The sequence below is a fragment of the Thermomonas sp. genome (assembly GCF_041905325.1).
GTDB lineage: Bacteria > Pseudomonadota > Gammaproteobacteria > Xanthomonadales > Xanthomonadaceae > Thermomonas.
In genome coordinates this window covers 278,621-393,963 of record NZ_JAYRLK010000002.1, presented here as the reverse complement: position 1 = coordinate 393,963, position 115,343 = coordinate 278,621, and the positions used below count along the sequence as shown (strand labels likewise).

Below are 115,343 nucleotides of genomic sequence, written 5' to 3'. Positions count from 1 at the left end.
CGAAAGGCGTACGGGTGGGGAAGAAAGCCGCGAAAGCGGCAGGCTCGATCAGGAAAACGCACCTTTCGCGGCAAGCGAGAGGCGATCAGCCGTGCGCAGAACCCGCCCATTGTACGCGACTGCGCCGCGCGACGCTGAACGACGACTATCATGCCGTGCCGGCGTGGGCATCCCGCGCGCCGGGCCTGCCGTCACCGTCCGCATCGGAAGCAGTCACCCGCGCATGCCACAGCCTCTTCGCCTGCTCCACCGGCTCGACGCCACCCCCGATGCCCCGTTCCCGCCCCCGGAGCGGGCGCTGGCCGATCCGGACGGCCTGCTGGCGGTGGGCGGCGACCTGTCGCCCTCGCGCTTCCTCAACGCCTATCGCAGTGGCATCTTCCCGTGGTTTTCGGAAGGCGAACCGATCCTGTGGTGGTGCCCGTCGCAGCGCGCGGTATTCCGCAGCGATGGCGTGCACCTGTCCTCGCGCCTGCGCCGGCGGCTGCGCAACAGCGGCTGGGCGGTGCGCGCCGACAGTGCCTTCGCGCAGGTCGTCGCCGGCTGCGCCGCGCCACGGGCGGGACAGGGCGGCGGCACCTGGATCACCGACGACATGCAGGCTGCCTATCTTGCCCTGCATCGCCTCGGCCACGCCCACAGCATTGAAGTGTTCGATGCCGAAGACCATCTGGCCGGCGGATTGTTCGGCCTGTCGTTCGGGCACATGTTCTGCGGCGACAGCATGTATTCGGTGGAATCCGGTGCATCCTCGCTGGCACTGGCGGCGCTGGCGCGGCGGTTGCGCGACTGGGGCTGGCCGCTGATCGATGCCCAGGTTCCCAATGCCCATACGCGCCGGCTGGGGGTGGAAAGCTGGCCACGCGGACGCTATCTGGCGGCACTGGCCGGGTTGCGCGACCTGCCGCCGCCCCCCGGCCACTGGCGTCTCCGCTTCGGCGAATGGCCGGCGTCCGCGCTGGTGGATTAACGGGATTTTTGCAAGACCCGCCCCGCCGTGGCAGAATGTCGGACTTTGGAGCCTGCATCCGGGCTCTTCCGCATACAGGAACCGCTCCGGCAGACACATGGCGAAAGACGACGTCATCGAATTCGAAGGCACGATCTCCGAAACCCTCCCGAACACCATGTTCCGGGTAAAGCTGGAGAACGGCCACGAGATCATCGCCCACATCTCCGGCCGCATGCGCAAGAACTACATCCGCATCCTGACCGGCGACAGGGTGAAAGTGGAAATGACGCCCTACGACTTGACCAAGGGCCGCATCACCTATCGCCACCGCTGACCGCCCCATCGGGCGCACGGCCACCACCCAACGCCCCGCAAGGGGCGTTTCGCGTTTTTGCGCCGGCCACGCCATGGCCACACGCCGGCCTCCACGCGATGGCCGCTTGCGCAAGCACACGGCGTCTAGTAAGAAGTCGCAAACCGGGGCTGGCGCTTTCGCCACGGATCAATACATGCCACGTCCGCCCGAGAGGTCACCCACTTGCAGCACGCCCGGCCGCGCGCCTCGCTGATCCAGCGCTTGTCCCTGAGCATCTGGGGGCTGTTCCTGCTGCTGCTGCTGCTGCTGACGACGCTGGGCTGGCTGGCCATGCGGGCCGCCGCCGACCGGGCCGTGCCGTGGCTGGCGCAACGCACGGTGGATCTGCACGCCCGTGCCGACGAGGGGTTGTTCCAGCACGCCGAGGCCAGCGTCCGCCGCCTGCAAGCGGAACTGTTGCGCCGGCTGGATGCCGCCGACCCGGACGCCACCCAGGCCCGCTTCAGCACCCTGTTCGCCCGCAGTCCCGACGGCCTGTGGCGGCTGCGCCCGGAACTGGTGGACGTGGCGAACGCCCCTACCCTGTACCTGCACCAGCCTCCGCGTGGCCTCACCCCATCGGCGAAAATCCGCGCCGTGGTCAGCCATGACCTGCTGCGCGAACAGGGCCCGGCACTGGTACCGCCGTTCTACTCGGCGTACATGGATTTCGTCGAAGACGGGCTGATGGTCTACGCCCGCGACAAGGATTGGGGCAGTGCCGCCGACGCGTCCTACACCAACACCGGCTACCCCACGATGCAGGGCTCCGAGCCGCGCCACAACCCGGCACGCAAGGTGTTCTGGACGCCGGTTTACCAGGACCGGCAAGCCAATGCGTGGATGGTGTCGGTGATCAAGCCGCTGGACTGGCACGGCCAGTGGGTGGGCACGGTGGGCCACGATGTCTCGGTGCAGACCCTGCTGGACACGATCGCCGCCAGCCATGACGACGAAGGCACCCGGCTGATCGTCGATGCCGACGGCAACCTGATCGCCCACCCGCACCTGCGCGAGCGCATTGCCGCCGCCGATGGCCATTTGCAGTTGGCCAACCTCAACGAACCGGCGTTGACCCAGGCCTTCGCCCTGCTCTCCGGCAGCCATGCCGACAGTGGCGTCGGCCGTACCGCCGATGGCCGCCAATGGGTGGCCTGGTCGAAGATGCGCGGCCCCGGTTGGTACCAGGTCTACCTGTTGCCGCAAGCGCGGGTGGACAACCTGCTGCTGTGGGGGTTGCTGGGATTCTTCGGTCTCGGCGTACTGGGCCTGCTGCCGGTGGTGTGGTTGCTGCGGCGGCGGGTACGACGGCTGTTTGCCGCACCGCTGCAACGGCTGACGCTGGCCGTGGATGCCCTGGGTCAGGGCCGCACCCCCGCCCCCATCGCCATGCAGGGCGACGACGAACTGGGCCGGCTGGCCGGTGCCTTCGATGCCATGGTGGAGGAACTGACCCAGCAGCACGCCCTGCAGGCTACCCATGCGCACCTGCTGCAGACCGAGGTGGACGAACGCCGCCAGTTCATGACCCGGCTGGAAGAAGAGCGCGCCCGCCTGCTGGCCCTGCTGGGGGCGATGAAGCGCGGCATCCTGTTCGCCGACGCGAACGGGCGCGTGACCTATTGCAACACGGCCTTCCTCGACCTGTGGAAGCTGCCGACGACGGTGAGCCTGGCGGGGCACTTCGCCTGCGACGTGTTCGACATGACGCGCAGCACCGTCGTGGACAAGGCTGGCTTCCAGAACCACGTGCGCAAGGCGCTGTCCAATCACGACGATTCCAGCCAGTTCGAAACCGCCCTGCAGGATGCGCGCATCCTGCTGCTGGGCTCGCATCCGGTACGCGACGCGCAGGGCAGGCACATCGGCTGGCTGTGGATCCACGAAGACGTCACCCATGAACGCCAGACCGCCGAACAGCTGATCCAGCTGGCGGAGCGCGACACCCTGACCGGCCTGCACAACCGGCGCAAGTTCGAGGACGTCCTGACCGAGTTCTTCCGTGGCACCGAACGCACGCCCAGCCAGGCCGCGCTGCTGTTCTTCGACCTCGACGAATTCAAGTACATCAACGACACCTTCGGCCACCGCGCCGGTGACACCGTGCTGGCCCGCATCGCCACCGAAGCCATGACCCTGGTGCGCGACGACGACCTGCTGTTCCGGCTGGGTGGCGACGAATTCGCGGTGCTCATGCCACATGCCAGCATCAGCGATGCCCAGCATCTGGCCGAGCGCATCGTGCGCAAGATCGCGCAGACCCCACTCGTGTTGCAGGACCGCACCCTGCAACTCACCACCAGCCTCGGCATCGCCCATTACCCGACATTGGCGGGCAACATGCCGGACCTGCTGGCGCACGCCGACACCGCCATGTACCAGGCCAAGCACCTCGGCAAGAACCGCTGGCGCGTGTATCACCCGGACCGCGATGCCGCGCAGGAAATGCTGGCCCACATGGGCTGGAACGACCGCATCGCGCGCGCGCTGGAGCATAACCTGCTGCGCCTGCACTTCCAGGGCATCTACCGCGCCCACAACGGCCACCTGGCGCACCTGGAGGCGCTGGTGCGGATGGTGGACGAAGCCAACCCGGACACCCTGATCCAACCGGCCCAGTTCATCGGCCATGCCGAAAAAAGCGGACGCATCCTCGACATCGACCGCTGGGTGATCCGTGAAAGCATCCAGTTGCTGGCATCGCACCCGCACCTGCCGGCACTGGCGATCAACGTCTCCGGGCGCTCGTTCGACGACCCGGAGCTGTCCGACTACATCAGTGCACAACTGCACGAGCATCACGTCTCGCCCAAGCGGCTGCTGGTGGAACTGACCGAAACCTCTGCCGTCACCGACCTGAGCGATGCCTCGCGCTTCATCGATGCCCTGCGCCGCACCGGCTGCACCATCTGCCTCGACGACTTCGGCACCGGTTTCTCCTCGTTCGCCTATCTCAAGTACATCAAGGCCGACGTGCTGAAGATCGACGGCATGTTCATCCGCGACCTGCCGCACATGCAGGACAACCAGGTGTTCGTGCGCGCCATCATCGACGTGGCACGCGGCATGGGCAAGCAAACCGTGGCCGAGTTCGTGGAAGACGGCAAGACCTTGCTGATGCTGCGCGAGTTGGGAGTGGACATGGTGCAGGGCTTCCACCTGGACCGCCCGCGCGCCAATCATCCGGCCTTCAACGCGCCACCGGCGATGCTGGAACCGGGCTGATGCCGATCAGTCGAGGTCGAACCCTTCGGCCATCACGTAGCGCCAGGCTGTCGCCGATGCCAATGCCGTCCCCGGCTCCTGCCAGCGCAACTGCATTCCCGGCTGGCCCGCCAACGCCAGCGCTCCCTGGCCGAACGACCAGCTGAAGGCCTCCGCCCGTGCGTCGGCGCACTCGCAAGCGGTCACCTTGCGCGCGGCGCGTGGCAGCAACCCTTCCCCGCCACGCTTGCCGCGCGCCTCCTTCAAGGTCCACAGCGCATGGAAGACGGCGGCCTGCCCGGCGGCATCCTGCGCACGCAAGCGCCGCACTTCGTCGGGCGAGAAGGCAAATGCCGCCAGCGCCCCCCAATCCCGCGTGCGCCGGGGCAACTCGATGTCCACCCCGACCGGCACCTCCGCCAGTGCCAGTGCCAGCCAGCCGTCGCTGTGGCTCAACGAAGCATGCAGCGACAGCAGCGCCCCGCCCGCGAACACCGCCGGACGCCCACCGGGATGGGCGTGGACTTCCAGACTGCCGGCATCCCGTCGCAACCACTGCGCCGCCAACTGGCGCAACTGCCAGTGCCCGGCCAGGAAGGCATCGCGACGCGCGGGTGCGGCCATCGCGTCCAGCCGCTCGCGCTCGCCGGCTGTCAGCCACGCCAGCCCCGCCGCACGTGCCTGCGCGGCCACCGCATCCACCGGCACCAACTGGAGCCAGGCGGTCGTCGTCATCCGCGCGTTGCCACCTTGGTCATTCCTCCACCAACGCCGGCAGCAATTTCTCCGGCTCGGCCTGCACGTCCAGCACCAGCTCGCCATCCACCGCGTCCAGCGCCACCCGGCCACCGGCCACCAGCTTGCCGAACAACAGCTCGTCGGCCAGCGGGCGCTTGATCTTGTCCTGGATCAGCCGCGCCATCGGGCGCGCGCCCATCAGCGGGTCGAAACCCTGCTGGCCCAGCCATTCGCGCGCGGCCGGGGTGGCGCTCAAGGTCACTTGCTTGTCGTGCAACTGCAATTCCAGCTCGATCAGGAACTTGTCCACCACCCGCAGGATGTGCTCGAAGCCCAGCGCCTGGAACTGCACCACCGCGTCCAGCCGGTTGCGGAACTCGGGGGTGAAGCCGCGGCGGATCGCCTCCATCGCGTCCGGGCTGTGGTCCTGCCTGGTAAAACCAATGCTGCGGCGTGCCGCCTGGGTAGCCCCGATATTGGTGGTCATCACCAGCACCACGTTGCGGAAATTGGCCTCGCGGCCATTGGTGTCGGTCAGGGTGCCGCGATCCATCACCTGCAACAGGATGTTGAAGATGTCCGGATGCGCTTTTTCGATTTCATCCAGCAGCAGCACGCAGTGCGGCGTCTTGACGATCTTCTCGGTCAGCAGCCCGCCCTGGTCGAAGCCGACGTAGCCGGGGGGCGCACCGATCAGCCGGCTCACCGAATGCGGCTCCATGTATTCGCTCATGTCGAAGCGGATCAGCTCGATGCCGAGCTGCATCGCCAACTGGCGGGTGACCTCGGTCTTGCCCACGCCGGTGGGGCCGGCGAACAGGAAGCTGCCGATGGGCTTGTCGGGCTCGCCCAGGCCGCTGCGTGCCAGCTTGATGGCCGAAGCCAGGGTGTCGATGGCCGGATCCTGGCCGAAGATCACCATCTTCAGGTTGCGGTCCAGGTGCCGCAGCACGTCCTTGTCGGATGCGCTGACCTGCTTGGTGGGGATGCGCGCCATCCTGGCGACGATGGTTTCGATTTCCTCGACGTCGATCAATTGCTTGCGGGTGTCCGCCGGCTGCAGGCGCTGGCGTGCGCCGGCCTCATCGATCACGTCGATCGCCTTGTCCGGCAGCAGGCGGTCGCCGATGTGCTTGACCGACAACACCACCGCCGCCTGGATGGCGTCATCGGCATAGGTCACGTCGTGGTGTGCCTCGTATTTCGGTCGCAGCCCCTTGAGGATCTCCACCGCCTCGCCCACCGTGGGCTCGACGATGTCGATCTTCTGGAAGCGCCGCGCCAGCGCGCGGTCCTTCTCGAACACGCCACGGTATTCCTGGTACGTGGTCGAACCGATGCAGCGCAACTCGCCGTTGGCCAGCACCGGCTTGATCAAATTGGAGGCATCCATGGTACCGCCACTGGCGGAACCGGCGCCGATGATGGTGTGGATTTCATCGATGAACAAGATCGCGTGCGGCTGCTTCTTCAGCGATGCCAGCACGCCCTTCAGGCGCTTCTCGAAGTCGCCGCGGTACTTGGTGCCGGCCACCAGCGCACCCAGGTCCAACGCGTAGATCACCGCCTCGGACAGCACCTCCGGCACCTCGCCATCGACGATCCGCTTGGCCAGCCCTTCCGCCAGCGCGGTCTTGCCCACGCCGGACTCGCCCACGTACAACGGATTGTTCTTGCGGCGGCGGCACAACACCTGGATGGTGCGCTCGATCTCGCTGGCGCGGCCCACCAGCGGGTCGATCTTGCCGGCCAGCGCGGCCTCGTTGAGGTTGGCGGCGAACTCGGTGAGCGGGTCGCCCCTGGATTCGCCCTCGCCGACCTCGCCCTTCGCCTCGCCTTCCTGCGCACCGGGCGCAGAGGCATCGTCGGCCTTGGCGATGCCATGGGAAATGTAGTTGACCACGTCCAGCCGGTGCACGTCCTGCTGGTTGAGGAAGTACACGGCGTGCGAGTCCTTCTCGCCGAAGATCGCCACCAGCACGTTGGCGCCGGTGACTTCCTTCTTGCCGGAGGACTGCACGTGGTAGACCGCGCGCTGCAGCACGCGCTGGAAACCCAGCGTGGGCTGGGTGTCACGGCCATCGTCCTCGGCCAGCCTGTTCACCGACACTTCGATGGCGTTTTCCAGCTCGTCGCGCAGGCGTGGCAGGTCGGCACCCACCGCACGCAGCACGCCTTCCGCGGACGGGTTGTCCAGCAGCGCCAGCAACAGGTGCTCCACCGTCATGAATTCGTAGCGCGCCTCGCGGGTGCGCTTGTAGCACTGGCCGATGGTTTGCTCGAGATCCTTGCTGAACATGGGCATTGCCCTCCCGGTACGCCTGCTTCCTATGTAAGGTGCAATCGCCCCGGGAACAAGCCCCGCCGGCGCCACCCGCATGGAACACTGCCTTCCAGCCCGTTATCGGCCGGAATCAGGCGCGCTCCATGGTGCACAGCAGCGGATGCTGGTTGAGGCGGGCATATTCATTCACCTGCGCCACCTTGGATTCGGCGATTTCGCGGGTAAACACCCCGCAGATCCCGCGCCCGCGCGTATGCACATGCAACATCACCTGGGTGGCCTGCTCCAGGCCCATCGCGAAAAACTGGATCAGCACGTCCACCACGAAATCCATCGGGGTGTAATCGTCATTCAGCAGCAACACGGTATACAGCGGCGGGCGCGCCAATGCCGGTTTGGCAGGTGCCACCGCCACGCCGTGGTCGTGCCCGTGCTGCGGCTTGTCGGGAAGGTTGGACATGGGCAAATTATACGGCGCAGGCCGCGACGCGGCCCTGCGCCTTCCCTTGGAGCTTCGATGTCCCCGTCTGTCCTGCCCACCGTTCCCCCACAGCGCGCCTCCTGCGGGCGCAGCCGATGACGACCGGCGCGCGCCGCACATGGCAACCGGATGTCACCGTGGCCACCATCGTGGCCCGCGATGGACGCTTGTTGTGCGTGGAGGAAATGGCCGACGGCCGGCCCGTGCTGAACCAGCCTGCCGGACATCTGGAGCCGAATGAAAGCCTGCTGGAAGCGGCCCTGCGCGAGACGTTCGAGGAAACCGGCTGGCACGTGCGCCTGACCCATTTCATCGGCGCCTACCAATGGCGGGTGCCCGGCAGCGACCGCCACTACCTGCGCATGGCCTTCGCCGCCGAGCCGCTGCAGGAAGTCGCGGGTGCACGGCTGGACGACGGCATCCTGCGGGCACTGTGGTTGACCCCGACGGAGCTGCAAGCCGAAGTCGCGCGCCACCGCAGCCCGCTGGTCTGGCAGGTGGTGGCCGACTGGCTGGGTGGCAGCCGCTATCCGCTGGCACTGGCGCGGCAACTGGCATGAAACCCGAGGCGGTGGTGGTGGGGGTATCCGGCGGCGTGGACTCGTCGGTCGCCGCCTTGCTGCTGCGTGACGCCGGCTGCGCCGTCACCGGGCTGTTCATGCAGAACTGGAACGACGACGGCAGTGGCGAGTGCCGGGCCGAGGACGACCGTCGCGATGCGGTGGCGGTCTGCGGGGCGCTGGGCATCCCGATCCGCTTCCGTGATTTCTCGAAGGAATACTGGAACGGCGTGTTCGCGCATTTCCTTGCCGAGTACGCCGCCGGCCGCACGCCCAATCCGGACGTGCTGTGCAACCGCGAGATCAAGTTCAAGCACTTTCTGGATGCCGCCCGCGAACTGGGGGCCGATGCCATCGCCACCGGTCACTACGCGCGGGTGGACCACGACGGGCGCAGCTTCCGCCTGCTGCGTGCGATCGACCGCGGCAAGGACCAGAGCTACTTCCTGCACCAGTTGGGGCAGGCGCAACTGGCGTTCACCCGCTTTCCGCTGGGCGCGCTGCACAAGCACGAGATTCGCCGGATCGCGGCCGAGCACGGCCTGCGCACCGCGGAAAAGAAGGATTCCACCGGTATCTGCTTCATCGGCGAGCGCGATTTCCGCAGCTTCCTGGCGCACTACCTGCCGGCGCGCGAGGGCGAGATGCACACGCCCGACGGCACCCGCATCGGCCGTCATCCGGGCGTGTTCTATTTCACCCTCGGCCAGCGCGAAGGCTTGCACATCGGCGGCGTGCGCGGCCGCCCGCAGGCACCGTGGTTCGTCGTGGCCAAGGACGTGGCACGCAACATCCTGTACGTCGACCAGGGCCACGACAGCCCGTGGCTGCAATCGACCTCCTTGCGCAGCGAAACCACCCACTGGATCGCCGGCACGCCGCCGGCCGTGCGCTTTGCCTGCACCGCGCAAACCCGCTACCGCCAATCCGACGAGGCCTGCGAAGTCCGCGTGCACGACGATGGCACGCTGGACGTGGCGTTCACCCGCCCGCAGCGTGCGGTCACGCCCGGACAATCGCTGGTGCTTTACGATGGCGAAGTCTGCCTGGGTGGCGCGGTGATCGCCGCCACCGATGCCCCCGTTCCCGGAAACCCTGCATGAGCAACCCCTTCGACGACCGCGTGCTGGCCCTGGCCGGGCTGCTGCAAGCACTGGCGCAAGTGCGACGCATCGCCGATACCGGGCAGTCCGACACCGCCGTGGTGCAAGCCTCGCTGGACAGCGTCTTCCGCATCGATGCCATCGACACCGTCGCCGTGTACGGGCAGGTCGACCTGCTGCGCCCCGGGCTGCGGCAATTGCGCGACTACCTCGCCAACGGCAACAAGGACGAAACACTGGGAAAGCTGGCGCTGGCGGTGCTGCAACTGGAGCGCCGCTTCCAGCGCGACACCGTGGTTGCCGGCAAGCTGCAAGCCGGCCTGCTGCGCCTTGCCCCGCAGGCGCAGGCGCAGGGCAGCACGCACCCGGATGTCATCACCGAGCTGGCAAAAATCTACGCCGACACCCTCGGCACCCTGCGCCCGCGCGTCATGGTGCAAGGCAACCCGCACTACCTCGGGCAAGCCGGCGTGGTCGCCGAAATCCGCGCGTTGTTGCTGGCCGCCCTGCGTTCGGCCGTGTTGTGGCGGCAACTGGGTGGCAGCCTGTGGGATCTCGTGTTCCAGAGGCGGTCGATGGCGGCTGCCACCGACGCCCGCCTGCGCTGAATCACTCAATCGTTGTAGGTGTATTCGCCGACCTTGCAGACATTGACGCCTTCGCGGATGACCGCATCGCCATCGCTGAACACTGCCTTGAAATCGTACACGCAGGCACCGCTGCCGTCGTCGATGTCGATCCTCACCGAGCGCCCCGGGCGCAGGGTGCTTTCCCCGAGGATGTCTTCCTCCCACGACCCGCTGGACACCCGCGACGCATAGAAGCGCACCATGGTGTAGCTGGTGTTGTTGACGATGCGCACGCGACGGTCGGCGGCATCCGCTTGCCCGGACAGCGCCAGGCCAATGACGACGGCCACGCTTGCGGCCAGGATCGAAGAACGGAGGAAGGTCATGACGACAGGCTCCACGGGAGGAATGCGATGGGAAGGCGGCACCGGCGCGATATCGTTCCGGTGCCGCCATTCTAATGAACCGACGAAGCATGGGCCATCCCGCATCCACGGGAATGCCGGCGGCAACAAAAACGCCCGGCCATGCCGGGCGCTCCTGTTGTTGCGGGTGGTGTCGCTTACGCCGCCACCGTCTCCGCCACGTCCTTGTACTCCTCGATCTGGTCGAAGTTCATGTAGCGGTAGATCGCATCGCCGTTGGCGTTGATCACGCCGATGTCGGCCATGTACTCGGCCTTGGTGGGAATCCGGCCCAGGCGCGCGCAGATCGCCGCCAACTCGGCTGAACCCAAGTACACATTGGTGTTGCGGCCCAGGCGGTTGGGGAAGTTGCGGGTGCTGGTGGACATCGCGGTGCTGCCCTCGCGGATCTGCGCCTGGTTGCCCATGCACAGCGAACAGCCCGGCATTTCGGTGCGCGCACCGGCGTTGCCGAACGTGCCGTAGTGGCCTTCCTTGGTCAGCTCGCTGGCGTCCATCTTGGTTGGCGGTGCGATCCACAGGCGGGTGGGCAGGTCGCGCTTGCCTTCCAGCAGCTTGGCGGCGGCGCGGAAGTGGCCGATGTTGGTCATGCACGAACCGATGAACACCTCGTCGATCTGTGCGCCGGCGACGTCGGACAGGGTCTTCACGTCGTCCGGGTCGTTCGGGCAGGCCACGATCGGCTCGTGCACGTCGGCCAGGTCGATGTCGATGATGGCGGCATATTCGGCATCGGCATCCGGCTCCAGCAGTTGCGGGTTGGCCAGCCACGCCTCCATCTTCTCGATCCGGCGCGCCAGCGACCGCGCATCCTGGTAGCCCTGCGCGATCATGTTCTTCAGCAGCACGATGTTGCTGTTGAGGTATTCGATGATCGGCTCCTTGTGCAGGCGCACGCTGCAGCCGGCGGCGGAACGCTCGGCGGAGGCATCGGACAGCTCGAACGCCTGTTCCACCTTGAGGTTCGGCAGGCCTTCGATTTCCAGGATGCGCCCGGAGAAGATGTTCTTCTTGCCGGCCTTGGCCACGGTCAGCAGGCCCTGCTTGATCGCGTACAGCGGGATGGCATTCACCAGGTCACGCAAGGTGACGCCCGGCTGCAACTCGCCCTTGAAGCGCACCAGCACCGACTCCGGCATGTCCAGCGGCATCACCCCGGTAGCGGCGGCGAACGCCACCAGCCCGGAGCCGGCCGGGAACGAAATTCCGATCGGGAAACGGGTGTGGCTGTCGCCGCCGGTGCCCACGGTGTCGGGCAGCAGCATGCGGTTGAGCCAGCTGTGGATCACGCCGTCGCCCGGGCGCAGGCTGATGCCGCCACGGGTGGAGATGAACTCCGGCAGGGTGTGGTGGGTCTTCACGTCCACCGGCTTCGGATAGGCGGCGGTGTGGCAGAACGACTGCATCACCAGGTCGGCGGAAAAGCCCAGGCAGGCCAGGTCCTTCAACTCGTCGCGGGTCATCGGGCCGGTGGTGTCCTGGCTGCCCACCGAGGTCATCTTCGGCTCGCAATAGGTGCCGGGGCGCATGCCCTTGCCTTCGGCCAGGCCACAGGCGCGGCCCACCATCTTCTGCGCCAGGGTGAAGCCCTTGCCGGTATCCGGCGGGTTGACCGGCAGGCGGAACAGGTCGGTGGCCGGCAGGCCCAGCGCCTCGCGCGCCTTGGCGGTCAGGCCGCGGCCGATGATCAGCGGGATGCGGCCACCGGCGCGCACTTCGTCCAGCAGCACTTCCGACTTCAGCTCGAAGGTGGCGATCACTTCGCCGCCCTTGAGCGCCTTGCCTTCGTACGGACGCAGCTCGATCACGTCGCCGTGCTGCATCTGGCTGACGTCCAGCTCGATCGGCAGCGCGCCCGCGTCTTCCATCGTGTTGTAGAAGATCGGCGCGATCTTGCCGCCCAGGCAGACGCCGCCGTCGCGCTTGTTGGGAATGTAGGGGATGTCGTTGCCGGTCCACCACAGCACGCTGTTGGTGGCGGACTTGCGGCTGGAGCCGGTGCCCACCACGTCGCCGACGTAGGCCACGGTGTGGCCCTTGTCCTTGAGCTTGAGGATCTCGCCGATCGGGCCGCGCTTGCCGTCTTCCTCGGGCTGGAACGGCGCATCCGGGCGCGCGTTCTTCAGCATCGCCAACGCGTGCATGGGGATGTCCGGGCGGGTGGTGGCGTCCGGCGCCGGCGACAGGTCGTCGGTATTGGTTTCGCCGGGCACCTTGAACACGGTGATGGTCAGGCTTTCCGGCACTTCCGGCTTGCCGGTGAACCACTCTGCCTCGGCCCAGCTCTTGAGCACTGCCTGCGCATGGACATTGCCGGCCTTGGCCTTCTGCTCGACATCGTGGAACGCATCGAACACCAGCAGGGTGTGCTTCAGCGCGTCAGCTGCCACCGTGCCCAGCTCGGCATGGTCCAGCAACTGCACCAGCGGTGCCACGTTGTAGCCGCCCAGCATGGTGCCCATCAGTTCGGTGGCGCGGGCCGGGGAGATCAGCGCGTTCTGCTCGCTGCCAAAGGCGATCGCGGCCAGGTAGCTGGCCTTGACCTTGGCGGCGTCGTCCACCCCGGCCGGTACGCGCTGGCTCAGCAGTTCCAGCAGGAACGCGCCCTCGCCCGCCGGCGGATTTTTCAGCAGCTCGATGACGTCCGCGGTTTGCTGCGCGGTCAGCGGCAGCGCGGGGATGCCGAGCGCGGCGCGTTCGGCTTGGTGGTTGCGGTAGGCGTCCAACATGGGGGGAGTTCCTTGTCTTGGTGCGGGTCTCAATCCTTGGGAACGATCAGCTTCAGACCCTTGAAGTAATCGCGGTAGAACGGGGCTTCGAACGTCACCAGCGCGTCGCATTGCAGCAGGGCGTGGGCACCGGTGAGGAAATCGGCGATCGGGCGGGCCTGGCCTTCGCGCTGGCGCTGGCGGCGTTGCATTTCACCGGCACGCAGGGCGGATTTGGCTTCCACTGCGCTGTACAGCACACCCATGTCTTCCAGCGCGGCCAGCACTTCGGCGCCGTCCCGCAGTGCCGCACAGGCACGGGCCAGGGCGGCATCGCAGACCACCACCCGGCCAGAGCCCAGAGTGTGCCGCAAGGTGGCCTCCACCGCATCGGCATGCGGGCCGTCGGCCAGCAACTCGACCAGCACGGCGGCATCGACGGCGATCATTCGCCTTGACCCTGGCCCGGCGCGGGGGCATCCAGCGCGAACTTGCCGCGCACGCGGGAAATGGCGTCATCCACATGCTTGCTCAGCACGATGCGGCTGCCATCCAGCTCCACTTTCAGCACGCTGCCCTTGGTCAAGCCCAGCGCATCACGCACCGGCTTGGGAAGGGTGATCTGGCCGCGCTCGGCAACGGTGGCTTCCACGGGCAACCCTGATTCACGAGGTAGGCCGTGATTATACATACTTTTCGAAGCATACCGCACGGCAGTGCGCCGGCCCGGGCTCAGCCCATGTTGGTGCGCGCGCCACCGGCATGCTTGGACAGGTACAGCGCCCGGTCGGCACGCTGGAACAATTGCAACGGCGCTTCGTCCTGCACGTCCTGCTGCACCAGCCCGCCGCTGAAGGTGACGTAATTGGGCCCCACCTCGCCGCTGTACCACGTGCGGTTGCGGGCGAATGCCGAATGCAGGCGCTGGCTGAGCTGCCAGCCGCCGTCCTTGTCGGTATCGGTGAGCACCACCGCAAAGGTGTCGCCCCACAGCCGCGCCGGCAGGTCCGAGGTACGGCAGACCGAGCGCAGCAGTTTGGCCACTTCCACCAGCACGTTGTCGCCCATCGCGTGCGACCAGCTCTCGTTGATCTGCTTGAGGTGGTCGATATCCAGCAGGATCAGGCTCAAGGCCTGCCCATGGCGCTTGCTGCGGGCGAAATTCTGGGCGAAGTATTCGTTGAAGGCGCGCCCGTTGGGCAGGCCGGTCAGCGGGTCTTCGTGGGCAAGGCGTTCGAATTCACGGGATTGCTCGTCCAGCCGCGCCAGCAGCTCGCCGCGCTCGCGCATGGCGGTCAGCAGTTGTTCGCCTTGCCGTTGGTGCTCGTGGCCCAGCGTCTGCATCTGCCCGCGCAGGCGCTCGGCATCGCGGCGGTCGCCCAGGCCCAGCACCCGCCCCAGCACGCCGCCCAGCACCAGGGCCAGCAACAACGCGCCCCAGAACCAGGCCGGACGCGGGCTGCCACCGGCCGCCGGTACGGCCGCCGCTGCCAGCGCAGGCAGCAACGCAAGCGCCAGCCAGGCCCAACGAGCCAGCCGCAGTGTCAGGAAGTGCCTTGGCGTTGGATTCATCCGCATTCAATCCGACTTAACATCGAAACCGCAAGATGGCAGGCATCCCACCAAACCGCCACCCCTTCGGCACAGCAGGAGCATCCCCATGCGCAATTCCTTCGCCACCCGCTCCGTCCTGCACGTTAACGGCAGAGCTTACGCTTTCCACAGCCTGCCGACGCTGGGCCGGCGCTTCGATCTCGCCCGTCTGCCGTATTCGCTGAAAATCCTGCTGGAAAACCTGCTGCGGCACGAGGATGGGGTGGGCGTGCTGCCCGCGCACATCGAGGCGGTGGCGAAGTGGAACCCGCAGGCGCTGCCGGACACCGAAATCGCGTTCATGCCGGCGCGGGTGATCCTGCAGGATTTCACCGGCGTGCCCTGCGTGGTGGACCTGGCGGCGATGCGCGACGCGGTGGTGAAGCTGGGCGGGCGGCCCGAGCAGATCAACCCGCAGATCCCGTCGGAACTGGTGATCGACCATTCGGTGCAGGTCGACGTGTTCGCCCGTGCCGATGCGCTGGACGAGAACGGCCGCATCGAATTCGAGCGCAACGCGGAGCGCTACGGCTTCCTGCGCTGGGGCCAGAAGGCATTCGCCGACTTCAAGGTGGTGCCCCCCAGCACCGGCATCGTCCACCAGGTGAACCTGGAATACCTGGCGCGGGTGGTGATGACCCGCGAGATCGCGGGCGAGACCTGGGCGTTCCCCGACACCCTGTTTGGTACCGACAGCCACACCACCATGGTCAACGGGCTGGGCATCCTGGGCTGGGGTGTGGGCGGCATCGAGGCCGAAGCGGCGATGCTGGGGCAGCCGTCGTCGATGCTGATCCCGCAGGTGGTGGGCTTCGAGCTGACCGGCAAGCTGCCGGAAGGTGCCACCGCCACCGACCTGGTGCTGACCGTCACCCAGATGCTGCGCCAGCATGGCGTGGTCGGCAAATTCGTGGAGTTCTTCGGCGACGGTTTGCAGCATCTGCCGCTGGCCGACCGTGCCACCATCGGCAACATGTCGCCGGAATACGGCGCGACCTGCGCGATCTTCCCGATCGACGCCGAATCGCTGCGCTACCTGCATCTGTCAGGTCGCAGCAGCGAGCAGATCGCGCTGGTGGAAACCTATGCCAAGGCGCAGGGCCTGTGGCACGACGCCGGCAGCCCGCGCGCGCAGTACAGCTCCACGCTGGCGCTGGACATGGCCACCGTGCAGCCCTCGCTGGCGGGCCCCAAGCGCCCGCAGGACCGCGTACTGCTGGCGGACATGCAGACTGCCAGCGGCAGCGCCATCGCCCAGCTCACCGCCGCGCGTGACAAGCGCAGCAGCGAGGTGGCCGACTTCATCGCCGAAGGCGGTGGCGCCGCGGTGGGCAACGAACAGCACGGCAAGGGCCAGGCCGACATCGCCCTCGACGGCCAGCACATGCGCCTGAAGGACGGCGCGGTGGTCATCGCCGCCATCACCTCCTGCACCAACACCTCCAACCCCGCGGTGATGGTCGCGGCCGGCCTGCTGGCCCGCAACGCCGCCGCGCGCGGGCTGACCCGCAAGCCGTGGGTGAAGACCTCGCTGGCGCCGGGCTCGCGGGTGGTGACCGACTACCTGCAGAAGGCCGGCCTGCTGGACGAGCTGGAGAAGATCGGCTTCTACACCGTGGGCTACGGCTGCACCACCTGCATCGGCAACTCCGGGCCGCTGCCGGTGGAGGTGAGCGCCGGGATTGCTGCCGGCGACCTGTGCGTGGCATCGGTACTGTCCGGCAACCGCAACTTCGAAGGCCGCATCCACGCCGAAGTGAAGATGAACTACCTCGCCAGCCCGCCGCTGGTGGTGGCCTACGCGCTGGCCGGCAGCACCACGGTGGACTTGACCTGCGAACCGCTGGGCAGCGACCGCGACGGCAACCCGGTCTACCTGAAGGACATCTGGCCCAGCAGCGCGGAGATCCATTCCACCATCGCCGCCACCATCGGCCCGGACATGTTCAAGGCCAACTACGCCGACGTGTTCAAGGGCGATGCGCGCTGGAACGGCATCGCCTCGCCCGACGGCCAGCTGTACGCCTGGAGCGGCGATTCCACCTACATCAAGAACCCGCCCTACTTCGACGGCATGACCATGGCGGTGGGCCGCATCGACGACATCGCCGGCGCGCGCGTGCTGGGCTACTTCGGCGATTCCATCACCACCGACCACATCAGCCCGGCCGGCAGCATCAAGAAGGATTCGCCCGCCGGCCGCTACCTGCTGGCGCGCGGCGTGCAACCCGCCGACTTCAACAGCTACGGCAGCCGGCGCGGCAACGACGACGTGATGGTGCGCGGTACCTTCGCCAACATCCGCATCAAGAACCGCTTCTTCGATGGCGAGGAAGGCGGCAACACGCTGTACTTCGGCACGCAGCCGCCGGAGAAACTGGCGATCTTCGATGCCGCGATGAAGTACAAGGCCGACGGTACCCCGCTGCTGGTCATCGCCGGCAAGGAGTACGGCACCGGCTCCAGCCGCGACTGGGCGGCCAAGGGCACCCTCCTGCTGGGGGTGAAGGCGGTAATCGCGGAAAGCTTCGAGCGCATCCACCGCAGCAACCTGGTGGGCATGGGCGTGCTGCCGCTGCAGTTCAAGGACGGCCAGACCGCGACCACGCTGGGCCTGAGCGGCACCGAGACCTACGCCATCACCGGCCTGGCCGATGGCAGCAGCAAGACCGCCACCGTCACCGCCACCGGCGACGACGGCACCGCGGTGGTGTTCGAGGTAGACGTGCTGCTGCTCACCCCGAAGGAAGTGGAATACGCCCGCCACGGTGGCGTTTTGCAGTACGTGCTGCGGCAACTGGCGGGGCGCTGACCACCGCAGGCGGGGGCTTGCCGCGGGCCGCTTGTCAAGAGTGACGCCATCGCCCCGGCACCGGACAATGGCGGATTCCGATTTGCATGAATCCGCCCCGATGACCGACGTTTCCCCCGCCCTCGCCCGCAAGATCGCCTCCACCATCGCCGGGGAAATCGGCGCACAGCCCGCGCAGGTACAGGCGGCGGTGGGGCTGCTGGACGAAGGCGCCACCGTCCCCTTCATCGCGCGCTACCGCAAGGAAGTCACCGGCGGGCTGGACGATACCCAGCTGCGCAACCTGGAAACCCGGCTGACCTACCTGCGCGAGCTGGAGGACCGCCGCGCCGCGATCCTGTCCAGCATCGAAGAGCAGGGCAAGCTGACCGACGCGCTGCGCGCCGACATCGACGCCGCCGACAGCAAGTCGCGCCTCGAAGACCTCTACCTGCCGTACAAGCAGAAGCGCCGCACCCGCGCCCAGATCGCCCGCGAAGCCGGGCTGGAGCCGCTGGCCGACGGCCTGCTGGCCGACCCGACGCAGGTGCCGGAAGAGTTCGCCGCCGGCTTCGTGGATGCCGACAAGGGCGTCGCCGACGCCAAGGCCGCGCTGGAAGGCGCGCGTGCGATCCTGATCGAACGCTGGGGCGAGGACGCCGCGCTGCTGGGCGAACTGCGCGAGTGGCTGGCGCGCGAAGGCCTGATCCGCGCGAAGGTGGTGGACGGCAAGGAGGCCGCGGGGGAGAAATTCCGCGACTACTTCGACCACGCCGAGCCGCTGGCGAAGATCCCCTCGCACCGCATGCTGGCGCTGCTGCGCGGCCGGCGCGAGGAATTCCTGCAGCTGGACCTCGACCCCGGTACGGATGCCGAGGCGGGTCACCAGTACGCCGAGGGGCGCATCGCCCTGCACGCCGGCATCGACACGCGCGGCCGCGCCGCGGACACCTGGCTGCGCAACGCGGTGCGGCTGGCGTGGCGCGCCAAGATCCACATGCACCTGCTGCTGGACCTGTTCAACCAGGCACGCGAGAAGGCCGAGGGCGAGGCCATCGCCGTGTTCGGCGACAACCTCAAGGACCTGCTGCTGGCCGCGCCGGCCGGCCCGAAGGCCGTGCTGGGCCTCGATCCCGGCCTGCGCACCGGCGTCAAGGTGGCGGTGGTGGATGCCACCGGCAAGCTGGTCGCCACCGACACCATCTATCCGCATGAGCCGCGTCGCCAATGGGACCAGTCGCTGGCGACGCTGAAGAAGCTCTGCCTCGCCCACGGCGTGCAGCTGATCGCCATCGGCAACGGTACCGCCTCGCGCGAGACCGACAAGCTGGCCGGCGACCTGCTCAAGCTGGTGCCAGAGCTGAAGGCGCAGAAGATCGTGGTGAGCGAAGCCGGGGCATCGGTGTATTCGGCCTCGGAGCTGGCGGCGAAGGAGTTCCCGACCCTCGACGTGTCGCTGCGCGGCGCGGTCTCCATCGCCCGCCGCCTGCAGGATCCGCTGGCCGAACTGGTGAAGATCGAACCCAAGGCGATTGGCGTCGGCCAGTACCAGCACGACGTGGACCAGTACCGCCTCGCGCGCGCGCTGGATGCGCGGGTGGAGGATTGCGTGAACGCCGTCGGCGTGGACGTGAACACCGCCTCCAGCGCCCTGCTGGCGCGGGTCTCCGGCCTGTCCGCCACGGTGGCGGAGAACATCGTCGCGCACCGCGATGCCAACGGCGCGTTCAAGTCGCGCAAGGCGCTGCTGAAGGTGCCGCGCCTCGGGGACAAGACCTTCGAGCAGTGCGCGGGCTTCCTGCGCATCATGGACGGCGAGCAACCGCTCGATGCCTCTTCCGTGCACCCCGAGGCCTATCCGGTGGTCGAGCGCATCCTCGCGGCCGGCGGCAAGCCGGTGAAGCAGATCATCGGCGACAGCGCGTTCCTGCGTTCGCTCAAGCCATCGCAGTTCACCGACGAGCGCTTCGGCGAACCCACCGTGCGCGACATCCTGAAGGAGCTGGAGAAACCCGGCCGCGACCCGCGTCCGGAGTTCAAGGCCGCCACTTTTGCAGACGGGGTTGAGGACATCCGCGACCTCAAGCCCGGCATGGTGCTGGAGGGTGTGGTCAGTAATGTTGCTGCGTTCGGCGCGTTCGTGGACATCGGCGTGCACCAGGACGGATTGGTGCACATCTCCGCGCTGTCCGACCGCTACGTGAAGGATCCGCGCGAAGTCGTGAAGGCCGGCGATATCGTCAAGGTCAAGGTGCTGGAGGTGGACGTGGCGCGCAAGCGCATCGCCCTGACCCGGCGCATGGACGATCCGGTGGGCGAGGCGCGTCCCGACGAACGCGGCCCACGTCGCGACGACCGCAACAGCCGCCCCGCACCCAAAGCCATGCAGGCCGCGCAGCAGAAGGCCCCGTTCAACAGTGCGATGGCGGATGCCTTGAAAGGACTGCGGCGCAACTGAACCCGCATGGGCGCCGCCGCCTGCCTCGACGACGGCGCTCAGTCCTTCAGGGCGTGAATCCCAGGCAGGTTGCGGCCCTGCTCATGGAAGTCCATGCCGTAACCGAACACGAAGGCATCCGGCACCTGCACGCCGACGTGATCCGCACGGATGCCATCGACGCAACGGCCATGGACTTTCTCCGCCAGCACCGCGATGCGCACTTCGGCCGCCCCCTGATCCTCGCACCACTGCTTCACCGCCAGCAGGGTGTGGCCTTCGTCGAGGATGTCGTCGGCCAGCAGCACCTTGCGGTCGCGCAGCGGCGTAGCCGGGCGATGCAACCACGCCAGCCCGGAACCGCTGGTCTGGCCGCGATAGCGGGTCGCATGCAGGTAATCGAACTGCAAGTCCAGCCCGCGCTCGCCCAGCGCGAATGCCAGCTGCGAAGCGAACGGCATGCCACCGTTCATCACCGTGAGGTACAGCGGCACCTCGCCAGGCGCATAGGCATCGCGCAACGCGTCGGCCATGCGTTCGATCGCCGCCTCCAGCGCCGCGCGGTCGAACAGCAGGTGCGACGACGCCAATGCGTCGGTCAACTTCGGTACGGTCATGCCACGTCTCCCACGGTATTGGCACCGGAACGCGCACCTGCGTCCAGCACGGTTTCATGCAAATCCCCCAGCCTGGCCTGCACTGCGGGCCGGCGTGGGTCGGCCAGCAAGGCATCCCAGCCTGGCGCTCCGCGCCCCAGCAATGCCGCCAAGGCAAGGGTGTTGGACACGCGTCCGGCCATCGCCTGCAAGGCCTCGTCCACCACATCCACATGGCAGACCAGCACGGCATCGCATCCGGCGTCCAGGTGCGCGTTGACGCGCGCCGCGATGCCGCCGGCCGCATGCGCCGCCGCCATGCTGATGTCATCGGAAAACACCGCGCCGCGAAATCCCAGCCCGCCATCGGCAACCGCACCACGCAGGATGCCGCCGATCCAGCGCGCGGAATACCCGGCCGGCTCCAGTGCCACCTGCGGGTAGGTCACATGCGCCATCATCACCGCCTGCGCGCCGGCCTCGATGCCGGCCACGAACGGCAACAGGTCGGCAGCACGCAATTCCTCCAGCGTGCGCGGGTCGTTGGCCATGTCGAAATGGGTGTCTTCCTGCACCGAGCCATGCCCGGGAAAATGCTTGAGCGTGGCGACCATGCCGGCTTCGTGCATGCCCGCCACGTAGGCCCGGGCGAACGCGGCCACCACCTGCGGGTCCGCGGAAAAGGCGCGGTTGCCGATGGCGCGGTTGCCGCGCCCCAGGTCCACCACCGGGGCGAAACTGAGGTCGATGCCGGTGGCGCGGATTTCGCTGGCCATCAGCCAGGCGTGCTCGCGCGCCAACGCCAGCGCGGCATCGGCATCGCGCCGGTACAACGCCTCGAATCCCTGCAACGCCGGCAGCGCGCTGTAGCCTTCGCGGAAGCGCTGCACGCGGCCGCCTTCCTGGTCCACGCACAGCAGCAACGGGCGCGGCGTGGCTTCACGGATGGCCTGCACCAGTTCCGCCACCTGCGCGCGGCTGGCGAAATTGCGGGAAAACAGGATCACGCCGGCGCAGGCATCGTGCTGCAACCATTCGTGTTCGCGCGGCGTCAGGACGTGCCCGCCAAGGCCGATGACCAGCATTTATGCATTCTCCAGGTCGCGGGCGGCGCGCTCGTCCTCGCGCCATTGCGAGAACGGGCGCGAGGCCAGCGCCAGATTGTAGTAGCGCGCGGCATGGGTGGCTTCGACGCCCACCCAATCGGGCTGCGCGAAGGTTTCGTCCTCGCCCGCCAGCTCGATCTCGGCCACCACCAGCCCGGCGTTGTCGCCGAGGAACTCATCGACTTCCCACAAATGGCCGGCATGCTCGACGTAATGGCGGTTCTTCTCGACCAGCCCGCCCACGCACAACTTGAGCAGCGCACGCGCCTCCGGCACCGGCACCGGGTATTCGAACTCCTGCCGGGTCGTGCCCAGTTCGCGCGACTTGATGTTGAGAAAGGCAGCGTCGCCTTCGATGCGCACCCGCACCGAGGCCCGCATCGCGCCGGAGTCCACCAGCGCCAGGTCATTGAGGTAGCCCTGCGCCATCGGCACCACCTTGTGCGCCGCCGCGCGCCAGCCGTCGTTGCGCGGCAGGAACTTGCGCTCGATCTCGATGCCCATGCTCAGTTCTTCTTCGGCGGATCGAACACCGCGATGGATTCGACGTGCGCGGTGTGCGGGAACATGTCCATCACGCCCGCCTCGCGCAGCGTCCAGCCGGCCTCGTTGACCAGCCAGCCGGCATCGCGCGCCAGCGAACCCGGGTGGCAGCTGACGTAGACGATCTTCTTCAGGCCCTTCAGCGGCAATTGCTTGAGCACCTCGATCGCACCGGCGCGGGCCGGGTCCAGCAGCAGCTTGTCGAACCCCTGCTTCAGCCACGGCTGCCCGGCCAGGTCCTGGGCCAGGTCGGCGGCGAAGAACTGCACGTTACCCATGCCGTTGTGCTCGGCATTCAAACGCGCCCGCGCCACCAGCCCGGCGTCGCCTTCCACCCCGATCACCGCGCCGTCGCCGGACGCGCGCGCCAGCGGCAGGGTGAAGTTGCCCAGCCCGCAGAACAGGTCCAGCACGCGTTCGCCCGGCTGCACGTCCAGCAGGTCCAGCGCGCGGGCGATCATCGCCGCGTTCAACTTGGCATTGACCTGGATGAAATCGAGCGGGCGGAACAGCAGCTCCACGTCCCACTGCGGCAGCCGGAACGAAAGCTGCGGCACTTCCCCGCCGAGCGGATGCACGGAATCGTTGCCGCCGGGCTGCAGGAAGATGGCGAACCCATGCGCCTGCCCGAACGCGGCCAGCTTCGCCCGGTCCGCCTCCGACAACGGCTGCAGGTGCCGGAACACCAGCGCGATGGCGGCATCGCCGGCGATGAACTCGATCTGCGGGATGTCGCGGCGCGCGTCCATCCCGTCCACCAGCGCGCCCAGCGCGTCCAGCTTGAAGCCCAACTGCGGGATGACGGTATGGCACTGCCGCAGGTCGGCGACGAAACGCGGGTCGGTTTCGCGGAACCCCACCAGCGTCTTGTCCTTCTTTTCCACCCGCCGCACCGACAGCCGGCCCTTGCGGCGATAACCCCAGCTGTCCGCTTGCAGCGGCGGCAATACTGCGCCGGGTGCGACATGGCCGATGCGTTGCAGGTTGTCCAGCAGCACCTGTTGCTTGTAGGCGATCTGCTTGCCCTCCTCCAGATGCTGCAACACGCAGCCGGCGCAGACGCCGAAGTGCGGGCAGCGCGGGGTCACGCGGTCGGGGGAGGCTTGCAGCACCTCCAGCGTCCTGGCTTCGTCGAAATGCTTGGAGCGCGCGGTCTGCTGCACGGACACGGTTTCGCCCGGCAATGCGCCGGCCACGAACACCGCCTTGCCGGCCTGCGGATGGCCGTCCGGCCAGTGGGCAACACCGCGACCGTCATGGCTGAGATCGCGGATGGAAACGGTTTTCGGGGTCTGGTCGAGGCGGGCCACGGGACGAAAGGTTGCTGGGTGGCCGGCCATTGTCGCAGACCTGAGCACAAAGCCCGAGAGCGCAGGGGGACGCAGGCGGTATCCTTAGCGTTTTGCCGAATCATGGATACGCCGCATGCCCGCGCTGACCAGCCAGCTTGACCTCCGCTCGCAGGACTTCCTCGACAACGCCGCCTTCCACCGCGCACTGGTGGCCGAACTCGACCGCCGGCTGGCGCGCGCGGCTGACGGTGGCGGCGAACAGGCCCGCGCCAAGCACACCGCCCGCGGCAAGCTGCTGCCGCGCGAGCGCATCGATGCCCTGCTCGACCCGGGCGCGCCGTTCCTCGAGATCGCGCCGCTGGCCGCCGAGGGCATGTACGACGATGCCGCACCCGCCGCCGGCATGATCTGCGGCATTGGCCGGGTGATGGGGATCGAGGTGGTCATCGTCGCCAACGACGCCACCGTCAAGGGCGGCACCTACTTCCCGATGACGGTGAAGAAGCACCTGCGCGCGCAGGAAGTGGCCCGCGAGAACCGCCTGCCCTGCGTCTACCTGGTCGATTCCGGCGGCGCCTTCCTGCCGCTGCAGGACGAGGTGTTCCCGGACAAGGAGCACTTCGGCCGGATCTTCTACAACCAGGCCCGGCTCTCCGCGGAAAACATCCCGCAGATCGCGGTGGTGATGGGCAGCTGCACCGCCGGCGGCGCCTACGTGCCGGCGATGTGCGACGAATCGGTGATCGTCAAGGAACAGGGCACGATCTTCCTCGGCGGCCCGCCTCTGGTGAAGGCGGCCACCGGCGAAGTGGTCGATGCCGAAACGCTGGGCGGCGCGGACGTGCACACCTCGATTTCAGGCGTGGCCGACCATTTCGCCGAGGACGACCGCCACGCGCTGGAAATCGCGCGCGGGATCGTCGGCACCTTCAACCGCAAGAAGGTGCTGCCGGTGGCGACCCAGCCGGCGCGCGAGCCGCTGTACGCCGCCGAGGAGCTGTACGGCATCGTGCCGAAGGACGCCCGCCGTCCGTTCGACATCCGCGAGGTCATCGCCCGCATCGTCGACGGCAGCGAACTGCAGGAGTTCAAGGCGCGCTACGGCAAGACCCTGGTCACCGGCTTCGCCCACCTGCACGGCTACCCGGTCGGCATCGTCGCCAACAACGGCATCCTGTTCGCCGAATCCGCGCTCAAGGGCGCGCACTTCATCGAACTGTGCAACCAGCGCGGCATCCCGCTGGTGTTCCTGCAGAACATCACAGGCTTCATGGTCGGCAAGAAGTACGAACAGGCCGGCATCGCCAAGGACGGCGCGAAGATGGTGACCGCGGTGGCGTGCTCGCACGTGCCCAAGTTCACCGTGGTGATCGGCGGCAGCTTCGGCGCCGGCAACTACGCGATGTGCGGCCGCGCCTACGGCGCGCGCTTCCTGTGGATGTGGCCGAACGCACGCATTTCCGTGATGGGCGGCGAGCAGGCGGCATCGGTACTGGCGACGGTCAAGCGCGACGGCATCGAGGCCAAGGGCGGGGTCTGGACGCCGGACGAGGAAGACGCGTTCAAAGCGCCCATTCGCCAGCAATACGAAGACCAGGGCAACCCGTATTACGCCACCGCGCGGCTGTGGGATGACGGCATCATCGACCCCGCCGATACCCGCCGCGTACTGGGGTTGGGGTTGTCGGCATCGCTCAATGCGCCGATCGAAGATCGCACGCGTTTCGGCGTGTTCCGGATGTGATGCGGGCCACGCCGGAGTTCGCGTATTCAGGCAACAAGATGCTGTAAATGGTGATAGCCTCGGGAGTTCGCCCCGAGGAGACTGCGCATGGCCATCTGGAAAGACACGAGCCCGGCCCCCAAGGCCAATGACAGCACCCGCTTCGATTTCGCTCCGCCGCCCCCGGCGGCAGATCCGGCACCGGCCAACACCCCCTCTTCCGTGCGCGCCGTGGAAACACCCGCCCGGGAGTCGGTGATCGCCTCGGACCTGACCATCGAAGGCAAGATCGAAGGCAGTGGCCATATCCGCATCGCCGGCAAGTTCAAGGGTGACATCAAGGTGCAGGGCAACCTGGGTATCGACCAAGGCGCCAAGGTCTCCGGTGGCGTATCCGCCAACAAGGTGACGCTGGCCGGCGACCTGGAGGGGAACATCAGTGGCGCGCAACAGGTGGAACTGCTGTCCACCGGCGTCATCAACGGTGATCTGAAGGCCGGCAGCCTGACCGTGGCGGCCGGCAGCCGCATCCGCGGCCACGTCGAATGCGGCTGGGGCAAGGACGACAAGCCCGCCGCGAAGCCGGAGAACGGCAGCGCCGCATGAGCGCCGCCCGCAGCGGCGTGGCGGGCGCCACCCGCCCCTGCCCGCATTGCAAGGCGCTGATCCTGGAAAGCGCGGCGGTCTGCCCGGCCTGCCGTGGCCACCTGCGTTTCGACACCCCGGCCACGGCCGCCAGCGAGCGCAGCGTGCCGTTGAAGGTGGAAGGCAATCTCGAGGCCCCCGGCTCGGATGCGCTGGAATACACCGTGGTGGTGGTGGTCCGCAATGAACGCGGCGAAGAAACCGCCCGCCACGTCGCCGGCGTGGGCGCAGTCTTCCCCGGCGCACCACACAGCTTCAGCGTGACCGTGGAAGCAACCACCGCAGCGGCCGGCAAACGCCGGCTGCGGCATTGATCAAGCGCCGAACAACGCCTGCATCCGCGTCGCATCGGGCCGTTCCAGCACCCCGCGCTCCGTCACGATGGCATCGATCAAGCCATGCGGGGTGACGTCGAAGACCGGATTCCAGGCACGCACGCCCTCGGCCACGGTGCGACGGCCCTTGTAGGACAGAAGTTCGCCGGGGTCGCGCTCTTCGATCTCGATGAGATCGCCCTGCGCCGTGGCCATGTCCACGGTGGAGGACGGTGCCACCACCATGAACTTCACCCCATGATGCTTCGCGGCGATCGCCAGCTGATAGGTGCCGATCTTGTTGGCGGTATCACCATTGGCGCAGATGCGGTCGGCCCCCACCACCACCCACTGCACCTGCCCGGTCTTCATCAGGTGCGAGGCGGCGGAATCGGCGATCAGGGTGGCATCGATGCCGTCTTGCGCCAACTCCCACACGGTCAACCGCGCGCCCTGGTTCCACGGCCGGGTTTCGGTGGCGAACACGCGCGCGATGCGGCCGTCGGCCACGCCGGCGCGGATCACGCCCAGCGCGGTGCCGAAGCCGGATGTAGCCAGCGAGCCGGTATTGCAGTGGGTCAGCACGCCGCTGCCGGACGCGATCAGCGCGGCACCGGCACGCCCCATGGCGCGATTGGCGGCAAGATCTTCGGCCTCGATGGCGCGGGCCTCCCGTTCCAGCGCATCGCACCAGTCGCGGCCGGCACCCGCCAGCACGCGGCGCATCCGCGTCAGCGCCCAGGCCAGGTTGACGGCGGTGGGACGGGCCGCATTCAGGCGCTGCAAGGCCGGCTCCAGTTGCCGCGCGGCGTCAACCGGGTCGCCGGTTTCCAGCCCGCGTCCGGCCAGCACCACGCCCCAGGCTGCGGCGATGCCGATGGCGGGCGCGCCGCGCACGGTCAACGCGCGGATGGCTTCGGCCACCTCGTCGCTGCTGCGACATGCTGCATGAACCACGGTATACGGCAGGATGCGTTGGTCCAGCAGTTCCAGCGCGTCTCCAGTCCAGCGGATCGGGCGCACATGGTCGTAACGGTCGTAATCGATGTCGAGTCCATTCATGCGCCCATTTTAACCATGACCGGAGTCACGCATTGGCGGGTGCGGCATGCCCGCACCCGCCAGGCAGGCATCAGAAGCTGCGGAACTCCGCGCGACAGCCCTGCGCCACCCAGATGCCGCGGTTTCCATACCCCCAGGTACGCCCCTCGATGCATGCGGCATTGGACAATTGCCGCAACAGTTGCACCCCGGCGCGGGTGTTGGCCGCGCATTCGATGTAGCGGCCGTCGATGGATTCGCAGCGGAACGTGCGGCCACGATCGCCGTAGTCGGAGTTCCCCCAGCCGCCGCCATGGCCGCCGCGGGCGGCGGCAAATTCGCCCCGGCAACCATCCGTGACCCACACGCTGCCACGGTCGCCCCCCCAGCTGCGCCCCTCGATGCACGGCGAGCGGGAAAGCTGCCGCATCAACTGCGCACGGCCACGGTCTGGAAGGTTGCAACGACGGAAGCGCCCGTCATCGGATTCGCAGCGCACGGTTTGCCCGATACCGCCATACCCGCCGCCGTAGCCGCCCGCATAACCGAACACGCGGAAATCGGCGCGGCAACCATCCGACACCCAAACGCCCCGCCGGCCCTGCCCCCAGGTACGGCCTTCGATGCAGGGGCTGCGCGACAGTTGACGCTCAAGCATCATGCGTCCACCACTGGCGGGACACTCGCGGGTGCGGCCGTCGATGGACTCGCAGCGCACCACATCGCCGCGATAACCATCCGGCAGGTAGGACTGGGCCGCCACGGGAGCGGCAGCAAACGCGGCCAGCACGGCAACCGCAGCAGCAATAAAGGTACGCATGATCCTCCTCCTCACTCGGCCCGGCATGGGCGCGATCCTCGTGCATGGACTGTAAGCAACCCGGATGAATCGCGGGCAAAAATCCGGCATCTCCCCCGGATTCGGATACCACGCATTCAGTTTTGCATTCAGGCCTGGCTGAAGTCGAACGCCAGCACCTCGGCAATCCGCGATGTGCCTTGCAACGCCATCAGCAGCCGGTCCACCCCCAGCGCCACCCCGGCACAAGCCGGCAGGCCGTGTTCCAGCGCCGCCAGCAGCGGCGCATCCAGCGGGATCGCCGGCAGACCGCGCTGCGCGCGCACCTGCGCATCGCGCTCGAAGCGCGCCCGCTGCTCCTGCGCATCGCGCAGCTCGTGGTAGCCGTTGGCCAGCTCCAGCGGGCCCAGATACAACTCGAAGCGTTCCGCCACCGGCGGATCATCTTCGCGAATGCGCGCCAGCGCCGCCTGCGAGGCCGGCCAGTCGTGCACCGCCAGCAGCACGTCGCTGCCGAACAGCGGCTGCAGCCGGTGGGTCATCAGCAGGTCCAGCCAATCGTCGCGGGTCAGGCCCTCGGGATCGATGCGCACCTCGCCCAGCGCGCTGCGCAGGGTATCGACGTCGGCAGTCAGCGGGTCGAGCTGGAGGTGCTGCCAGTACAGATCGCGGAAGGTCGTGACCACCGGCACGGCGTCGCGCCCCACCAGCGCCAGCGCGGCGCGGATCAGCGCCACGGTTTCATCGAGCAGGCGCAGGTGATCCCAGCCGACGCGATACCACTCCAGCATGGTGAACTCGGGGTTGTGGCGGCCGCCGGCCTCGCCGTCGCGGAACACGCGGCCCAGCTCGTAACAGTCGCCGATGCCCGCCGCCAGCAGTCGCTTGAGCGCGAATTCGGGCGAAGTGCGCAGCCAGCGCGTGCGCGGCGCGCCGTCGGTGCGGCCGGAAAACTGCAGCGAGAACGAGGCGATGTTCGGTTCGGTGTTGCCGGAGCGCGACAGCACCGGGGTTTCCACTTCCAGCACAGCGCGGGAATGAAAGAACTCGCGCACGAGGCGATTGAAGGCGGCGCGCAGGCGCAACGCATCGAATGTCGCAGCCGGCTTCCAGAACTCGCTCTCCCCCGCCCGCGGGGCAGTCACGGTATTGCGCCTGCCCTGCTCCCCCGCCCGCGGGGCAGTCACGGTACTGCACCTGCCCTGCTCCCTCTCCCCCGCCTGCGGGGCAGTCACGGTACTGCGCCTGCCCTGCTCCCCCGCCCGCTGGGCAGTCACGGTACTGCGCCTGCCTTGCTCCCTCTCCCCCGCCTGCGGGGGAGAGGGTTGGGGTGAGGGGGAAAAACGACTGCCCTTGCCACGCATCGTCAGCCCATGCCCCGGCTGCACGGAACCCTCCGCCAGCGCCCGACAAATCGCATCCAGCACGTCTTCCGTCTGGCCGAGCACTTCGTGATTCCAGAACCGCAATACCCGATAACCAGCCGCCTGCAAGGCGCTGGTGCGCGTGCGGTCGTACTCCGCCCGATCGAGATGCTGCCCGCCATCGGCCTCCACGACCAGTTTCCGTTCGACACAGGCGAAGTCGGCGACGTAGCCGCAGACGCGGTGCTGGCGGCGGAACTTGTATCCGAGTTGCTGGTTGCGCAGATGCGACCAGAGCCGTTGTTCGGCATCGGTCGGCTCGGCGCGCATGTGTTTGGCGTTGTCCATCCACTTCCCCCCTCACCCCACCCCTCTCCCCCGCAGGCGGGGGAGAGGGGGCCACAGCAAAGCAGCAGGCATTCAGCCCCTCTTTTCCCCACCTGCCCCCTCTCCCCCGCCTGCGGGGGAGAAGGAGCCACAGCAAAGCAGCAGGCATTCAGCCCCTCTTTTCCCCACCTGCCCCCTCTCCCCCGCCTGCGGGGGAGAAGGAGCCACAGCAAAACAGCTGGCATTCAGCCCCTCTTTTCCCCACCTGCCCTGCCCCCTCTCCCCCGCCTGCGGGGGAGAGGGTTGGGGTGAGGGGGGCTGTCAGGCATGCTGCGCCAAAAATACCAGCAGGCGCGCTTCATCCCAGACCTCGATGCCAAGTTCCTCGGCCTTGGCCAGCTTGGAACCGGCCTCGCTGCCGGCGACCACGAACGAGGTCTTCTTCGACACGCTGCCGGCGGCCTTCGCGCCCAGCGCCTCGAGCTTCTCCTTCGCCTCGTCGCGCCCCATCGACGCCAGCGTGCCGGTCAGCACCACGGTCTTGCCGTCCAGCGGCCCGACCGCCTGTGCGCTGCGCTCGGGCAGGCGCGCGCGCAGCTCCGCCTGCGCCTGCGCGGCGCGCAGCAGCAACCCGGCGTTGGCCTCGATCTCCAGCCACGCAACCAGCGCGCCGGCGGTCTCTGCGGGCAGGCCGGCGGTGACCAGGTTGTGCACGGGCGCATCCAGCAGCGCCTGTGCGTCGGCGAAGGCGCTGCCAAGCTGGCTTGCACGCAATTCGGTGAGTTTCGGGATCTCCAGATCGACCAGCAGCGTCGCCAGGTCCAGCGCCTCGGCCAGCTTCGGATTCGGCGCACGCGCATCGGTGATGCGCACGCCGCGCGCCAGCAAGCGGTCGATCACCTGCTGGTTGCCGGGCTGGTCGAGGAAATGACCGAGCGCGCGCGCGACTTCGCCACCAATGTCGGGCACGCGCTTGAACAGCGGCCACGGCAGGTGGCGGATCAGTTCGAGGTCGCCGAACCACTGCGCCAATGCCTTGGCGGTGCTTTCGCCGACGTGTTCGATGCCGAGCGCAAACAGGAAACGCGCCAGCGTGGTGTCGCGGCTGCGGTCGATCGCCTCGATCAGGTTGTCGGCCCATTTGGTCGCCACCTTGCCGGCCTTGACGGTCTCCGGCACGGTGCCGTCACGCTCGTCGGCGCGCCGCTTCATTTCCAGCAGGTCATCGAGGGTCAGGCGATACAGGTCGGACACGTCCTGCAGATAGCCGAATTCGGCCAGCGATTCGATGTAGCGCTCGCCGAGGCCGTCGATGTCCATCGCGCGGCGCGAAGCGAAGTGGAACACCGCCTGCACCCGTTGCGCCGGGCAACTCAGTTCACCCGAGCAGCGCCACACCGCGGTGCCCTCCTCGCGCACCACCTCCGCGCCGCAGACGGGGCAGCGCATCGGCATCGACCACGGCTGCGTACCGGCTGGCCGCTGCTCCAGCACCACCTGCACCACTTCCGGGATCACGTCGCCGGCCCGGCGCACGATCACCGTATCGCCATTGCGCACGTCCAGCCGCGCAACGTGGTCGGCGTTGTGCAGCGTCGCGCGGGTGACGGTGACACCGCCGACCTGCACCGGCTTCATCAGCGCCCACGGCGTCACCGCGCCGGTGCGGCCGACGTTGACTTCGATCGACTCCAGCACGGTCATCTGTTCCTGGGCCGGGAACTTGTGCGCGATGGCCCAGCGCGGTGCCCGCGACACGAAGCCCAGCTCGCGCTGGCCGGCGTAGTCGTCGAGCTTGTAGACCACGCCATCGATGTCGAACGGCAGGCCGTCGCGGGCCGCGCCGATGCGCTGGTAGTACGCCAGCAGCCCGTCGACGCCGGTCACCACCGTAGCGAGGTCGCTGACCGGAAATCCCCATTCGCGCAGCAGCGCCAGCGTGGCCGAATGGGTGGCCGGCAGCGCGCCGCCCGCAACCTCGCCGATACCGTAGGCGAAGAAGCTCAGCGGCCGCTGCGCGGTGACGGCCGGATCGAGCTGGCGCAGCGAACCGGCGGCGCCATTGCGGGGGTTGGCCAGCACCTTGCCGCCGTGCAGGCGCGCGTGTGCGTTGTACTTCTCGAAGTCGGCGCGGGGCATGTAGACCTCGCCACGCACTTCCAGCACGTCCGGCCAGCCACTGCCGCGCAGCTGCAACGGAATCGCCTTCAGCGTGCGCAAGTTCGCGGTCACGTCCTCGCCGCTGGCACCGTCGCCGCGGGTGGCGCCCTGCACGAACACGCCGTGCTCGTAGCGCAGGCTGATGGCGAGGCCGTCGAGTTTGGGCTCGGCGGAAAACGCGAGTGCGCCGCGGTCCAGCGTTTCGTCGATGCGGCGCACGAAATCGCGCACTTCCTTGTCCGGGTCTTCACCAGGCTTCGGATCGGGATTGGTGAACGCATTGCCCAGCGACAGCATCGGGATGGCATGGCGGACTTCGGCGAACCTGCCAGACGGCGCGCCGCCGACGCGCCGGGTGGGCGATTCGGCGGTCGCCAGTTCCGGATGCGCGGCTTCCAGTTCGTCCAGTTCGCGCAGCATCCGGTCGTACTCGGCGTCCGGGATGTCCGGCGCGTCGAGGACGTGGTAGCGGTAGCTGGCGTCTTCCAGTTTTTTCCGCAGCTCGGCGGCGCGTTCGGCGGGTGATGCGGTCATGACCGGATTTTAGCCTCACCGGCTACTCCAGCCCGAACCCCGCATCGCGCGCCAGCACGTCGAAGCCGGGGAAGGAGGTCGCCACCGTGGCAACATCACGAATGTGCACGTCGCCAGCGGCCCGCTGGCCTGCCACCGCGAAGGCCATGGCGATGCGGTGGTCGTCGTGGCTTTCGACCGTGCCGCTGCCCAGCGGGCCGGGATGGATCGTCGCGCCGTCGGCGGTTTCATCCACGCGCCGGCCCAGCGTGCGCAGGCCGGCGGCCATCACCGCGAGGCGGTCGGATTCCTTGACCCGCAGTTCCGCCGCGCCGCGCACGACGGTGGCCCCCTCGGCGCAGGCCGCGGCGATGAACAGTGCCGGGAACTCGTCGATCATGTCCGGCACCAGCGCCTCGGGTACCTCGATGCCGCGCAGCGGCGCATGCCGCACCACCAGGTCGGCCACCGGCTCGCCGCCGTGGATGGCGGCATGTTCCTCGCGGATGTCCGCGCCCATCATCCGCAGCACCTGCAGCAGGCCGGTGCGGCGCGGGTTCAACCCCACCTGTCGCAACCGCAATTCGGAACCCGGCACGATGCTGGCCGCAACCAGGAAGAACGCCGCCGAGGAGAAGTCCGCCGGCACCGCCACGTCGGTGGCACGCAGGCGCTGGCCGCCGCGCAGGCGCGCGAAACCGGGCGAAAAGGCGATGTCCACGCCGAACGCCGACAGCATCCGCTCGGTGTAGTCGCGGGTGGGGTGCGGCTCGCGCACCACGGTCTCGCCAGCGGCGTACAGCCCGGCCAGCAGCAGCGCCGACTTCACCTGCGCGCTGGCCACTTCCAGCATGTGGTCGGTGCCGACCAGCGGCTGGCCACCGTGGATGCGCAGCGGCGGCGTGCCGCCGTCCTCGGTATCGATGCGCGCGCCCATCTTGGCCAGCGGCACGGTCACGCGCCGCATCGGGCGCTTCGACAAAGAGGCATCGCCGACCAGCACCGAATCGAACCGCTGCGCCGCCAGCAGGCCCGCCAGCAGGCGCATGCCGGTGCCGGCGTTGCCGCAGTCGAGCGGGCCAGCGGGTGGCCGCAGGCCATCGACGCCGACGCCGTGCACGATCCGCCGCGACGGCGATGGCGTCTCGCTGCGCACGCCCAGCCGCGCGAAGATCGCCGCGGTGGCGCGGGTGTCCTCACCTTCCAGGAAGCCGTCGATGGTGGAGACGCCGTCGGCCAGCGCCGCGAACATCACCGCCCGGTGCGAGATCGACTTGTCCCCGGGGATCGCCAGCATCCCGCGCAGTGGCACGCCCGTGCGCGCCACCCAATCCTTCGCCCCACTCACGCCAGCACCTCGTCCAGCGCGGCAAGCAGCCGCGCATTGTCGTCCTGCGTGCCCACGGTGATGCGCAGGCAATCGCCCAGCCCGTAGCCGCCCATCGGCCGCAGGATCACCCCGCGCGCCAGCAGCGCCGCCTCCACGCGGGCGGTGTCATCGCCGAACTCGACCAGCAGGAAATTGGTCTGCGAGGGCGACACCGCCAGCCCGCGCGCGCGCAGCGCGCCGGCCAGCGCCTGCCGCTGCGCGCGGTTGGCATCCAGCGAGGCGGCAAGATGCGCGGCGTCGGCCAGCGACGCCTGCGCCGCCGCCAGCCCTGGCGCATTGACATTGAAGCTCTCGCGCACCCGTTCCATCACCGCGATGCAGTGCGGATGCGCCAGCGCGTAGCCCACCCGCAGGCCCGCCAGCGCATGCGCCTTGCTGAAGGTGCGGGTGACGATCAGGTTCGGATGCGTCGCCAGCAGCGGCAGCGCGCTGGCGTATTCCAGCGCATCGACGAATTCCGCGTAGGCCTCGTCGACCACCACCAGCACCTCCGCCGGCACGGCTTCGAGGAAGGCTTCGAACGCCGCGCCGGAATACCAGGTGCCGGTGGGATTGTTGGGGTTGGCGAGATACACCAGCCGGGTGCGCGGGGTGATCGCCGCGCGCAGCGCATCGAGGTCATGGCCGCGCGGCATCGCGTGGTCGCGCGGCAAGGCGGGCGCCAGCCGCAGGGTTGCGCCCGCCGCCTGCGCGGCCAGCGCATACACCGCGAAACCGTATTGCGAAGCCACCACCTCGTCGCCCGGCCCGGCGAATACCTGCGCGAACTGCATCAGCAATTCGTGCGAGCCGTTGCCCAGCACGATGCCGGCATTGTCGACGCCCAGGCTGTCCGCCAGCGTGCGCTTCAGGTCGCCGCCCAGCGGATCGGGATACACATGCGCGCCGGCCAGCGCGGCGATGGCGGCGCGGACCGCCAGCGGACTGGCGCCGAGGGGGTTCTCGTTGGAGCCCAGCTCCAGCAGCGGCCGCGGCGCGGCGCGGCGCAGCGCGACGAGATCGTGGCCGGGATCGTAGGCGCGCAGTCCGCGGATGCCGGCGTTGGCAAGCGAAGCGAAGTCGATCATCTCAGAGGATCGCCACCGGATAGGAACCCAGTACGCGCACTTCGTCACCGGCGGCGTTGATTTCCGCCAGCGCGTCCTTCAACGGCGACTCCTCGCAGTGGCCGGCCACGTCGATGAAGAACGCGTACTGCCACTTGTGGCCGTGCTCGGGCCGCGACTCGATCCGGTTCATGCTGATGCCGCGGCGGGCCAGCGGCTCCAGCACGCCGTACAGCGCGCCAGGGCGGTCGCGGATGAACACCAGCAGGGAGGTGCGGTCGTTGCCCGACGGCGGGAACGCTTGCCGTCCGATCACGAGGAAACGGGTGGTGTTGTCGCTGCGGTCCTCGATCGGTCCGGCGATCTTGCGCAGGCCGTACACCACCGCCGCGGACTCGCCGGCGATGGCTGCCGAATCGTCGGCGTTGCGCGCACGCCGCGCGCCCTCGGCATTGCTGGAGGTCGGGATCTTCTCCACTCCCGGCAGGTGGGTGCGCAACCAGCCACCGGCCTGCGCCAGCGCCTGCGGATGGCCGAAGATGCGCTCCACGTCCTCCAGCCGCCCGCTGCGCGAGAGCAGGTACTGGTGCACGCGCAGCTCCACCTCGCCGCAGATGCGCAGCGGCGAGGTCAGGAACAGATCCAGGGTCACCTGGATGGTGCCCTGACCCGAATTCTCCACCGGCACCACCCCGAAGTCGGCGCTGCCGCTGGCGACCTCCTGGAACACCTCCTCGATGCTGCCCAGCGGCAGGCCGTGCGCGGAATGGCCGAAATGCTTGTAGACCGCCTGCTGGCTGAAGGTGCCCTCCGGGCCGAGGTAGCCGATCTTCAACGGCTCCTGCTGGGCCAGGCAGGCCGACATGACCTCCCGGAACAGCCGGACCAGCACGTCGTCGGCCAGCGGGCCATCGTTGCGGTCCACCACCCGCCGCAGCACCTGCGCCTCGCGCTCGGGACGGTAGTAATCCACCGCGGCCGCCAGCTTGCCCTTGGCCCGGCCGACCTGGTGCGCCCAGTTGGCACGCTCGGCGATCAGCTGCTGGATCTGCAGGTCGATGCCGTCGATCTGCGCGCGGACCTGGGCCAGGTCGAGTTTGGGCTCGGCAACAGCCACGGCGTTCTTCGCGGGCTTTTTCGCGGGCTTTTTCGCGGGCTTTTTCGCGGGCTTTTCCGCGGGCTTTCCCGCGGCCTTCTGCGCACCCCTTTTCGAAGTGGCTTTCGTCGTGGTCGGGGTTTTCTTAGCCATGGGCCTGCTGGAACTCCCGCATGAAATCGACCAGTGCCTGCACGCCGGCTTCCGGCATGGCGTTGTAGAGCGAGGCGCGCATGCCGCCGAGCACGCGGTGGCCCTTCAGTGCCACCAGCCCGGCCTGCTTCGCCTTATCGAGGAAGATCCTGTCCAGCGCAGGATCGTGCAGGAAGAACGGCACGTTCATGCGCGAACGCGCGCCCGGCGCCACCTCGTTGCGGTAATAGCCGCCGGAGCCGTCGATGGCGGCGTACAGCAGCGCCGCCTTGCGCGCGTTGCGGAGGGCGAACTCGGCCACGCCGCCTTCCTCCAGCATCCACTTCACGGTCAGACCGAGCACGTACCAGTTCCAGCTCGGCGGGGTGTTCAGCATGGAATCGGCTTTCGCCTGCGCGGCGTAGTCGAAAATCGGCGCGCGCGGCTGACCGGCGCGTTCCAGCAAGTCGCGGCGCACGATCAGCACGCTGATGCCGACCGGGCCCAGGTTCTTCTGCGCACCGGCGTAGACCGCGCCGAACCGGGCGAGGTCCAGCGGTTCGGAGCCGATGGAGGAGCTGAAGTCGGCGATCAACGGCGCATTGCCGGCGTCGGGGATGTCCGGCCACTCGACCCCGTGGATGGTTTCGTTGGCGGTGACGTGGACGTAGGCCGCGTCGGGCGAAAGCTGCCAGTCGGCGCGCGCCGGTACGTCGCGGAAACCGCCGGCCTCGCTGCTGACGGCGGTGCGGGCGTCCACGCAGTGCGCCGCCTGCTTGAGCGCGGTCTTGCCCCAGTGGCCGCTGACCACGTAGTCGCAGGGCTGGCCGGGCGCGGCGAAGTTCAGCGGCAGCAGCGCCTGCACCGTGGTGGCGCCGCCGGCGGTGAAGATCACCGCGTAGTCGTCGGGGATCGCCAGCAGGGTGCGCAGGTCGGCCTCGGCCTGTTGCGCCACCTTGATGAACTCCGGGCCGCGATGGCTGATCTCGAGGATCGACGCGCCGCAGTCGCCGAACTCCAGCATCGTGGCCTGCGCTTGGCGCAACACGGGTTCCGGCAGCATCGCGGGGCCGGGGCTGAAGTTGTAGGCGCGTGACATCGGGGCATCCGTCGGGTGGAAACGTCCGAGTATGCCGCAGCGCAGCACGCTTGCGGATGCGGTTGCCGCGGAAACTGTCCATGACGTTTTCGCATCCTGCGAAAACGCCGCCAGCGGTCAGAATTTTTCGCCCAATACCCGCTTGATCTCGGACTCGATGGGGTCCCTGAACATCGCCTGCAGGAAGCCCAGCTTGGCGGTGACGTGCAGCGCCTGGTCTTCCAGGGCGATATGGCCGTCGATGCCGCTGCGGGTGAAATGCAGGGTATCGCCCTCCCAGTGGTATTCGATCTGGAAGCGGTCCTCCAGTTTCGCCGCCACCTCCTCGATGGCCTTGCGGGCTTGCGCCAGGGGAAGCGTGTGGGGGTGGCGGATATCGATGCGGGACATGGCGTCTGGACGTTGCCTGGGGCTCGCATTCTGCCGCGATGCCCGGGCGCGAACAATGGCGCGCACGCATGCTAGATTGCGCGACGATGAACGATTTGCGCCTGCGCTTCCGCAACACTCCCCGCCCCGACCTTGCCCTGGAAACCGGGATGGTGGCGCTGGGCCTGCACCCGGACGGGCTGGCCCCGGTGGATGCCGATGCGCCATGGCTGCTGCAGCTCTGCCATGACCGCCGCGGCACGTGGATGACGGTGGCCGACCACCAGCGCGGGGTGCACCTCAATGGCCGTCCGGTGCGCCAGCTGGCGATGCTGCGCGCCGGCGACAGCATCCACGTGGACGAACACGAACTGCTGCTGCTGGCGGCCAACGATGATCGCGGCCCCGTCCCTCCGGCCGCGCCCCGGGATGTCGCCGGCAACCTGCGGCTGGTCCTGCGGGGTGTCGGCGGCCCCCACCACGGGCGCAGCTTCAGCCTGGAAAAACCCCGCCGGGTCGGCAGCGCCGCCAACGCCGACCTGCGCATCGATGGCCACGGCATAGCCGCCGAGCATGCGTGGGTGGAAGCGGTGGGCGGCCAGGCGGTCCTGCGCAGCACCGCCTCCGAGGTCCTGCTGAACGGCCAGCCGGTGCGCGAGGCGGTCTTGCGCAACGGCGACCAGCTCACGTTCGGCGTGCACCATCGGTTCGTGCTGGAAGGCCCGCCCCCCGGGGTTGCCGCCCCCCCGTGCCCGCAGGTGCACGCCGAAGCGGACGCCCCCCCCAGCCTGCCGCAACGCAACTGGACACAGCGCATCCCGTGGCTGTTGGTGGCGGCACTGCTGCTGGCCGTGGCCTTGACTGCGCTGCTGGCCTTCGCGCCGCACTGACGCCGCGCGGGCGGGCCCTTCAGCCGAAGCCGAAGGGGTCCATCTCGGCGGCAAACAACCGCTGCATCACCCGGGTTTCGCCGACGCAGATATCGGCAATGAACGCCTCGGCATCGTCCAGCTCCGCGAATGCCGCAAAGCCACGCTCGAGGAAGGACTGCAACGCGCCCAGCCCGGCCGCCCGTGCGGGCAACCGGGACAGCCGCAACAGGCGTCCCACCCCGGGCATCCGCAACGCATCCGCCAAGCCCTGCCCCACCTCGCCGATCAAACGGATTTGCAACGCGCGCAAGCGACGGTGACCTGCCTGCCGGTAGGCGCGGGCGTACAACGCCACATCCAGCGCCCCCGGCTGCGGGGCCAGCGCTTGCAATGCCTGCGCCACCCGCAGGTCGAGCGCATGGCTGAGTGCGGCCAGCGCGATCCCGCCCGCCAGCGTTTCCAGCAACGCCGCCGGCAACACCTTCTGCATGCGCGGCACCACCCGCGCGATGTCGGCATCGCGCTGGCGAAAATCCTGGTCTCCATACACATCGGCAAGGAAGAAATCCGCCGCCGCACGCCGCGACGGGTCGGCGCGAAGGGTGGCGAAACTGCGCTCCAGACGCCGTGCCTGCCACGCCTGCAAGGGCTTGAGCCACGGCAATGCATTACGGGGTTCGTGCCCCGCATCGAACAGCCGGCGATGGAGCGCGAGTGACCGCGCCAGGCGCGCGTGGAGATCGGTACGGCGTTGCATCCGCGCAGTGTCCACGGCGAACGCCCACTGAAGCAATACTCGATGGTACGGCGCTACACTCGGGCCAATCCGCAAGAGTTGTCGCCCATGTTGTCACTGCACGCCGCCCGCACCCCCCCACCCCACCCCGCCGCGGCCCGGATCGGCTTGGCCGTGGCCGGCGGCGGGCCGGTGGGCGCGATGTACGAACTGGGCGCGCTGCGGGCACTGGACGAGGCGTGCGACGGGCTCGACCTGACCCGGCTGGATTGCTACGTGGGCGTCAGCTCCGGCGCGTTTTTCGCCGCCGGGCTGGCCAACCACATGGATACCGCCGAGCTGTGCCGGATCTTCATCACCGGCGACAGCCATGACGTGCGCTTCCGTCCGGAAGTCTTCCTGCGCCCGGCGCTGGCCGAATACCTGCGGCGCGTCGCGTCGATCCCGCGGCTGGCCACGCGGCTGGCCCGCGACCTGGCCTCGGGGCGCGGCGACTCCGGCTGGTCGGACCTGCTCAACCGGATCGGCAGCCTGGTGCCCACCGGGCTGTTCGACAACGCCGAAATCGAACACTTCCTGCGCGACGTGTTCACCCGCAATGGCCGCAGCAACGACTTCCGCAAGCTGGACCAGCCGCTGTACGTGATCGCGGTAGACCTGGACAGCGGCGAAGCGGTGCGCTTCGGCGACACCGGCTGGGACGACGTGCCGATCTCGCGCGCAGTGCAGGCCAGTGCCGCCCTGCCCGGGCTGTATCCGCCGGTGGAGCTGCCCGACCGGAACGGGCAAACCCGGCACTTCGTCGATGGCGCCCTGCGCCGCACCATGCACGCATCGGTCGTGCTGGAACGCGACATCGACCTGTTGCTGGGGGTCAACCCGCTGGTGCCGTTCAACCCCGGCAGCGATGCCGGCGATGACTTGCAGGCGCATCGCTTCGGTGATCGCCGCATTGCCCAGGGCGGGCTGCCCGGCGTGCTGTCGCAAACCCTGCGCACCATGCTGCAGTCACGCATGCAGGTCGGGCTGGCGCGCTATCCCCAGCAATACCCGCAGATCGACCAATTGGTCTTCGAACCCAACGCCGCAGACCGCGAATTGTTCTACACCAACATCTTCAGCTACTCCGCGCGCCGCCGCATCTGCCAACTGGGCTACCGCAACACCCTGACCGACCTGCGCGAACGCCGCGGGCAGTTGGAACCGCTGCTGGCACGCCACGGCATCCGCCTGCGCGAGGACGTGATCGCCGACCGCCCGCGCTCGATCATCGCCCACCTGCCGCCGGCCCGGCGCGGCACCGCCGCCACCGCCCGCCTGGAACGCGCGCTCGACGACATCGAACACCGCCTGCAGCGGCGCGACATGGTGTGAATGCTCTAGTCACCCACACGATCCTGACCACCACTTTCATCTAGCAAAGCGTCCACGACGCGGGAGCACGACCATGGCCAAGCTCAAGAAATCCGCCGCCAAGACCGCCACCGGCAAGACCGGCAAGGCCAAGTCCACCGGCACCCGCAAGTCGCACGCCGCACATCCGACGAAGTCGCTGACCGAGTCGGCGCAGCAGATCTGGCTGGCCGGCATGGGGGCGTTCAACCGCGCGCAAGCCGAAGGCAGCAAGCTGTTCGAAACCCTGGTCCGCGACGGCCTGTCGCTGGAGCAGACCGCGCGCAAGTTCGCCGGCAGCCGCGCGGGCGTGGTGCGCGATGCGGTGGAAGGCCACGTCGGCCAGGCCCGCGAGCGTGCCGCCGATACCTGGGACAAGCTGGAGAAGGTGTTCGAGGACCGCGTGCAGCGCGCCCTGGTGAAGCTGGGCGTCCCCGGCCGCGATGACCTCAATGCATTGACCGAGCGCGTCGAGCGCCTGACCGATGCCCTGCGCAAGGGCAATGGCGCAGCTCCGAAACCTGCGACCAAGCCGGCAGGCACGCGCCGCGCCGCCACGGCCACCAAGCCATCCGCCAAGCCGGCCAAGCCGGCCAAGCCGGCCAAGCCGCGTGCCAAGGCCACCAAGCCTGCCGCCGCCCCGGCCGCACCCGACGCCGCCTGAGCCCGCCCAAGCCCCACCAGCCCGGGCATTTCACGCTCCCTCCCTCCGTGATCCCACCGGGCTGGTGGGCAATTCGGCAGGCCACGCTGGCCTGCCATGGCATGTGTTCGCGTATCTGCCGGTATAGTGACGCACCTCGCGTTTCCGGCCCGTCCCCCGCATGTCTCACATCCTGATCGCCCTGTTTGTTTTCGTCCTTGTCGGCCTGGCGCTGACCTATTGGCTGCGTCACGCACACGCCCGGCAAACTCCGGCATCCACCAGCGAGCGCAACGCCGAACTGCTGGCCAAGCTGCACTGGCGCGAATTCGCCAGGCTGGTGCTGCAAGCGATGCATGGCCGCGGCTACGCCCCGGTCATCGAAGACGGCATGCCTGCCGACGGCATCCCCACCGATGGCAGCGACATCCTGCTGGCACGCGGCAGCGAGCGTGCGCTGCTGTCCTGCAAATACGGCAGCGCCTCGGTGGTGGGCGCGACCTCGCTGCTGGGGCTGGCCAAGTCCGCCACCCTGCGCGGGGCCGGGCGTGCCATCGTGATCACTCCCGGGCGCTTCGACGACGAAGCCATCCGGCTGGCACAGGAACAGGACATCGAACTGATCGACGGCGAGGCGTTGTGGCCGGAAGTGCGGCCCTACGTCACCCGCAACGAAGCCGCCACCCCGCCCCCCTCTACGCGACCTGCCGCCCCCGCAGCGAAAGCACTGGCATGGGCCTGGGGCGGTGCCGCCGCGGTCGGCCTGCTGGTCTGGGGAGGCATGCAACTGACCGCGCAGAACGCCGCCGCCGAGCAGGACCTGCCCCCCTCGGTATTGAATGCCGCGCACGCCGCCAAGCCCGCCGCAGCCCCCGCCACCCCGGCCATGGATGCCGGCGGTGTACCGACCGACCCGAAGGCGCTGGACCAGCGCCGCAAGGAAGTGGCGCAAAGCATCGCCACCCTGTTCGGCATCAGCCGCGCGCTGTGGTCCACCCAGTCCACCCTGATGGTCTACCTCAGCACCGAAGAAGCCGACCCGATGAGCGAGCTGTGCCCGCTGCTGGAACGCTACCCGGAGCTGGCCGCCTCGCGCGTGCAATTGCAGCCACCGGCCGGCAGCGCCAAGCCGGTGCGTTTCAAGCAATGCCGCACTTACTGACGCAACGCCCCCTGCATTGAAACCCTGCGCCCGCCACGGCGCGCGCAGGGCCGGGGACGCGGCCTACCAGTGCACCCCGCGCATCAACGAGGCGAACGCGATCTGCTCCTGGCTCGGCGCTTCCTCGCGCAGCGCCTGCTTGTCGCCCTTGGCCGCCGCCGAATCCGGGAACAGCTCGAACGCCGTGCTCATCACCACTTCGTAAGCCTTCGGTGCCACCGCATTGACCAACGCGGCGAAGATGCCCAGGCGGGTGGCGATGCGGCTGGACCGTTCGATGATCCCCTTCACCACCAGGTCCGCCGCCTCCTCGGGGGAAAGCGTGGGCACGCTGTCGTACATCTTGGTGGGCGCGATCATCGGCGTCTTCACCAGCGGCATGTTGATGGTGGTGAAGCTGATGCCCTTGCCCGACAGTTCGCCCTGCGCGCAGCGACTGAACGCATCCAGTGCGGCCTTGCTGGCCACGTAGGCGGAGAACCGCGGCGAGTTGGCCAGCACGCCGATCGAACTGATGTTGATGATGTGGCCCTTGCGCCGCTGCACCATCGTGGGCATGAAGCCCATGATCAGGCGGATGCTGCCGAAGTAATTCAGCTGCATGGTCCGCTCGAAGTCGTGGAAACGGTCGTAGCTGGCTTCGATGGAGCGGCGGATCGAGCGACCGGCATTGTTCACCAGGATGTCGACGTGGCCGTGGTCCTTCAGGATCGTCGCCACCAGCCGGTCGCAGTCGGCCATGTCGGCCAGGTCGGCGGTGTAGGCGAAGACCTTGCCGCCGCCGGCCTTCATTTCATCGCGGGCCTTGAACAGTTCCTCCTCGCCACGCGCCACGATCACCGTGGTGGCACCCGCCGCCGCCACTTTCTGCGCGGTGGCCAGGCCAATGCCCGACGAACCGCCGGTGATCACCACCACCTTGCCGCCCACCTTGCCCTTCAGGCTGCGATCGATGAACAGGTCGGGGTCGAGGTGGCGCTCCCAGTAATCCCACAACCGCCATGCGTAGTCCTCCAGCCTCGGCACCGTGATGCCGCTGCCCTTGAGCGCGCGCTCGGTTTCACGGTTGTCGAAGCGGGTGGGATAGACGATGAACTTCAGCACCCCCTTGGGAATGCGGAAATCACGCAGCAGCATGCCCACGAATCGCCTGACCGGCGGCAGGCTGCCCACCGCCATGCGCACGCCGCCGGGGATGAACGCGAACATGCGCGCATCGATGCGCATGGTCATCTCCGGCGCGTGGCCGGCACGGGCGAACGTGTTGATGACTTCGCCGGCACGCAGCGGATCGGGGTCGGTCAGGTGGAAACAATGGCCGTCCAGGCGCGGCTTGTGGGCGATGTGGTCCATCGCCGCTGCCACGAAATCCACCGGCACGATGTTGATGCGCCCGCCTTCCAGGCCCAGCATCGGCATCCACGGCGGCAAGGTCTGCCGCAGCTTCTTGATCAGGGTGAAGAAGTAGTACGGCCCGTCGATCTTGTCGATTTCACCGGTCTGCGAATGCCCCACCACCATGCCGGGGCGATAGATGCGCCACTTGATGCGCTTCTCCGCGCGCACCAGTCCTTCCGAATCGTGCTTGGTGCGCAGGTAGGGGTCGTCCAGCCCCTCGGCTTCCTCGAACATGTCCTCGCGGAACACGCCCGGGTACATGCCGGCGGCGGCGATCGAGCTGGTGTGATGGAAGCAGCCGGCCTTCATGGCGGCAGCGAGGTCCAGGGCGTGGCGGGTGCCGCCGATGTTGGCGGCCTGCTGGCTTTCGGCGCTGGCGGCCATGTCGTAGACCGCGGCCAGATGGAAGAAGTGCTTCACATGGCCGGCCAATGCGCGTACCTGCGCGGGCGCCACCCCGCAGGCAGGCGCGGTCATGTCGCCCTGCACCGCCAGCACGCGCTTGGGATCCCAGCCGCGATCACGCACCAGCGCATCGAACTTCTTCTTCGACCCCTTGCGCACCAGCACGTGGATGGTGCCCTTGTGCTTGAGCAAGTGGTCGATCAGGAAGCGGCCGATGAAGCCGGTGCCGCCGGTGATGAAATAGCTCATTGCGCGATCTCCTTCGGGGCCATGGGCGCGATCATGCGCCGCCATCCCGCTACGTTGCCAGAGCCGCGCGCGCACCACAATTCCCCGCCGTATTGACCCCTGCGATGACGCGTGTTGTCATGGGCGCAACCACACCGGGGGACCCACCATGGCCGACCTGAAAGCCCTGTTCGAGCAAGCCGCCAAAGACGTACATGCGCTGACGGAGCGCCCGGACAACGACACCCTGCTGCGCCTCTATGCGCTCTACAAGCAGGGTTCGGAAGGCGACGTCAGCGGCCCCAAGCCGGGGTTCTTCGATTTCGTCGGCACCGCCAAGTACGAGGCATGGACGAAGTTGAAGGGCACCGCGCAGGACCAGGCGATGCGGAAGTACGTGGACCTGGTGAAGAAGCTCACCGCCTGAGGACGCCGCGCATGGCCAGGCAGACCCGCCAGCGCATCCTCGATGCGTCCCTGTCGATGTTCAACGCGCAAGGCGAGCCGAACGTCACCACCAACCACATCGCCGACGAGCTGGAAATCAGCCCGGGCAACCTGTATTACCACTTCCGCAACAAGGACGACATCATCGAGCAGTTGTTCGCCGGTTACGAAGCGCGCATGGATGCCGCGCTGGCCGCGCCGGAGGGCCGGCTGCCCGGGCTGGAGGATGTCTGGCTGCAGCTGCACCTGGTGTTCGAGTGCATCTGGGATTACCGCTTCCTGTACCGCGACCTGGTGGACATCCTCAGTCGCAACCGCCGCCTGCGCCTGCGCTTCGCGCGCATCCTCAAGCGCGCCGACGAACAGGCACACACGGTGATGCGCGGGTTGGTGCAGGCGGGGGTGATGCGCGCATCGGCCGACGAACTCAACGCCGCCGCCACCAACGTGCTGGTGATCGCCACCTTCTGGATGAACTACGCCGCCGCGCGTGGCGACAAGGACGAGCAGGCATCCATCCGCGCCGGCATCGTGCAGGTGATGATGTTGATCGCCCCGTTCCTGCGCGATGCCGAACGCCTGCACCTGAACACCCTCACCCGCGCCTACATCGACTGACGCCGCGCACCACGCCGGCCCGCACTACACTGCCGGCATGGCCGACACCTTCCTGTTCTACGACCTCGAGACCTTCGGCAGCAACCCGCGCCAGAGCCGCATCGCCCAATTCGCCGCGATCCGCACCGACACCGCGTTGCAGCCGGTGGATGCGCCGATCAGCTTCTTCGTGCAGCCGGCCAACGATCTGCTGCCCTCGCCCGACGCCACCCTGGTCACCGGCATCACCCCGCAGGACGCGCTGCGCGACGGGGTGAACGAAGCAGCCGCCTTCGCCCGCATCCACGAGGAAATGGCGCGCCCGGGCACGTGCAGCGCCGGCTACAACTCGCTGCGCTTCGACGACGAATTCATCCGCTACGGGCTGTACCGCAACTACTACGACCCCTACGAGCGCGAATGGCGCAACGGCAATTCGCGCTGGGACCTGCTCGATGCGCTGCGGCTGATGCACGCGCTGCGCCCGGAGGGCATCGCCTGGCGACAGCGCGAGGACGGCAAGGGCACCAGCTTCAAGCTGGAGCACCTCGCCGAGGACAATGGGCTGCGCATCGGCGATGCCCACGAAGCGTTGTCGGACGTGCGCGCGTTGATCGGCGTGGGGCAACTGTTCCGGAACGCGCAACCGAAGCTCTGGGACTACGCCTTGCGCCTGCGCGACAAGCGTTTTGCCGCCAGCCTGCTGGACACGGTGCACATGACCCCGTTGCTGCACATTTCCCAGCGCTATCCGGCCGCGCGGCTGTGCGCCGCGCCGGTGCTGCCGCTTGCCGTGCATCCGCTGTATGAGGCGCGGGTCATCGCATTCGACCTCGATGCCGAGCCGGATGCCCTGCTGGAACTGGATGCCGATGCCATCGCCGCCCGCCTGTACCTGCGCCAGGACGCGCTGCCGGAAGGCGAAAGCCGCATCCCGCTGAAGGAAATCCATACCAACAAATGCCCGGCGCTGGTGCGCTGGGAACACCTGCGCGAAGCCGATTTCACGCGGCTCTCGATCGATGCCGGCAAGGCCACGGTGCGTGCCGATCGCCTGCGCGCGGCCGGCCCGGCGCTGGCGGAAAAGCTGCGCCGGGTCTATGCGCGCCCGCGCCCACCCGCCACCGTGGATGCGGATGCCGCGCTGTATGACGGCTTCATCGACGGCAGCGACAAGCGCCTGCTGACCCAGGTGCGCACCACCCCGCCGCAGCTGCTGGCGAATGCCAGCTTCGCCTTCCGCGACCCACGCCTGTCGCGACTGCTGCTGCGCTATCGCGCCCGCAACTGGCCGGACAGCCTGCTGCCCGCCGAACGCGCGCAATGGGACGAGTATCGCCGCCAGCGCCTGCTGGGCGACGATGGGCTGGGCGAACTCAACCTGCCGCAGTACCACGCCCGCGTGGCGGAACTGCGCAGCGAGCACGCCGCCCATCCGGGCAAGCTTGCCCTGCTGGACCACCTCGATGCCTGGGTGCAGGACGTGGTCGCAGGGCTGGCCTGAGCCACCTCGGCATGCATGCGGCACGCCCGGTTTCCGGGCCGGCGGCCGCGGTGGCACGACGACCGGGCTTGCCCGGGCGTCCGCGTTTGCGCACGATGGCGGGATGAAAACCCGATCGCGCCGGCTGCTCATCCTCGTCCTCGTGTCGCTGCTGGCCTTGGCCGGCTACGTGGCCGCGGGCCCCTGGCTGGCGGTCAACGGCATCCGCCACCTGGTGGCCAGCGGGCAAACCGGCGAGCTCTGGCGGTTCGTCGATTACGCGCAACTGCGCGACAACCTGCGCCCGCAGATCCGCGAGCAGATCGCCCGTGGCGTGCTGCCAAGCGCCAACCGCATCGGGTCCGGCAAGCGCATGGCGGATGTGATCGACCTGCTGGCCAAGCCCACCCTGGATGCCATGGCATCCCCGCAGGGGGTGGCCACCCTGCTCACCGGAAGTTCGCTGGGCCGCCGCGCCGGGCTGCCACAAGGCGCACCCAACGACCCGTTGGCGGATGCGGAGACCCGTTACGAATCGGCGTCACTGTTCACCGCCAGCGTGCCCAATGCCGACGGCGACACCGTGGTGTTCGAGTTCCGCCGCAGCGGGCTGGGCTGGAAGCTGACCGGCCTGCGCCTGCCCGCGCACTGACGTGCGCCGCGCTGCGCCAGGACAGGGCGTCGAAGTCCTGGTTGCCGCGGCACTTCCCTAATTGGCCTCGCCGGCATTGGCCACGCCATGGGGGACGTGCCCGGCGGCGACGTGGCGGCGCGCGGAGTCGATGTTGTGCGGGGAGTCGTCGAAGAAGATGTCGGCGCCGAAGGCCTCCAGGAACGGCCCCTTGTCGCGCCCGCCCAGGAACAGCGCCTCGTCCAGCCGCACGCCCCACTCGCGCAGGGTGCGGATCACCCGTTCGTGCGCAGGGGCCGAGCGCGCGGTGACCAGCGCGGTGCGGATCGGCGAATCCGCACCCGGCGGAAACGCCGCCTGCAAGCCGTGCAACGCCGACAGGAAACCACGGAACGGCCCGCCGGACAGAGGGTCATGGGCGCGCGCACGTTCATGCCGGCCGAACGCCTCCAGCCCCTGCTCGCGGGATACCCGCTCGCTTTCATCGCCGAAGATCACCGCATCGCCATCGAAGGCGATGCGCAGTTGGCGCTGGCGCGGCTCGCTGGCTTTTTCCGGCAGGATGGTGGCCGCCGCCACCCCGGCCGCCAGGGCCGCCCGCACCGATTCCGGGTTGGCGGACAGGAACAGCTGCGCGCCGAACGGCTTGATGTAAGGCCATACCGGCGCACCGGCGGTGAAGGTGGCGCGGCGGATGTCCAGCCCGTGGTGCTGGATGGAATTGAACACGCGCAGCCCCGTATCGGAGGAATTGCGCGACAGCAGGATCACCTCCACCCGCGGCGCATCGGCCGGCGTGCCGGCATTCAGCGCCAGCAGCTTGCGCACCAGCGGGAAGGCGATGCCGGGCGGCAACACGTCATCCTCGCGTTGCCGCTGGTAATCGGCGAAGGCCTGGATGCCTTCGCGTTCGAACAACGCATGGCTGTCCTCCATCAGGAACAGCGCGCGCGCGGTGATCGCCACCACCAGGGGCGTGGCGGGCGGAGGGCTTGGTCCGGCAGGCTCAATCATGTGCATCCCGTTGAAACAGCACGCGCTCCGGCCGGTGCAAGGCGAAGCCCTGCGCGAAATCGACATTCATGCCGGCCAGCAGGGTCATGATATCGGCCGAAGACACCCATTCGGCCACCACCTGCAACCCCTGCAGATGGCCGATTTCGGCCACCGCCTTGACGATGGCCTGCGACATGCCGTCATCGGCCAGCCCCTGCACGAAGCTGCCGTCGATCTTGAGCACGTCCAGCGGCAGGTTCTTGAGGTAGCCGAAGGACGACATGCCGGCACCGAAGTCGTCCAGGGCCACCCGGCAGCCCAGTGCGCGCAGTCGCGCCAACAGCACGCTGGATGCGGCGAAATCGCGCATCGCCACGGTTTCGGTGATTTCGAACAACAACCGTCCCGGGGCGATGGCATGCTGTTCAACCAGTTGTTCGATGCGCTCGAACAAGCCATCGTCCTCCAGGCTTGCGCCGGAAAGGTTGATGGCGCAGGTGGCCAATGCCTTGCCATCGGGGTGCAGCAGGTCCAGGTGCGTCAGCGCGGTGTCCACCACCCAGCGGTCGATCAACGGCATCAACCCGTAGCGTTCGGCGGCGGGCAGGAACGCACCCGGCAGCACCACTCCACCGGCTTCGTCCCGCAACCGCAAGAGCAGCTCGACATGGGTACCCGTGCCCGGTGCCTGTAGTGAGCGCAACTCCTGGTAGTCCAGCAACAGGCGTCCGTCGCGCAGCGCGTCGCGCACGCGGTTGGCCCATTCCATCTCGCCCTGCCGGCGCGCCACCGCCGCGTCCGCCTCCGAATGCACGTGCAGCCGGTTGCGGCCCGCTTCCTTGGCCAGGTAACAGGCGGCATCGGCCTGCGCGAACAACTCGCGGATCGAGGTGGCCGCCTCCAGCATCACCACCCCGATGCTGGCGCTGATCATGTAGATGCGTTGTTCCCACGGGAACGCCAGACGCTCGATCGCAAGGCGCAGGCGTTCGGCCACGTAACGCGCGTCCACGGCCGTGGCGGCATTCGCCAGCAGCACGCCGAACTCGTCGCCCCCCAGGCGGCCCAGCACGTCTCCCGGCCGCAATTCCTCGCCCATCGTCAACGCCAGTTGCACCAGCAAGGCGTCACCGGCGGCGTGGCCGGAGGTATCGTTGATCAACTTGAATTGGTCCAGGTCGATGAACAGCAATGCGCCGCCGTCGGTGCCGGCCACCTTCAGCCGGGCCTGTACCCGGGCCTCGAACTCTTGCCGGTTGAACAGCCGGGTCAGGGCATCATGGCTGGCCTGGTAGCTCAGGCGCTCGGTGAGTTGGCGCTGCTCGGAAATGTCATTGGCCACCAGCAACCACATCGGCACGCCGTCGATCTCGACCGAAGCGGCCATGGTGCTGGCCCAGAAACTGGTGCCATCGGCATCCTGCATCTGCACCTCGCGGGCCACCGCCGTGGTGTTTTCCAGAGTGGCCCATTCGGCAATGGCCTGGCCATCCAGCATCATCGACAGGCCGGCAAACCCGGTCCGGGTGGCCAGCCGGCTGCGCGCCGCCGCGTTGCGATAGACGATGGTGCCGTTGTCCTTGCGCGCCAGCAGCACCAAGCATGGCAGCAGCTCGTTGAGCTTGCGGAAGCGTTCCTCGCTGCCGTGGAAGCGCCGGCTCATGGCCGCAGCCAGCACCATCGCCCGCGCGCGGGTGCTGGCCAGCGACCACGTCAGCGCCGCCAACAACGTGCTGATGACCACGCCCAGCCACAACACGTCCCGCCAGACCCCGGCAGCCTGCGGGGCAGCGCGCACATGCGCCTGGAGTTCCCAGCTGCGCCCCCCGAAACGAATCTGCCGGCGGATGGCCGGCCCTGCTGCACGCGGGCCGTACTGCCGCGACAGCAACATGCGGCCGGACCCGTCGCTGCTATCGAAGACCATCACGTCGGCCAGCGCCGAGGGGGGGATCTGCAGCGCCAGTGCAATCAGGTCCTGGGCACGAAAGGACGCGCCGATGGAGCCGATGCTGGCCTGCCGCCGCCCCGCCAGCGATTCGGGGGCCAGCCCCCCGGCATACACCGGCAAACGCAGGATGAAGCCAGCCGCCGCCCGCCCCTGCGCTTGCAGCTGGCGCAGCGGAAAGGCCGCCGACATCGCCACCTGGTTGCTGTCGCGGGCACGCTGCAACGCCTCCATGTTGGCCGGCTGCGAGGCCACGTCCAGGCCGGCGATTGCCTCGTTGCCCTCCAGCGGCGCGTACAACGTGGTGATGTAATGCTCGCCGTCGGCTGGCTGCCGCCGGGCATAGGCAAGCGCCTGCAGGCTGTCCCTGACCACGCTGTTGCCCTGCATGTTTTCGTAGGCCCGCGCGTATTCGCTTGCGCTCACGTCGTCGGACGCAAGATAGACCGACTGGAATGCACGGATCAGGTGCTCGCATTCCTCGAGCTGGCGTGCCACGCCACCGGCGACCTGTTCGACCTGCTTGCCGGCTACCCAGCGCATCTCGTCCTGGCTTCGATGCCATTCGAAGCGCACCAACCACGCGGTCAGGCCCAGTCCCAGCAACAACACCAGCAACGCCCAACCCCACGCCGCCCGCGCCGGGGCCGGTTGTTGCCACCGCGTGCCAATGGCTTCGGTTTCCCGGCTATCGAATGGCATCCGTTCCCTCGCTGTGCGCGCGGCCTACGCGGCAAACTGTTCGATCAGGATCCTCTCTTCCAGATTGTGCTCGGGGTCGAACAGCAAAGTCACGCTGCGGTCGCGCGACTCCCGCACCAGCACCTCGGTAACGTCGCGCACCTCGTGGGAGTCGGCGGTGGCGCTGAGCGGGCGCTTGTGCGGGTCCAGCACGCGGAAGCGCACTTCGGTGCCCGATTTCAGCACCGCCCCGCGCCAGCGCCGCGGTCGGAACGGCGCGATCGGCGTCAGCGCCATCACGTTCGCCCCCAACGGCAGGATCGGCCCGTGGGCGGAAAAGTTGTAGGCGGTGCTGCCGGCCGGCGTGGCCAGCATCACCCCGTCGCAGATCAACTCATCCAGCCGCACCTGGCCATTGAGCTCGATCGCCACGTGCGCGGCCTGGCGGGTCTGGCGCAACAGCGAGACCTCGTTGAATGCCAGCGAACCGACACTGGCGCCGGATTCCGTCTGCGCCAGCATTTCCAGCGGATGCAGCACCGCCGGTTCGGCCGCAGCGATGCGTGCCAGCAAATCGTCCTCGGAACGATAGTGGTTCATCAGGAAACCCACCGACCCCAGCTTCATGCCGTACACCGGCCTGCCCAGGGTGCCGTGGCGATGCAGGGTTTGCAGCATGAATCCATCGCCACCCAACGCCACGATCACGTCGGCATCCTGCGGCGCATGCAGGCCATGGCGTGCGATCAACGCCGCCAACGCGGCCTGGGCATCATCGGTAGGGCTGGCCAGCAAGGCAAGGCGGAGCGTACTCATGGCGGCAGGATAGCAAGAGCCGACGCCCGCACGACGATGGGCGCCCCGTGCAGGGCGCCCATCGCGGTTTCCGGCGGTGGCCGTCGGCTCAGCTGCGCTGCGCCAACTGCGCCACGCGCTGCACCGCCACCGATGCGGTGGGGTAATCCAGCGCCTTCTGCGCGGCCAGTTCGTTGAGCATCGCCAAGGTAAACCGCAGCGCGCTGTCATCGCGCTGCAACCATGCCTGCACCTTGGCATCGGCATCCTTGCCCGGCATCGCCAGCACCTGCCCGGTCAACGTGCGCAACTGCGCGGCCAGTTCGTCGCGCAGCACCCCGCGGGCCACCGCGTGCCAACGACCTTCCACCTTCAGCGCCTCGATCTGCGCGCGCAGCCACGGTTCGCGCAGGGCGTCGGCCAGGCGGAAGTACGCCTTGGCGACGTCCACCGGTCGCAGTTTGCGCTCGCGCGCCAGCTCGATGATGTTCGGGCTGGCCTCCAGGTACGGCAGTGCCGCGAGCTGGTCGGCCAATGCCGCCGGCACGCCCTTGGCACGCCATTCCTGGCGGCTGACCTCGAAGGCCGGACGCTGCGACGGCGGCAGGATGCCCTCGCCGGCACGGATGTCGGAGAAGCCGTCGTGGTAGCGCTCCACCGCGGTGGTGATGGCCGGCACCGCGCCGGGGCGCGCCAGCAGCCAGCGGGTGAACCCGCGTTGCAGCTCCCAGATCACCTGCAACGCATCCACCTGCACCGACTCGGCCACCTTGCCGTCCAGTGCGTCGATCTGCGCCCACAACTCGCGGGCATCCAGCGTCTCGCGGGTGATGGTGTAGGCACGCGCGATCTCGCCGATGCTGCGGCCGCTGTCTTCCTGCATGCGCATCAGGAAGGTGGCACCCATCCGGTTGATGGTGGAGTTGGTGACCGCGGTGGCGATGATCTCGCGCTTCAGGCGGTGGCCTTCCATCACCTTGGCGTACTTGGCCTGCAGCGGCTCCGGGAAATAGCGCACCAGTTCCTTGGACAGGTACGGGTCTTCCGGCACGTCCGATTCCAGCAATTGCGGGAACGCCACCAGCTTGGAATACGACAGCAGGATCGACAGCTCCGGACGGGTCAGGCCCTGGCCACGCAGCTTGCGCTCGACCATCTGCGCATCGGTGGGCAGGTACTCGATCTGCCGGTCCAGCAGGCCCTGCGCTTCCAGCGTGGTGATGAAGTGCATCTTCGAGCCCAACCGGGCTGCGCTCATGCGCTCCATCAGGCTGAGCGCCTGGTTCTGGCGGTAGTTGTCGTTCAGCACCAGCTTGGCCACCTCGTCGGTCATCGACGCCAGCAGCTTGTTGCGGTCGGCCAGCTTGAGCTTCTTCTTCTGCACCTCGCCGTTGAGCAGGATCTTGATGTTCACCTCGTGGTCGGAGGTGTCCACGCCGGCGGAGTTGTCGATGAAGTCGGTGTTGAGCAGCACGCCCGCCTGCGCGGCCTCGATGCGGCCCAACTGGGTCATGCCCAGGTTGCCGCCCTCGCCCACGATCTTGCAGCGCAGCTCGCCACCGTTGACGCGCAGCGCGTTGTTGGCGCGGTCGCCGACATCGGCATGGGTTTCGCCGGAAGACTTCACGTAGGTGCCGATGCCGCCGTTCCAAAGCAGGTCCACCGGTGCCTTGAGGATGGCGCTGAGCAGTTCCGCCGGGCTCAACGACGCCACCGCCGGGTCGATGCCCAGCGCCGCCTTGGCCTCGGCCGACAGCGGGATCGACTTCGCGCTGCGCGGCCACACGCCGCCACCGGCGCTGATCAACGACTTGTCGTAATCGTCCCAGCTCGAACGCGGCAGCTTGAACAGGCGCGCGCGTTCCTTGAACGACGCCGCCGCATCCGGGGTCGGGTCGATGAACACGTGACGATGGTCGAAGGCCGCCACCAGGCGGATGCGCTTGCTCAGCAACATGCCGTTGCCGAACACGTCGCCCGACATGTCGCCGATGCCCACGCAGGTGAAGTCGTCCTTCTGGCAATCGCGGCCAAGCGAGCGGAAATGACGCTTCACCGACTCCCACGCACCGCGCGCTGTGATGCCCATGCCCTTGTGGTCGTAGCCCACCGAACCACCGGAAGCGAACGCATCGTCCAGCCAGAACCCGTGGGCCTGCGAGATGCCGTTGGCAGTGTCGGAGAAGGTGGCTGTGCCCTTGTCGGCCGCCACCACCAGGTACGGGTCATCGCCATCGTGGCGCACCACGCCTGCCGGCGGCATCACCTTGCCGTCGGCCGACAGGTTGTCGGTGATGTCCAGCAGACCGTTGATGAAGCGCTTGTAGCAGGCTACGCCCTCGGCGAACCACGCATCGCGGTTCTGCGCCGGGTTGGGGGCCTGCTTGCAATAGAAGCCACCCTTGCTGCCCACCGGCACGATCACGGTGTTCTTCACCATCTGCGCCTTGACCAGGCCCAGCACTTCGGTGCGGAAATCCTCGCGGCGATCGGACCAGCGCAGGCCGCCACGCGCCACCGGCCCGAAGCGCAGGTGCACGCCTTCCACGCGCGGGCCACACACCCAGATCTCGCGGTACGGGCGCGGCTTCGGCAGGTCCGGCACCTTCGCGGAATCCAGCTTGAAGCTGACGTAATCGGCGGGGCCACCGTCCTTGCGCAGGCCATCCTTGTATTCGATGTAATAGCTGGTGCGCAGGGTGGCGTCGATCACGCCGATGAAGCTGCGCAGGATGCGATCCTCGTCCAGGCTGGCCACCCGGTCCAGCAGGCCCAGCAGCGTGTTGCGCGCGGCCTCCACCTGCTGTTCGCGCTTGCCCTCGCGCGCTTTCACCAGTGCCTTCAGCATGTCCTGCGCGGCGGCATCATCGCCGGTCAGCGCCTGCAACTGGGAACCCAATTGCGCCATGCCGCGCTTGATCTCGGCCGCGCTTTCCTTGCCGGTACTGGGATCGAAGCGCGCCTCGAACAGTTCCACCAACAGCCGTGCCAGCAGCGGATAACGCGTGAGCGTGGCTTCCATGTAGCTCTGCGAGAACGTCACCCCGGTTTGCAGCAGGTACTTGCAGTAGGCCCGCAGCATCGCCACCTGGCGCCAGTCCAGGTTCGCCAGCAGCACCAGCCGGTTGAAGCCGTCGTTCTCGGTGTTGCCACGCATCACCTGCTCGAACGCCTGCTCGAATGCCGCGCGCACGGCATCGACATCCATCGATTCGAAGCCGATCTGCTCTTGCTGGCTCATCACCTCGAAATCCTGGATGAACACCGATTCGTGCTCGGCCTCGACTTCGAACAGATGCTCGGACAGCACCTTCAGGCCCATGTTCTCCAACATCGGCATGGCTTCCGACAGCACCAGCGGGGCGGCATAGCGGAATACCTTGAAACGCAGGCGTTCGTGCGAACTGGCGCTGGTGCGGTACAGCCGCAGGCCAAGGTCGCCCGGCTTGTGCAAGCCGGCGATGTATTGCACGTCATCGGCCGCCACCTCGGGGCTGACCTCCTCGATGTAGCCGGCCGGCAGCGCATTGGCATACCGGGCAAACAGGCGCAGCCCGGCTTCCTCGCCATGGCGGGCCACCAGTTGCTCGCGCAGGCCGTCGCGCCAGTCGCGGGTGATCTCGGCCAGCATCGCTTCCAGCGCCGGCAGATCGACCTCGCCATCGCCGGTCGCATTCGCGCCCGGGCGGATGATGATGTGCATCTGTGCCAGCGGCGAATCGCCGATCTGCACGTTGGTGTCCACCCGCTCGCCGCCCAGTGCGTCGCGCAGCATCGCCTCGATGCGGTGGCGCAATTGCGTGCTCATGCGTTCGCGCGGCACGTATACCAGGGTCGAGAAGTAGCGACCGTAGCGGTCGCGGCGCACGAACAGCTTGCTGCGCACGCGCTCCTGCAGGCTGAGGATGCCCATGCTGGTGCGGAACAGCTCGTCCTCGCTGGACTGGAACAGCTCTTCGCGCGGCAGGGTTTCCAGGATGTGGCGCAGGGCCTTGCCGCTGTGGCTGTTCGGGTCGAGGCCCGACTGCTCCATCACGTAGTTGTGGCGCTCGCGCACCAGCGGGATGTCCCACGGGCGACGGGTGTAGGCGCTGGAGGTGTACAGGCCGAGGAAACGCTGCTCGGCCACCGCACGCCCCTTGGCGTCGAACTCCAGCACGCCGATGTAGTCCATGTAGCCCTGGCGATGCACGCTGGCACGGGCATTGGTCTTGGTCAGGATCAGCGCATCCACCGAGCCCGACTGCGGCATGTAGTGCGCGGCCAGCGACTTCACCGGGCGCGGCTTGCCGGCGTCGGCACCGCGCAGCAGGCCCAGGCCGCTGTCGGCCACCGCCGCCAGCACATCTTCCTTGCCCTGCTTCTCGATCCGGTATTCACGATAGCCGAAGAAGGTGAAATGGTCGTCCGCCGCCCAGCGCAGGAATTCCTGTGCCTCGCTGCGCCCGGCCTGCGTCACCGGCAACTTGCGGGTTGCCAGCTCTTCCGCGACTTCACGCATGCGTGCGCGCATCGGCTCCCAATCGGCCACGATGGCGCGGATGTCGTCCAGCACCTTGCCGACGCGCGCCTTGATGTCGGCCAGCGCCGCCTGCGGCTGGCGATCGATCTCGAGGTGCATCAGCGATTCCGCCGCACCCTCGCCGATGGCGGTGAGCTTGCCGGCCTTGTCGCGCGCCAAGCGCAGCAGCGGATGGCCCAGCAGGTGCACGCCGATGTTCATCTCCGCCAGCGCCAGCGTCACCGAGTCCACCAGGAACGGCATGTCGTCGTTGACGATCTGCAAGATGGTGTGGGTGGACTCGCCATCGCTGCGCAGCGCCGGGTTGAACAGGCGCACATTGGCCTTGCCGCGCTTGCGGGTACGGGCGAACTCCAGCATCCCCTCGACCAGCTCGGCCCAGCCTTCGCTGCCGTGGCGGGCGATCTCCTCGGCATCCATGCGCCGGCAGAATGCGGTGGCAAACGCCTTCGCTTCTGCTTGCCCGGCCTTGCCCACGCGCTTGGCCAGCGCGTCGAGGATGGGTTTGAGGTCTTCGTTGGCGCTGGTGTCGACGGACGTGTTCATCTGGTTCAAAGCCTCCAAAGGTAAACGGCCGCGCGGGAGGCACGGCCGTCCGGGTGTCGTTGTCGTTTTATCGCAGGCCGGTTTCGCCGCGGGCGATGACCAACCGCTGGATTTCGCTGGTGCCTTCGTAGATTTCGGTGATCTTGGCGTCGCGGAAATAGCGCTCGATCGGCATCTCCTTCGAATACCCCATGCCACCGTGGATTTGCAGCGCCTGGTGGGTGATCCACATCGCCGCTTCCGACGCCGTGAGCTTGGCCACTGCGGCCTCGGTGGAGAAGCGCTGGCCCTGCCCCTTCAACCACGCCGCGCGCAAGGTCAGCAGCAATGCCGCATCCAGCTTGCACTTCATGTCGGCGATCTTGGCCTGGGTCATCTGGAAGGTGCCGATCGGCGCACCGAACGCCTTGCGCTCCTTCACGTAATCAAGCGTCGCCTCGTAAGCGGCGCGGGCCAGGCCGATCGCCTGCGAGGCAATGCCGATCCGGCCGGCGTCCAGCACGCCCATCGCGATCTTGAAGCCCTGCCCTTCGGCGCCCAGCACCTCGTCGGCATGCACCACGTAATCGGTGAATTCGATCTCGCAGGTGGCCGAGGCGCGAATGCCCATCTTGGGTTCGGTCTTGCCGCGGTGGAAGCCTTCGCGGGTGGTGTCGATCATGAACGCGGTGATGCCGCGCGCCCCCTTGTCGGGGTCGGTCATCGCGAACAGCACGATGTACTTGGCCACCGGGCCGGAGGTGATCCAGCTCTTCTTGCCGTTGACCACGAAGCTGCCATCGGCCTGCTTGACGGCACGGCAGCGCATCGCGGTGGCATCCGAGCCGGACTGCGGCTCGGTCAGCGCGAACGCGCCGATCTCGCGCCCTTCCGCGATCTCGCGCACGTACTTCTGCTTCTGCGCCTCGCTGCCGAAGGTCAGGATGCCGTTGCAGAACAGCGAATTGTTCACCGAGACAATGGTGCTGTGCGCGGCGTCGGCCGCAGCGATCTCCACCATCGCCAGCACGTAGGCCACCGGGTCCATGCCGGCGCCGCCGTATTCGGCCGGTACCTCGATGCCCATCAGGCCGTTTTCGCCCAGCGTGCGGATATTGTCCAGCGGGAACTCGCCGGTCCGGTCATGGTGCTCGGCACTGGGCGCGATCTTCTCGCGGGCGATGCGCCGCGCCACATCCTGCAACATCAGCTGTTCATCGCTGAATCCGAAATCCACGGCCGCCCCTTTGCGTCATGTCCGAAGTTGCAGCATTGTAGCCCCGCACCGTGCAGAACCCCAGCCGGTACGCGCCCGCATGGCGCTTTGCCGGTGGTTGCTTTCAAAACGCCCAGGCAATCGCGCATTTGCCTTGCTTTCCACGCCATCCGGACATCGATTCGCCAATCGACGCCAGCGCACACCACCGCCATTGCGCCATGCGCTTGACCTGCACGCGCCGCCGCGCCAAACTTATCTTTGAATCGCGATGGAAAGATATATATGGATCTGGAAGGCTGGTCATCGCACCTGAAGGTGTTTGCCGACGCCACCCGCGTGCGCCTGCTGGCGCTGCTGGAAGGCGAGGAACTCACCGTGGCCGAATTGTCGGCGATCACCCAGCTGGCGCAGCCGCGCGTGTCCACCCACCTGGCCAAGCTCAAGGACGCCGGGCTGGTGCGCGACCGCCGCGCCGGGGTGTCGGCCTACTACCGCTTCGATGATGCCGCCATCGAGCCGGCGCAGCGGATGCTGTGGCAGTCGATCCGCACCGGCAGCGACGACCCGCTGCTGCGCCAGGATGCCGAACGCGTACCGGCGGTTCTGGCGATGCGCGCCGCCGACCAGAACTGGGCCGACAGCGTGGCCGGCGACATGGAACGCCACTACTCGCCGGGCCGCACCTGGGAGGCGCTGGCGCGCACCGCCATCCCGTTGCTGTGGCCGGGTGACGTGCTGGACATCGCCTCCGGCGATGGCGTGCTGGCCGAGTTGCTGTCACCGCACGCCGACCGCTATGTCTGCATCGACTCCAGCCAGCGCGTGGTGGCCGCCGCCAGCGAGCGCCTGCGCCGCTTCGAGAACGTGGAGGTGCGCGAGGGCGACATGCACGCGCTGCCGTTCGCCGACGCCAGCTTCGACCTGGTGGTGCTGATGCACGCGCTGACCTACGCCGCGCGCCCGGCGCAGGCGGTGGCCGAAGCGGCGCGCGTGCTCAAGCCCGGCGGACGCCTGTTGCTGTCCAGCCTGGCCCGCCACGAGCACCGCAGCGTGGTGGAAGCCTATGGCCACGTCAATCTCGGCTTCAGTGAAAAAGAACTGCGCAAATTCGCGGAAAAAGCCGGGCTGGGTATTGCCAACTGCGAAACCGTCACCCGCGAACGCCGCCCGCCGCATTTCGAAGTGATTTCGCTGACCGGCGTGAAGCCGTGACACCAAGGAACACCATGCACACCCTCCCCTGGAACAACCCCGCCCGCGCCGAAGCACTGCAGGCCGCACTGGCGCGCCGCATCCTGATCATCGACGGTGCCATGGGCACCATGATCCAGCGCCATGAGCTGCAGGAAGCCGACTATCGCGGCGAACGCTTTGCCGAAGGCTACGACGCCTTGTTTGCGGCAGAAGGCCACACCCACGGTCCCGGCTGCGGCTGCGAAAGCCACGACCAGCGCGGCAACAACGACCTGCTGTCGCTGACCCGCCCCGAGATCATCGCCGGCATCCACCGCCAATATCTCGAAGCAGGCGCGGATCTGGTCGAGACCAATACCTTCAATTCCACCAGCATCTCGCTGGCCGACTACCGCCTGCAACATCTGGTGCGCGAACTCAACCGTGAAGGCGCGCGCCTGGCCCGCGCCGAATGCGACGCCATCGAAGCGCAGACACCCGACCAGCCGCGCTTCGTGATCGGCGTTCTCGGCCCCACCAGCCGCACCGCCTCGCTGTCGCCGGACGTGAACCGCCCCGGTTTCCGCGCGATCAGTTTCGACGAGCTGGCGGAAGCCTACCGGGAGGCCGCGCGCGGCCTGATCGAAGGCGGTGCCGACATCCTGATGGTGGAAACCGTGTTCGACACCCTCAACGCCAAGGCCGCGCTGTTCGCCATCGACGATGTGTTCGAAGAGATCGGGGCGCGCCTGCCGGTGATGATCTCCGGCACCATTACCGACGCCTCCGGCCGCACCCTGTCCGGGCAAACTGCCGAGGCGTTCTGGTACTCGCTGCGCCACAGCCGGCCGCTGGCGATCGGCCTGAACTGCGCGCTCGGCGCCAAGGACCTGCGCCAGCACGTGGACGTGCTTTCCACCGTGGCCGATACCCACGTCAGCTGCCACCCCAATGCTGGCCTGCCCAATGCGTTTGGCGGCTACGACGAAACCCCGGAAGACATGGCCGTGATCCTGCGCGAGTTCGCGCAAAGCGGGCTGATCAACCTGGTCGGTGGCTGCTGCGGCACCACGCCGGAACATATCGCCGCGATTGCCGCCGCCGTGCGCGGGCTGCCGCCGCGGGCGGTGCCGGTGGTCGGCACGCAGGAGCAGGCTGCATGAGCACCACCCTCCCCCGCTTCACCCGCCTGTCCGGCCTCGAACCGCTGGTCATCACGCCCGAATCGAACTTCATCAACGTCGGCGAGCGCACCAACGTCACCGGCAGCGCGCAGTTCAAGAAACTGATCCTCGAAGGCCGGCTGGACGAGGCGGTGGTAGTCGCGCGCCAGCAGGTGGAGAACGGCGCGCAGGTCATCGACGTCAACATGGACGAGGGTCTGCTCGACTCCGAGAAGGCGATGGTGGAATACCTCAACCTGATCGCCGCCGAGCCCGACATCGCCAAGGTGCCGGTGATGGTGGACAGCTCGAAGTGGTCGGTGATCGAGGCCGGGCTGAAGTGCCTGCAGGGCAAGGGCATCGTCAATTCCATTTCGATGAAGGAAGGCGAAGCCGAGTTCCTGCGTCAGGCGCGATTGGTGCGCCGCTACGGCGCGGCGGTGGTGGTGATGGCCTTCGACGAGGTGGGCCAGGCCGATACCGCGCAGCGCAAGGTGGAGATCAGCGCACGCGCCTACAAGCTGCTGACCGAGGAGATCGGCTTCCCGCCCGAGGACATCATCTTCGATCCCAACTGTTTCGCCATCGCCACCGGGATTGAAGAACACAACAACTACGCGGTCGATTTCATCGAGGCCGCGGGCGAGCTGCGCCGGCGGTTCCCGTACAGCCATATTTCCGGCGGCGTCTCCAACGTCTCGTTCTCCTTCCGTGGCAACGAGCCGGTGCGGCAAGCGATCCATGTGGTGTTCCTGTACCACGCCATCAAGGCCGGCATGGACATGGGCATCGTCAACGCCGGCACGTTGCCGCTGTACGACCAGCTGGACCCGCTGCTGCGCGAACGGGTCGAGGACGTGGTGCTGAACCGCCGCGGCGACGCCACCGAGCGGCTGCTGGAGATCGCCGACAACTTCAAGAAGAAAAAGGGCGAGAAGAAGGTCGAGGACCTGCAGTGGCGCGAGCAGCCGGTGGCCGCGCGGCTCTCGCATGCGCTGGTGAACGGCATCGACCAGTACGTGGTGGAAGACACCGAGGAAGCCCGCCAGCAGGCCACGCGGCCGCTGGACGTGATCGAAGGCCCGCTGATGGACGGCATGAACGTGGTCGGCGACCTGTTCGGCGCCGGCAAGATGTTCCTGCCGCAGGTGGTGAAGTCGGCGCGGGTGATGAAGAAGGCGGTGGCGCACCTGCTGCCCTTCATCGAGGCCGAGAAGCTGCGCACAGGCGATGTCGGCAAGAGCAACGGCAAGATCGTGATGGCCACGGTCAAGGGCGACGTGCACGACATCGGCAAGAACATCGTCGGGGTGGTGCTGGCCTGCAACAACTTCGAGGTCATCGACCTCGGGGTGATGGTGCCGGCGCAGAAGATCCTGGACACCGCGATCGCCGAGAACGCCGACATGATCGGCGTGTCCGGCCTGATCACGCCGTCGCTGGAGGAGATGAGCCACGTCGCCCGCGAGATGCAGCGGCAGGGTTTCACCATGCCGCTGCTGATCGGCGGCGCCACCACCTCGCGCGCGCACACCGCGCTGAAGATCGACCCGCACTACAAGTCACCCACGATCTGGGTGAAGGATGCCAGCCGCGCGGTGGGCGTGGCGCAGTCGCTGATGAGCCCGGAGCTGCGCGACGATTTCGTGCAGGCCGCCGCCAACGACTACGCCGACGTGCGCCAGCGCCACCGCAACCGCGGCGACGGCAAGCGGCTGGTGTCTCTGGACAAGGCGCGCGCGCAATCGTTCAAGTACGACTGGAGCAGCTACACCCCGCCGGCGCCGAAGCAGCCGGGGCTGCACGTGTTCGACGACTACCCGCTGGCCGAACTGGTGGAGTGCATCGACTGGTCGCCGTTCTTCAACGCCTGGGAGCTGGCCGGCAAGTACCCGGCGATCCTCACCGACGACGTGGTGGGCACGCAGGCCAGCGAGTTGTACCGCGACGCGCGCGCGATGCTGCGCAAGATCGTCGACGGGAAATGGCTGACCGCCAAGGCGGTTTGCGGCTTCTGGCCAGCCAACAGCGTGGGCGATGACGTGGTGATTCAAACCCATCCCCTCCCCAACCCTCCCCTTGAAGGGGAGGGCTTTGAAGCCTGGTTCCGCTTCTTGCGCCAGCAGGCCGACAAGCCGGTGGAACGGCCCAACCTGTGCCTGGCCGACTACATCGCGCCGAAGGACAGTGGCAAGCAGGACTGGATCGGTGGGTTCGCGGTGACGGCCGGCCTCGGCATCGAACCGCATCTTGAGCGCTTCCGCGCCGACCACGACGATTACAGCGCGATCCTGCTCAAGGCGCTGGCCGACCGCCTGGCCGAAGCCTTTGCCGAACGGCTACACCAGCGCGTCCGCAAGGAGTTCTGGGGCTACGCGGCGGACGAGACGCTGGACAACGACGCGTTGATCGCCGAGCGCTACCGGGGCATCCGCCCCGCCCCCGGCTACCCGGCCTGCCCGGAACACAGCGAGAAACGGGCGCTGTTCGACCTGCTGGGTGCTACCGCCAATGCGGGCGTCGAGCTGACCGACCACTTCGCCATGTATCCGGCGGCCAGCGTGTCCGGGCTGTATTTCAGCCACCCGGACAGCAAGTACTTCGTGGTCGGGCGGGTGACGAAGGAACAGGTGGCCGACTACGCCCGGCGCAAGGGCGTGGACATGGCACAGGCGGAGCGCTGGCTGTCGTTCAACCTGGACTACGACCCGGATTGATCGAACGGAAAGCAGGGTCGGAGTGGATCACCCGCTTTTTGCGCCCGGTTTCCCTCACCAGACCAGATCGTCCGGCACCTGATACAAGGGGTCGGAATACGGGTCGTCTTCCGCCGGCGCGTTCGGGTCGACCTTCAAGGCGACGGCCTGGGCGAAGATCGCTTCGGCTTCAGCCAACGTGGCTGCGTCCACCAGCAGGTAGCGACCGTTCATCTGCACCACGCCCAGCGCGCCGGCATTGAGCGCCTTCAGCTGCTCGGCGGTGACATGCACGCGCTTGATTTTGCCGCCGTATTCGAAATGACGGACATGATCGGCGTCGGCGGCGTTCAGCGCCTTGTCCTTGAGGAAGACCTCCAGCTTCGCCTTGGCCTCGCGGCGCTGGCGTGCCTCTTCCTGCTTCAACCGCTCGGCCTCGATGCGTTCGTCTTTTTCCTTCTGCGCGCGGATCGCATAGGCCTTGGCCAGGTCGATGTCCTCGCGCGACATCTTTTTCTGGTGCGGGGGGTTCTGCGGACGCGACTGCGGGCGACCGGGCTGCACCGGGCGGCCGGAATGCGCCGGCTTGCCGACGTGCGCGGGCTTGCCACCCTGCGGCTTGCGGGCGTCCTGCTGCGGACGTGGCGCGGGCTTCGGGGCATCCTTGAAACCCAGGCCCAGCAGCTGATCGCGGAGGGAATTGCTCATGAGGGATCGCAAGCTCAGTAGTGCGGAGGGGGGGGTTCGGCGGCCACGTCGCCGGTGACGGGACTTGCGGCCAGTGCGCTGCGCAATTGACGCAACTCCTCCAGCGCCCGGTGCAGGCGCAGGGCATTGTGGGTTTCCTCGCTGCGCGCGGCGGCCAGCGCATCGCTCAATTCCAGCAGCGCCTGTTCCTGGAAGGCGAACCGGGTTTCCAGATCGACCAACCGTTGCTCGAGGTCGGTCATGCTTCTTCCTTGCGCAACGAGCGCCCGCGGCCGATGCCGTAATAGGCGATGCCGGCGGCTTCCACTTCGTCGGGGGCATACAGGTTGCGACCATCGAACAACACCGCGTCGGCCAGCGCTGCTTTCAGCCTGGCGAAATCGGGGCTGCGGAACTGCTTCCATTCGGTGACCACCACCAGCGCATCGGCACCTTCCAGCACGTCGGTGGCGGCGCCGCACAACACCAGGTCATCGCGCTGCCCGAAGATGCGCCGGGTTTCGGACATCGCCTCGGGGTCGAACGCGCGCACCCGCGCACCGGCGTTCCACAACTGTGCCAACAGGGTGCGGCTGGAGGCTTCGCGCATGTCGTCGGTATTGGGTTTGAATGCCAGCCCCCACACCGCCACGCTCTTTCCGCGCAGGCCCGCTTCGCCACCGTAGTGGCGGGCCATCAGTTCGAACAGATGGCCCTTCTGCGCGGCATTGACCGCCTCCACGGCGTCCAGCAATCGCGGCGCAACGCCGTGCTGCTGGGCGATCCTGGCCAGCGCCTGCACGTCCTTGGGGAAGCAGGAGCCGCCGTAGCCGGCACCGGGGTAGATGAAATGCCAACCGATGCGCGGATCGGAGCCGATGCCCTTGCGCACCATCTCCACGTCCGCGCCCACCTGCTCGGCGATGTTGGCGATCTCGTTCATGAAGCTGATCTTGGTTGCCAGCATCGCGTTGGCGGCGTACTTGGTCAGCTCGGCGGAGCGCACGTCCATCGCCACGATGCGGTCGTGGTTGCGGTTGAACGGCGCGTACAGGCGCCGCAGCGTCTCCAGCGCGGAGGCGCTGGAGGTGCCGATGACGATGCGGTCCGGGCGCATGCAGTCCTCGACCGCCGCGCCCTCCTTCAGGAACTCGGGGTTGGACACGACTTCGAAGTCGATGCCGACACCGCGCACCGCCAGTTCGGCGGCGATGGTGGCCCGCACCTTGTCGGCGGTGCCCACCGGCACGGTGGACTTGTCCACCACCACCACCGGCTGCTGCATGTGGTGGCCGATGGTGCGCGCCACCGCCAGCACGTATTGCAGGTCGGCACTGCCGTCCTCGTCCGGCGGCGTGCCCACGGCGATGAAGATCACCGTCCCATGCGCGATCCCGGCAGCGGCGTCGGTGGTGAAGCGCAACCGGCCAGCGGCATGGTTGGCCCGCACCATCGGGGTGAGGCCCGGCTCGTAGATCGGCACCACACCCGCATTCAGGCCCTCCACTTTCGCCGCATCGATGTCCACGCACACCACGTCATGGCCCACTTCGGCCAGGCAGGTGCCGGTCACCAGGCCCACGTAGCCGGTTCCGAAAATGCATACGCGCATCGCGCATTCCTCCGCAAAAAAAGAAACGCCCGGGCGCGCCAGGCGCGCCACGGGCGGATGCCGTGCGATCAGTTGCCAGCGGGCTTCTTGACGACGTCCAGCAGCTCCACTTCGAATTCCAGTACCTGGTTCGGGCCGATCTGCGGCGGTGCCTGTTCGCCATAGGCCAACCGGGCCGGGATCCAGAACTTGTACTTGCCGCCCACCTGCATCAATTGCAGGCCTTCGGACCAACCCGGAATCACGCCGTTCAACGGCAGCACCGCCGGCTCGCCGCGCTTGTAGGAGCTGTCGAATTCGGTGCCATCCAGCAGCGAGCCACGGTAATTCACCTTGACCCCGTCCTCGGCACCGGGCTTGGCGCCCTTGCCCGCGGTGACCACCTGGTATTGCAGGCCCGACGCGGTGGTGACCACGCCCGCCTTCTTGCCGTTCTCGGCCAGGAACTTGTCGCCCTTGGCGAGGTTGGCCTGCGCCTCTTCCATCATCTTGGCCATCTGCTTGGCCTGCATCTTCTGGCCGAAGGCCTGCATGATCTGCTGGGCCTGCTCTTCGGTGATCTGGGTCTTCTGGCCGGCCAGTTGGGTACGCAGTGCCTTGACCAACGCATCCACGTTCACCTCGCCCTTGATATCGGTCAGCTGCTTGCCCATCGCCATGCCGATGCTGTAACCCACCTGGTCCTTCTCGGTGGGCAGGCCCGGATAGCCGGCCTTCGCGGACGCACCGTTCTGCGCGCCGCCAGCGGACACGTCGACGGGCTTCTGCTCGGCCTTGCAAGCGGAAAGGGCAAGCAGCATGGCAGCGGCAAGCACGGTGGTGCGGGCAAACGGCTTCATCGGTCGGAAACTCCAGAGGATGGGGATGGAACCGGCGATCAGGCCGGCAAACGGTAAGTCGGGTTGGACTTATTCGACGCCCAACAGTTCAACATCGAACAGCAGGGTGGCATTGGGGGGAATGTCGGCACCGGCGCCCTTGTCGCCATAGCCCAGCGCGGCCGGAATCCAGAAGCGGTATTGGGCCCCCACCGGCATCATGCCGACGCCTTCGCTCCAGCCCTTGATCACCTGGTCAAGGCCGAATACCGCCGGCTCGCCACGCGCATAGGAGCTGTCGAAGGTAGTGCCGTCGAGCAGCTTGCCGACGTAGTGCACGCGCACCCGCTGGCCCGGTCGCGGGCGCACGCCGGCACCCTGCCGCAGCACGCTGTATTGCAGGCCGCTGGGAGTGACGAACACGCCCTTGACCTGGCGATTGGCGTCGAGGAATGCCTGCTCCTTGCGCTGGGCCTCCTGCCCCGCCGCGGCACGCTGCGTGGCCCGCGCCGCAGCCATCCGTGCCGACCAGTCGCTGCGCGCCTGCGCAATGGCCTCGGCGGACAGCGCCGGCGTGGCCTGCGGGTTGGCACCGTCCTGCACACCGCGCAGGAACATCGGCATGACCAGGCTGCCCTGCATGTCCTGCACGCCGCGCGCGAGATCGGCCCCCACCAGCAACGCCACCTTGACGCGGTCCACGGGCTGCGCCGGCTTGCCTGCCTTGCGCGCAACGATGTTGGCCATCATCGCCCGCAGCGTGGGGCCGGCATCGGCGGCCGGCAGCAAGGGCTTGCCTCCGGCCATCGCGTTCTCCAGCGCGCGCTGCAACGCGGGCATGTCGATGTCCGGCAGGCCCGGCCCGATGCTGCTGCCGGCATCCAGACCGCGCACGTAACTGATCTTGTCGAACTCGCCAGCCGGCGTCGCCTGCTGGGCATGCAACAGGCCGATCGAAAGAACGCTGGCAAGCAACGCGCCCAGGGCGCGCATCGCAAATCGCATGGTGGCAGACCTCGCTCCGGGGACCCGTGTACGGCGGCGCCGTGCCCGGGACAACGGACTATTGTGGTCGTCGCGGCGGCAACCGGCAATCCTGCCGCGTCGCGGGGCCGGGGCGCGGCATCTTCCAACCATGACTTCAGTTGGGTGGATCGGGGCTTGACGGGGCAATTTGTAGTGTTATAGTTGCCTACAACACCAGACACCCAGAGCAGGACGTTCACCATGAACCGCAAGCTCCACAACTCCCTGATGGCCGCCACCACCTGCAGCGTGCTGCTGGTTGCCGCCCTGATGGCCAGCACGCCGGCCGCCCCCGCAGACCCGCCCTCCATCGCCGCCGGTTCCACCCTCACCGCAGCCACTGCCGGCACCACGGCGAAAACCGCCCGGCACGCGCACCAGTCGGTGCGGATGCCGTTCTTTTCCTTCCTTCCGCAGGGCTGACCCATGAATGCCGTCGAATGGAGCGATGGGGCTCCGATCTACCGCCAGCTGAAGGAGCGTGTCGTGGCGATGCTGCTGGATGGCGTCCTCAAGCCGGGCGATGCGTTGCCCTCGGTGCGCCAGGTAGCCGCCGAATACCAGCTCAATCCAATCACCGTCTCGCGCGCCTACCAGGAGCTCGCGGATGAACAACTCGTCGAAAAACGCAGGGGTCTTGGCATGTACGTCACCGATGGCGCCAATGCGCGCTTGTTGCACAGCGAACGCGAACGTTTCCTGCGCGAAGAATGGCCGCTGATGCTGGAACGCATCCAGCGCCTGGGCCTGAAGATCGAAGAACTGCTGGATGCCAAGCAGAAGTGGGGGCAGAAGTGAACGCCAATCCCTCAACCACCGTGGTCTCCGCCCGCGGCCTGCGCAAGGCCTACAAGAACAAGCTGGCACTGGACAACACCACGTTCGAGATCCCGGCCGGGCGCATCGTCGGCCTGATCGGCCCCAACGGCGCCGGCAAGACCACCGCCCTCAAGGCGATCCTCGGCCTGATCCCGTTCGACGGCGATCTGAAGGTGCTGGGCAAGGACCCGCGCAGCCAGCGCGACGAACTCATGAATGATGTCTGCTTCATCGCCGACGTGGCGGTGCTGCCGCGCTGGATCAGCGTGGCGCAGGCCATCGAGTTCGTCGCCGGGGTGCACCCGCGCTTCGACGCCGCCAAGTGCCGGCGTTTCCTCGAAGGGACCCAGCTCAAGCCGGGCCTGAAGGTGCGCGAGATGTCCAAGGGCATGATCGTGCAGCTGCACCTGGCGCTGGTGATGGCCATCGACGCCCGCCTGCTGGTGCTCGACGAGCCCACCCTGGGCCTGGACATCCTCTACCGCAAGCAGTTCTACCAGCGCCTGCTGGAAGACTATTTCGACGAGGAAAAAACCATCCTGGTCACCACCCACCAGGTGGAGGAGATCGAACACATCCTCACCGACGTGATGTTCATCCAGGGCGGCAAGGTGGTGCTGGATGCCGCCATGGAGACGCTGGGTGAACGCTACGTCGAGGTGCTGGTGAACGCCGACAAGCTGGAGGCGGCCCGTGCGCTCAAGCCCATCGACGAACGCGCGCTGCCGTTCGGCAAGACGGTAATGGTCTTCGACGGCACCGCCCCCGGCCAACTGGCCGCGCTGGGCGAAACCCGTACCCCCGGCCTGGCCGACCTGTTCGTGGCCACCATGAAAGGAACCTACGCATGAACGCCATCGCTGCATCCACGGCCAAGCCCGTGCCGCACCCCGTCCACAAGCTGAAGCTGCTGCTGCAGCGCGAGTTCTGGGAGCACAAGGGGGGATTTTTCTGGGCGCCGATCTGGGCCGGCGGCATTTCCCTGCTGTTGACCCTGATGGGCCTGATCATGGCCGAAGTGGGCCTGCGCAAGGTCGCCTCCGAGCGCGGCGGCCTGAAGATCGACGGTGAGGTCGTCATCAACGGGCTCGACATCAGCACCTTGAGTTCGCACATGAGTTCGGGCGACATGCAGAAACTCGCCGACGGCGTCACCACCGCCACCGCCAGCGCCATGCTCTGGCCGATGCTGGTACTGGGCTTCGTGGTGTTCTTCTACTGCCTGGGCAGCCTGTACGACGAGCGCAAGGACCGCAGCGTGCTGTTCTGGAAGTCGCTGCCGGTGTCCGACCGCGACACCGTGCTGTCGAAGGTCGGCAGCGCACTGCTGGTGGCCCCGGTGCTGGCAGTGGCCGTGGGTATCGCCTGCATGGTCGGCTTCCTGCTGATCCTCAGCCTGTTCGTGCTGATCCACCACGGCAACCCGTTCACCCTGCTGTGGGCCCCCGGCAGCCTGCTCTCCAGCGCCGGCGTGTTCCTTGCCGCGATCCCGGTGTATGCGCTGTGGGCATTGCCCTCCGCCGGTTGGCTGCTGCTGTGCTCGGCCTGGTCGAAGAGCAAGCCGTTCCTGTGGGCGATCCTGCTGCCGGTCTTCGCCGGGGTCTTCGTCAGCTGGTTCGACCTGATGAGCGCCTTCGACCTGGGCAGCAGCTGGTTCTGGAAGCACGTGGTGGCGCACCTGCTGGGCGGCGTGTTCCCCGGCACCTGGTTTGCCGCTGCCGATGCCTCCTCGCTGCGTGACGTCGTGACCTCCTCCACCACCGGCGTGAACCACATGGCGGTCGTGAAGAGCATGTACACCGTCCTTGCCTCGCCGGAAACGTGGATCGGGGCGGTGGCCGGCATCGGCATGATCGCCGCCGCCATTCGCCTGCGCCGCTGGCGCGACGAAGGCTGACCCCCTCTTTCCGGCACCTCCAGGACATCACCATGCATCCCAAGACGCACATCCTGTTCGCCCTGCTGGCCTGCCTGCCGCTGGCCGCCTGCAGCCACCCCACCCCGCCGCCGGCCACGCAAGCCGGCGACACCGCCGACAAGGGCCTGATCGCCCGCCACGTCGACCGCGCACTGGACGAGGCCCGCAAGGAATTGCATGCGAACAACCTCAGCCTGAACGGCCACATCAGCATCCACGTCAATGACAACGGCAAGCACGCGGAAGCGCCGGAGTCCCACCTGCCCAAGGCGGAGATCAGCCCGCAAGGGGATCTGCTGGTGGAGGGCAAACCGGTGGCGGTCACTGCGGCCCAGCGCCAGCAACTGCTGGGGTATCGCAACCAGGTAATCGCCATCGCCGAAGCGGGCATGGACATCGGCGCGCAAGGGGCCGGCATTGCCGGCACCGCCCTGCAGGGCGTGGCCGGGGCGATCTTCGGCGGCGACAAGGGCCAGAAGGACTTCGAAGCGAAAATGGAAGCGGAAGGCAAGAAGATCGAAGCCCAGGCCATGCAGCTGTGCAAACGCCTGCCGCCGTTGCTGGCATCGCAGCAATCATTGGCCGCCAGCCTGCCCGCCTTCAAGCCTTACGCCACCATGACGCGGGAAGACATCGACGACTGCGGCAAGCATGGCAAGGGCGATGGCGTGGCGGTCATGAGCGACTGACCCCGTTCCTCCCCCGCACCCCCGGGCCGTGCACGCACGGCCCGGTTTTCATTGGCCGGACGCCCCCACCCCGCCCTTGGTCAGCGCCACCGGGTCCAGCAGCTTGCGCAATTGCTTTTCGTTCAGGCCGCTGTCTTCCAGGGCCACATCGAACACGGGGCGGTTTTCGGCGTAGGCGCGCTTGGCGATCTTCGCGGCCTTCTCGTAACCGATCACCGGATTGAGCGCAGTGACAAGGATGGGATTGCGCGCCAGCGCCTGCGCCACCACGTCTTTTCGAATCTTCAACGTGGCAACGGCATCGTCGGCCAGCGCACGCATGGCATTCGCCAGCAGGCCGATCGCCTCGTCCAGATTGCAGGCCAGCAGCGGCAGCATCACGTTGAGCTGGAAGTTGCCGCTCTGCCCGGCCACGGTATTGGCCTGGTGCAGCCCCATCACCTGCGCGCAGACCATGCACAGCGCTTCGGGAATGACCGGATTGACCTTGCCCGGCATGATCGAGCTGCCCGGCTGCAGCGCCTGCAATTCGATTTCGCCCAGCCCCGCCAGTGGGCCGGAGTTCATCCAGCGCAAATCATTCCCGATCTTCATCAGCGCCACCGCCAGCACGCTCAACTGGCCGGACAGCTCCACCAGATCGTCCTGCGCCGCCAATCCCTCGAAGGTATTCGGGTTCTGGCTGAAACCGAGGCCGGTCGCCGCGTTCAGTGCCTTCGCCACCGCCTTGCCGAACTTCGGATGCGCATTGATGCCTGTTCCAATCGCGGTGCCGCCGATCGGCAGCCGCGCCACCCGCCCCAGGCTGTCCTCGATCCGCGCCTGCGCCGACGCCAGCTGCGCCTCCCAGGCACCGAACTCCTGCGCGAAGGTCAGCGGCATCGCGTCCATCAGGTGGGTGCGCCCGGTCTTCACCACCCCGCCGATGGCCTTGGCCTGCGCGTCGATGGTATTGCGCAGGTGTTCCAGCGCCGGCAGCAGCGCGGCTTCGGTTTCGCGCACCGCCATCACCCGCAGCGCGGTGGGGATGGTGTCGTTGCTGCTCTGGCCCAGGTTCACATGGTCATTGGGGTGGATGGCCAGCCCCGACGCGCTGCCGGCGAGATGGGCAATCACCTCGTTGGCATTCATGTTGGACGACGTGCCCGAGCCGGTCTGGTAGCGGTCGATCGGGAAGTGCTCGGCATGCGCGCCACCGGCCACGGCGGTGGCGGCTTCGACGATGGCATCGGCGCGCTTGCCATCCAGCAGGCCCAGATGGCCGTTGACCAGCGCCGCCGAAGCCTTCACCAGCGCCAGCGCGCGGATGAATGCCGCCGGCATCGGCCGTCCGGAGATGTGGAAGTTGTCCAGCGCGCGCTGGGTCTGCGCCCCCCACAGTGCATCTGCGGGCACCTGCAGCTTGCCCATGCTGTCGTGTTCGCTGCGAAACCCCTTGCGCTTGCCGCTGGCCATGTCGCCCTGCCGTTCGTGGAGATGTCATCGGGAAGCTTGCGCCGCCCGGGTGCGGCTGCACAAGGCAGCCAACCAAGCTCCGATCTACAATGGCCGCCCCGTTGCCGACCGTTGCCCCCCATGTCCCACGCCCTCACCGCCCTGTCCCCGCTCGATGGCCGCTATGCCGGCAAGGTCGATGCCCTGCGCCCGATCTTTTCCGAATACGGCCTGATCCGTGCCCGCGTGAAGGTGGAAGTGGAATGGCTGCTGGCCCTGGCCGGCGAGCCCGGCATTCCCGAATTGGCGCCGTTTTCCGATGCCGCGGCTGCACGGCTGCGGGCGCTGGCCGATGGTTTCAGCGTGGAACACGCGGCGCGGGTGAAGGCCATCGAGGCCACCACCAACCACGATGTCAAGGCGGTGGAGTACTTCATCAAGGAGCAGCTCAAGGGGGATGCGGAGCTGGGCCCGGCGCTGGAATTCGTGCATTTCGCCTGCACCAGCGAGGACATCAACAACCTGTCCTACGGGTTGATGCTGGACGCCGCGCGCCGCGACGTGGTGCTGCCGGGCTTCCGCAGGATCGCCGACAGCCTGCGCCGGCTTGCCCATGCCCAGGCGGCGCAACCGATGCTCTCGCGCACCCACGGCCAGACCGCCTCGCCGACCACGCTGGGCAAGGAAATCGCCAACGTAGTGGCACGGCTGGAGCGGCAGATCCGGCAGATCGACGCGGTGGAGCTGACCGGCAAGATCAATGGCGCGGTGGGCAATTACAACGCGCACGTCATCAGCTACCCGGACGTGGACTGGCCGGCGTTCGCGCAACGGTTCGTGGAAAGTCTGGGGCTGGTGTTCAACCCCTACACCACCCAGATCGAGCCGCACGACAACGTGGCCGAACTGGGAGATGCCACCCGGCGCGCCAACACCATCCTGGTGGATTTCGCCCGCGACGTGTGGGGTTATGTCTCGCTGGGCTATTTCAAGCAGAAGTTGAAGGAAGGCGAGGTGGGCTCATCCACCATGCCGCACAAGGTGAACCCGATCGACTTCGAGAATGCCGAGGGCAATTTCGGGTTGGCCAATGCGCTGCTGGAACATTTCTCCGCCAAGCTGCCGATCAGCCGCTGGCAGCGCGACCTCACCGATTCCACCGTGTTGCGCGCGCTGGGGACCGCCTTCGGCCATTCGCTGGTGGCGCTGGAGTCGCTGGCCAAGGGCATCGGCAAGCTGGAGGTGAATCCGCAGCGGCTGGAGCAAGACCTCGACGCCGCCTGGGAAGTGCTGGCCGAAGCCGTGCAGACGGTGATGCGCCGCCACGGCCTGCCCAACCCCTATGAACAATTGAAGGCGCTGACCCGCGGCCACGGCATCACCGCCGACTCCATGCGTGCCTTCATCGAGGGGCTGGCGCTGCCCGCCGACGCCAAGGCACGCCTGCTGGCACTGACCCCGGCCAGCTACAACGGCCTGGCCGCAACGCTGGCACGAGGCATCTGAGATGGCCATGACGCCGGCGCTGGCATTCGAGATCGACGCGACCGGCAAGGGGCCGCTGGGCATGCCGCCCGGGACGTTCCTGCGCGACTACTGGCAGAAGCGCCCGCTGCTGATCCGCAATGCCTTCCCCGGCTTCGTGTCGCCGCTGGAACCGGAAGACCTGGCCGGGCTGGCCTGCGAGGAAGGCGCGCTGGCGCGGTTGGTGGAGTACGACCGCGCAAACGACCGCTGGGCGCTGCGCCACGGGCCGTTCGAGGAAGACGTGTTCCCGGCCCTGCCCGACCATGACTGGACGCTGCTGGTGCAGGATGTGGACAAGTGGGACGCCGACGTGCGCGGCCTGCTTGCGCAGTTCGACTTCCTGCCGCGCTGGCGGATGGACGACATCATGGTCAGCTTCGCCGCCACCGGCGGCTCGGTGGGCGCGCACATCGACCAGTACGACGTGTTCCTGCTGCAGGGCCAGGGCCAGCGCCGCTGGATGATCGACACCGCTCCGAACCCGGCCAGCGATTACCGCAGCGACGTCGACATCCGCCTGCTCACACACTTCACGCCCACCCACGACTGGGTGCTGCAACCCGGCGACATGCTCTACCTGCCGCCCGGCATTCCACACCACGGCGTTGCGGTGGACCCGTGCCTGACCATTTCGGTGGGCCTGCGTGCCCCCAGTGCGGCGGAATTGCTGGACGATTACGCCAGCACGCTGGCCGCCGACGCCCCCGACACCCTGCGTTACGTCGACCCCGACCTGACCCTGCCGGACGATTGCGGCGAGATCGACGCCGCCGCACTGGCCCGCGCCGACACCGCGCTGCGCCAGCTGCACATGGACGACCCCGACCGCTTCGGCGACTGGTTCGGCAGCTTCATCACCACCTACCGCTGCGCAGTGCAGCCGGCCGCCGCCGAGGCAGTGCCTGCGTCAAGCGAGATTGCACCGGCTCTGGCCACCGGGGCGCTGTTGCTGCGCCACCCGTGGTCGCGGATGGCCTGGCGGCGTGCCAGCACCGGGGGCGCACGCCTGTACGCGGGCGGGCAGGCCCATGCGCTGGCGGTGGAGGATGCGCGCACACTGGCGGCAGCGGATGCCATCGACCAGACGCTGTACGCCCGGCTGGGCCCGCCGGGGCACGCCGCCGTGCAGGCCCTGCTGGCGGCCGGTCATTACCACTTGGTGCAGGAGGATGCGGCATGAACGACACCCCCGGTTCCGACTCCACATCCGAGCTGTTCCGCATCAGTGACCACCCCGCCGCGGTGGACATCGCCACCCGCATCGTCATTGCCGCCCGTCGCCGGGTGTGGGTGCGCAGCCTGGACCTGGAGGCGTGGTTGTTCGACCACCCCGACCTGCTTGCGGCGCTGCGCGGCTTCGCCACCGCCAGCCGCGACGTGCAGGTGCAGGTGCTGCTGCACGACGCCGCCGCACCGCAGGCCGCCCACGCCAAACTGCTGGACCTGGCGCAACGCCTGCCCAGCGTGTTCCAGTTCCGCGAAGTCACCGACCCGGTCTACCGTGAAGACCGCACCGCATTGATCGCCAACGATGTCGGTGGCTACTACGTCCGCACCCTGGGCGAACGCGTGGAAGGCACCGCCAGCCTCGACGCCCGGGCTCGGGTGCGCCAATTGCAGGCCCGCTTCGAGGAAATCTGGGAGCGTTCGCGCCCGGTCGGCGAATACCGCGCACTGGGCATCTGATGCCCGATTCCGCACCGGATTCTTGATCTGGGCCAATTCCCGGCAAACTGGCTGGGCTATAATTCGCGCTCTTTGCGCCTCCATTCAGTTTTCCGCTGCACCTCCTGGCACGGCCCCCTCCCCCCTCAATCTGGTTGCTAGCCACACCGTGGACAGTCTCCTCAAGCAATTCGCCCAATCCTCGCAGCTCGGCGCCAATGGCGCGTATATCGAAGAACTTTACGAGCAGTACCTGGTCGCACCCGACAGCGTCGATGGCAAGTGGAAACAGTATTTCGATGGCCTGAAGGGCCGCGAAGCCGGCGACATCCCGCATTCGGCCGTGATCGATCACATCGCCGTGGCCGGCAAACTGGCCGCGCGCGGCCTGCTGGCCACGGCCGGCGGCAGTGGTGACGAACGCGAACGCAACGTCGGCCGCCTGATCACCGCCTACCGCTCGCGCGGGCACCTGGCCGCCAGGCTCGACCCGCTGGGCATGACCCCGCCGGATCAGACCCCGGATCTGGAACTGGGCTTCCACCACCTGGGGCAAGCGGACCTGGGCGACGAATTCAGCACCGGCGGCGTCGGTGGGCAGCCACGCATGAAACTGCGTGACCTGCTGGCGCGCCTGCAAGCCACCTACACCGGCAGCATCGGCGCCGAGTTCATGCACATTTTCGAGGCCGACCAGCGCCAATGGCTGTACCAGCGCCTGGAAGCCGCCGGCGGCAATTACAGCCTCGATGCCGATACCCGCCGCCGCACGCTGGAGCGCCTGACGGCGGCCGAAGGGCTGGAACGCTACCTGCATACCAAATACGTCGGCCAGAAGCGCTTCTCGCTGGAGGGCGGCGATGCGCTGATTCCGCTGATGGACACCGTGATCCGCGATGCCGGCAGCGCCGGGGTCAAGGACGTGATCATCGGCATGGCCCACCGCGGTCGCCTGAACGTGCTGGTCAACACGCTGGGCAAGAACCCGCGCAAGCTGTTCGACGAGTTCGAAGGCAAGTTCGACCACGACGAGCACGCCGTGGCCGGCGACGTGAAGTACCACATGGGCTTCTCCGCCGATGTCGCCACTCCCGGTGGCCCGGTGCACGTGGCGCTGGCGTTCAACCCCTCGCATCTGGAAATCGTCGACCCGGTGGTGGCCGGCAGCGTGCGCTCGCGGCAGGAGCGCCGTGGCGACACCGCGCGCAAGCAGGTGATGCCGATCCTGATCCACGGCGACTCGGCCTTCGCCGGCCAGGGCGTGGTGATGGAGCTGTTCCAGATGTCGCAGGCACGCGGCTTCACCGTTGGCGGCACCGTGCACGTGGTGGTCAACAACCAGGTGGGCTTCACCACGTCCAACGTGCACGACACCCGTTCCACCCGCTACTGCACCGACATCGCCAAGTTCGTCGGCGCGCCGGTGCTGCACGTCAACGGCGACGACCCGGAAGCGGTGGTGTTCGCCGCCAAGCTGGCCTTCGAGTTCCGCCAGCAGTTCGGCAAGGACGTGGTGATCGACCTGGTCTGCTACCGTCGCCACGGCCACAACGAGGCCGACGAGCCTTCGATCACCCAGCCCCTGATGTACCAGGTGATCCGCAAGCACAAGACCACCCGCGAGCTGTATGCCGCGCAACTGGAAGCCGCCGGCGTGATCGCCGCCGGTGCCGGCGTGGCGCTGGTGGACAACTACCGCAACAAGCTCGATTCCGGCGAGGTCACCACCGAACTGGCCACGGTGGGCAAGCTCACCGCCGACAACGCCCTGTACGTGGATTGGTCGAAGTTGTTGTCGGGCAAGCTCTCCGATGCCATCAGCACCGCCGTGCCGATGGAGAAGCTGCAAGCGCTGGCGATCCGGATCAACACCATCCCGGCGGAGGTGCAATTGCATTCCCGCGTGGCCAAGGTCTACGAGGACCGCCACAAGATGGCGACGGGCCAGCTGCCGGGTGACTGGGGCTTTGCCGAAAACCTGGCCTACGCCACCCTGGTCGATGCCGGCCATGCACTGCGGCTGGTGGGCCAGGACGTCGGTCGCGGCACCTTCACCCACCGCCACGCCATCCTGCACGACCAGAAGACCGACGCCTACTACCTGCCGCTGCGCCAGCTCACCGACAAGCCGGAAAAGGTCGCGATCATCGATTCGCTGCTCAGCGAAGAAGCGGTGATGGCCTACGAATACGGCTTCTCCACCACCGACCCCGACACCCTGTGCATCTGGGAAGGCCAGTTCGGCGATTTCGCCAACGGCGCGCAGGTGGTGATCGACCAGTTCGTCGCCTCCGGCGAAGCCAAGTGGGGCCGCCTGGCCGGGCTGACCCTGCTGCTGCCGCACGGCTATGAAGGCCAGGGGCCCGAGCACAGCTCGGCGCGACTGGAGCGTTTCCTGCAGCTGTGCGCGCTGGACAACATGCTGGTCTGCGTGCCCTCCACCCCCGCCCAGGCCTACCACATGCTGCGCCGCCAGCTGCGCATGACCACCCGCAAGCCGCTGGTGGTGATGTCGCCGAAGTCGCTGCTGCGCCACAAGTTGGCGGTGTCCTCGCTGGAGGAGATGGCCAACGGCGAGTTCCAGCACCTGATTCCCGACACCACCGCCACCGCCAAGAAGGTCAAGCGCGTGGTGCTGTGCGCCGGCCGGGTCTATTACGACCTGCTGGAGGAAGTGCAGAAGCTGGGCATCAAGGACGTGGCGCTGGTCCGGGTGGAGCAGCTGTATCCGTTCCCGCGCCCGCAGCTGGCCGCCGAGCTCAAGCGCCTGGCCGCCGCCGGCGAAGTGATCTGGTGTCAGGAAGAGCCGCAGAACCAGGGCGCGTGGTACCAGATCCAGCACCATCTGCGCGCCTGCCTGCAGCCCAAGCAGGTGCTGAGCTACGCCGGCCGGCCGCGCTCGCCCTCGCCCGCCGTGGGCCACATGGCCGACCACGTCCGCGAGCTGCAGCAGCTGCTCGCCGCCGCGCTGGTCAACCCGATCGAAAGCGACATCGTCGCCGACTAACCCCATCCGATATTCCGACAGGACGCCCTCATGGCCATTGAAGTCAAAGTCCCGGTTCTCCCCGAATCCGTCGCCGACGCCGTCATCGCAAGCTGGCACAAGAAGGCCGGCGATGCGGTCAAGCGCGACGAAAACCTGCTCGACCTCGAAACCGACAAGGTGGTGCTGGAAGTGCCCTCCCCGGTCGACGGCGTGCTGAAGGAGATCAAGTTCGACGCCGGCGCCACCGTGACCAGCCAGCAGGTGATCGCGCTGATCGAGGAAGGCGCCGTCGCCGCGGCCGCGCCGGCCGCCCCGGCCGCGGAAGCACCGAAGGCCGCCGCGCCGGCCGCTGCCGCCCCGGCCAAGGCCGCGGCACCGGCCGCCGCCTCCGCCGACGTGCCGCCGGGTGCGCGCTTCGCCGCCGCCACCAGCGGGGTGAACCCGAGTGATGTGGCCGGCACCGGCCGCCGCGGCATGGTCACCAAGGAAGACATCGTCAACTACGCCAGCGGCAAGACCGCCGGCGTGGCCGGCGGCGCGCGTCCGGAAGAGCGCGTGCCGATGACCCGTATGCGCGCCCGCATCGCCGAGCGCCTGATGCAGTCCAAGAACTCCATCGCCATGCTGACCTCGTTCAACGAGGTGAACCTCTCCAAGGTCATGCAGATGCGCAAGGAGCTGGGCGAGCAGTTCGAGAAGGCCAACGGCATCAAGCTGGGCTTCATGAGCTTCTTCGCCAAGGCCGCCGCCAACGCGCTGCAGAAGTACCCGGTGATCAACGCCTCGGTGGACGGCAGCGACATCATCTACCACGGCTACGCCGACATCAGCGTGGCGGTCTCCACCGACAAGGGCCTGGTCACGCCGGTGCTGCGCAACGTCGAGCGCATGAGCTTCGCCGAGATCGAAGCCGGCATCGCCACCTATGCCAAGCAGGCGCGCGAAGGCGGGCTGAAGCTGGAAGACCTGCAGGGCGGCACCTTCACGATCACCAACGGCGGCACCTTCGGTTCGCTGATGTCCACCCCGATCGTCAACCCGCCGCAGAGCGCCATCCTCGGCATGCACACGATCAAGGAGCGCGCCATCGTCGAGAACGGCCAGGTGATCGCCGCGCCGATGATGTATCTGGCCATCAGCTACGACCACCGCATCATCGACGGCAAGGACGCGGTGCTGTTCCTGGTCGACATCAAGAACCAGCTCGAGAACCCGCACCGCATGCTGCTGGGCATGTAAGCAACCCGGCCCGAAGCCCCGCTCCGCGGGGCTTCCTGCTTGCAGACAAGGAACCTTTGCAAATGAGCGAACAACAACACTTCGACGTCGTCGTCATCGGTGCCGGCCCCGCCGGCTACCACGCCGCCATCCGCGCCGCACAGCTGGGCCTGAAGACCGCCTGCATCGACGCCGCGCTGGGCAAGGACGGCAAGCCGGCGCTGGGCGGCACCTGCCTGCGCGTGGGCTGCATCCCGTCCAAGGCGCTGCTGGATTCCAGCCGCCAGTTCTGGAACATGGGCCACATCTTCGACCAGCACGGCATCAGCTTCGACAAGCCTGCGATCGACGTGAAGAAGATGGTCGCCCGCAAGGACGGCATCGTGAAGCAGTTCACCGGCGGCATCGCGGCGCTGTTCAAGGCGAACAAGATCACCGCGTTCTACGGCTTCGGCCAGCTGCAGCCGGGCAACGTGGTCAGCGTGAAGCAGCATGACGGCAGCACCGTCGAGCTGAAGGGCACCAACGTCATCCTCGCCGCCGGTTCCGACTCCATCGAGCTGCCGTTCGCCAAGTTCGGCGAGCACATCATCGACAACGTGGGCGCACTGGACCTCGAACAGGTGCCGAAGCGCCTCGGCGTGATCGGCGCCGGCGTGATCGGCCTGGAGCTGGGCAGCGTGTGGAAGCGCCTGGGCGCCGAGGTCACCATCCTCGAAGGCCTGCCGAACTTCCTCGCCGCCGCCGATGCGGAGGTGAGCAAGGTCGCCGCACGCGAGTTCAAGAAGCAGGGCCTGGACATCAAGCTGGGCTGCAAGGTCAGCGCCACCGAAGTGAAGAAGGACGGCGTGCACGTCGCCTACACCGACGACAAGGGCGCGGCGCAGGAGATCGTGGTCGACAAGCTGCTGGTGGCCGTGGGCCGCCGTGCCGCCACCAAGGGCCTGCTGGCCGATGGCACCGGCGTGCAGCTCAACGAGCGCGGCCAGGTCGTGGTCGACGAGCATTGCCACACCGGCGTCGACGGCGTGTGGGCGGTTGGCGACTGCGTGCGCGGCCCGATGCTGGCGCACAAGGGCTTCGAGGAAGGCATCGCGGTGGCCGAGCTGATCGCCGGCCTGCCGGGCCACGTCAACTTCGAAACCATCCCGTGGGTGATCTACACCGAACCGGAAATCGCCTGGGTCGGCAAGACCGAGGAGCAACTGAAGGCCGAGGGCACCCCGTACAAGGCCGGCAGCTTCCCGTTCGCGGCGGTCGGCCGCGCGGTGGCGATGGCCGAGCCGGCGGGCTTCGTGAAGGTGCTGGCGCATGCCGAAACCGACACCATCCTGGGCATGCACCTGGTCGGCGCCAACGTGTCGGAACTGGTCCACGAGGGCGTGCTGGCGATGGAGTTCAAGGGCAGTGCCGACGACCTGGCGCGCATCTGCCATGCCCACCCGTCGCTGTCCGAAGCCGTGCACGACGCCGCGATGGCGGTGCACAAGCGGGCGATCCACAAGGCCAACTGATCCACGGCCGTGCATCATGGAAACGGCGCCAGGGTGGCGCCGTTTCCGTATGCGCCGCGCGATAATCGCCTGATGAACGCGCAATTCCTGCTGAAACTCGCAATCACCGTGGTGCTGGTGTTGACCGCCTCCGCGCTGTCCAGGCGACCCGGCGTGCTCGGCGCACTGGTGGCGGCACTGCCGGTGACATCGCTGCTGGTGCTCGGCTGGTTGCAGGTCGAAACCCACGACAGCCAGCGCGTGGCCATGATGTCGATGGACATCTTCTGGTTCGTGCTGGGTGGCCTGCTGTTCTTCCCGGTGCTCAGCCTGTGCCTGAAAGCCGGCTGGCAGCCGTGGCTGTGCTTCGTCGCAGCGGGGATCGCGGGCTTCGCCGGCATGAGCGGCGTGCAATACCTTCTTACCCAATTCAGGGCTCCGGCATGAAAACCCTCTGCGTCTATTGCGGCTCCAATGCCGGCAGCGACCCCGCCTACGCCACGCTGGCCCGCGACCTCGGCACCCGACTCGCGCGCGACGGCATCGCGCTGGTGTACGGCGGCGGCAATGTCGGCCTGATGGGCATCGTGGCCGATGCGGTGCTTGCCGGCGGCGGCGAAGTGATCGGCGTGATCCCGCAGCAGCTGGTCGACTGGGAGGTCGCCCACAAGGGTGTCACCCGCCTCGAAGTCGTCGATTCCATGCACACCCGCAAGGCGCGGATGTTCGAACTGGCCGACGGCTTCGTCGCCCTGCCCGGCGGCTTCGGCACCCTCGACGAGATGTTCGAGATGCTGACCTGGCGCCAGCTCGGCCTGGGCAAGAAGCCCTGCGCCTTCCTCGAAGCGAACGGCTTCTGGCAGCCGCTGATGGCGATGCTGGACACGATGGTGCGCGAGCGCTTCCTGCACCCGGAGCAGCGCCAGGACATGTGGCACGGCGCCGACATCGAAGCGCTGCTGGAATGGATGCGCGGCTACGTGCCGGCGCAGGCCGACAAGTGGCTGGACGAGAAGCGACGCAGCCAGCTCAAGCTCACCACGGAGGATGTATGACCACCCCGGCGACGTTCCGCGCCTTCCGCATCCACAGCGACGCCGCCGGCTACCGCAGCGGCATTGAGACGGTGTCGCTGGACGACCTCAACCCCGGCGAGGTGGTGGTCAGGGCCGCGTACTCCTCGGTCAACTACAAGGACGCGCTGGCCGGCACCGGCAAGGGCAAGATCCTGCGCAGCTTCCCGCTGGTCGGCGGAATCGCGGGGGCCGGCCACGTCGTCGCTTCGACCGATCCAGCCTTCAGGGAAGGCGACGCCGTGCTGGTGACCGGCAGCGGGCTGTCGGAAACCCGCGACGGCGGCTATTCGGAATACGCGCGGCTGGACGCGCGCTGGGTGATCCCGCTGCCCGCGGGGCTGAGCTTGCGCGAAGCGATGATCCTCGGCACCGCCGGCTTCACCGCCGCGTTGGGTTTGCTGCGGATGGAGGACAACCGGCAAACGCCGGCGCTGGGGCCACTGGCCGTCACCGGTGCCACTGGCGGCGTCGGCTCGCTGGCAGTGGCCATCTACAGCCAGGCCGGCTACGAGGTGCATGCGATCAGCGGCAAGCCGGAGCACGCGAATTACTTGAAGGCGCTGGGCGCATCCGAAGTGCTGGGCCGCGACGCGCTATCCACCACCAAGCCAATGGATTCCGCACGCTTCGGTGGCGGCCTGGACAACGTCGGCGGCCCCATGCTGGCCGCCCTGCTGGCGCAGACCGCCCCCTACGGCAACGTCGCCAGCTGCGGGCTGGCCGCCTCGCCCGAACTGCACGCCACGGTGATGCCCTTCATCATCCGCGGCGTGTCGCTGCTGGGTGTGGCTTCGGCCGGCACCGCCCGCGACATCCGCGAAGAAGTCTGGCGGCGATTGGCGAGCGACTGGAAACCACGCAACCTGGACGCGATCTGCACCCGCGAAGCCACGCTGGACGAACTGCCGGACGTATTCGACCGCATGCTGGCCGGTGGCGCACTGGGCCGCACCGTGGTGCAGTTCTGAATTTGCGCGCGCGCCGCTTGCAGCCCCCTGCGCGACCGCTACAATCCGCAGAGTAGGCAGAGGACACCCCATGGCACGCATCCTGATCGTCGACGATTCCCCCTCCCAGCTGATGAGCATCCGCCGCATCGTCGAGAAGCTCGGCCACGAGGCGTTGACCGCCGAAGACGGTGCCGCCGGCGTGGAAGCCGCCAAGCGCGAGCTGCCGGACCTGATTCTGATGGACGTGGTGATGCCGAACCTCAACGGTTTCCAGGCCACCCGCGCGATCACCCGCGAACCCACCACCAAGCACATCCCGGTGATCCTGGTCACCACCAAGGACCAGGACACCGACCGCGTCTGGGGCATGCGCCAAGGGGCCAAGGCCTACATCACCAAGCCCTTCAACGAAGGCGAGCTGTCCGCACTGGTGGCGCAATACGTCGGCGGCCCGTCGGCCGCCTGAGCCCCGTCACTACGGCCCGCCCGCACGCGGGTCTCAGCCACGACGCCAGTCGCTGCCAAACGCATCGCGCATCTTGGCGTAGGCCTTGCGCTGCGCCTCGGTCTGCGCTTTCGGTGCCAGCACCTCCAGTTCCACGATCTGGTCGCCGTCGGGGGCGCTGCCGGAAGCCGGCAACCCGCGCCCGCGCAGGCGCAGCTTGCGCCCGGATTCGGAATCCGGCGGGATCTTCAGTTCCACCGGCCCGCCCAGGGTCGGCACGCTGAGGGTGGCACCCAGCGCCGCCTCCCACGGTGCCACCGGCAACACGTGGATGACGTTGCGGCCATCGACCTCGAATTGCGGGTCGGCGGCGTATTCCACCTCCAGCAACAGGTCACGCCCGCCATTGCCCTGCCTGGCCAGCCGGATCACCTGCCCCGGCCGCACGCCCTTGGGCACGCGCACTTCCAGCGTCTTGCCGGCAATGGTGATGCGCACGCTGCTGCCGGCGTGCACCGCAGACAGCGGCACCGCCAGCTTGGCGCGGGTATCACCGGCCGGCTGGCCACCGCGCGGGCCACCATTGCCGCGCCCGCGGCCACCCCCACCGCCGCCGAACAGGTTCTCGAAGAAATCCGAGAACCCGCCACCGGCACCACCGCCGGCGAAAATCTCGTCGAAATCGAAATCCGCCTGTCCCGCCGGCCCGCGACCGAAGCCCCCCGGCGGCGGCCGCACTTCATCACCCGGCCGATAACCACCGGCCCGCAACTGGTCATAGGCCTTGCGCTTGGCCGGATCACGCAAGGCCTCGTAAGCCTCGTTGACGGCCTTGAACTTTTCCTCGGCACCCTTTTCCTTGCTGACGTCGGGGTGGTACTTGCGTGCCAGCCGGCGATACGCGGTCTTGATTTCCGCATCGCCCGCAGTGGCTTCCACGCCCAGAATGCCGTAGTAATCCTTGAACTCCATGATCGCTCCAGACCGGAACCGCAGGGGATGGCCACCATCCCGTCATCCATCCCGGATAGACTGTATTTTCATCGAAATGAGGTTCGAACATGACGATTCAAGTTGGCGACCCCATTCCGGAAGCGGTGCTGTCCTACATCGACAACGGCGTGCACCGGATCGATACCCACACCTTGTTCAACGGCTGCAAGCTGGTGTTGTTCGCGGTGCCTGGTGCCTTTACCCCCACATGCTCGGAACGCCACCTGCCCGGCTTCGTCGCGCATTTCGACGATTTTCGCGCACGCGGCATCGAGGTGGCCTGCATGGCCGTCAATGACACGTTCGTGATGCAAGCCTGGGGAACCGCCCAGCAGGTGCCGGCCGGCTTGAAGATGCTGGCCGATGGCAACGCCGATTTCACCCGTGCATTGGGGCTGGAGATGGATGCCAGCGGCTACGGCATGGGTGTGCGCAGCAAGCGTTTCGCCCTGTATGCCGAAGCCGGCATCGTGCGGGGGCTGTGGGTGGAAGCGCCCGGCGAGTTCCGGGTGTCGTCGGCGGAGCATGTATTGGCCAATCTGCCGGCGTGAGCGCGCGCCGACAGCTCACTCAAGGATGGTGAAGCGCAGGCTGTCCCAGGCACCGCTGTCGGCCAGCGCGGTCAAGACGTGCGGGCCGGGCTCGTCGAACGCGTGCTGCAGGACGCGCCCGCCTTCGCTGCTGCCGATGCCGCGCCCGTCCAGCAACCACTGCACGCGGGTGCCGGTACCGATCGCCCGCAGCGCCAGCTGCACGCCGGCGCGCTGCCCGGGGGCACGGGCCAGGGTGGCACCGTCGGTCACGCCGTCGATGTGCAGGGCCTCCAGCGCGTCGCGGCCGTCATCGCGGCAGTCCTTCGCCAGTGCCGGCAGGCTGGCCCGCTGCCGCCACGCCACCGGCAGCCACGGCGTCGCCAGCACCGGCCAACGCGCGATCTGCCGGGGCCGGGCCGCATGTGTTGCGCTGCAATCGGCGGACAGGCGTTCGCCGGTCGCGGCATCGACCTCGAAATTTTCGATACCCGCATTCCACAGCCGCAGCTGACGCTCGGCCAGCGTGGGCGGCACCACGCCGGCCAGCGTCCACGCCCGCATCCGCTTCTGGCACAGCTCCGCAGGCTGTGCATCGGCCGCCGTGCCCAGCGGCCAGCAGATGTCGACTTCGGCCACGCTGGCCGGCTGCGGCAGCCGCAGCGCGTCCTTGCCGGTGCGCGGCAGGCTGTCGATGACCTCGAACAGCAGCGGCAAGGCGGTCACCGCGCCGTACTGGCCGGGCAGCGGCGTGCCATCGGGCCGCCCCACCCACACGCCCACGCTGTAACGCGGGGTGGCCCCCACCGCCCAGGCATCGCGAAAGCCGTAACTGGTGCCGGTCTTCCACGCCAGCTGCGGGCGGCGGCCATTGTCGAACATGCCGTCGCGCTCGCCGGGGCGCATGCCGGTTGCCAACATCTCGCGCACGATCCACGCCGCACCGGGCGAGAGCAGCCGCCGGTCCACCCGTGGCGCATCCGGCACGTAGCGCACGTGGCCGGCGATGCCACCGCGCTGCAAGGCGGCGAAGGCACCCACCAGATCCTCCAGCCGCGCACCGGTGCCGCCCAGGATCATCGACAGGTTCGGTGCCGCGCCCGGCGGCAGTTTCAAGGCAAGGCCGGCATGCCCAAGGCGGGCGGCGAAACGCGCCGGCCCCACCCGATCCAGCAGCTCCACCGCCGGGATGTTGAGCGACAGCCGCAACGCTTCGGCGGCACCGATCGGACCGTTGTAGGCCCCGTCGAAATTGCCCGGGCGGTAGCTGCCGAACGACTGCGGCGCGTCCACCAGCAGGCTTTCGGAATGGATCAGGCCATCGTCCAGCGCCATGCCGTACAGGAACGGCTTGAGGGTGGAACCGGGCGAACGCCAGGCCCGCACCATGTCCACGTCACCAAGCCGCTGCTTGTCGCCGAACGCCACCGAGCCGACGTAGGCGCGGGCTTCCAGGCTGGCGTTGTCCACCACCAGCAACGCCGCCGAGGTGCGCGGTGGCAGGCTGGAGAAATATCCGGCGACGCGTTCTTCCAGCGCCCGCTGCAAGCCGGCATCGAGGGTGGTGACGATGCGCCGCTGGCCGGGCTGGGCCAGATGCAGGCGTTGCGCCAACAAGGCGGCGTCCTGCGGTTGCCGCAACCGCCGCGCGATCACGTTTTCGATGCGGGCGTCGTCCACCTGCGCCTGCGTCCAGACGCGGCGCGCGGCCATCCGTGCCAGCAACTTGTCGCGGGCGGCCTGCGCCGCCTCCGGGTCACGGTCCGGGCGCAGCCGGCCGGGTGCTTGCGGCAGCACGGCCAACAAGGCCGCCTCGGCATGCGACAACCGCGCGGCGGGCTTGCCGAGGTAGGCCCAACTGGCCGCTTCCACGCCTTCGATGGCACCGCCGAACGGCGCGCGCTCCAGATACAGCGTGAGAATCTCGCGCTTGGACAGGTGCGCCTCCAGTTGCAGGGCGCGCAATACCTGCCGCAGCTTGCCGCCCACCGTGCGCGTGCGCCCGTCGCGCAGCGCCGGGTCGATGATGCGCGCCACCTGCATGGTCAAGGTGGAGCCCCCGGACACGATTCGCCGGCTGCCCAGCCACTGCCCGCCAGCCCGCAGCATCGCCAGCGGATTGATGCCGGGGTGGTGCCAGAACCAGCGGTCTTCGTAGCCCAGCAATGCTTGCAGGTACAACGGCGACACGTGCTCCGGCGTGGCCGGATAGCGCCACACCCCCCGCGCATCGGCGAACGCGCGCAGTGGACTGCCATCGCGCGCCACCACCACCGTGGCCAGGTCGCGGCGGGCCGGCAGCGGCAGCGGGAATGCCAGGTCCAGCACCAGCAGCGCCAACAACAACGCCACCGTGCCCCAGCGCAACCAGGGCCGCAGGCGTCGCCACCACCGCCGCGCCCTTCCCCCGACCGCGGGGGAAGGCGGCAACCTCACGGCTGCACCACCGTGATCCGTTCCGGCACCGCCTTGCCGACGCCACGCAGGTCGGGGCGGTACATGTCTTCCACCAGCGGCGGCGGCACCGTGTAGCTGCCCGGGGTCACCGCGCGCACCAGGTAGAACACCTGCGCCGCAGTACCGGCCTCCAGTTTCAGTGCGGCCACGTAGCGGTCGTCGCGGAACTCTTCATGCTGCACGTCGGCGGCACTGGAGCGGTCGCTGATGTCGATGCCGTCCACCGCCACCTCGGCCCATTGCCGGGCATCGGACAGGTTGAAGTTCTCGATCTCCAGCCCCGCCGGCAGCAGGTCGGTCAGCATCGCGTCCGGCATGCTGCGGTCGGCGGTGATGGACACCCGCACGATCAGCGCCTCGCCTTCCTTCAGCGGCCTCGGCGTCCACGGCTTGCCATCGGTGGTGAACAAACTGCGCTCGACCTTGATGGTGCTGGCGTCCGCCGGCGGCGGCGTGCGCGGCACGCCGGCCACGTCCAGGCTGGCGTAGTACGGTGGCGTGCCGGATGGCAGGAACCGCAGCCCCTTGGCCAGCGCGGCGTAATCCAGTTCGCGGGCGAAGCTGCGGGCAGCGGGAAGGGCCTGCGGGACACCGGCTGCCAGCAGGGTGCCGGTCACCTGCTTGCCCCGGCTCACCAGCAGGGCCTTGCCCAGGCGGGCCATCGCGATCTGTTCCTGCGTGCTCAGCCACAGCCACGACGCCCGCCGGCGCGCATCCAGTTCGTACACCACGTCGGACACGCGGGCATCGTACGCCGGCTTGGCGAACCCGCGCTCATGGGTCATCGCGATCATCACCGCCATGTCGCGCAACGGACTGCCGTAATCGCCCAGCCAGCCCTGGCGATCGCCCTGGAAGGCAAAGCCTTCGGCAATCGCCTTCTCGCCGCGCGCGCGGTCGCCCTGCATCGCCAGCGCCAGCCCCAGATGCACCAGCGGCAGGCCCTTCAAGGCCTGCTTGCGGTCGTTGTCGTACAACGCACGCAGGGTGCCCAGCGGCGCGCGGTTGACCCGCGCCAGCACATACCCGGCATACGCCTGGTAGGCGAACTTCAGGTATTGGCGATGGTCGCGCCCGTAGAACTCGTTGCCGCCGGCAAGCAGGTCCTCGCTGAGCCGTTGCAGGGCTTTCTGCAGCACCGGCTCGGGGATGGCGAAGCCGGCCTGCCGCGCATCCAGCAGGAATTCGACGATGTAAGGCGTGAGCAGCGGGTCGACATGGCCATCATCACCCCACATCGAGAAATGGCCATTGGCCACCTGCATCGACGCCAGCCGACCGAACGCCCCCTCCATGCGCACCCGCCGCTTGCCCGCATCCAGCCCCGTCACCCCGAAGCGCTGGCCGGTGTCGGCATCCAGCAGCAAGGCCGCGAAGCCCTTGCTGGTGGTCTGTTCGGCACAGCCGTAGGGGTAGTCCAGCGCCCCCTTGAGGGAGGCCCCGAACGGGATCGGCGGCAGCGCGCTGACCAGCATGCGCGCCCGCACCGAGCCCGGCATCAGGCCTTCGGCAAGGCCCGCGTCCATGCTCGCGGCACTGCCGGCGGCCAGCATCATCGAACGCGAGCGCAGCACCGACGGCCATGCCGGCCGCACCGGCAGGTCGTACTGGCGGTCGGACGTGTAGCCATTGCCCGCCACCCGCACCCGCACCTGCGCCACGCCGTAGTCTTCCAGCGCCGCCAGCGGGAAGCTCAGCGTGGACTTGGCCTCCTTCCCCAACGCCAGGCTGCGGCTGCCGCCGGTCACCGCGGCCGGGCCGATGCCATTGACCTGCACGCTGAAATTGCCGGGCTTGCCGGTGTAGTTGGAAACATCCAGCGTCACCATGCCGCGGTCGCCCGGCGCCATCACCCGCGGCATCCCGGCTTCGGCCACGATCGGCGCGCGCACCACCACCTCGGCATCGCGGTTGCCGTAACGGGTATCGGAATACACCAGCGCCGACACCCGCAGCGTGCCGTTGAAGTCCGGCACCGGAAGCGCGATGCGCGCGATGCCCTTGGCATCCAGCTGCACCGGCCCGGAGAACAAGTCCACCGTCTGCACCCGCGCGGTGGGGCGACGCGCCTGTGGCAACGCGGCCAGCGCCATGTCGCCACCGAAGCGCAGCTTGGCGGTACCGCCGTCGTAGCTTTCGATCACGCGGCCGTAGATGTCGTAGGCATCCACCCCCAGACGACGCTGGGCGAAGAAGTGCGCCACCGCATCCGGCACCGGGAAGCGGGTGATGTTGAGGATGCCCACGTCCACCGCCGACACCGTGGCCCACGCCTGCTTGCCGGCCAATTGCGGCGCGCTCAGGGTCACCTGCAAGGGCTGTTGCGGGCGCACCTGCGGCTTCACCGCCAGCCCCACCGCCACCCGGCGGTCACGCCGGTCCATCGGCACGAAGGCTTCGCCCACCGCACGTGCCGGGGTGATCTTGCTCTTGGCGCTGCCACCACGGAACACCAGCGCGGTGACGTAAACGTCATGCCGTTCCCACTCGGCGGTGACCGGGATCTGCACCACGCTGCCGGCCTTCACGTCGACCGATTGCACGAACAGCAGGTGGTCGCTTTCCACCATCACCACGCCCTTGCCCGCATGCGGCGGCGTGAGGGTGAGCCGGAGGGTGTCGCCGGCATGGTAAGCGGTCTTGTCCAGCGCCAGCTTGACCTTGTCCGGGCGCGCATCCAGGCCACGGTTTTCGTCATCCCAGCCCCAACCGGCGTGGAACGGATAGCGCATGGTCAGTCGGGTGGCGGGGTCGTACACATCGAGGCGGTAATCGCCCCACTCCACCGGCACATCCACCCGCGCGGCACTGTTGCCCACGTCCAGGTTGCGGGTCTGCACGTTTTCGTAGCGCCGGGTGAAATCGAAGCTCCAGCCGCTGTCGCCGTGCGTCCAGTGGTAGTCGCGGCGTTCGCGCACCAGTGTCACCTTCAGGCCGGTACCGGGGTGCGGCCGGCCTTCGGCATCGAAACGCTGCACCTCGAACCCGGCCGGGGCATTGGCGTTGGCGCCGTCGCCATCGTCGAACAGCGGACGCACGCCCACCAGCACGTCGGCCGGCCACAACGTGCGCACCAGGCTGCGGTTGATGGTGCGGCCACCGCTTTCGTACAGGCTGCCGGCCACGATGGCCTTCACCGGGGTGTCGCTTTTCACCTCGCCGGGCAGGGCGATGGCCTGCTGCAATTCACCCTTGGCATCCAGCGCTGCATCGAGGATGTCGGCGGCCTCCTTCGGCAGCGACACGGTGGGGTCGCCGAAGAACCAGCCCTTGCCCAGGCCCGGGGCGACGCCTTCCAGCGGGTGCTGATCCACCGCGACCGCGAGCTTGGCGGTGAAGCGGTTGCCGGCGGCGGGGGCACCGTACAGATACGCACCCTTGACCTGCAATTGCAGGGGCTGGCCCGGCCGCAAGCGACTGCCGAGGGCGGCCAGGTCGAGTTTCATGCGCTCGGGCAGGAACTCCTCGATGCGCAGGCTCATGCCCTGCACCGCCTCGGCGCTGGCCGGATCGGTGCGGAACTCCACCTGCCAGCGGCCCGTGGGGGCCTCGGCCGGGATCGCCCGCTCGAAGCGGTAATAACCCTGCGCCTGCGGCTCCAGCCGCGTATCGACGAAGGTCTTGCCGTCCGGCTGTTTCAAGCGCACGAACAGGGACTGCGCCTTGCCGCCTTTCGCCAGCACCGGCCGGCCATCGAAATCGCGCAGCAACGCCGACACGCGCACGGTTTCACCGGGGCGATAGAGGTCGCGCCCGGACCAGGCGAACACGTCGAACCACGCCTGCGGCCGGCCTTCCACCGCGAATTCGGACAAGTCCAGCGCCGGCTGGTTGAAGGGCAGCAGCGACAGGTCCGTGCCATGCCGGGCAGTCAGCACGTGCGCGGCGTCCAGCGTGTAGTTCAGCAGCGCATTGCCGTTGGCGTCGGTCTGGCCCTTGAACACCGGCTCGCCGCGCGCGTCCAGCACCTTCAGGTCCACCCCGCCGATACCCGCGCCATCGGCCAGCGACGCGGTGTGCACGAACAGCTTGTCCTTGTAGGCGCGCACGTGCAGGCCGATGTCGCTGACCGTGAACCAGGCCACGTCGAACTCGCCCTTGAAGGTGCCGGTGCGCTTCATCACCGCGAAGTACAGGCCGGGCTTCTGCAGCTCGGGGATGTCCTGCACCGGCAGGTAGGTGAGCACGCGCTCGTTGCGCGCACCGCCCAGCACGAAGCGGTTCACGTACACCGGATCGGCCAGTTTGGAGATCGGGGGGGTGCTGTCGGCATCGTCCGGGTCGTACCAGGACGGATCGAGCTCCCAATTGCTGCGCTGGCCACCGCGCTGGTAGCGGGTAAAAAAGGCCGGCAGCGCGGCATCGCGCACGCGCAGGAATTCGACATCCACGTCGTCGACATTGACCGACACCACCGGCAAACCACGCGATTCCCGGGCCGGGATCACGCTGCCCTGCGATGCAAAACCCACCGCCGGCTCCAGCGCCCCGGTGTACACCTTCAGCTCGACGTCCTTGCCCAGCTTGCTGCCGTCGGCCGCGGTCAGCGCGCCGGACACCTTCACGGTGTAGGTCTTGTTGGCGGCCACGCTCGGGTAACGCAGGGTCTTGCCATCGTCGCCGAGCGCCCAGCCGCTTTGCTCTTCACCGTTGGCATCGATGACCAGCAGCGCATCGAAATCCTGGGTGCCCACCAACGGGCGCGAAAATTCCACCGCCACCGCCAGGCTGTCCGAGCGCTGGTCCGGGTAGGCGCGCACGATTGCAAACCCCTTCACCGCCTCGCGCTGGGCGCGGATGGCCTCGCCGCCGACGGCGGGCATCTGCCCGGCCTGGTTGCGCTTGCAGGCCGGCAACCCGGCCACCAGCACAAACACCAACGACACACTCAGCAAGCAACGCAGCGACAAAATCCGTGGCAGTGACATCGGGGTCCATCCGGTGGGGGCGTTTCGAGTATAGGACGCAAATCACGGCCGCCAGCGGCCCATGTCCGGGCATGAAAAAAGCCCGGCATTCAGCCGGGCTTCGGGTTGCGCGAAACGGGGACGAGGCCGTCAGCCGGCGACCTCGCCGGACTCGCCGGACTCGCCGGACTCGCCGGACTCGCCGGACTCGCCGATGGCGTCCGCATCACCGGAGTCCAGGGTGGCGTCCAGCCGCTCGATCGCCTGCAGTTTTTCGCCCGCCGCCAGCCGCATCAGGGTCACGCCCTGGGTATTGCGGCCGACCTGCGAAATGTCCGAGGCCGGCGTGCGCACCAGCGTGCCCCCGTCGGAAATCAACAGCACGTCGTGGTGGTCGGTGAGCTGGATGGCACCCACCAACGCGCCGTTGCGCTCGTTGGTCTTCATCGCGATCACGCCCTGGGTGCCGCGCCCCTTCTTCGGGAATTCGTCCAGCACGGTGCGCTTGCCGAACCCGTTCTCGCTGGCGGTGAGGATGTCGCCCTCGCCGTCCAGCACGATCAGGCTGACCACGCTCTCGCCATCCGCCAGCTTCATCCCGCGCACGCCGGTGGCGGTACGGCCCATCGGGCGCACGGTATCGCCACCGAAACGCACCGCCTTGCCGTTGCTGGCAAACAGCATGATGTCGCGGCTGCCGTCGGACAACTCCGCGTTCACCAGCGCATCGCCTTCGGCCAGGTGGATGGCGATCTTGCCGCGCGCCAGCTTGAACGCGTATTCGGTCAGCGGGGTCTTCTTCACCGTGCCGTTCCTGGTGGCGAAGAACACGTACTTGCCGTCCTCGTACTCGCGCACCGGCTGCACCGCCTGCACCTTCTCGCCTTCTTCCAGCGGGATCCAGTTGATGATCGGGCGGCCGCGCGCGTTCGGCCCGGCCTCCGGCAGCTGGTACACCGGCAGCCAGAACACGCGGCCGTGGCTGGTGAAGGTGAGCAGGGTGTCGTGGGTATTGACCAGCCACAGCTGGTCGATGAAATCCTCGTCCTTGGTCGCCGCCGCGTTGCGGCCCTTGCCGCCGCGCTTCTGCGCGCGATACGTCGTGGCCGGCTGGCGTTTGGCGTAGCCGGCATGGGAGAGCGTGACCACCACGTCTTCCGGCGCGATCAGGTCGAGGATGTCGAGGTCTTCCTCGGAGGCGCGGATCTCGCTGCGGCGCGGGTCGTTGAACTCGGCCTTGAGCGCGCGCAGCTCCTCGCGGATCTTCTCCAGCAGCACGTCCGGGTTTTCCAGGATGAGGATCAGCCCGGCGATTTCCTCCAGCAGCTGGCGGTATTCGTCGGTCAGCTTCTCCTGCTCCAGCCCGGTCAGGCGGTGCAGGCGCATTTCCAGGATCTGCTGGGCCTGCGTCTCGGTGAGCTGGTAGCCATCCGCCAGCAGGCCCACGCCGGCGGGCAGGTCTTCCGGCCGGCTGGCCTCGGCGCCGGTGGCGGCCAGCAGCGCGCCCACCAGCCCCGGCTGCCAGCGCCGCGCCAGCATGCGCTCGCGGGCGACGCCCGGGTTCTCCGAAGTCTTGATCAGCTCGATCATCGCGTCGATGTTGGCCAGCGCAACGGTCAGGCCTTCGAGGATGTGCGCGCGTGCGCGCGCCTTGCGCAGTTCGAAGATGGTCCGGCGCGTCACCACTTCGCGGCGGTGGCGGACGAAGGCTTCGAGGATCTGCTTGAGGTTCAGCAGCCGCGGGCGGCCATCGACCAGCGCCACCATGTTGATGCCGAACACCGACTCCATCTGGGTCTGCGAGTACAGGTTGTTCAGCACCACGTCGGCGGATTCGCCGCGCTTGACCTCGATGTAGATGCGCATGCCGTCCTTGTCGGACTCGTCGCGCAGCTCGCTGATGCCCTCGAGCTTCTTCTCCTTCACCAGCTCGGCGATCTTCTCGATCAGCCGCGCCTTGTTCACCTGGTAGGGGATCTCGGTGACGATGATCGACTCGCGGCCGTTGTCGGCCACTTCGATGTCGGCGCGGGCACGCATGCGCACCCGGCCCTTGCCGGTGCGGTAGGCCACGTGGATGCCACCGACGCCGTTGATGATGCCGGAGGTGGGGAAATCCGGGCCGGGGATGAATTCCATCAGCCCGTCGATGTCGATCTGCGGGTCGTCGATCAGCGCCAGCAGCGCGTCCACCACCTCGCCCAGGTTGTGCGGCGGGATGTTGGTGGCCATGCCCACCGCAATACCGGCCGAGCCGTTGACCAGCAGGTTCGGGAACCGGGTCGGCATGACCGTGGGTTCCAGTTCCTTTTCGTCGTAGTTGGGCTGGAAATCGACGGTGTCCTTGTCGATGTCGGCCATCAGCTCGTGGCTGAGCCGCGCCATGCGCGCCTCGGTGTAACGCATCGCCGCGGCAGAGTCGCCGTCGACCGAACCGAAGTTGCCCTGCCCGTCCACCAGCAGGTAGCGCAGCGAGAACGGCTGCGCCATGCGCACCAGCGTGTCGTACACCGACTGGTCGCCGTGCGGGTGGTACTTGCCGATCACGTCACCGACGATGCGCGCCGACTTGTAGTACGGCTTGTTGCTGTGCGCACCCAGTTCGTTCATCGCGAACAGCACGCGGCGGTGCACCGGCTTCAGGCCATCGCGGACGTCCGGGAGCGCGCGCCCCACGATCACGCTCATGGCGTAATCGAGGTAGCTGCGGCGCATCTCGTCTTCCAGCTTGACGGGAATGATTTCCTTGGCGAGATCGGTCATCGTGTATCCGTTTCAGGTCCTGGTTCCGGCCCGCGGCCACGCGGCGGGAACCAGCTCCGCGCGCTTGCCCATCGGGATTTTCTGCAACCAGAAATTGTACCATCCAGCGGCCTCCCGAGCCCCTGTTCCACCTGCATCGCGTGCGCGCTGCCCGCGCCGCCCCGCCCCTTGCTTCCGGACATCCCCATGCCCCACGCACTTCCCGCCCGCGACGACTTCCTCGGCCACCCCAAGGGCGTCTATGTCTGCTTCTTCACCGAGATGTGGGAGCGCTTTTCGTTCTACGGGATGAAGGCGCTGCTGCTGCTGTACCTCACCAAGTACCACTTGTTCGGCGACAGGGCCGGCCTGGACCTGTTGGGTGCCTACGGCGGGCTGGTGTATTGCGTGCCGGTGATCGGCGGGCTGCTGGCCGACCGCTGGCTGGGGATGCGCAAGGCGGTGACCTTCGGCGGGCTGCTGCTGGTGGCCGGACACGTGGGCATGGCCGTCGAGGGCCACGCGGCGACGCTGCAGGCCGGCACGGTGGTGCGCGACGAGGGCGCGCTGAAAGTGATGTACCTGTCGCTGGCGCTGATCATCATGGGCGTGGGCTTCCTCAAGCCCAACATCTCCACCATCGTCGGCAAGCTCTACGCGGACAATGACCCGCGCCGCGATTCCGGCTTCTCGCTGTTCTATGCCGGCATCAACCTCGGCGCGCTGTTCGCGTCGCTGGTCTGCGGCTACATCGGCGAGGCCTGGGGCTGGAGGTACGGCTTCGGCGCCGCCGGCATCGGCATGTTGGCGGGCCTTGCGATGTTCCTGTGGGGGCAGCGCTACCTGCACGGCCACGCCGAGCCGGCCAACCCCGCCACGCTGCGCCAGCGCGTCGCCGGCATCCCGCGCGAAGGGCTGATCTACGCGCTTGCGGTACTGGGCGTGGTGCCGGTGGCATGGCTGATGTGGGCCGCCGCGAACGGCGCGTTCGCGCTGGGCGGCGAGGTGTCGCTGGCGCTGCTGCTGATGGTGGTGGTGCTGGGCGCGGTGCTGGTGTGGTTCGCCTGGTTCACCGGCACCCGCTGCACGCCCGTGCAGCGCCAGCAGATGATCGCGATGATGGTGCTGATCTTCATGGCGCTGGTGTTCTTCACCCTGTACGAGCAGACCTACGGCTCGTGGGTGACCTTCACCGATCGCCTGCTGACCAAGGACATCGTGCCGGCGATGGTGGTGCGCGACGGCACGCCGTGGCCGTGGTCGGCGCTGTCGTTGCTGCTGGCACCGCTGGCATTCTTCGTGGCGGCACGGATGTCCGACCGCAACCCGGCTTCCACCGCGCCGCGGGCGCTGTTCCTGGCGGCCAGCGCGCTGATCATCGTGCTGCTGGTGCGCGACTGCGTGGCGCTGCCGCAGACGGCCGGCTCGCTGACCTACCTCGGCGCATTCTTCCTGGTGGCGCTGGCACCGCTGTTTTCGGCACTGTGGGGCTGGCTGGACAAGCGCGGCATGGACCCGTCGAAGCCCGCCAAATCGGCCTTCGGCCTGCTGTTTGGCGGGCTGTCGTTCGTGCCGATGGCGCTGGCCGCGCAACAGGTGGCCGCCACCGGTGCACCGGCCAGCGTGTGGTGGCTGGTGCTGGCCTACCTGATCCTGGAGATCGGCGAGATGTGCCTGTCGCCGGTGGGGCTGTCGGCGGTGACGCAGCTCGCCGTGCCGCGCGTGGTCAGCCTGATGATGGGCACCTGGTTCCTGGCCACCGCGTTCTCGGAAACGTTGGCCGCGCTGTTCGGCAAGCTGGCCGCGATCGAAGTGCCGGAAGGCGAGGCCATGGATCTGGTGGCCGCCGCCGGCAAGTACCAACACCTGTTCTGGATGATGTTGTGGATCGGCCTCGGCTGCGCGCTGCTGGCCTTCCTGGGCGCACCGCTGCTGCGCCGGATGATGCACGGGGTGAAATGAAACTGAACACGGCAACGGGGTCGCCGCGCGCGGAGGCGCTGCTACACTCGGGCGTTTCATCCACCACGAGACCTGCCGCATGCCGACACCGCGCCCGCTGGCCATCGCCCTGATCATTGCCCTTGCTGCCGGCCTCGCAACGCCCGACGCCGGGGCCGCGAAAAAGAAGCCGGCGGCAAGGAAGGCGGGGCCGGAAGCGGCCTTGTCGTGCAGCAATTTCTACGCCGAAGCCGACAAGGGCTGGCTGGCTGGCAACCCGATGCCGGCCAGCGGCGCGATCTCGGCGCTGGGCCAGCTCACCGCGCGCGCCCAGCAACAGCAGCGCGACCTGCTGGAGGCGGCGATGCGCGCGCCACAAGGCAACGTGCAGAAACTGCTGGGTGATTTCTGGGCCAGCGGGCTCGACGAAGCCGCGGTGGACGCCGACGGCGCCGCCCCGGTGGCCCCGCTGTTCAAGCGCATCGACGCCATCCGCAGCAGCAAGGACATCGCCCCCGCGATCGCCGCGCTGCACCAGGTGGGCATCCCGGTGGCCTTCCACTTCGGTGCCGACGTCGACCTGCGCGACCTCGATCGCCATCTCGGCTATTTCAGCCAGGGCGGCATCGGCCTGCCCGACCCGGCCTACTACACCCGCACCGACGCCGACACCAAGGCCCTGCTGGCGCGCTATGCCGATTACATCCGCAAGATCCTCGCCCTGAGCGGGGTGGCGCCGAAGGACATCGAAACCCAGACCGCGCAGGTCCTGGACCTGGAGCGCCGCATCGCCGAGGGCGCGCGCCCGCTGACCGACCTGCGCGACCCACGCAACAATTTCGCCCCCATGCCCGCCGCCGGGCTGGGCAAGCAGTTCCGCAACCTGCAACTGGACGCCTTCCTGAAGGCGCAAGGCATCAGCGACGACACCGTCTCGCTGGCCAACCCGGCGCTGTTCACCCGCATCGACGGGTTGGTTGGCAGCCTCAAGCCCGCGCAATGGCAGGCCTATCTGCGCTGGCGGGTGGGCGATGCCATGGCCCCGTACCTCTCCGCCCCCTGGCGGGATGCCACCTTCGCCTTCCGCGGCAAGGTGCTGCTGGGCCAGGCGGCTCCGGCTCCGCGCTGGCAGCAGGTGCTGGACGCGATCAACCTGGCCGCCGGGCCGATGCTGGGCAGGGAATACACCGCCGCCTACCTGCCTGCGGCCACCCGCCAGCAGGCCGAACAAATCGCCGCGCAGGTGCGCGATGCCCTGCAACGCGCACTTGCCACCAGCCCGCTGCTGGGCGACGCCGCCAAGGCCGAGGCCCGCAAGAAGCTGGAACAACTGCGCATCGAAGTGGGCAGCCCCCCCGACGATCTCGACTTCACCCTGCAACCGATGGGCCGTGGCAGCTTCGGCGGCAACATGCTGATCGCCTCCACTTGGCGCCACCGCCAGGAAATGAAGCGGATCGGCAAGCACAGCGCGGCGCGGCGCTGGGACGTGCTGCCGCAACAACCGGCGCTGGCCTACGACCTCGCCCACAACCGCCTGATCGTCACTGCCGCCATGCTGCAGATGCCGGTGCTGGACACCGCGGTGCCACTGGCGAACCAATACGGCGCGTTCGGCGCGCTGGTGGGGCACGAACTCAGCCATGCCATCGATGCCCGTGGTCGCCATGTCGATGCCGGCGGCAACGTGCGCGACTGGTGGGGAAGCGATGAAACCACCGCCTGGGACGCACTGGGCAAAAAAGTGGCGGCCCTGTATGCCGCCCTGCCTTATCCGGGCCTGCCGGCCACCCATGTCGATGGCGATTTGACCCGCGACGAAAACCTGGCCGACCTGGCCGGCGTGGACATCGCGCTTGCCGCTCTGCGCAATGCCCAACCCAATCTCGACGCCAAGTCCGAACGCGGTTTCTACACCGGCTGGGCGCAGTTGTGGGCGCAGCAGGTCACCACCGACGAGGCCCGCCTGCGCGTGTTGCAGGACGTGCGCGCGCCGGGGCAATGGCGCGCCAATGCCCCGCTGATGCAGCAGGCGGGGTTCGGTACCGCATTCAGCTGCAAACCCGGCACACCGATGCAGCCCAAGGCGACGCTGCACGTCTTCGACTGAAGCGGGTGGGCCGGCCCGGGCCGGCTCAGCGCACGATCCGCATCCGCGGCCCACGCCGGCCGCGCCCACCGAAGGGTGGCTGGCCGCGCCAATGGCGGATCAACAGCCAGCCGAACAGCATCCCGCCAAGATGGGCGAAATGCGCCACGCCCGGCTGCAGCCCGGTGATGCCCACGCCCAGTTCGAACAGGCCGTAGACGATCACCAGGGTGCGCGCCGTCATCGGAATCGGCGGGAACAGCAGCATCACCCGCTGGTTCGGGAACAACATGCCATAGGCCAGCAGCAACCCGAACACGCCGCCGGATGCACCGATGGTGGGATACGGGTCGCCGCCCTGCGACAGCGCATACGAACCCACCAGCAACTGGCACAGGCCCGCCCCCACTACGCACACGACGTAGTAGGTCAGGAAGCGGCGCGCGCCCCAGGTGTATTCCAGCGGCGCGCCGAACATCACCAACGCCAGCATGTTGAAGGCGATATGCAGGAAACTGCCGTGCAGGAAGGCATAGCTCAGCAGCTGCCACGGCATGAACGCCGGCGCCGCCTCGACCGGGTCGAACCCGGTATCGCCCCATGGCCACAGCATCAGTGACGCCATGGCCTGGTCGCCCAGCAGGTATTGCAGGGCAAAGCCCACCAGATTGGCGATCAGCAATGCTTGGGTGATTTTCGGCAGATTGAACGGCATCCGTGCGGCGTCCCGGTTTCGTTGCAGCGCATCATAGCCGCTCAGCGCGGCCCCCAGACAGCGGCATCGACATCCTCGGGCTCGGCCGGCAGGCGCACCCGCCCGCTGCGGACCGCCACCCCTTCCGCCACCAGCCGGCGCGCCTGTTCGGCAAACCCCGGTGCGTCCGGCGGAAAGGCGATCCGCCCATCCGCCCGCAGGATGCGATGCCAGGGCAATGCCGGGTCATCGTTCTGGCCGAGGATGCGCGCCACCAGCCGCGCCCGCCCCGGCAAGCCGGCACGCCGGGCGATGGCGCCGTAGCTGGCCACCTGCCCGCACGGTACCGCGCGCACCGCCGCCAGGATGCGGTGTTCGGGGCTGGCGGTGGGTGCTGGACGGGCCATGTTCCGGGTTAGCATAGCCGCATGCCCATCCAACCTGCCGCGCACGCCATGGACAACTTCGAGCAGATCCGCCGCCACCTGGCCAACGCCGGCTATCGGCTGAGCCTGCAAGAGCCCTTCATGGCCTGCGTGGAGTTGTCGCTGGCGCAAGGCACGCGACACCAGTCGATCTTCCTGGCCGAATTGCAGGACGACGATGGCCGCAACTTCCTGCGGGTCAGCACCGCCGTGGCACCGATCACCGGCATGGACGCCCGCCGGGCACTGCGCTTCAACTGGGAAAGCCGGGTGGGCTACCTTGCCATCGGCGAACTGGATGGGGTGCCCTACCTGCAACTGTGCGAAAACCGCCCCTACGACAGCCTCACCGCAGCCGAAATCGACCGCCTGGTGCTGGACATCGGCGGCACCGGCGACGAGATGGAACGGCGGCTGTCCGCCGGCGGCGACCTGCTGTGAGGCGCCGCCGCCGTCCTCACGCCCAGCCCGCGGCCCGCAGCAACTGGTAGAGCCCGTAAGCCACCATGCCCGATGTCGGGATGGTGAGAATCCACGCCCACACGATCCGCTCGATGGTGCCCAGCTTCAACCGGCGCGGGTTCTTGGCGAAGCCCACGCCCATGATCGCGGTGGATACGGTATGGGTGGTGGACACCGGCATGCCGAAATGCGCCGCCGCCATCAGCACCGTGGCCGAGCTGGTATCCACCGCGAAACCGTCCAGCGGATGCAGCTTCACCATCTTGTGGCCCAGCGTCTTGATGATGCGCCAACCGCCCGAGGCGGTGCCGGCGGCCATCACCAGCGCGCAGGTGACCACGATCCAGGTGGCCACGGCATTGTCCGCCGAGGCCGCCGGATGCATGAACGCCAGCCAGCTCGGCAGGTCGTCCAGCGCGCCACTGGCCTGCGCACCCACCAGCGTCAGCGCGATCACGCCCATGGTCTTCTGCGCGTCGTTGTGCCCGTGCGCATAGCCCATGTAGGCGGCCGAAACGATCTGCAACTTGCCGAACAGCGCATTGATCCAGCGCGGGCGCGCCAACCGTCGCAGCGCACCGCCGGACCGTTCCAGCCCGTAGATCAGCGACCACAACAGCACCATCAGGGTCAGGCCCAGCAGGAACCCCACCACCGGCGAGGTCACCATCGGCACGATGACCTTCCACACCAGGCCCTTGCTCTTGGTCCAGTCGGCCGCGGTCTGCACCCAGATCAACGCATTCCAGTTGTTGTGCGAGGCCGCGAACGCCGCGCCGCACAAGCTGCCGATCAGCGCATGCGAAGACGATGACGGCAACCCGAACCACCAGGTCACCAGGTTCCACACGATCGCACCCAGCAACGCGCACAGCACCAGTTGCGAGGTCGCTTCCACCACGTGGGTATTGATGATGCCGGTGGCAATCGTGGCCGCCACCGCGGTGCCGGTGAGCGCGCCCAGCAGATTGGTCACCGCCGCCACCCCCACCGCCTGGCCGGGGCTGAGCACCTTGGTGGCCACCGAGGCGGCGATGGAATTGGCGGTGTCGTGGAAGCCGTTGATGAATTCGAAGATCAGCGCGGTGGCCACCACCACCAGTACGAGCGTCAGCACGGCGGCGGCCTCAGGAGTTCTTCAGGACGATCTGGTAGATGACCACGCCGGCCTCGCGGCAACGGTCGATGGCCTTTTCCAGGATTTCGAAGAACTCCTTGAGCAGGAACATCTGCAGGCTGTCGAGCTTGCCGGAATAGATTTCGCGGTACAGCTCCAGCATCAGCCGGTCGGCCTCGTTCTCGATCGAACGCAGCTTCTCGTTGAGCTTGGTCATGCGGTCGAGGTTCATCCGCTCCAGCTCGTCGACCATCTGCACCACCACTTCGGCGGCCTGCTCCAGCATCGCCGCGCGCGGCGCGAAGTCGATGTGGGCCAGGTGCTGGGTGGCCAGCGCGTAGCGGTCGGCAAACTTCTCGATCTGCTTGGGGATCTTGTGCAGGGCCGAGCCCAGCGCCTCGATGTCCTCGCGCTCGATCGGGGTGATGTAGCTGTCCACCAGCGCCTGACTGATCTTCTCGGCGGCAGTGCGCTCGCGCAGGCGGGCCAGCTTGAAGGCGTCCAGCGCGGGCTGGCGGTCGGACTCGCGCATCATCGCGTGCAATGCCTTGGCGCTGTCGTAGGCGGCGGCGGCCGCATCGTCCAGCAGTGCGTAGAACTGGGTACCGGAGCCGAAGATGGTTTGCAGGGAGAACATGGGAAAAATCCGACGAGGGTAAAGGGGCAAGATGAGGCAATGGTTGCAACGGTACTGCGCAATTGTGACGGCCGGATGACAGCCGGGCACGCCAGGACACGCCTGCTATGATGCACCCGCGCCCCGGCGCAGCCCATGGACGCATCTTTCCTGCCACCGCCTGCTTGTTTCCGCCGCACCGCAAGGGTGCCGCGTGGCGTGGCCGCCCTCCCCCACCTCCCCTCCGCCTGCACCTGGTGACCCCCCGTGCTGGAACTCCTGCTCATCGTCTTCGCCCTGATCCTGCTGAACGGCTTTTTCGCACTGTCGGAAATGGCCGTCGTCACCTCGCGCAAGGCGCGCCTGAAGCAGAACGCCGCCCATAGCCGCGGAGCCCGCAAGGCACTGGAGCTGGCCGAACACCCGGAACAATTCCTGTCCACGGTGCAGGTGGGCCTGACCCTGATCACCATCCTCACCGGCATGCTGGGGGGCGATGCGATCGGCGGCTTGATCGGCACCTGGCTGGCCGCCCACGCGCCTGCGCTGGGGGCCTCTGCCGGCACGCTGGGCAAGGTGCTGGCGGTAGGCCTGATCACCTACCTGAGCATCGTGCTGGGCGAATTGCTGCCCAAGCGGCTGGCATTGCTGGCCCCCGAACGCGTGGCTGCCGCGGCCGCACTGCCGATGCACTGGTTGTCGCGGCTGGCCAGCCCGGTGGTGGGGCTGCTCAGCGCCACCGTGCGCGTGCTGCTGCGGCTGCTGCGCACCGGCGACGGCGGCGGCTCGCAAGTCACCGAAGAGGAAATCCACCTGCTGGTGAGCGAAGGCCACGAGCAAGGCGTGATCGACCTGGATGAGCGCAACATGCTGACCCGGGTGATGCGGCTGGGCGACCGCACCGCCGACAGCCTGATGACCCCGCGCACCCGCATCGCCTGGCTCGACACCTCCGGGTCGCTGGCCGAGAACCTGGCCACGATGCAGGACGGCGCCTTCTCGCGCTACCCGGTCTATCGCGGCAACGACAGCGACGTGGCCGGCATCCTCGAAGTGAAAACCCTGCTGGACGAACTGGGCAAGCCGGTGCCGGCGCTGTTCGACAACCTGCGGCCGGCCCTGTTCGTGTCCGAATCCACCCAGGCGATGAAGCTGCTGGAGATCCTGCGCGAAGAACAGCAATCCATGGCGCTGGTGGTGGACGAATACGGCGACATCCAGGGCCTGGTGACCGTGAGCGACATCGTCGATGCGGTGATCGGGCGCCTGCAGGCGGGCGCCGAAACCGATGCCGACGAGGCGCTGGTGGTGGAGCGCGAGGATGGTTCGCTGCTGGTCGATGGCGGGCTGCACCTGGACGAACTGCGCGAGCTCACCGGCGAGCGCCTGGCCGATGCCGGGGAAGCCGACTACCACACCATCGCCGGCCTGGTGATCGCGCGCTTCGGGCGGATCCCGCACGTCGGCGAATACTTCATCCTCGGCCAATGGCGGATCGAGGTGGTGGACCTGGACGGCCCGCGCATCGACAAGCTGCTGCTGCAACGCGAAGCCAACGCCCAGCCCGAAGCCATCGACTGACCCCGCCGCTCAGCGCAGCAGTTGCAGGAATTCCAACGCATCCACCGGATGCCCCAGCCAGTAGCCCTGCACCAGGTCGCAACCACGTTCGCGCAGCAGGTCGAACTGGCCTTGCCGCTCCACCCCCTCGGCCACCACGGTCACACCCATCGAATGCGCCATGGCCACGATCGCACTGGTCAGGGCCAGGTCGTCGGGGTCGCGCAGCAGATCGGTGATGAAACTGCGGTCGATCTTCAACCCATCCACCTGCACGCGGCGCAAATGGCTGAGGCTGGAATAGCCGGTGCCGAAATCGTCCAGCCACACCCGCACCCCCAGCTGGCGCAGCTTGCCCAGCAATTCGGTGGCATAGGCCTCGTCGCTGATCACCGCGGTTTCGGTCAATTCCAGATGCAGGCGCTCGGGCGCGCAGCCGCTGTGCGCAAGCGCATCGGCCACCTGCCCCAGCAAGTCCCCGCTGCGCAATTGCCGCGCCGAGACATTGACCGACACGAACGGTGGCTCGCCCGCGCCACGGGGAACCGGCCAGGTAGCCGCCTCGTTGCAGGCCGCCTGCAGCGCCAGCTGGCCGATCACCTCGATCAGGCCGCTCTGTTCGGCCACGTCGATGAACACCGAAGGGGCGATCGCGCCGTCTTCCGGGTGGTTCCAGCGCAGCAGCGCCTCGGCCCCCACCAGCACGCGGTCATGGGTGCGGAAAATCGGCTGGTACGACAGGCTCAGCTCGCCGCGCTCCCATGCGCCGCGCAAGTCCTGCTCCATGCGCACGCGCCGCTCCACCGCCTGATCCATCGCCCGGCTGTAGAAGCGGTAGCAATTCTTGCCGGCCATCTTTGCCTGGTACATCGCGATGTCGCCGTTCTTCATCAGCAACGATGCCGTGCTGGCATCGTCGGGGAACACCGCCACTCCCACCGAGGCCCCCAGCAGGACCTGCCGCCCGTGCAGCAGCAGCGGCTCGCTCAGGGTCAACACCAGCGACTCCGCCAGCCGGATCGCCTTGCCGCGCACGCTGTCATCCTGGAAGGCCGCGTCGGCTTGCAGCAGGATCACGAATTCGTCGCCGCCAAAACGCGCCACCAGCGCGTCCAGCCCGTCGATCGCGCGCACCGCGTGGTTGATCCGCCCGGCCGCCTGCAACAGCACCTCGTCGCCCGCCTCATGGCCCAGGGTGTCGTTGACGCGCTTGAAATCGTCGAGGTCCACGAACAGCAGGGCCAATTGGCAACTTGCGCCCTGCATCTCGCGCAGCCGGTGCTCCAGCGCCTCGCGGAACGCCAGCCGGTTGGCCAGCCCGGTCAAGGCGTCGCTGTAGGCCACCCGGCGGATGTCGCGGTCGTGCCGCACCACGCTTTCGCGCATCCGCCCGAACGTGCGGATCAGGTCACCCAGCTCGTCGGTGCGCCGGCTGGCCGGGACCGGCGAGGAAAAATCCCCGGCCTCGATCCGGCGCGCGGCCTCGCCCAGCAGGCGGATCGGGCGCACCAGCTGCCGTTGCAGGATGAATGCCCCCAGCAGCGACACCGCGGCAAGCCCGGCGAACATCACCAACAGCCAGATCACGCTGCGCTGGTTGACGTCGGTGAAGCGCTCGCGCAACGCCGACAGCGACTGCCCCTCCGCGCGCGCCATCGTCTCCATCGAATAGCCGATGCGCACGCCGCCCAAACGGTCATCGCCGATCATGATCGGGATCGACACGTCGAGGATGTTGCCCAGCTGGCGGGTATGCGGGCCGCGGGCCTGAATGACCTCGGCCGCCAGTGCATCGTTCATCGGTCGCCCGTAGGCGGCGATGTCGCCGGAGCCGTCGTGCAGGATCCGCCCCTGCGGGTCGTAGACCAGCACGTAGTCCACGTCGGGCGCGCGCAAGGCGCCACGGGCCAGTGCACCCACCGCGTCCAGGTCGAAGTAATACAGCGGGTTGGCCAGCGCATCGGCGAGCTGGCGCACCTGCGCCTCGCCGCTCATGCGCAACTGCTCGCCCAGCAGGGCATGCACGTTCTGGCGGGCGATGTTGCTGGCTTCGTCCAGGCTTTCCTGCTGGCGATGCCACAGCAGCGCCAGCAACACCAGCACCAGTGCAAGCCCCGAGAGGATCGCGATCTGGAACTTGGATTGCAGCCCCAGCCAGTCGCGCTTCATTCGACCTCCGTGCGCACGCGCTGCACGCCCTTGGCCAGCGCCTCCAGCGCGCGGCGGTCACCGGCACTGATCGGCACGAAATGGCCGGTGTCCATGAACCGCCGCAACGCCTCGCCAGCCACCGGGTCGGAGGCGGCTTCCTGCAACACCTCGCGCAAGCGCGCCTCCACCTTCGGCTCCAGCCCGGTACGCGCCAGCATCAACGCGCGCGGCACGTCCTGGGTGCGGCCGATGATGCGGAAATCCTGCGCGAACGCCGGCGGCATGCGGCCGGGATTGATCCAGTCGAGGTTGCTGAGCACGCCGGCATCCACCAACCGCTTGTGGACCCAGGTGGTCACGTTCAGCTCGGTGCGCGCGAACACGTAGCCCACCCGGTCCGGCGCCGGCTTGTCCATCGGCGAGAGCAGCAATTCCAGCGACTGGCCCTGCTCCAGCAAAGTGTTGGCGGGCAGGAAATAGGCGCTGGTGGAATACGGGCTCTGGAACGCCACACTGTGCCCCGCCAGATCCTTCAGCGACTGCACCGGGCTGTCGCGGCGCACGAAGAACACGCTGTGGTAATGCGCCGCGCCATCGCGCTCGGTGATCAGGAAGGAATGCGCGACGCCGCGCTGCTCCAGCACGGCGGCGTTGCCGGCGGTTTCGTTGATCCAGTCCACGCGGCCACGCCGCAGGTAACTGGACATCTGCTGCAAGTCCTTGGCCATCAGGATGCGGCCGCTGCGAACACCCACCACCGCCATGCGCGGGATGACGTAATCCAGCAACGGCTTGAGCTGGTCGTAATGCGATTTCGGGTCATCGCTAACCCGCCCCAGCACCAGCACCCCGGCATCGCTTCCGGTCGGCACCGATTGCGCATGCGCCGCCGGCAGCCACGCGACCAGCAGGCAGGTCAGGCACGTCAGCGCGAGCAAGACACGACGCATGGAAACTGATGGCTGCCCTCGTCCTCGACCCTGCGAGGCTACCCTATTTTTCCGGCAACGGAAGCCTGTGCGGCCAACCGTGCCATGCGTTGGGCATCCGCCAGCACGCCGCGCAGCAGGCGCACGTCGGCGCTGTCGAGGTTGGCGCGCAGGTACAGGCGACGCAGCTTGCGCATCGCCGAATCCGGCGCGCGCCCCTTGTGGAAGTCGATCTGCTCGAGGGTCTCGGCCAGTTGTCCGAACAACCCCTCCAGTTCGGCGTGCGAAGCCACGCCCTCCGCCGGTGGCGGCGTGCGCCCCTCGACCGGCGTGGCATCGGTATCACCCAACAGCACGCAGCGCAGCTCGTAGCTGAGCACCTGCACCGCCGCAGCGAGGTTGAGCGAGCTGAAGGCCGGATCGGACGGGATATGCACCGCCGCATGGCAGAGCTGCAATTCGTCGTTGTCCAGCCCGGTGCGCTCGCGCCCGAACACCAGCGCCACCGGCCCGCTGGCGGTCGCCTGCACGGCGCGCACGGCGGCATCGCGCGGATGCAGCGGCTCCAGCTGGATGCGGCGGTTGCGCGCGGTGGCCCCCAACACCCAGCGGCAATCGGCTACCGCCTCGGCCAGGGTGGCGAACACCGGCGCGGATTCCACCAGATCGTCGGCACCGGCCGCCATCGCATGGGTGTCGCGGTCGGGTGCCTTTTCCGGGGCCACCAGCACCAGTTTCGACAGGCCCATGGTCTTCATCGCACGGGCCGCGGACCCGATGTTGCCGGGGTGCTGGGTGCCCACCAGCACGATGCGCAAACGCTCGGCGGCGGCGCTGGTCGAAGATGCATTCATGCGGCAATGGTAAACTTTGCGCGCCTGCCCCGGCGCAGGTCTTGCTCTTTTCCGTCGCTGTCCCCCTTTCCTCAATTGCGTTCGAGGCGTCGTTCCCATGCAAAAACCCGTCGTCACAGTCATGGTCAAGGCGGCCCGCGCGGCAGGTGGCGTCCTGTTGCGCAACATGAACAAGCTCGATGCGATCAACGTGATCGAGAAAGACCGGCTGGACTACGCCAGCGAGGTGGACGAGCAAGCCGAACAGGCCGTGATCAAGGAGCTGCGTCGCGCGTATCCCGATGCCGCATTCCTCGGTGAGGAAGGTGGCGCGCAGGGCCGCAAGGGTGGCGCGCTGTTCGTGATCGACCCGCTGGACGGCACCAGCAACTACCTGCACGGCTTCCCGCATTGGTGCGTGTCGATCGCGATGGTCGAACAGGGCGAGGTGCAGCACGGGGTGATCTTCGACCCGTTGCGCAACGAGCTGTTCACCGCCAGCCGCGGCAGTGGCGCACTGCTCAACGACCGTCGCATCCGCGTTTCCGAACGCAAGGACCTGAACGGCGCGATGCTGGGCACCGGCTTCCCGCCGCGCGAACGCGAGCGTGCGCCGGCGCAACTGGAATGCGTGCGCGAACTGCTGCGCAGCGCCGAGGACATCCGCCGCACCGGCTCGGCCGCGCTGGACCTGGCCTACGTGGCCTGCGGCCGCAGCGATGGTTTCTTCGAAGCCGGCCTGAAACCCTGGGACATCGCCGCCGGCGTGCTGCTGGTGCGCGAGGCCGGCGGCCGGGTCTGCGATTTCAAGGGTGCCCAGACCGCGCCGATGGACAGCCGCGGCATCCACGGCCGGCAGGTGGTGGCCGGCAACCAGAAGCTGTCCGCCGAACTGCAAAAACTCATCGTGCAATCCGGCTACGCCGCCGCGTTCGGCTGATCGCCCTTGCCCGCCACGCAAAAGGCCGCGCATCTCTGCGCGGCCTTTTCCTTGATTGCGAGATGACCGGGCCCCGGCCCGCGGCACTCAGGGACGTCGTGCAAGCTCCGCGTGGTCCTTGGCCTTCGGCATCAGGTCCTGCTTGGACACCTTGAACGGCCCGATGGTCAGCATCGGCACCGCCACGATCACCGACGACACCACCACGATCAACGCCCCGACCATGTGGGTTTCGGCCAGCCCCTCCATCGATTCGCCGCCGTACATGTACAGCGCCAGCGCCGACAGGAAGAACATCACCGCCGTGATGATCGTGCGGGACAGGGTCTGGTTGATCGAGCGATTGAGCACTTCCAGCGAATCCACCCGCAGGGTGCGGAAGTTCTCGCGCACGCGGTCGAACACCACGATGATGTCGTTGATCGCGAAGCCCATCACCGACAACAGGCCAGCCAACACGGTCAGGTCGAACTCGCGCCCCAGCATCGACATGTAGGCAATCGTCAGGATCAGGTCGAAGAACGCGGTGATGCTGGCCACCATCGCAAATTTGAACTCGAAGCGCGCGGCGATGTAGATCAGGAAGCCCACCAGCATGAACAAGGTGGCGTACACGCCGTTCATGGCCAGGTCGCGCCCCACTTGCGGGCCGACGAATTCACCCGGCTGCACGGTGGCCGGGTTGGCCGGGCTGGTGATGGCATCGCGCACGCGGTCGGCCACTTTCTGCGCGGCATCGGCGGCGTTGTTGTGCTCGGTGTCGGCCTGCAGGCGCACGATCACGTCGCTGCCGCCGCCCACGCTTTGCACCTGCGCGTTGTGGATACCCGCCGCCGTCAGCTTCTGGCGTACGTTGTCCACGTGCACCGGCTGCGCGAAATGCGTGCGCACCACGGTGCCGCCGGTGAATTCCAGCGCGAAGTTGAAACCCTTCAGGCCGATGATGGCCACCGACAGCACCAGCAGCAGCGCCATCACCACCAGCACCGGACGGCGATGGCGCATGAAGTCGATGGTGGTGTCATTGGGGATGAGATGAAGCGGGAACAGTTTCATGGAATGGTCTCTCTATCCCGTCAGATCGCCACGGATTGCAGCTTCTTGCGATGGCCGTAGATCAGCACCGCCAACCCGCGCGACACGGTGATCGCGGTGAACATCGAGGCGAAGATGCCGATGATCATGGTCAGCGCGAAGCCCTTCAGCGGGCCGGTGCCGAACGCATACAGCGCCACGCCCACGATCAGGCCGGTCAGGTTGGCGTCCATGATGGTGTGCGAGGCGCGCTCGTAACCCATCGCGATCGACGCCTTCGGCGGGATTCCCAGCCGCAACTCCTCGCGGATGCGCTCGTTGATCAGCACGTTGGCATCCACCGACAGGCCCACCGACAACGCCAACCCGGCGAAGCCCGGCAGGGTCATGGTGGCACCGAACATCGACATCACCGACACCACGATCAGCAGGTTGAACAGCAGCGCCACCGAGGTGATGGCACCGAACGCGCGGTAGTAGATGGTGAAGAACACCAGCGTGAAGATGAACGAGAACACCACCGCCTTGATGCCGCGGGCCACGTTCTCGGCACCCAGGCTGGGGCCGATCACGTATTCCTCGACGAAATCCATCGGCGCGGCCAGCGAACCTGCGCGCAGCAGCTTGGCCAGGCTGTCGGCTTCGTTGCGCTCCAGCCCGGTGGTCTGGAACTGCTTGCCGAACACGCCACTGATGTTGGCCACGGAAATCACTTCTTCCTTGACCTTGAAGCTGCGCACTTCCTTGCCATCGACCATGGTCACCTGCGGGATGCGCTCGGTGTACACCACCGCCATCGGCTTGCCGACGTTGGCGCTGGTGAAGTCGAACATGCGCTGCCCGCCGACGCCGTTCAGGGTCACGCTGACCGCCGGCAGGCCGTTCTGGTCGGTGGACGCGCTGGCGGTGACCATCTGGTCGCCGGTGGCGATCACGCGCTTGTTCAGCAGCACCGGGCGGCCATTGCGCTCGTGGTAGAGCTTGGCCTCCGGCGGCACGTGCCCGCTGGTTTCCGCCTCGCCTGCGTCGCCGTCCACCACCGCGCGGTATTCCAGGGTGGCGGTCGCGCCGATCATGCGCTTGGCCTCGGCAGTGTCCTGCACGCCCGGCAGTTCGACCACGATGCGGTCTTCGCCCTGGCGCTGGATGATCGGTTCGGCCACGCCCAGCTCGTTGACGCGGTTGCGCAAGGTGGTCAGGTTCTGCTCGATCGCACTGGAGGCGATCTGCTGCATCTCCGCCTGTGGCACGGTGACGGTGAGCCCGCTGGCGTCGCTGGCATAGGTCAGGGTGGGCTGCGCCTTCACCAACGCCGCACGCGCCTTGTCGTTGTCGGCCGGATTGGTGAGCACCACGCGCAGGGTGCTGGTGCCGTTGCGATCGACCGACCGATAACCCACGCGACTATCGCGCAAGGTGGTGCGGATGTCGTCGGCAAACGCCTCGAAACGCTTGTCCACCGCCGCCTGCTTGTCCACCTGCATGGCGAAGTGCACGCCGCCCACCAGGTCCAGGCCCAGCACCATGGGCTTGCCGCCCAGCCGGGTCAGCCAGGCCGGCACGGTGGAGGCCAGGTTCAGCGCCACCGTGTAGCCATCGCCGACTTTTTCGCGGATCAGGTTGTTGGCGCGGGTCTGGTCTTCCAGCGACTGCATGCGGACGATCAGGTTGTTGCCTTCCACGGCCACCGCCTTGGGGGCCAGGTGCGCATCACGCAGCAAGCCGACCACACGGGACTTGAGGGCGTCATTGACCTGTGCACCACGGTTGGCGGTGATCTGGACGGAGGGGTCTTTCTGGTAAGCATTCGGCAGCGCATACAACACGCTGACCGCCAGGATCACCAGGATGAGGAAGTATTTCCAGCGCGGGAATTCAAGCATTGCAGGATCCTGCTCGACGCCGTCAGGGCGTCAGGTCGTGTCAGGCCAATACGGAAGGAACGGCTCAGGCGGACTTCAGCGTGCCCTTCGGCAGAACGCTGGCAATGGCACCCTTCTGCACGCGCAACTGCACGCCGCTGGCCACTTCCACGGTGATGAAGGCATCGCCCAGGCCCACCACGGTGCCGGCGATGCCGCCATTGGTGATGACTTCATCGCCCTTGCCCAGCTTGTCCAGCATCGCGCGATGTTCCTTCTGCCGCTTCATCTGCGGACGGATCATCAGGAAGTACATGACCGCAATCAGGACCACCATCATGACGGGGCCTTGCCACAGGCTGGGCGCCGCAGCCGGTGCATTGGCACCTTGGGCGTGGGCAACGGGAACGATCAGATCAAGCAGGAAAGCGAGCGGGTTCATCGGGAATCCGTGTCAGCGAAAACGAAAGGACTGGCCGAGGCCAGCCGGGGATTATGCCATGCATTGCCCCTGCCATCCCCCGGATGGCGCGCGCGGGGCTCAGGCGGCACGCCGCGCCGCGTAAAAGGACTCGCGAAAGTCGGCGAAAGTTCCCGCCGCGATCGCGTCGCGCATCTGCGCCATCAGCCGCTGGTAGTAGCGCAGGTTGTGCAGCGTGCCCAGCACCGGGCCCAGCATCTCGTTGCAGCGGTCCAGGTGGCGCAGGTAGCTGCGGCTGAAGCCGCCGGCGCAGGCCACGCAGTCGCAGCCCTCCTCGATCGGCCGCAGGTCGTGCTCGTACTGGCTGTTGCGCACGCGCACCACCCCGGTCGAAGTGAAGAAGTGGCCGTTGCGGGCGTTGCGGGTCGGCATCACGCAGTCGAACATGTCGATGCCGCGCGCCACCGCCTCTACCAAGTCCTCCGGCCGGCCCACGCCCATCAGGTAGCGCGGGCGGTCCTGCGGCAGCTGCGGGCAGGTGTGGTCGAGCATGGCATTGCGCTCGTCCTCGGTTTCGCCCACCGCCAGTCCACCGATCGCGTAGCCGTCGAAGCCGATCCGCTGCAAGCCTGCTGCCGACAGCGTGCGCAGGTCGTGATGCACGCCGCCCTGGACGATGCCGAACAGCGCCGCGTCGTTGCCCTCGTGGGCTTTTTTCGAACGCTCGGCCCAGCGCAGGGACAGCTCCATCGATTTCTCGACCACCCGACGGTGCACCGGCTGGCCGTGCTTGTCGTTCACCGGCGGGCACTCGTCGAAGATCATCACGATGTCGCTGCCCAGCACCTTCTGGATGTGCATGGACTCCTCGGGGCCGAGGAAGACCTTGCGGCCGTCGGTGGGCGCGGCGAAGGTCACGCCGGCTTCGGTGATCTTGCGGCGGTGGGCCAGCGAGAACACCTGGAAGCCGCCGGAGTCGGTGAGGATCGGCCCGTCCCAGCGGGCGAAGCCATGCAGGCCGCCGTGCGCCTCGATCACTTCAAGACCGGGCCGCAGGAACAGGTGGAAGGTATTGCCAAGAATGATTTGCGCACCCAGGTTCTTGATCTGCGGCGGCAACACGCCCTTGACCGAGCCGTAGGTGCCCACCGGCATGAACGCCGGGGTCTCGATGACCCCGCGCGGGAAGGTGATGCGGCCGCGGCGGGCGGCGCCGTCGGTGTTGAGCAATTGGAACTGCATGCGGCTCATCGAATATCGCCTGCGCCGGTGTCGGCCATGGGGTACTCCTTGTCGGCGCGGGGGAACATCCTGTTCCACGCGCCGTCGCGCGCCATCCATGGCGCGCTCTCCGGAGCACCCCATGGCCGGCACCGACGCGTGGAAAGTTCAGCGCGCATCACTCGCCTCCGGCCACAGCAGCATCGCGTCGCCATAGCTGAAGAAGCGGTAGCGCTGCTGCACCGCGTGTTCGTAGGCAGCGAACATCCGCTGCTTGCCGGCGAACGCCGACACCAGCATCAGCAGGGTCGATTCGGGCAGGTGGAAATTGGTCATCAGCGCGTCGATGCTGCGGATCTTGTAGCCGGGGAAGATGAAGATGCGGGTATCGCCGGCGAATGGCAAAAGTTCGCCATCGACCATCGCACTCTCCAGCGCGCGCACCACAGTAGTGCCCACGGCAATGACCCGGCCTCCGGCAGCGCGGGTGCGGCGCACCTTGGCGACGAGTTCCGCACCGACATTGATCCACTCGCTGTGCATGCGATGGCTGTGCACATCATCCACCCGCACCGGCTGGAAGGTGCCGGCGCCGACGTGCAGGGTGACGTGGCCGAATTCGACTGCGCGTGCACGCAGCGCGTCCAGCAAGGCTTCGTCGAAATGCAGGCCCGCGGTCGGTGCAGCCACCGCACCGGTTTCGCGCGCGAACACAGTCTGGTAGCGCTCGCGATCTGCCGCATCCGGGCGACGCTCGATGTAGGGCGGCAGCGGCAGCTGGCCGGCGTGCTGCAGCCATGCCTCCAGCGGGCCATCGACATGGAAGCGCAGCTGCCAGAAACCGTCCTCCAGGCGCGCCAGCACCTCCGCTTCGCCGCCGGCATCCAGCGCGACCTGGCTGCCGATCTGCGGCGGCTTGCTCACGCCCAGCTGCACCCGCGCCTCGTTGTTCGACAGCAAGCGCTCGATCAGGATCTCCACCCGCCCGCCGGTCGCCTTGGCGCCGAACAGCCGCGCCGGGATCACCCGGGTGTCGTTGAACACCAGCAGGTCGCCGGCGCGCAGCAACGACGGCAGGTCGCGCACCTGCAGGTCGGCGAAGGCGGCATCGCCCGGAGGCACATGCAACAGGCGGCTGGCGGAACGCTCGGGCAGCGGCGCCTGCGCGATCAGCTCCGGCGGCAGGTCGTAGTGGAAATCGGAGGTCTTCAAGGGGGCGGGGACGGCAAGGGAACCGCGCATTGTATGCCGCGTCAGCGTTCGAACTTGGTGGACAGGATGATCGAGGTATTGGTGCGCTCCACCCCGTCGATGACGCCGATGCGGTCGGTCAGCACGTCCATCTCACCCACCGTGGACGTCACCGCCAGCGCGATCAGGTCGTTGTCGCCGCTGATCGAATACAGCACCCGCACCTCGTGCATGGCCTGCAGCGCCTTCACCACCGCGGTCATCTGCTTGGGCCGCAGGGTGATCAGGATGTGCGCGCGGATGCGGCTGCGCTCCAGTTCGTCGTCGATCCGCACGGTGTAGCCGCGGATCACCCCCTGCTGCTCCAGCCGCGCGATGCGGTTTTGCACGGTGG

General features: G+C 67.8%; 92 protein-coding genes and 4 pseudogenes (1 of these 96 cut by a window edge). 43 read left to right on the top strand and 53 right to left on the bottom strand.

All coding sequences use genetic code 11. The features are described from left to right. The first annotated feature begins 223 nt into the window (after positions 1-223). From aat to ACE3OK_RS04010, 3 genes are all read left to right on the top strand, one after another. Positions 224-970 carry a leucyl/phenylalanyl-tRNA--protein transferase gene (gene aat / locus ACE3OK_RS04020; protein WP_374248253.1) on the top strand — a complete coding sequence of 249 codons (747 nt, stop codon included), beginning with the start codon at positions 224-226 and terminating at the stop codon, positions 968-970. Between the two features lie 97 nt (positions 971-1,067). After that, positions 1,068-1,286 (top strand): translation initiation factor IF-1, encoded by a 219-nt coding sequence (gene infA / locus ACE3OK_RS04015; RefSeq protein ID WP_028839405.1) that lies wholly within the window; start codon positions 1,068-1,070, stop codon positions 1,284-1,286. A 243-nt stretch (positions 1,287-1,529) separates the two neighbouring features. Continuing rightward, positions 1,530-4,532: an EAL domain-containing protein gene (locus tag ACE3OK_RS04010; protein WP_374248252.1), complete on the top strand. Its 3,003-nt coding sequence runs from the start codon at positions 1,530-1,532 to the stop codon at positions 4,530-4,532. Positions 4,533-4,538: 6 nt separating this feature from the next. On the opposite strand, the gene ACE3OK_RS04005 is transcribed toward ACE3OK_RS04010, so the two are convergent. The 3 genes from ACE3OK_RS04005 to clpS form a co-directional block, all read right to left on the bottom strand. After that, positions 4,539-5,246 carry a 4'-phosphopantetheinyl transferase superfamily protein gene (locus ACE3OK_RS04005; RefSeq protein ID WP_374248251.1) on the bottom strand — a complete coding sequence of 236 codons (708 nt, stop codon included), beginning with the start codon at positions 5,244-5,246 and terminating at the stop codon, positions 4,539-4,541. A gap of 19 nt (positions 5,247-5,265) precedes the next feature. Next, entirely contained in the window at positions 5,266-7,548 is a 2,283-nt protein-coding gene (gene clpA, locus ACE3OK_RS04000) for an ATP-dependent Clp protease ATP-binding subunit ClpA (protein WP_374248250.1), read from the bottom strand. 115 nt (positions 7,549-7,663) lie between these two features. Beyond that, positions 7,664-7,993, bottom strand: a complete 330-nt coding sequence (gene clpS / locus ACE3OK_RS03995) for an ATP-dependent Clp protease adapter ClpS (RefSeq protein WP_374248249.1) — start codon at positions 7,991-7,993, stop codon at positions 7,664-7,666. Positions 7,994-8,109: 116 nt separating this feature from the next. Here clpS and ACE3OK_RS03990 point away from each other — a divergent pair, with 116 nt between their 5' ends. From ACE3OK_RS03990 to hflD, 3 genes are read left to right on the top strand one after another with little or no spacing between them, the layout of a single operon-like run. After that, positions 8,110-8,574, top strand: coding sequence for an NUDIX hydrolase (locus ACE3OK_RS03990; RefSeq protein WP_374248248.1), 465 nt, complete (start codon positions 8,110-8,112; stop codon positions 8,572-8,574). Next, on the top strand, positions 8,571-9,677 hold the full coding sequence (gene mnmA, locus ACE3OK_RS03985) for a tRNA 2-thiouridine(34) synthase MnmA (protein ID WP_374248247.1): 1,107 nt from the start codon (positions 8,571-8,573) through the stop codon (positions 9,675-9,677). The genes ACE3OK_RS03990 and mnmA overlap by 4 nt, the downstream gene beginning before the upstream one ends. Continuing rightward, positions 9,674-10,285 (top strand): high frequency lysogenization protein HflD, encoded by a 612-nt coding sequence (gene hflD / locus ACE3OK_RS03980; protein WP_374248246.1) that lies wholly within the window; start codon positions 9,674-9,676, stop codon positions 10,283-10,285. The genes mnmA and hflD overlap by 4 nt, the downstream gene beginning before the upstream one ends. Positions 10,286-10,290: 5 nt before the next feature. Here the strand turns inward: hflD and ACE3OK_RS03975 are convergent, their stop codons facing one another. From ACE3OK_RS03975 to ACE3OK_RS03955, 5 genes are all read right to left on the bottom strand, one after another. Then, a complete protein-coding gene (locus tag ACE3OK_RS03975) occupies positions 10,291-10,632 on the bottom strand; it encodes a hypothetical protein (protein WP_374248245.1) in 342 nt (113 codons plus the stop codon). Positions 10,633-10,808: 176 nt separating this feature from the next. After that, complete coding sequence (gene acnB, locus ACE3OK_RS03970; protein WP_374248244.1) at positions 10,809-13,400, bottom strand: bifunctional aconitate hydratase 2/2-methylisocitrate dehydratase; 2,592 nt, start codon at positions 13,398-13,400, stop codon at positions 10,809-10,811. Positions 13,401-13,429: 29 nt separating this feature from the next. Further along, positions 13,430-13,828: a type II toxin-antitoxin system VapC family toxin gene (locus tag ACE3OK_RS03965; protein WP_374248243.1), complete on the bottom strand. Its 399-nt coding sequence runs from the start codon at positions 13,826-13,828 to the stop codon at positions 13,430-13,432. Continuing rightward, a complete protein-coding gene (locus ACE3OK_RS03960) occupies positions 13,825-14,031 on the bottom strand; it encodes an AbrB/MazE/SpoVT family DNA-binding domain-containing protein (protein ID WP_374248242.1) in 207 nt (68 codons plus the stop codon). Before ACE3OK_RS03960 ends, ACE3OK_RS03965 begins: the two co-directional genes overlap by 4 nt. Before the next feature lie 80 nt (positions 14,032-14,111). Beyond that, a complete protein-coding gene (locus ACE3OK_RS03955; protein WP_374248241.1) occupies positions 14,112-14,951 on the bottom strand; it encodes a GGDEF domain-containing protein in 840 nt (279 codons plus the stop codon). A gap of 88 nt (positions 14,952-15,039) precedes the next feature. On the opposite strand from ACE3OK_RS03955, the gene acnA reads away from it, so the two are divergent. Then, positions 15,040-17,784, top strand: a complete 2,745-nt coding sequence (gene acnA / locus ACE3OK_RS03950; RefSeq protein ID WP_374248240.1) for an aconitate hydratase AcnA — start codon at positions 15,040-15,042, stop codon at positions 17,782-17,784. Between the two features lie 100 nt (positions 17,785-17,884). Then, positions 17,885-20,120, top strand: a pseudogene (locus ACE3OK_RS03945) (Tex family protein); the annotation flags it as partial. Between the two features lie 139 nt (positions 20,121-20,259). Here ACE3OK_RS03945 and ACE3OK_RS03940 read toward each other — a convergent pair. From ACE3OK_RS03940 to rlmD, 4 genes are read right to left on the bottom strand one after another with little or no spacing between them, the layout of a single operon-like run. Then, on the bottom strand, positions 20,260-20,817 hold the full coding sequence (locus ACE3OK_RS03940) for a hypoxanthine-guanine phosphoribosyltransferase (RefSeq protein WP_374248239.1): 558 nt from the start codon (positions 20,815-20,817) through the stop codon (positions 20,260-20,262). Further along, on the bottom strand, positions 20,814-21,881 hold the full coding sequence (nagZ, locus tag ACE3OK_RS03935; RefSeq protein WP_374248238.1) for a beta-N-acetylhexosaminidase: 1,068 nt from the start codon (positions 21,879-21,881) through the stop codon (positions 20,814-20,816). Before nagZ ends, ACE3OK_RS03940 begins: the two co-directional genes overlap by 4 nt. After that, positions 21,882-22,406, bottom strand: a complete 525-nt coding sequence (locus ACE3OK_RS03930) for a CYTH domain-containing protein (RefSeq protein WP_374248237.1) — start codon at positions 22,404-22,406, stop codon at positions 21,882-21,884. 2 nt (positions 22,407-22,408) lie between these two features. After that, positions 22,409-23,785, bottom strand: coding sequence for a 23S rRNA (uracil(1939)-C(5))-methyltransferase RlmD (gene rlmD, locus ACE3OK_RS03925; RefSeq protein WP_374248236.1), 1,377 nt, complete (start codon positions 23,783-23,785; stop codon positions 22,409-22,411). Between the two features lie 85 nt (positions 23,786-23,870). Here rlmD and ACE3OK_RS03920 point away from each other — a divergent pair, with 85 nt between their 5' ends. From ACE3OK_RS03920 to ACE3OK_RS03910, 3 genes are all read left to right on the top strand, one after another. Further along, complete coding sequence (locus ACE3OK_RS03920; protein WP_374248235.1) at positions 23,871-25,481, top strand: carboxyl transferase domain-containing protein; 1,611 nt, start codon at positions 23,871-23,873, stop codon at positions 25,479-25,481. 87 nt (positions 25,482-25,568) lie between these two features. Then, complete coding sequence (locus ACE3OK_RS03915) at positions 25,569-26,066, top strand: polymer-forming cytoskeletal protein (protein ID WP_374248234.1); 498 nt, start codon at positions 25,569-25,571, stop codon at positions 26,064-26,066. Further along, the gene (locus tag ACE3OK_RS03910) at positions 26,063-26,419 is read left to right on the top strand and encodes a hypothetical protein (protein ID WP_374248233.1); all 357 of its coding nucleotides are present in this window, start codon (positions 26,063-26,065) and stop codon (positions 26,417-26,419) included. Before ACE3OK_RS03915 ends, ACE3OK_RS03910 begins: the two co-directional genes overlap by 4 nt. Here ACE3OK_RS03910 and mtnA read toward each other — a convergent pair whose 3' ends face one another. The 10 genes and pseudogenes from mtnA to ACE3OK_RS03860 form a co-directional block, all read right to left on the bottom strand. Continuing rightward, on the bottom strand, positions 26,420-27,481 hold the full coding sequence (gene mtnA, locus ACE3OK_RS03905) for an S-methyl-5-thioribose-1-phosphate isomerase (protein WP_374248232.1): 1,062 nt from the start codon (positions 27,479-27,481) through the stop codon (positions 26,420-26,422). 70 nt (positions 27,482-27,551) lie between these two features. Next, entirely contained in the window at positions 27,552-28,280 is a 729-nt protein-coding gene (locus tag ACE3OK_RS03900) for a DUF3011 domain-containing protein (protein ID WP_374248231.1), read from the bottom strand. A gap of 128 nt (positions 28,281-28,408) precedes the next feature. Then, on the bottom strand, positions 28,409-29,404 hold the full coding sequence (epmA, locus tag ACE3OK_RS03895) for an EF-P lysine aminoacylase EpmA (protein WP_374248296.1): 996 nt from the start codon (positions 29,402-29,404) through the stop codon (positions 28,409-28,411). Positions 29,405-29,671: 267 nt separating this feature from the next. Further along, positions 29,672-29,971, bottom strand: a pseudogene (locus tag ACE3OK_RS03890) (endonuclease domain-containing protein); the annotation flags it as partial. A gap of 300 nt (positions 29,972-30,271) precedes the next feature. Beyond that, entirely contained in the window at positions 30,272-32,644 is a 2,373-nt protein-coding gene (ligA, locus tag ACE3OK_RS03885; protein WP_374248230.1) for an NAD-dependent DNA ligase LigA, read from the bottom strand. A 22-nt stretch (positions 32,645-32,666) separates the two neighbouring features. Further along, positions 32,667-33,971, bottom strand: a complete 1,305-nt coding sequence (aroA, locus tag ACE3OK_RS03880) for a 3-phosphoshikimate 1-carboxyvinyltransferase (protein WP_374248229.1) — start codon at positions 33,969-33,971, stop codon at positions 32,667-32,669. Beyond that, positions 33,968-35,080 (bottom strand): histidinol-phosphate transaminase, encoded by a 1,113-nt coding sequence (gene hisC, locus ACE3OK_RS03875; RefSeq protein WP_374248228.1) that lies wholly within the window; start codon positions 35,078-35,080, stop codon positions 33,968-33,970. The genes aroA and hisC overlap by 4 nt, the downstream gene beginning before the upstream one ends. Before the next feature lies 1 nt (position 35,081). Continuing rightward, entirely contained in the window at positions 35,082-36,308 is a 1,227-nt protein-coding gene (gene pheA, locus ACE3OK_RS03870) for a prephenate dehydratase (RefSeq protein ID WP_374248227.1), read from the bottom strand. Continuing rightward, a complete protein-coding gene (gene serC, locus ACE3OK_RS03865; protein ID WP_374248226.1) occupies positions 36,301-37,386 on the bottom strand; it encodes a 3-phosphoserine/phosphohydroxythreonine transaminase in 1,086 nt (361 codons plus the stop codon). The genes pheA and serC overlap by 8 nt, the downstream gene beginning before the upstream one ends. 117 nt (positions 37,387-37,503) lie before the next feature. Then, positions 37,504-37,776: a polyhydroxyalkanoic acid system family protein gene (locus ACE3OK_RS03860; protein WP_374248225.1), complete on the bottom strand. Its 273-nt coding sequence runs from the start codon at positions 37,774-37,776 to the stop codon at positions 37,504-37,506. Between the two features lie 86 nt (positions 37,777-37,862). On the opposite strand from ACE3OK_RS03860, the gene ACE3OK_RS03855 reads away from it, so the two are divergent. Then, the gene (locus ACE3OK_RS03855; protein ID WP_374248224.1) at positions 37,863-38,645 is read left to right on the top strand and encodes an FHA domain-containing protein; all 783 of its coding nucleotides are present in this window, start codon (positions 37,863-37,865) and stop codon (positions 38,643-38,645) included. A 19-nt stretch (positions 38,646-38,664) separates the two neighbouring features. Here the strand turns inward: ACE3OK_RS03855 and ACE3OK_RS03850 are convergent, their stop codons facing one another. Further along, entirely contained in the window at positions 38,665-39,384 is a 720-nt protein-coding gene (locus tag ACE3OK_RS03850; protein WP_374248223.1) for a hypothetical protein, read from the bottom strand. Between the two features lie 87 nt (positions 39,385-39,471). On the opposite strand from ACE3OK_RS03850, the gene ACE3OK_RS03845 reads away from it, so the two are divergent. From ACE3OK_RS03845 to ACE3OK_RS03835, 3 genes are all read left to right on the top strand, one after another. Then, entirely contained in the window at positions 39,472-40,737 is a 1,266-nt protein-coding gene (locus tag ACE3OK_RS03845) for a patatin-like phospholipase family protein (RefSeq protein WP_374248222.1), read from the top strand. A gap of 73 nt (positions 40,738-40,810) precedes the next feature. Beyond that, on the top strand, positions 40,811-41,419 hold the full coding sequence (locus ACE3OK_RS03840) for a phasin family protein (RefSeq protein WP_374248221.1): 609 nt from the start codon (positions 40,811-40,813) through the stop codon (positions 41,417-41,419). Positions 41,420-41,579: 160 nt separating this feature from the next. Then, complete coding sequence (locus ACE3OK_RS03835; RefSeq protein WP_374248220.1) at positions 41,580-42,560, top strand: restriction endonuclease; 981 nt, start codon at positions 41,580-41,582, stop codon at positions 42,558-42,560. Between the two features lie 63 nt (positions 42,561-42,623). Here the strand turns inward: ACE3OK_RS03835 and ACE3OK_RS03830 are convergent, their stop codons facing one another. After that, positions 42,624-44,612 carry an SDR family oxidoreductase gene (locus tag ACE3OK_RS03830; RefSeq protein ID WP_374248219.1) on the bottom strand — a complete coding sequence of 663 codons (1,989 nt, stop codon included), beginning with the start codon at positions 44,610-44,612 and terminating at the stop codon, positions 42,624-42,626. Between the two features lie 148 nt (positions 44,613-44,760). Between ACE3OK_RS03830 and ACE3OK_RS03825 the strand changes: the two genes are divergently transcribed. The 4 genes from ACE3OK_RS03825 (at position 44,761) to ACE3OK_RS03810 (ending at position 47,770) form a co-directional block, all read left to right on the top strand. Next, positions 44,761-45,018, top strand: coding sequence for an acyl-CoA-binding protein (locus ACE3OK_RS03825; RefSeq protein WP_374248218.1), 258 nt, complete (start codon positions 44,761-44,763; stop codon positions 45,016-45,018). An 11-nt stretch (positions 45,019-45,029) separates the two neighbouring features. Continuing rightward, positions 45,030-45,656, top strand: coding sequence for a TetR/AcrR family transcriptional regulator (locus ACE3OK_RS03820; RefSeq protein ID WP_374248217.1), 627 nt, complete (start codon positions 45,030-45,032; stop codon positions 45,654-45,656). 37 nt (positions 45,657-45,693) lie between these two features. Continuing rightward, the gene (sbcB, locus tag ACE3OK_RS03815) at positions 45,694-47,139 is read left to right on the top strand and encodes an exodeoxyribonuclease I (protein WP_374248216.1); all 1,446 of its coding nucleotides are present in this window, start codon (positions 45,694-45,696) and stop codon (positions 47,137-47,139) included. Between the two features lie 103 nt (positions 47,140-47,242). Beyond that, complete coding sequence (locus ACE3OK_RS03810; protein WP_374248215.1) at positions 47,243-47,770, top strand: DUF2939 domain-containing protein; 528 nt, start codon at positions 47,243-47,245, stop codon at positions 47,768-47,770. Between the two features lie 57 nt (positions 47,771-47,827). On the opposite strand, the gene ACE3OK_RS03805 is transcribed toward ACE3OK_RS03810, so the two are convergent. The 5 genes from ACE3OK_RS03805 to ACE3OK_RS03785 form a co-directional block, all read right to left on the bottom strand. Beyond that, the gene (locus tag ACE3OK_RS03805; protein ID WP_374248214.1) at positions 47,828-48,763 is read right to left on the bottom strand and encodes a 5'-nucleotidase; all 936 of its coding nucleotides are present in this window, start codon (positions 48,761-48,763) and stop codon (positions 47,828-47,830) included. After that, positions 48,756-51,395, bottom strand: a complete 2,640-nt coding sequence (locus ACE3OK_RS03800) for an EAL domain-containing protein (protein WP_374248213.1) — start codon at positions 51,393-51,395, stop codon at positions 48,756-48,758. The genes ACE3OK_RS03805 and ACE3OK_RS03800 overlap by 8 nt, the downstream gene beginning before the upstream one ends. Positions 51,396-51,419: 24 nt before the next feature. After that, a complete protein-coding gene (locus ACE3OK_RS03795) occupies positions 51,420-52,190 on the bottom strand; it encodes an NAD kinase (RefSeq protein ID WP_374248212.1) in 771 nt (256 codons plus the stop codon). An 88-nt stretch (positions 52,191-52,278) separates the two neighbouring features. After that, positions 52,279-57,237 carry an NAD-glutamate dehydrogenase gene (locus tag ACE3OK_RS03790; RefSeq protein ID WP_374248210.1) on the bottom strand — a complete coding sequence of 1,653 codons (4,959 nt, stop codon included), beginning with the start codon at positions 57,235-57,237 and terminating at the stop codon, positions 52,279-52,281. Between the two features lie 67 nt (positions 57,238-57,304). Beyond that, positions 57,305-58,453, bottom strand: a complete 1,149-nt coding sequence (locus tag ACE3OK_RS03785; protein ID WP_374248209.1) for an acyl-CoA dehydrogenase family protein — start codon at positions 58,451-58,453, stop codon at positions 57,305-57,307. 264 nt (positions 58,454-58,717) lie between these two features. Here ACE3OK_RS03785 and ACE3OK_RS03780 point away from each other — a divergent pair, with 264 nt between their 5' ends. Genes ACE3OK_RS03780 through metH form a run of 3 tightly spaced genes read left to right on the top strand, consistent with a single transcriptional unit; the run spans position 58,718 to position 63,488 of the window. Continuing rightward, positions 58,718-59,647 carry an ArsR/SmtB family transcription factor gene (locus ACE3OK_RS03780; protein ID WP_374248208.1) on the top strand — a complete coding sequence of 310 codons (930 nt, stop codon included), beginning with the start codon at positions 58,718-58,720 and terminating at the stop codon, positions 59,645-59,647. A 14-nt stretch (positions 59,648-59,661) separates the two neighbouring features. Beyond that, positions 59,662-60,771 (top strand): homocysteine S-methyltransferase family protein, encoded by a 1,110-nt coding sequence (locus ACE3OK_RS03775; protein ID WP_374248207.1) that lies wholly within the window; start codon positions 59,662-59,664, stop codon positions 60,769-60,771. Further along, entirely contained in the window at positions 60,768-63,488 is a 2,721-nt protein-coding gene (metH, locus tag ACE3OK_RS03770) for a methionine synthase (RefSeq protein WP_374248206.1), read from the top strand. Before ACE3OK_RS03775 ends, metH begins: the two co-directional genes overlap by 4 nt. Before the next feature lie 54 nt (positions 63,489-63,542). Here the strand turns inward: metH and ACE3OK_RS03765 are convergent, their stop codons facing one another. From ACE3OK_RS03765 to ACE3OK_RS03745, 5 genes are all read right to left on the bottom strand, one after another. Beyond that, positions 63,543-64,175, bottom strand: coding sequence for a DUF2058 domain-containing protein (locus ACE3OK_RS03765; RefSeq protein WP_374248205.1), 633 nt, complete (start codon positions 64,173-64,175; stop codon positions 63,543-63,545). 14 nt (positions 64,176-64,189) lie between these two features. Then, on the bottom strand, positions 64,190-64,417 hold the full coding sequence (locus tag ACE3OK_RS03760) for a SlyX family protein (protein ID WP_374248204.1): 228 nt from the start codon (positions 64,415-64,417) through the stop codon (positions 64,190-64,192). Beyond that, entirely contained in the window at positions 64,414-65,766 is a 1,353-nt protein-coding gene (locus ACE3OK_RS03755; protein WP_374248203.1) for a UDP-glucose/GDP-mannose dehydrogenase family protein, read from the bottom strand. The genes ACE3OK_RS03760 and ACE3OK_RS03755 overlap by 4 nt, the downstream gene beginning before the upstream one ends. A gap of 68 nt (positions 65,767-65,834) precedes the next feature. Continuing rightward, positions 65,835-66,605, bottom strand: coding sequence for an FKBP-type peptidyl-prolyl cis-trans isomerase N-terminal domain-containing protein (locus ACE3OK_RS03750; RefSeq protein WP_374248202.1), 771 nt, complete (start codon positions 66,603-66,605; stop codon positions 65,835-65,837). A 69-nt stretch (positions 66,606-66,674) separates the two neighbouring features. Next, a complete protein-coding gene (locus ACE3OK_RS03745) occupies positions 66,675-67,589 on the bottom strand; it encodes an FKBP-type peptidyl-prolyl cis-trans isomerase (RefSeq protein WP_374248201.1) in 915 nt (304 codons plus the stop codon). Positions 67,590-67,811: 222 nt separating this feature from the next. Here ACE3OK_RS03745 and ACE3OK_RS03740 point away from each other — a divergent pair, with 222 nt between their 5' ends. Genes ACE3OK_RS03740 through ACE3OK_RS03720 form a run of 5 tightly spaced genes read left to right on the top strand, consistent with a single transcriptional unit; the run spans position 67,812 to position 71,036 of the window. Next, on the top strand, positions 67,812-68,033 hold the full coding sequence (locus ACE3OK_RS03740) for a hypothetical protein (RefSeq protein WP_374248200.1): 222 nt from the start codon (positions 67,812-67,814) through the stop codon (positions 68,031-68,033). Positions 68,034-68,036: 3 nt separating this feature from the next. Next, positions 68,037-68,408: a GntR family transcriptional regulator gene (locus ACE3OK_RS03735; RefSeq protein ID WP_374248199.1), complete on the top strand. Its 372-nt coding sequence runs from the start codon at positions 68,037-68,039 to the stop codon at positions 68,406-68,408. Further along, positions 68,405-69,280, top strand: coding sequence for an ABC transporter ATP-binding protein (locus ACE3OK_RS03730; RefSeq protein ID WP_374248198.1), 876 nt, complete (start codon positions 68,405-68,407; stop codon positions 69,278-69,280). The genes ACE3OK_RS03735 and ACE3OK_RS03730 overlap by 4 nt, the downstream gene beginning before the upstream one ends. Beyond that, on the top strand, positions 69,277-70,326 hold the full coding sequence (locus ACE3OK_RS03725) for a hypothetical protein (protein WP_374248197.1): 1,050 nt from the start codon (positions 69,277-69,279) through the stop codon (positions 70,324-70,326). The genes ACE3OK_RS03730 and ACE3OK_RS03725 overlap by 4 nt, the downstream gene beginning before the upstream one ends. A 32-nt stretch (positions 70,327-70,358) precedes the next feature. After that, on the top strand, positions 70,359-71,036 hold the full coding sequence (locus ACE3OK_RS03720) for a hypothetical protein (protein WP_374248196.1): 678 nt from the start codon (positions 70,359-70,361) through the stop codon (positions 71,034-71,036). A gap of 48 nt (positions 71,037-71,084) precedes the next feature. Here the strand turns inward: ACE3OK_RS03720 and ACE3OK_RS03715 are convergent, their stop codons facing one another. Continuing rightward, a complete protein-coding gene (locus ACE3OK_RS03715; protein WP_374248195.1) occupies positions 71,085-72,491 on the bottom strand; it encodes a class II fumarate hydratase in 1,407 nt (468 codons plus the stop codon). Between the two features lie 120 nt (positions 72,492-72,611). Here ACE3OK_RS03715 and purB point away from each other — a divergent pair, with 120 nt between their 5' ends. From purB to ACE3OK_RS03665, 10 genes are all read left to right on the top strand, one after another. Then, positions 72,612-73,976 carry an adenylosuccinate lyase gene (gene purB / locus ACE3OK_RS03710; RefSeq protein WP_374248194.1) on the top strand — a complete coding sequence of 455 codons (1,365 nt, stop codon included), beginning with the start codon at positions 72,612-72,614 and terminating at the stop codon, positions 73,974-73,976. 1 nt (position 73,977) lies between these two features. Then, positions 73,978-75,177, top strand: a complete 1,200-nt coding sequence (locus ACE3OK_RS03705) for a JmjC domain-containing protein (protein WP_374248193.1) — start codon at positions 73,978-73,980, stop codon at positions 75,175-75,177. Then, a complete protein-coding gene (locus ACE3OK_RS03700) occupies positions 75,174-75,683 on the top strand; it encodes a hypothetical protein (protein ID WP_374248191.1) in 510 nt (169 codons plus the stop codon). The genes ACE3OK_RS03705 and ACE3OK_RS03700 overlap by 4 nt, the downstream gene beginning before the upstream one ends. A gap of 148 nt (positions 75,684-75,831) precedes the next feature. After that, on the top strand, positions 75,832-78,669 hold the full coding sequence (locus tag ACE3OK_RS03695) for a 2-oxoglutarate dehydrogenase E1 component (RefSeq protein ID WP_374248190.1): 2,838 nt from the start codon (positions 75,832-75,834) through the stop codon (positions 78,667-78,669). 30 nt (positions 78,670-78,699) lie between these two features. Then, the gene (sucB, locus tag ACE3OK_RS03690) at positions 78,700-79,890 is read left to right on the top strand and encodes a dihydrolipoyllysine-residue succinyltransferase (protein WP_374248188.1); all 1,191 of its coding nucleotides are present in this window, start codon (positions 78,700-78,702) and stop codon (positions 79,888-79,890) included. 62 nt (positions 79,891-79,952) lie between these two features. Next, a complete protein-coding gene (gene lpdA, locus ACE3OK_RS03685; protein ID WP_374248187.1) occupies positions 79,953-81,383 on the top strand; it encodes a dihydrolipoyl dehydrogenase in 1,431 nt (476 codons plus the stop codon). Positions 81,384-81,455: 72 nt separating this feature from the next. Next, positions 81,456-81,809, top strand: a complete 354-nt coding sequence (locus ACE3OK_RS03680) for a DUF3147 family protein (RefSeq protein ID WP_374248186.1) — start codon at positions 81,456-81,458, stop codon at positions 81,807-81,809. Further along, a complete protein-coding gene (locus tag ACE3OK_RS03675) occupies positions 81,806-82,417 on the top strand; it encodes a TIGR00730 family Rossman fold protein (protein WP_374248185.1) in 612 nt (203 codons plus the stop codon). The genes ACE3OK_RS03680 and ACE3OK_RS03675 overlap by 4 nt, the downstream gene beginning before the upstream one ends. Further along, on the top strand, positions 82,414-83,406 hold the full coding sequence (locus ACE3OK_RS03670) for a YhdH/YhfP family quinone oxidoreductase (RefSeq protein ID WP_374248184.1): 993 nt from the start codon (positions 82,414-82,416) through the stop codon (positions 83,404-83,406). The genes ACE3OK_RS03675 and ACE3OK_RS03670 overlap by 4 nt, the downstream gene beginning before the upstream one ends. Before the next feature lie 70 nt (positions 83,407-83,476). Then, positions 83,477-83,854 carry a response regulator gene (locus ACE3OK_RS03665; protein ID WP_374248183.1) on the top strand — a complete coding sequence of 126 codons (378 nt, stop codon included), beginning with the start codon at positions 83,477-83,479 and terminating at the stop codon, positions 83,852-83,854. A gap of 33 nt (positions 83,855-83,887) precedes the next feature. Here the strand turns inward: ACE3OK_RS03665 and ACE3OK_RS03660 are convergent, their stop codons facing one another. Further along, positions 83,888-84,805 (bottom strand): DnaJ C-terminal domain-containing protein, encoded by a 918-nt coding sequence (locus tag ACE3OK_RS03660; protein ID WP_374248182.1) that lies wholly within the window; start codon positions 84,803-84,805, stop codon positions 83,888-83,890. Between the two features lie 89 nt (positions 84,806-84,894). Here ACE3OK_RS03660 and ACE3OK_RS03655 point away from each other — a divergent pair, with 89 nt between their 5' ends. Continuing rightward, positions 84,895-85,377 (top strand): peroxiredoxin, encoded by a 483-nt coding sequence (locus ACE3OK_RS03655; RefSeq protein WP_374248180.1) that lies wholly within the window; start codon positions 84,895-84,897, stop codon positions 85,375-85,377. A 15-nt stretch (positions 85,378-85,392) separates the two neighbouring features. Here the strand turns inward: ACE3OK_RS03655 and pbpC are convergent, their stop codons facing one another. The 3 genes from pbpC to gyrA all read right to left on the bottom strand — a co-directional run bounded on the left by pbpC (position 85,393) and on the right by gyrA (position 95,483). Beyond that, positions 85,393-87,792, bottom strand: a complete 2,400-nt coding sequence (gene pbpC, locus ACE3OK_RS03650) for a penicillin-binding protein 1C (protein ID WP_374248179.1) — start codon at positions 87,790-87,792, stop codon at positions 85,393-85,395. Continuing rightward, positions 87,789-92,741 carry an alpha-2-macroglobulin gene (locus ACE3OK_RS03645; protein WP_374248178.1) on the bottom strand — a complete coding sequence of 1,651 codons (4,953 nt, stop codon included), beginning with the start codon at positions 92,739-92,741 and terminating at the stop codon, positions 87,789-87,791. The genes pbpC and ACE3OK_RS03645 overlap by 4 nt, the downstream gene beginning before the upstream one ends. Positions 92,742-92,870: 129 nt before the next feature. Next, positions 92,871-95,483 (bottom strand): DNA gyrase subunit A, encoded by a 2,613-nt coding sequence (gene gyrA / locus ACE3OK_RS03640; RefSeq protein WP_374248177.1) that lies wholly within the window; start codon positions 95,481-95,483, stop codon positions 92,871-92,873. Between the two features lie 186 nt (positions 95,484-95,669). On the opposite strand from gyrA, the gene ACE3OK_RS03635 reads away from it, so the two are divergent. Further along, positions 95,670-97,424, top strand: coding sequence for a peptide MFS transporter (locus tag ACE3OK_RS03635; protein WP_374248176.1), 1,755 nt, complete (start codon positions 95,670-95,672; stop codon positions 97,422-97,424). A gap of 79 nt (positions 97,425-97,503) precedes the next feature. Next, positions 97,504-99,513: a M13 family metallopeptidase gene (locus ACE3OK_RS03630; protein ID WP_374248175.1), complete on the top strand. Its 2,010-nt coding sequence runs from the start codon at positions 97,504-97,506 to the stop codon at positions 99,511-99,513. A gap of 25 nt (positions 99,514-99,538) precedes the next feature. Here the strand turns inward: ACE3OK_RS03630 and ACE3OK_RS03625 are convergent, their stop codons facing one another. Together ACE3OK_RS03625 and ACE3OK_RS03620 are read right to left on the bottom strand one after the other, a co-directional pair. Beyond that, positions 99,539-100,207, bottom strand: coding sequence for a rhomboid family intramembrane serine protease (locus ACE3OK_RS03625; RefSeq protein WP_374248174.1), 669 nt, complete (start codon positions 100,205-100,207; stop codon positions 99,539-99,541). 41 nt (positions 100,208-100,248) lie between these two features. After that, complete coding sequence (locus ACE3OK_RS03620; protein ID WP_374248173.1) at positions 100,249-100,593, bottom strand: MGMT family protein; 345 nt, start codon at positions 100,591-100,593, stop codon at positions 100,249-100,251. 21 nt (positions 100,594-100,614) lie between these two features. Between ACE3OK_RS03620 and ACE3OK_RS03615 the strand changes: the two genes are divergently transcribed. Further along, positions 100,615-101,052 carry a hypothetical protein gene (locus ACE3OK_RS03615; RefSeq protein ID WP_374248172.1) on the top strand — a complete coding sequence of 146 codons (438 nt, stop codon included), beginning with the start codon at positions 100,615-100,617 and terminating at the stop codon, positions 101,050-101,052. A 16-nt stretch (positions 101,053-101,068) separates the two neighbouring features. Here ACE3OK_RS03615 and ACE3OK_RS03610 read toward each other — a convergent pair whose 3' ends face one another. Both ACE3OK_RS03610 and ACE3OK_RS03605 read right to left on the bottom strand, forming a co-directional pair. Continuing rightward, a complete protein-coding gene (locus tag ACE3OK_RS03610) occupies positions 101,069-102,190 on the bottom strand; it encodes an anion permease (protein WP_374248171.1) in 1,122 nt (373 codons plus the stop codon). A 10-nt stretch (positions 102,191-102,200) separates the two neighbouring features. Next, positions 102,201-102,827 carry a DUF47 domain-containing protein gene (locus ACE3OK_RS03605; protein ID WP_374248170.1) on the bottom strand — a complete coding sequence of 209 codons (627 nt, stop codon included), beginning with the start codon at positions 102,825-102,827 and terminating at the stop codon, positions 102,201-102,203. Positions 102,828-103,073: 246 nt separating this feature from the next. Between ACE3OK_RS03605 and ACE3OK_RS03600 the strand changes: the two genes are divergently transcribed. Continuing rightward, entirely contained in the window at positions 103,074-104,387 is a 1,314-nt protein-coding gene (locus ACE3OK_RS03600) for a hemolysin family protein (RefSeq protein ID WP_374248169.1), read from the top strand. A 9-nt stretch (positions 104,388-104,396) separates the two neighbouring features. Here ACE3OK_RS03600 and ACE3OK_RS03595 read toward each other — a convergent pair. From ACE3OK_RS03595 to ACE3OK_RS03580, 4 genes and pseudogenes are all read right to left on the bottom strand, one after another. Next, positions 104,397-105,140: pseudogene (locus ACE3OK_RS03595) on the bottom strand (putative bifunctional diguanylate cyclase/phosphodiesterase); the annotation flags it as partial. Positions 105,141-105,209: 69 nt separating this feature from the next. Then, a pseudogene (locus ACE3OK_RS03590) lies at positions 105,210-106,361 on the bottom strand (diguanylate cyclase domain-containing protein); the annotation flags it as partial. A 170-nt stretch (positions 106,362-106,531) separates the two neighbouring features. Next, positions 106,532-107,467, bottom strand: a complete 936-nt coding sequence (locus tag ACE3OK_RS03585) for a phosphate/phosphite/phosphonate ABC transporter substrate-binding protein (RefSeq protein WP_374248168.1) — start codon at positions 107,465-107,467, stop codon at positions 106,532-106,534. A gap of 38 nt (positions 107,468-107,505) precedes the next feature. Further along, on the bottom strand, positions 107,506-108,300 hold the full coding sequence (locus ACE3OK_RS03580; RefSeq protein ID WP_374248167.1) for an RNA methyltransferase: 795 nt from the start codon (positions 108,298-108,300) through the stop codon (positions 107,506-107,508). A gap of 97 nt (positions 108,301-108,397) precedes the next feature. Between ACE3OK_RS03580 and ACE3OK_RS03575 the strand changes: the two genes are divergently transcribed. Beyond that, positions 108,398-109,219 carry an inositol monophosphatase family protein gene (locus ACE3OK_RS03575; protein WP_374248166.1) on the top strand — a complete coding sequence of 274 codons (822 nt, stop codon included), beginning with the start codon at positions 108,398-108,400 and terminating at the stop codon, positions 109,217-109,219. 87 nt (positions 109,220-109,306) lie between these two features. Here the strand turns inward: ACE3OK_RS03575 and secF are convergent, their stop codons facing one another. The 6 genes from secF to ACE3OK_RS03545 form a co-directional block, all read right to left on the bottom strand. After that, positions 109,307-110,275 (bottom strand): protein translocase subunit SecF, encoded by a 969-nt coding sequence (gene secF, locus ACE3OK_RS03570; protein WP_374248165.1) that lies wholly within the window; start codon positions 110,273-110,275, stop codon positions 109,307-109,309. 20 nt (positions 110,276-110,295) lie between these two features. Beyond that, complete coding sequence (gene secD, locus ACE3OK_RS03565) at positions 110,296-112,137, bottom strand: protein translocase subunit SecD (protein ID WP_374248164.1); 1,842 nt, start codon at positions 112,135-112,137, stop codon at positions 110,296-110,298. 64 nt (positions 112,138-112,201) lie between these two features. After that, complete coding sequence (yajC, locus tag ACE3OK_RS03560; RefSeq protein ID WP_374248163.1) at positions 112,202-112,558, bottom strand: preprotein translocase subunit YajC; 357 nt, start codon at positions 112,556-112,558, stop codon at positions 112,202-112,204. A gap of 99 nt (positions 112,559-112,657) precedes the next feature. Further along, positions 112,658-113,788: a tRNA guanosine(34) transglycosylase Tgt gene (tgt, locus tag ACE3OK_RS03555; protein ID WP_374248162.1), complete on the bottom strand. Its 1,131-nt coding sequence runs from the start codon at positions 113,786-113,788 to the stop codon at positions 112,658-112,660. Positions 113,789-113,926: 138 nt separating this feature from the next. After that, a complete protein-coding gene (queA, locus tag ACE3OK_RS03550; protein ID WP_374248161.1) occupies positions 113,927-115,000 on the bottom strand; it encodes a tRNA preQ1(34) S-adenosylmethionine ribosyltransferase-isomerase QueA in 1,074 nt (357 codons plus the stop codon). A gap of 11 nt (positions 115,001-115,011) precedes the next feature. Beyond that, positions 115,012-115,343, bottom strand: partial view of an Lrp/AsnC family transcriptional regulator gene (locus ACE3OK_RS03545; RefSeq protein ID WP_374248295.1) — the 3' portion only. It continues 100 nt past the right edge of the window; only the last 332 of its 432 coding nucleotides appear in the window; its start codon lies beyond the right edge, outside the window; it ends in the stop codon at positions 115,012-115,014.

What these genes read in the sequence shown, in the direction of transcription:
- ACE3OK_RS03760 (WP_374248204.1), bottom strand. Translation starts at nt 64,417, where the DNA reads ATGACCGACCTCGAGCAACGGTTGGTCGATCTGGAAACCCGGTTCGCC.
- ACE3OK_RS03845 (WP_374248222.1), top strand. Translation starts at nt 39,472, where the DNA reads ATGTTGTCACTGCACGCCGCCCGCACCCCCCCACCCCACCCCGCCGCG.
- purB (WP_374248194.1), top strand. Translation starts at nt 72,612, where the DNA reads ATGTCCCACGCCCTCACCGCCCTGTCCCCGCTCGATGGCCGCTATGCC.
- ACE3OK_RS03765 (WP_374248205.1), bottom strand. Translation starts at nt 64,175, where the DNA reads ATGAGCAATTCCCTCCGCGATCAGCTGCTGGGCCTGGGTTTCAAGGAT.
- sbcB (WP_374248216.1), top strand. Translation starts at nt 45,694, where the DNA reads ATGGCCGACACCTTCCTGTTCTACGACCTCGAGACCTTCGGCAGCAAC.
- ACE3OK_RS03850 (WP_374248223.1), bottom strand. Translation starts at nt 39,384, where the DNA reads ATGCAACGCCGTACCGATCTCCACGCGCGCCTGGCGCGGTCACTCGCG.
- ACE3OK_RS03825 (WP_374248218.1), top strand. Translation starts at nt 44,761, where the DNA reads ATGGCCGACCTGAAAGCCCTGTTCGAGCAAGCCGCCAAAGACGTACAT.
- ACE3OK_RS03915 (WP_374248234.1), top strand. Translation starts at nt 25,569, where the DNA reads ATGGCCATCTGGAAAGACACGAGCCCGGCCCCCAAGGCCAATGACAGC.
- ACE3OK_RS03750 (WP_374248202.1), bottom strand. Translation starts at nt 66,605, where the DNA reads ATGAAGCCGTTTGCCCGCACCACCGTGCTTGCCGCTGCCATGCTGCTT.
- pheA (WP_374248227.1), bottom strand. Translation starts at nt 36,308, where the DNA reads ATGGCTAAGAAAACCCCGACCACGACGAAAGCCACTTCGAAAAGGGGT.
- mnmA (WP_374248247.1), top strand. Translation starts at nt 8,571, where the DNA reads ATGAAACCCGAGGCGGTGGTGGTGGGGGTATCCGGCGGCGTGGACTCG.
- queA (WP_374248161.1), bottom strand. Translation starts at nt 115,000, where the DNA reads ATGCGCGGTTCCCTTGCCGTCCCCGCCCCCTTGAAGACCTCCGATTTC.
- ACE3OK_RS03940 (WP_374248239.1), bottom strand. Translation starts at nt 20,817, where the DNA reads ATGACCGTACCGAAGTTGACCGACGCATTGGCGTCGTCGCACCTGCTG.
- ACE3OK_RS03575 (WP_374248166.1), top strand. Translation starts at nt 108,398, where the DNA reads ATGCAAAAACCCGTCGTCACAGTCATGGTCAAGGCGGCCCGCGCGGCA.
- hflD (WP_374248246.1), top strand. Translation starts at nt 9,674, where the DNA reads ATGAGCAACCCCTTCGACGACCGCGTGCTGGCCCTGGCCGGGCTGCTG.
- ACE3OK_RS03755 (WP_374248203.1), bottom strand. Translation starts at nt 65,766, where the DNA reads ATGCGCGTATGCATTTTCGGAACCGGCTACGTGGGCCTGGTGACCGGC.
- ACE3OK_RS03780 (WP_374248208.1), top strand. Translation starts at nt 58,718, where the DNA reads ATGGATCTGGAAGGCTGGTCATCGCACCTGAAGGTGTTTGCCGACGCC.
- ACE3OK_RS03840 (WP_374248221.1), top strand. Translation starts at nt 40,811, where the DNA reads ATGGCCAAGCTCAAGAAATCCGCCGCCAAGACCGCCACCGGCAAGACC.
- ACE3OK_RS03660 (WP_374248182.1), bottom strand. Translation starts at nt 84,805, where the DNA reads ATGGAGTTCAAGGATTACTACGGCATTCTGGGCGTGGAAGCCACTGCG.
- lpdA (WP_374248187.1), top strand. Translation starts at nt 79,953, where the DNA reads ATGAGCGAACAACAACACTTCGACGTCGTCGTCATCGGTGCCGGCCCC.
- acnA (WP_374248240.1), top strand. Translation starts at nt 15,040, where the DNA reads ATGCGCAATTCCTTCGCCACCCGCTCCGTCCTGCACGTTAACGGCAGA.
- ACE3OK_RS03860 (WP_374248225.1), bottom strand. Translation starts at nt 37,776, where the DNA reads ATGTCCCGCATCGATATCCGCCACCCCCACACGCTTCCCCTGGCGCAA.
- nagZ (WP_374248238.1), bottom strand. Translation starts at nt 21,881, where the DNA reads ATGCTGGTCATCGGCCTTGGCGGGCACGTCCTGACGCCGCGCGAACAC.
- ACE3OK_RS03620 (WP_374248173.1), bottom strand. Translation starts at nt 100,593, where the DNA reads ATGGCCCGTCCAGCACCCACCGCCAGCCCCGAACACCGCATCCTGGCG.
- ACE3OK_RS03975 (WP_374248245.1), bottom strand. Translation starts at nt 10,632, where the DNA reads ATGACCTTCCTCCGTTCTTCGATCCTGGCCGCAAGCGTGGCCGTCGTC.
- ACE3OK_RS03775 (WP_374248207.1), top strand. Translation starts at nt 59,662, where the DNA reads ATGCACACCCTCCCCTGGAACAACCCCGCCCGCGCCGAAGCACTGCAG.
- ACE3OK_RS03795 (WP_374248212.1), bottom strand. Translation starts at nt 52,190, where the DNA reads ATGAGTACGCTCCGCCTTGCCTTGCTGGCCAGCCCTACCGATGATGCC.
- ACE3OK_RS03615 (WP_374248172.1), top strand. Translation starts at nt 100,615, where the DNA reads ATGCCCATCCAACCTGCCGCGCACGCCATGGACAACTTCGAGCAGATC.
- ACE3OK_RS03800 (WP_374248213.1), bottom strand. Translation starts at nt 51,395, where the DNA reads ATGCCATTCGATAGCCGGGAAACCGAAGCCATTGGCACGCGGTGGCAA.
- ACE3OK_RS03580 (WP_374248167.1), bottom strand. Translation starts at nt 108,300, where the DNA reads ATGAATGCATCTTCGACCAGCGCCGCCGCCGAGCGTTTGCGCATCGTG.
- ACE3OK_RS03670 (WP_374248184.1), top strand. Translation starts at nt 82,414, where the DNA reads ATGACCACCCCGGCGACGTTCCGCGCCTTCCGCATCCACAGCGACGCC.
- ACE3OK_RS03715 (WP_374248195.1), bottom strand. Translation starts at nt 72,491, where the DNA reads ATGGCCAGCGGCAAGCGCAAGGGGTTTCGCAGCGAACACGACAGCATG.
- ACE3OK_RS03675 (WP_374248185.1), top strand. Translation starts at nt 81,806, where the DNA reads ATGAAAACCCTCTGCGTCTATTGCGGCTCCAATGCCGGCAGCGACCCC.
- ACE3OK_RS03965 (WP_374248243.1), bottom strand. Translation starts at nt 13,828, where the DNA reads ATGATCGCCGTCGATGCCGCCGTGCTGGTCGAGTTGCTGGCCGACGGC.
- sucB (WP_374248188.1), top strand. Translation starts at nt 78,700, where the DNA reads ATGGCCATTGAAGTCAAAGTCCCGGTTCTCCCCGAATCCGTCGCCGAC.
- ACE3OK_RS03805 (WP_374248214.1), bottom strand. Translation starts at nt 48,763, where the DNA reads ATGATTGAGCCTGCCGGACCAAGCCCTCCGCCCGCCACGCCCCTGGTG.
- acnB (WP_374248244.1), bottom strand. Translation starts at nt 13,400, where the DNA reads ATGTTGGACGCCTACCGCAACCACCAAGCCGAACGCGCCGCGCTCGGC.
- secF (WP_374248165.1), bottom strand. Translation starts at nt 110,275, where the DNA reads ATGAAACTGTTCCCGCTTCATCTCATCCCCAATGACACCACCATCGAC.
- ACE3OK_RS03720 (WP_374248196.1), top strand. Translation starts at nt 70,359, where the DNA reads ATGCATCCCAAGACGCACATCCTGTTCGCCCTGCTGGCCTGCCTGCCG.
- ACE3OK_RS03645 (WP_374248178.1), bottom strand. Translation starts at nt 92,741, where the DNA reads ATGTCACTGCCACGGATTTTGTCGCTGCGTTGCTTGCTGAGTGTGTCG.
- ACE3OK_RS03625 (WP_374248174.1), bottom strand. Translation starts at nt 100,207, where the DNA reads ATGCCGTTCAATCTGCCGAAAATCACCCAAGCATTGCTGATCGCCAAT.
- infA (WP_028839405.1), top strand. Translation starts at nt 1,068, where the DNA reads ATGGCGAAAGACGACGTCATCGAATTCGAAGGCACGATCTCCGAAACC.
- ACE3OK_RS03930 (WP_374248237.1), bottom strand. Translation starts at nt 22,406, where the DNA reads ATGGGCATCGAGATCGAGCGCAAGTTCCTGCCGCGCAACGACGGCTGG.
- serC (WP_374248226.1), bottom strand. Translation starts at nt 37,386, where the DNA reads ATGTCACGCGCCTACAACTTCAGCCCCGGCCCCGCGATGCTGCCGGAA.
- ACE3OK_RS03665 (WP_374248183.1), top strand. Translation starts at nt 83,477, where the DNA reads ATGGCACGCATCCTGATCGTCGACGATTCCCCCTCCCAGCTGATGAGC.
- ACE3OK_RS03955 (WP_374248241.1), bottom strand. Translation starts at nt 14,951, where the DNA reads ATGAATCCAACGCCAAGGCACTTCCTGACACTGCGGCTGGCTCGTTGG.
- aat (WP_374248253.1), top strand. Translation starts at nt 224, where the DNA reads ATGCCACAGCCTCTTCGCCTGCTCCACCGGCTCGACGCCACCCCCGAT.
- clpA (WP_374248250.1), bottom strand. Translation starts at nt 7,548, where the DNA reads ATGTTCAGCAAGGATCTCGAGCAAACCATCGGCCAGTGCTACAAGCGC.
- ACE3OK_RS03655 (WP_374248180.1), top strand. Translation starts at nt 84,895, where the DNA reads ATGACGATTCAAGTTGGCGACCCCATTCCGGAAGCGGTGCTGTCCTAC.
- ACE3OK_RS03855 (WP_374248224.1), top strand. Translation starts at nt 37,863, where the DNA reads ATGAACGATTTGCGCCTGCGCTTCCGCAACACTCCCCGCCCCGACCTT.
- secD (WP_374248164.1), bottom strand. Translation starts at nt 112,137, where the DNA reads ATGCTTGAATTCCCGCGCTGGAAATACTTCCTCATCCTGGTGATCCTG.
- metH (WP_374248206.1), top strand. Translation starts at nt 60,768, where the DNA reads ATGAGCACCACCCTCCCCCGCTTCACCCGCCTGTCCGGCCTCGAACCG.
- ACE3OK_RS03810 (WP_374248215.1), top strand. Translation starts at nt 47,243, where the DNA reads ATGAAAACCCGATCGCGCCGGCTGCTCATCCTCGTCCTCGTGTCGCTG.
- ACE3OK_RS03680 (WP_374248186.1), top strand. Translation starts at nt 81,456, where the DNA reads ATGAACGCGCAATTCCTGCTGAAACTCGCAATCACCGTGGTGCTGGTG.
- ACE3OK_RS03900 (WP_374248231.1), bottom strand. Translation starts at nt 28,280, where the DNA reads ATGCGTACCTTTATTGCTGCTGCGGTTGCCGTGCTGGCCGCGTTTGCT.
- ACE3OK_RS03585 (WP_374248168.1), bottom strand. Translation starts at nt 107,467, where the DNA reads ATGCGTCGTGTCTTGCTCGCGCTGACGTGCCTGACCTGCCTGCTGGTC.
- ACE3OK_RS03630 (WP_374248175.1), top strand. Translation starts at nt 97,504, where the DNA reads ATGCCGACACCGCGCCCGCTGGCCATCGCCCTGATCATTGCCCTTGCT.
- ACE3OK_RS03830 (WP_374248219.1), bottom strand. Translation starts at nt 44,612, where the DNA reads ATGAGCTATTTCATCACCGGCGGCACCGGCTTCATCGGCCGCTTCCTG.
- ligA (WP_374248230.1), bottom strand. Translation starts at nt 32,644, where the DNA reads ATGACCGCATCACCCGCCGAACGCGCCGCCGAGCTGCGGAAAAAACTG.
- ACE3OK_RS03990 (WP_374248248.1), top strand. Translation starts at nt 8,110, where the DNA reads ATGACGACCGGCGCGCGCCGCACATGGCAACCGGATGTCACCGTGGCC.
- ACE3OK_RS03635 (WP_374248176.1), top strand. Translation starts at nt 95,670, where the DNA reads ATGCCCCACGCACTTCCCGCCCGCGACGACTTCCTCGGCCACCCCAAG.
- ACE3OK_RS03725 (WP_374248197.1), top strand. Translation starts at nt 69,277, where the DNA reads ATGAACGCCATCGCTGCATCCACGGCCAAGCCCGTGCCGCACCCCGTC.
- ACE3OK_RS03735 (WP_374248199.1), top strand. Translation starts at nt 68,037, where the DNA reads ATGAATGCCGTCGAATGGAGCGATGGGGCTCCGATCTACCGCCAGCTG.
- ACE3OK_RS03700 (WP_374248191.1), top strand. Translation starts at nt 75,174, where the DNA reads ATGAACGACACCCCCGGTTCCGACTCCACATCCGAGCTGTTCCGCATC.
- ACE3OK_RS03790 (WP_374248210.1), bottom strand. Translation starts at nt 57,237, where the DNA reads ATGAACACGTCCGTCGACACCAGCGCCAACGAAGACCTCAAACCCATC.
- tgt (WP_374248162.1), bottom strand. Translation starts at nt 113,788, where the DNA reads ATGAGCCGCATGCAGTTCCAATTGCTCAACACCGACGGCGCCGCCCGC.
- ACE3OK_RS04005 (WP_374248251.1), bottom strand. Translation starts at nt 5,246, where the DNA reads ATGACGACGACCGCCTGGCTCCAGTTGGTGCCGGTGGATGCGGTGGCC.
- rlmD (WP_374248236.1), bottom strand. Translation starts at nt 23,785, where the DNA reads ATGGCCGGCCACCCAGCAACCTTTCGTCCCGTGGCCCGCCTCGACCAG.
- clpS (WP_374248249.1), bottom strand. Translation starts at nt 7,993, where the DNA reads ATGTCCAACCTTCCCGACAAGCCGCAGCACGGGCACGACCACGGCGTG.
- gyrA (WP_374248177.1), bottom strand. Translation starts at nt 95,483, where the DNA reads ATGACCGATCTCGCCAAGGAAATCATTCCCGTCAAGCTGGAAGACGAG.
- mtnA (WP_374248232.1), bottom strand. Translation starts at nt 27,481, where the DNA reads ATGAATGGACTCGACATCGATTACGACCGTTACGACCATGTGCGCCCG.
- hisC (WP_374248228.1), bottom strand. Translation starts at nt 35,080, where the DNA reads ATGATCGACTTCGCTTCGCTTGCCAACGCCGGCATCCGCGGACTGCGC.
- ACE3OK_RS03920 (WP_374248235.1), top strand. Translation starts at nt 23,871, where the DNA reads ATGCCCGCGCTGACCAGCCAGCTTGACCTCCGCTCGCAGGACTTCCTC.
- ACE3OK_RS03740 (WP_374248200.1), top strand. Translation starts at nt 67,812, where the DNA reads ATGAACCGCAAGCTCCACAACTCCCTGATGGCCGCCACCACCTGCAGC.
- ACE3OK_RS03745 (WP_374248201.1), bottom strand. Translation starts at nt 67,589, where the DNA reads ATGCGATTTGCGATGCGCGCCCTGGGCGCGTTGCTTGCCAGCGTTCTT.
- ACE3OK_RS03605 (WP_374248170.1), bottom strand. Translation starts at nt 102,827, where the DNA reads ATGTTCTCCCTGCAAACCATCTTCGGCTCCGGTACCCAGTTCTACGCA.
- ACE3OK_RS03705 (WP_374248193.1), top strand. Translation starts at nt 73,978, where the DNA reads ATGGCCATGACGCCGGCGCTGGCATTCGAGATCGACGCGACCGGCAAG.
- ACE3OK_RS03820 (WP_374248217.1), top strand. Translation starts at nt 45,030, where the DNA reads ATGGCCAGGCAGACCCGCCAGCGCATCCTCGATGCGTCCCTGTCGATG.
- ACE3OK_RS03835 (WP_374248220.1), top strand. Translation starts at nt 41,580, where the DNA reads ATGTCTCACATCCTGATCGCCCTGTTTGTTTTCGTCCTTGTCGGCCTG.
- yajC (WP_374248163.1), bottom strand. Translation starts at nt 112,558, where the DNA reads ATGAACCCGCTCGCTTTCCTGCTTGATCTGATCGTTCCCGTTGCCCAC.
- ACE3OK_RS03910 (WP_374248233.1), top strand. Translation starts at nt 26,063, where the DNA reads ATGAGCGCCGCCCGCAGCGGCGTGGCGGGCGCCACCCGCCCCTGCCCG.